106 protein-coding genes, 8 tRNA genes, 3 rRNA genes and 1 pseudogene (2 of these 118 only partly in view) are annotated in these 115343 nt (G+C 48.6%); 77 read left to right on the top strand and 41 right to left on the bottom strand.

Annotation, left to right across the window (positions count from 1 at the left end):
- From TSUB_RS16060 to TSUB_RS16025, 8 genes and pseudogenes are all read left to right on the top strand, one after another.
- Positions 1-781 (top strand): 16S ribosomal RNA (locus tag TSUB_RS16060) (it extends 771 nt beyond the left edge of the window).
- Between the two features lie 71 nt (positions 782-852).
- Positions 853-929: transfer RNA gene (locus TSUB_RS16055), tRNA-Ile, on the top strand.
- Positions 930-974: 45 nt separating this feature from the next.
- Positions 975-1050: transfer RNA gene (locus tag TSUB_RS16050), tRNA-Ala, on the top strand.
- A gap of 248 nt (positions 1051-1298) precedes the next feature.
- Positions 1299-4182: ribosomal RNA gene (locus TSUB_RS16045) — 23S ribosomal RNA — on the top strand.
- Between the two features lie 87 nt (positions 4183-4269).
- Positions 4270-4385: ribosomal RNA gene (gene rrf / locus TSUB_RS16040) — 5S ribosomal RNA — on the top strand.
- Together the 16S, 23S and 5S rRNA genes with 3 tRNA genes alongside form the textbook arrangement of a ribosomal RNA operon.
- Positions 4386-4441: 56 nt before the next feature.
- Positions 4442-4518: transfer RNA gene (locus TSUB_RS16035), tRNA-Asp, on the top strand.
- Positions 4519-4727: 209 nt separating this feature from the next.
- A pseudogene (locus tag TSUB_RS16030) lies at positions 4728-5761 on the top strand (IS630 family transposase).
- Positions 5762-6060: 299 nt separating this feature from the next.
- The gene (locus TSUB_RS16025) at positions 6061-7320 is read left to right on the top strand and encodes a TraB/GumN family protein (RefSeq protein WP_087024735.1); all 1260 of its coding nucleotides are present in this window, start codon (positions 6061-6063) and stop codon (positions 7318-7320) included.
- Here TSUB_RS16025 and ilvY read toward each other — a convergent pair whose 3' ends face one another.
- A complete protein-coding gene (ilvY, locus tag TSUB_RS16020) occupies positions 7321-8193 on the bottom strand; it encodes an HTH-type transcriptional activator IlvY (RefSeq protein WP_087024733.1) in 873 nt (290 codons plus the stop codon). It abuts the gene before it with no gap.
- Between the two features lie 138 nt (positions 8194-8331).
- On the opposite strand from ilvY, the gene ilvC reads away from it, so the two are divergent.
- A complete protein-coding gene (gene ilvC, locus TSUB_RS16015) occupies positions 8332-9816 on the top strand; it encodes a ketol-acid reductoisomerase (protein WP_087024731.1) in 1485 nt (494 codons plus the stop codon).
- Positions 9817-9907: 91 nt separating this feature from the next.
- Here the strand turns inward: ilvC and ubiK are convergent, their stop codons facing one another.
- The gene (gene ubiK / locus TSUB_RS16010; protein ID WP_087024729.1) at positions 9908-10174 is read right to left on the bottom strand and encodes a ubiquinone biosynthesis accessory factor UbiK; all 267 of its coding nucleotides are present in this window, start codon (positions 10172-10174) and stop codon (positions 9908-9910) included.
- A gap of 258 nt (positions 10175-10432) precedes the next feature.
- On the opposite strand from ubiK, the gene rep reads away from it, so the two are divergent.
- Together rep and TSUB_RS16000 are read left to right on the top strand one after the other, a co-directional pair.
- The gene (rep, locus tag TSUB_RS16005; protein WP_087024727.1) at positions 10433-12451 is read left to right on the top strand and encodes a DNA helicase Rep; all 2019 of its coding nucleotides are present in this window, start codon (positions 10433-10435) and stop codon (positions 12449-12451) included.
- A 32-nt stretch (positions 12452-12483) separates the two neighbouring features.
- Positions 12484-13104: a hypothetical protein gene (locus TSUB_RS16000; RefSeq protein ID WP_159065004.1), complete on the top strand. Its 621-nt coding sequence runs from the start codon at positions 12484-12486 to the stop codon at positions 13102-13104.
- Positions 13105-13119: 15 nt separating this feature from the next.
- Here TSUB_RS16000 and TSUB_RS15995 read toward each other — a convergent pair whose 3' ends face one another.
- Positions 13120-14901 (bottom strand): aminopeptidase P family protein, encoded by a 1782-nt coding sequence (locus TSUB_RS15995; RefSeq protein WP_087024724.1) that lies wholly within the window; start codon positions 14899-14901, stop codon positions 13120-13122.
- Between the two features lie 169 nt (positions 14902-15070).
- Positions 15071-16015, bottom strand: coding sequence for a LysR family transcriptional regulator (locus TSUB_RS15990; RefSeq protein WP_087024722.1), 945 nt, complete (start codon positions 16013-16015; stop codon positions 15071-15073).
- Positions 16016-16116: 101 nt separating this feature from the next.
- On the opposite strand from TSUB_RS15990, the gene TSUB_RS15985 reads away from it, so the two are divergent.
- Positions 16117-17310, top strand: coding sequence for a multidrug effflux MFS transporter (locus TSUB_RS15985; protein WP_087024720.1), 1194 nt, complete (start codon positions 16117-16119; stop codon positions 17308-17310).
- A gap of 180 nt (positions 17311-17490) precedes the next feature.
- Here the strand turns inward: TSUB_RS15985 and TSUB_RS15980 are convergent, their stop codons facing one another.
- Positions 17491-18393, bottom strand: a complete 903-nt coding sequence (locus tag TSUB_RS15980) for a DMT family transporter (RefSeq protein ID WP_087024718.1) — start codon at positions 18391-18393, stop codon at positions 17491-17493.
- A 182-nt stretch (positions 18394-18575) separates the two neighbouring features.
- On the opposite strand from TSUB_RS15980, the gene rmuC reads away from it, so the two are divergent.
- From rmuC to hemB, 9 genes are all read left to right on the top strand, one after another.
- Positions 18576-20084, top strand: coding sequence for a DNA recombination protein RmuC (gene rmuC, locus TSUB_RS15975; RefSeq protein ID WP_087024717.1), 1509 nt, complete (start codon positions 18576-18578; stop codon positions 20082-20084).
- Between the two features lie 51 nt (positions 20085-20135).
- Positions 20136-20903 carry a bifunctional demethylmenaquinone methyltransferase/2-methoxy-6-polyprenyl-1,4-benzoquinol methylase UbiE gene (gene ubiE, locus TSUB_RS15970; RefSeq protein WP_087024715.1) on the top strand — a complete coding sequence of 256 codons (768 nt, stop codon included), beginning with the start codon at positions 20136-20138 and terminating at the stop codon, positions 20901-20903.
- A gap of 7 nt (positions 20904-20910) precedes the next feature.
- A complete protein-coding gene (locus tag TSUB_RS15965) occupies positions 20911-21543 on the top strand; it encodes a ubiquinone biosynthesis accessory factor UbiJ (RefSeq protein WP_087024713.1) in 633 nt (210 codons plus the stop codon).
- Positions 21540-23186, top strand: a complete 1647-nt coding sequence (gene ubiB / locus TSUB_RS15960; RefSeq protein WP_087024711.1) for a ubiquinone biosynthesis regulatory protein kinase UbiB — start codon at positions 21540-21542, stop codon at positions 23184-23186. The genes TSUB_RS15965 and ubiB overlap by 4 nt, the downstream gene beginning before the upstream one ends.
- An 18-nt stretch (positions 23187-23204) precedes the next feature.
- Positions 23205-23462 carry a Sec-independent protein translocase subunit TatA gene (tatA, locus tag TSUB_RS15955; RefSeq protein WP_087024709.1) on the top strand — a complete coding sequence of 86 codons (258 nt, stop codon included), beginning with the start codon at positions 23205-23207 and terminating at the stop codon, positions 23460-23462.
- Between the two features lie 2 nt (positions 23463-23464).
- The gene (tatB, locus tag TSUB_RS15950) at positions 23465-23812 is read left to right on the top strand and encodes a Sec-independent protein translocase protein TatB (protein WP_087024707.1); all 348 of its coding nucleotides are present in this window, start codon (positions 23465-23467) and stop codon (positions 23810-23812) included.
- Positions 23813-23814: 2 nt separating this feature from the next.
- A complete protein-coding gene (gene tatC, locus TSUB_RS15945; RefSeq protein WP_087024705.1) occupies positions 23815-24561 on the top strand; it encodes a twin-arginine translocase subunit TatC in 747 nt (248 codons plus the stop codon).
- Positions 24558-25337 carry a 3'-5' ssDNA/RNA exonuclease TatD gene (tatD, locus tag TSUB_RS15940; protein WP_087024703.1) on the top strand — a complete coding sequence of 260 codons (780 nt, stop codon included), beginning with the start codon at positions 24558-24560 and terminating at the stop codon, positions 25335-25337. The genes tatC and tatD overlap by 4 nt, the downstream gene beginning before the upstream one ends.
- Positions 25338-25438: 101 nt before the next feature.
- Positions 25439-26494 carry a porphobilinogen synthase gene (gene hemB, locus TSUB_RS15935; RefSeq protein ID WP_087024701.1) on the top strand — a complete coding sequence of 352 codons (1056 nt, stop codon included), beginning with the start codon at positions 25439-25441 and terminating at the stop codon, positions 26492-26494.
- 89 nt (positions 26495-26583) lie between these two features.
- Here hemB and gppA read toward each other — a convergent pair whose 3' ends face one another.
- The gene (gppA, locus tag TSUB_RS15930; RefSeq protein WP_087024698.1) at positions 26584-28071 is read right to left on the bottom strand and encodes a guanosine-5'-triphosphate,3'-diphosphate diphosphatase; all 1488 of its coding nucleotides are present in this window, start codon (positions 28069-28071) and stop codon (positions 26584-26586) included.
- A gap of 3 nt (positions 28072-28074) precedes the next feature.
- On the bottom strand, positions 28075-29373 hold the full coding sequence (gene rhlB, locus TSUB_RS15925; protein ID WP_087024696.1) for an ATP-dependent RNA helicase RhlB: 1299 nt from the start codon (positions 29371-29373) through the stop codon (positions 28075-28077).
- A 114-nt stretch (positions 29374-29487) separates the two neighbouring features.
- Here rhlB and trxA point away from each other — a divergent pair, with 114 nt between their 5' ends.
- The 6 genes from trxA (at position 29488) to fre (ending at position 35745) form a co-directional block, all read left to right on the top strand.
- Positions 29488-29814: a thioredoxin TrxA gene (gene trxA / locus TSUB_RS15920; protein ID WP_087024694.1), complete on the top strand. Its 327-nt coding sequence runs from the start codon at positions 29488-29490 to the stop codon at positions 29812-29814.
- A 196-nt stretch (positions 29815-30010) separates the two neighbouring features.
- Positions 30011-31270: a transcription termination factor Rho gene (gene rho, locus TSUB_RS15915; RefSeq protein WP_087024692.1), complete on the top strand. Its 1260-nt coding sequence runs from the start codon at positions 30011-30013 to the stop codon at positions 31268-31270.
- 185 nt (positions 31271-31455) lie between these two features.
- Positions 31456-32469, top strand: coding sequence for a hypothetical protein (locus tag TSUB_RS15910; RefSeq protein ID WP_159065003.1), 1014 nt, complete (start codon positions 31456-31458; stop codon positions 32467-32469).
- A gap of 429 nt (positions 32470-32898) precedes the next feature.
- On the top strand, positions 32899-34764 hold the full coding sequence (gene ubiD, locus TSUB_RS15905; protein WP_087024688.1) for a 4-hydroxy-3-polyprenylbenzoate decarboxylase: 1866 nt from the start codon (positions 32899-32901) through the stop codon (positions 34762-34764).
- Between the two features lies 1 nt (position 34765).
- Positions 34766-35029 carry a 2Fe-2S iron-sulfur cluster-binding protein gene (locus TSUB_RS15900; protein ID WP_087024686.1) on the top strand — a complete coding sequence of 88 codons (264 nt, stop codon included), beginning with the start codon at positions 34766-34768 and terminating at the stop codon, positions 35027-35029.
- A gap of 8 nt (positions 35030-35037) precedes the next feature.
- The gene (gene fre / locus TSUB_RS15895) at positions 35038-35745 is read left to right on the top strand and encodes an NAD(P)H-flavin reductase (protein ID WP_087024684.1); all 708 of its coding nucleotides are present in this window, start codon (positions 35038-35040) and stop codon (positions 35743-35745) included.
- Positions 35746-35803: 58 nt separating this feature from the next.
- Here fre and TSUB_RS15890 read toward each other — a convergent pair whose 3' ends face one another.
- The 4 genes from TSUB_RS15890 to TSUB_RS15875 are packed head-to-tail and all read right to left on the bottom strand — an operon-like array spanning position 35804 to position 38147.
- Positions 35804-36268: a DoxX family protein gene (locus TSUB_RS15890; protein WP_087024682.1), complete on the bottom strand. Its 465-nt coding sequence runs from the start codon at positions 36266-36268 to the stop codon at positions 35804-35806.
- Between the two features lies 1 nt (position 36269).
- Positions 36270-37043 carry an HvfC/BufC N-terminal domain-containing protein gene (locus TSUB_RS15885; protein WP_087024680.1) on the bottom strand — a complete coding sequence of 258 codons (774 nt, stop codon included), beginning with the start codon at positions 37041-37043 and terminating at the stop codon, positions 36270-36272.
- Positions 37027-37884 carry an MNIO family bufferin maturase gene (gene bufB / locus TSUB_RS15880; RefSeq protein ID WP_087024678.1) on the bottom strand — a complete coding sequence of 286 codons (858 nt, stop codon included), beginning with the start codon at positions 37882-37884 and terminating at the stop codon, positions 37027-37029. The genes TSUB_RS15885 and bufB overlap by 17 nt, the downstream gene beginning before the upstream one ends.
- A gap of 5 nt (positions 37885-37889) precedes the next feature.
- A complete protein-coding gene (locus TSUB_RS15875; protein ID WP_087024676.1) occupies positions 37890-38147 on the bottom strand; it encodes a BufA1 family periplasmic bufferin-type metallophore in 258 nt (85 codons plus the stop codon).
- A gap of 239 nt (positions 38148-38386) precedes the next feature.
- Here TSUB_RS15875 and uvrD point away from each other — a divergent pair, with 239 nt between their 5' ends.
- Positions 38387-40561, top strand: coding sequence for a DNA helicase II (gene uvrD, locus TSUB_RS15870; RefSeq protein ID WP_087024674.1), 2175 nt, complete (start codon positions 38387-38389; stop codon positions 40559-40561).
- 61 nt (positions 40562-40622) lie between these two features.
- On the opposite strand, the gene TSUB_RS15865 is transcribed toward uvrD, so the two are convergent.
- Positions 40623-41036 carry a c-type cytochrome gene (locus TSUB_RS15865; protein WP_087024672.1) on the bottom strand — a complete coding sequence of 138 codons (414 nt, stop codon included), beginning with the start codon at positions 41034-41036 and terminating at the stop codon, positions 40623-40625.
- A gap of 279 nt (positions 41037-41315) precedes the next feature.
- On the opposite strand from TSUB_RS15865, the gene TSUB_RS15860 reads away from it, so the two are divergent.
- From TSUB_RS15860 to TSUB_RS15840, 5 genes are all read left to right on the top strand, one after another.
- Positions 41316-41392 (top strand) — tRNA-Arg (locus tag TSUB_RS15860).
- Positions 41393-41418: 26 nt separating this feature from the next.
- Positions 41419-41494, top strand: a tRNA-His gene (locus tag TSUB_RS15855).
- Positions 41495-41577: 83 nt separating this feature from the next.
- A tRNA-Pro gene (locus TSUB_RS15850) sits at positions 41578-41654 on the top strand.
- 43 nt (positions 41655-41697) lie between these two features.
- Positions 41698-41773 (top strand) — tRNA-His (locus tag TSUB_RS15845).
- Positions 41774-41796: 23 nt separating this feature from the next.
- Positions 41797-41873 (top strand) — tRNA-Pro (locus tag TSUB_RS15840).
- 201 nt (positions 41874-42074) lie between these two features.
- Here TSUB_RS15840 and TSUB_RS15835 read toward each other — a convergent pair.
- Positions 42075-42530 (bottom strand): DUF5680 domain-containing protein, encoded by a 456-nt coding sequence (locus TSUB_RS15835; RefSeq protein WP_087024670.1) that lies wholly within the window; start codon positions 42528-42530, stop codon positions 42075-42077.
- An 854-nt stretch (positions 42531-43384) separates the two neighbouring features.
- Here TSUB_RS15835 and TSUB_RS15830 point away from each other — a divergent pair.
- The 5 genes from TSUB_RS15830 to traF all read left to right on the top strand — a co-directional run bounded on the left by TSUB_RS15830 (position 43385) and on the right by traF (position 50362).
- Positions 43385-45112, top strand: a complete 1728-nt coding sequence (locus TSUB_RS15830) for a dipeptide ABC transporter ATP-binding protein (RefSeq protein WP_087024668.1) — start codon at positions 43385-43387, stop codon at positions 45110-45112.
- 77 nt (positions 45113-45189) lie between these two features.
- Positions 45190-46743, top strand: coding sequence for an ABC transporter substrate-binding protein (locus tag TSUB_RS15825; RefSeq protein ID WP_087024666.1), 1554 nt, complete (start codon positions 45190-45192; stop codon positions 46741-46743).
- 239 nt (positions 46744-46982) lie between these two features.
- Entirely contained in the window at positions 46983-47960 is a 978-nt protein-coding gene (locus TSUB_RS15820) for an ABC transporter permease (RefSeq protein ID WP_087024664.1), read from the top strand.
- Positions 47961-47962: 2 nt separating this feature from the next.
- The gene (locus TSUB_RS15815; protein ID WP_087024661.1) at positions 47963-48901 is read left to right on the top strand and encodes an ABC transporter permease; all 939 of its coding nucleotides are present in this window, start codon (positions 47963-47965) and stop codon (positions 48899-48901) included.
- A 291-nt stretch (positions 48902-49192) separates the two neighbouring features.
- A complete protein-coding gene (gene traF, locus TSUB_RS15810; protein WP_087020679.1) occupies positions 49193-50362 on the top strand; it encodes a conjugal transfer protein TraF in 1170 nt (389 codons plus the stop codon).
- A 59-nt stretch (positions 50363-50421) separates the two neighbouring features.
- On the opposite strand, the gene TSUB_RS15805 is transcribed toward traF, so the two are convergent.
- Positions 50422-51855: a YjiH family protein gene (locus TSUB_RS15805; RefSeq protein ID WP_087020675.1), complete on the bottom strand. Its 1434-nt coding sequence runs from the start codon at positions 51853-51855 to the stop codon at positions 50422-50424.
- A 339-nt stretch (positions 51856-52194) separates the two neighbouring features.
- Positions 52195-53049, bottom strand: a complete 855-nt coding sequence (locus tag TSUB_RS15800; protein WP_087020672.1) for an efflux RND transporter periplasmic adaptor subunit — start codon at positions 53047-53049, stop codon at positions 52195-52197.
- A gap of 290 nt (positions 53050-53339) precedes the next feature.
- Here TSUB_RS15800 and TSUB_RS15795 point away from each other — a divergent pair, with 290 nt between their 5' ends.
- Positions 53340-54716, top strand: a complete 1377-nt coding sequence (locus TSUB_RS15795) for an MATE family efflux transporter (protein ID WP_087020669.1) — start codon at positions 53340-53342, stop codon at positions 54714-54716.
- A gap of 52 nt (positions 54717-54768) precedes the next feature.
- On the opposite strand, the gene TSUB_RS15790 is transcribed toward TSUB_RS15795, so the two are convergent.
- The 5 genes from TSUB_RS15790 to ulaR all read right to left on the bottom strand — a co-directional run bounded on the left by TSUB_RS15790 (position 54769) and on the right by ulaR (position 60892).
- Positions 54769-56907 (bottom strand): hypothetical protein, encoded by a 2139-nt coding sequence (locus TSUB_RS15790; RefSeq protein WP_087020666.1) that lies wholly within the window; start codon positions 56905-56907, stop codon positions 54769-54771.
- Between the two features lie 164 nt (positions 56908-57071).
- Positions 57072-57635 (bottom strand): ECF-type sigma factor, encoded by a 564-nt coding sequence (locus tag TSUB_RS15785; protein WP_087020664.1) that lies wholly within the window; start codon positions 57633-57635, stop codon positions 57072-57074.
- On the bottom strand, positions 57635-58756 hold the full coding sequence (locus TSUB_RS15780) for a serine/threonine-protein kinase (RefSeq protein WP_087020661.1): 1122 nt from the start codon (positions 58754-58756) through the stop codon (positions 57635-57637). The genes TSUB_RS15785 and TSUB_RS15780 overlap by 1 nt, the downstream gene beginning before the upstream one ends.
- A gap of 201 nt (positions 58757-58957) precedes the next feature.
- The gene (gene ulaG, locus TSUB_RS15775; RefSeq protein ID WP_087020658.1) at positions 58958-60025 is read right to left on the bottom strand and encodes an L-ascorbate 6-phosphate lactonase; all 1068 of its coding nucleotides are present in this window, start codon (positions 60023-60025) and stop codon (positions 58958-58960) included.
- 111 nt (positions 60026-60136) lie between these two features.
- Positions 60137-60892, bottom strand: coding sequence for an HTH-type transcriptional regulator UlaR (gene ulaR / locus TSUB_RS15770; protein WP_087020655.1), 756 nt, complete (start codon positions 60890-60892; stop codon positions 60137-60139).
- Positions 60893-61283: 391 nt separating this feature from the next.
- Here ulaR and TSUB_RS15765 point away from each other — a divergent pair, with 391 nt between their 5' ends.
- From TSUB_RS15765 to TSUB_RS15735, 7 genes are all read left to right on the top strand, one after another.
- The gene (locus tag TSUB_RS15765; RefSeq protein ID WP_087020652.1) at positions 61284-63035 is read left to right on the top strand and encodes a PTS ascorbate-specific subunit IIBC; all 1752 of its coding nucleotides are present in this window, start codon (positions 61284-61286) and stop codon (positions 63033-63035) included.
- 65 nt (positions 63036-63100) lie between these two features.
- A complete protein-coding gene (locus tag TSUB_RS15760; RefSeq protein ID WP_087020649.1) occupies positions 63101-63577 on the top strand; it encodes a PTS sugar transporter subunit IIA in 477 nt (158 codons plus the stop codon).
- A 9-nt stretch (positions 63578-63586) separates the two neighbouring features.
- On the top strand, positions 63587-64279 hold the full coding sequence (locus tag TSUB_RS15755) for an L-ribulose-5-phosphate 4-epimerase (protein ID WP_087020646.1): 693 nt from the start codon (positions 63587-63589) through the stop codon (positions 64277-64279).
- Between the two features lie 6 nt (positions 64280-64285).
- A complete protein-coding gene (locus TSUB_RS15750) occupies positions 64286-65107 on the top strand; it encodes a Cof-type HAD-IIB family hydrolase (RefSeq protein WP_087020643.1) in 822 nt (273 codons plus the stop codon).
- Positions 65108-65111: 4 nt separating this feature from the next.
- Positions 65112-65759 (top strand): 3-keto-L-gulonate-6-phosphate decarboxylase UlaD, encoded by a 648-nt coding sequence (locus TSUB_RS15745; protein ID WP_087020640.1) that lies wholly within the window; start codon positions 65112-65114, stop codon positions 65757-65759.
- Between the two features lie 10 nt (positions 65760-65769).
- Positions 65770-66654 (top strand): L-ribulose-5-phosphate 3-epimerase, encoded by an 885-nt coding sequence (locus TSUB_RS15740; RefSeq protein ID WP_087020637.1) that lies wholly within the window; start codon positions 65770-65772, stop codon positions 66652-66654.
- Between the two features lie 131 nt (positions 66655-66785).
- Entirely contained in the window at positions 66786-67217 is a 432-nt protein-coding gene (locus TSUB_RS15735; protein WP_087020634.1) for a hypothetical protein, read from the top strand.
- 66 nt (positions 67218-67283) lie between these two features.
- On the opposite strand, the gene gorA is transcribed toward TSUB_RS15735, so the two are convergent.
- Both gorA and TSUB_RS15725 read right to left on the bottom strand, forming a co-directional pair.
- Complete coding sequence (gene gorA, locus TSUB_RS15730) at positions 67284-68639, bottom strand: glutathione-disulfide reductase (RefSeq protein ID WP_087020631.1); 1356 nt, start codon at positions 68637-68639, stop codon at positions 67284-67286.
- 156 nt (positions 68640-68795) lie between these two features.
- Entirely contained in the window at positions 68796-69635 is an 840-nt protein-coding gene (locus TSUB_RS15725; protein WP_087020628.1) for a 23S rRNA (adenine(2030)-N(6))-methyltransferase RlmJ, read from the bottom strand.
- Positions 69636-69833: 198 nt separating this feature from the next.
- Here TSUB_RS15725 and prlC point away from each other — a divergent pair, with 198 nt between their 5' ends.
- A complete protein-coding gene (gene prlC, locus TSUB_RS15720; RefSeq protein ID WP_087020625.1) occupies positions 69834-71870 on the top strand; it encodes an oligopeptidase A in 2037 nt (678 codons plus the stop codon).
- Between the two features lie 90 nt (positions 71871-71960).
- Here the strand turns inward: prlC and asnC are convergent, their stop codons facing one another.
- On the bottom strand, positions 71961-72416 hold the full coding sequence (gene asnC / locus TSUB_RS15715) for a transcriptional regulator AsnC (protein WP_087020622.1): 456 nt from the start codon (positions 72414-72416) through the stop codon (positions 71961-71963).
- Positions 72417-72452: 36 nt separating this feature from the next.
- On the opposite strand from asnC, the gene TSUB_RS15710 reads away from it, so the two are divergent.
- From TSUB_RS15710 to TSUB_RS15700, 3 genes are read left to right on the top strand one after another with little or no spacing between them, the layout of a single operon-like run.
- Entirely contained in the window at positions 72453-74756 is a 2304-nt protein-coding gene (locus TSUB_RS15710; RefSeq protein WP_246616380.1) for a putative bifunctional diguanylate cyclase/phosphodiesterase, read from the top strand.
- A gap of 22 nt (positions 74757-74778) precedes the next feature.
- Positions 74779-75549 carry a class I SAM-dependent methyltransferase gene (locus TSUB_RS15705; protein WP_087020619.1) on the top strand — a complete coding sequence of 257 codons (771 nt, stop codon included), beginning with the start codon at positions 74779-74781 and terminating at the stop codon, positions 75547-75549.
- 2 nt (positions 75550-75551) lie between these two features.
- Entirely contained in the window at positions 75552-75716 is a 165-nt protein-coding gene (locus tag TSUB_RS15700) for a hypothetical protein (RefSeq protein WP_087020616.1), read from the top strand.
- Positions 75717-75778: 62 nt separating this feature from the next.
- On the opposite strand, the gene TSUB_RS15695 is transcribed toward TSUB_RS15700, so the two are convergent.
- From TSUB_RS15695 to hemC, 4 genes are read right to left on the bottom strand one after another with little or no spacing between them, the layout of a single operon-like run.
- Positions 75779-76975 (bottom strand): heme biosynthesis HemY N-terminal domain-containing protein, encoded by a 1197-nt coding sequence (locus TSUB_RS15695; RefSeq protein ID WP_087020613.1) that lies wholly within the window; start codon positions 76973-76975, stop codon positions 75779-75781.
- A gap of 3 nt (positions 76976-76978) precedes the next feature.
- On the bottom strand, positions 76979-78319 hold the full coding sequence (locus tag TSUB_RS15690) for a uroporphyrinogen-III C-methyltransferase (RefSeq protein WP_087020610.1): 1341 nt from the start codon (positions 78317-78319) through the stop codon (positions 76979-76981).
- On the bottom strand, positions 78297-79073 hold the full coding sequence (locus TSUB_RS15685; RefSeq protein WP_087020607.1) for a uroporphyrinogen-III synthase: 777 nt from the start codon (positions 79071-79073) through the stop codon (positions 78297-78299). Before TSUB_RS15685 ends, TSUB_RS15690 begins: the two co-directional genes overlap by 23 nt.
- Positions 79070-80005: a hydroxymethylbilane synthase gene (gene hemC / locus TSUB_RS15680; RefSeq protein WP_087020605.1), complete on the bottom strand. Its 936-nt coding sequence runs from the start codon at positions 80003-80005 to the stop codon at positions 79070-79072. Before hemC ends, TSUB_RS15685 begins: the two co-directional genes overlap by 4 nt.
- Before the next feature lie 404 nt (positions 80006-80409).
- Between hemC and TSUB_RS15675 the strand changes: the two genes are divergently transcribed.
- Entirely contained in the window at positions 80410-82983 is a 2574-nt protein-coding gene (locus TSUB_RS15675) for a class I adenylate cyclase (RefSeq protein ID WP_087020602.1), read from the top strand.
- A gap of 71 nt (positions 82984-83054) precedes the next feature.
- Here TSUB_RS15675 and cyaY read toward each other — a convergent pair whose 3' ends face one another.
- Complete coding sequence (gene cyaY, locus TSUB_RS15670) at positions 83055-83366, bottom strand: iron donor protein CyaY (protein ID WP_087020599.1); 312 nt, start codon at positions 83364-83366, stop codon at positions 83055-83057.
- Positions 83367-83452: 86 nt separating this feature from the next.
- Here cyaY and lptM point away from each other — a divergent pair, with 86 nt between their 5' ends.
- From lptM to yigB, 6 genes are read left to right on the top strand one after another with little or no spacing between them, the layout of a single operon-like run.
- The gene (gene lptM / locus TSUB_RS15665) at positions 83453-83575 is read left to right on the top strand and encodes an LPS translocon maturation chaperone LptM (protein WP_107924984.1); all 123 of its coding nucleotides are present in this window, start codon (positions 83453-83455) and stop codon (positions 83573-83575) included.
- A gap of 29 nt (positions 83576-83604) precedes the next feature.
- Positions 83605-84861, top strand: coding sequence for a diaminopimelate decarboxylase (gene lysA / locus TSUB_RS15660; protein ID WP_087020596.1), 1257 nt, complete (start codon positions 83605-83607; stop codon positions 84859-84861).
- Positions 84862-84869: 8 nt separating this feature from the next.
- A complete protein-coding gene (gene dapF, locus TSUB_RS15655; RefSeq protein WP_087020593.1) occupies positions 84870-85700 on the top strand; it encodes a diaminopimelate epimerase in 831 nt (276 codons plus the stop codon).
- Positions 85697-86383 carry a DUF484 family protein gene (locus TSUB_RS15650; protein ID WP_087020591.1) on the top strand — a complete coding sequence of 229 codons (687 nt, stop codon included), beginning with the start codon at positions 85697-85699 and terminating at the stop codon, positions 86381-86383. Before dapF ends, TSUB_RS15650 begins: the two co-directional genes overlap by 4 nt.
- Positions 86380-87309, top strand: coding sequence for a tyrosine recombinase XerC (xerC, locus tag TSUB_RS15645; protein ID WP_087020588.1), 930 nt, complete (start codon positions 86380-86382; stop codon positions 87307-87309). Before TSUB_RS15650 ends, xerC begins: the two co-directional genes overlap by 4 nt.
- A gap of 35 nt (positions 87310-87344) precedes the next feature.
- Positions 87345-88073, top strand: a complete 729-nt coding sequence (gene yigB, locus TSUB_RS15640) for a 5-amino-6-(5-phospho-D-ribitylamino)uracil phosphatase YigB (RefSeq protein WP_087020585.1) — start codon at positions 87345-87347, stop codon at positions 88071-88073.
- Here the strand turns inward: yigB and TSUB_RS15635 are convergent.
- The 3 genes from TSUB_RS15635 to TSUB_RS15625 form a co-directional block, all read right to left on the bottom strand.
- The gene (locus TSUB_RS15635) at positions 88027-88914 is read right to left on the bottom strand and encodes a carboxylate/amino acid/amine transporter (RefSeq protein WP_087020582.1); all 888 of its coding nucleotides are present in this window, start codon (positions 88912-88914) and stop codon (positions 88027-88029) included. The two genes, yigB and TSUB_RS15635, sit on opposite strands and share 47 nt — an antisense overlap.
- 92 nt (positions 88915-89006) lie before the next feature.
- Positions 89007-89603 (bottom strand): GNAT family N-acetyltransferase, encoded by a 597-nt coding sequence (locus TSUB_RS15630; protein ID WP_087020579.1) that lies wholly within the window; start codon positions 89601-89603, stop codon positions 89007-89009.
- A 40-nt stretch (positions 89604-89643) separates the two neighbouring features.
- On the bottom strand, positions 89644-90069 hold the full coding sequence (locus TSUB_RS15625; RefSeq protein WP_087020576.1) for a universal stress protein: 426 nt from the start codon (positions 90067-90069) through the stop codon (positions 89644-89646).
- Positions 90070-90364: 295 nt separating this feature from the next.
- On the opposite strand from TSUB_RS15625, the gene ftnA reads away from it, so the two are divergent.
- The 4 genes from ftnA (at position 90365) to manA (ending at position 93914) form a co-directional block, all read left to right on the top strand.
- A complete protein-coding gene (ftnA, locus tag TSUB_RS15620; RefSeq protein ID WP_087020574.1) occupies positions 90365-90892 on the top strand; it encodes a non-heme ferritin in 528 nt (175 codons plus the stop codon).
- A gap of 61 nt (positions 90893-90953) precedes the next feature.
- Positions 90954-91280 (top strand): universal stress protein UspB, encoded by a 327-nt coding sequence (gene uspB, locus TSUB_RS15615; RefSeq protein ID WP_087020571.1) that lies wholly within the window; start codon positions 90954-90956, stop codon positions 91278-91280.
- 137 nt (positions 91281-91417) lie between these two features.
- Positions 91418-92605, top strand: coding sequence for a BaiN/RdsA family NAD(P)/FAD-dependent oxidoreductase (locus tag TSUB_RS15610; RefSeq protein ID WP_087020568.1), 1188 nt, complete (start codon positions 91418-91420; stop codon positions 92603-92605).
- A gap of 124 nt (positions 92606-92729) precedes the next feature.
- Positions 92730-93914: a mannose-6-phosphate isomerase, class I gene (gene manA, locus TSUB_RS15605; protein WP_202819749.1), complete on the top strand. Its 1185-nt coding sequence runs from the start codon at positions 92730-92732 to the stop codon at positions 93912-93914.
- Between the two features lie 67 nt (positions 93915-93981).
- Here the strand turns inward: manA and TSUB_RS15600 are convergent, their stop codons facing one another.
- Positions 93982-94578: a tRNA-uridine aminocarboxypropyltransferase gene (locus tag TSUB_RS15600; RefSeq protein WP_087020565.1), complete on the bottom strand. Its 597-nt coding sequence runs from the start codon at positions 94576-94578 to the stop codon at positions 93982-93984.
- A 102-nt stretch (positions 94579-94680) separates the two neighbouring features.
- Entirely contained in the window at positions 94681-96213 is a 1533-nt protein-coding gene (locus TSUB_RS15595) for a COG3650 family protein (RefSeq protein WP_159064901.1), read from the bottom strand.
- 84 nt (positions 96214-96297) lie between these two features.
- Between TSUB_RS15595 and TSUB_RS15590 the strand changes: the two genes are divergently transcribed.
- Positions 96298-96762, top strand: coding sequence for an EVE domain-containing protein (locus tag TSUB_RS15590; RefSeq protein ID WP_087020561.1), 465 nt, complete (start codon positions 96298-96300; stop codon positions 96760-96762).
- Positions 96763-96776: 14 nt separating this feature from the next.
- On the opposite strand, the gene TSUB_RS15585 is transcribed toward TSUB_RS15590, so the two are convergent.
- Together TSUB_RS15585 and TSUB_RS15580 are read right to left on the bottom strand one after the other, a co-directional pair.
- Positions 96777-97589, bottom strand: a complete 813-nt coding sequence (locus TSUB_RS15585; RefSeq protein ID WP_087020557.1) for a Cof-type HAD-IIB family hydrolase — start codon at positions 97587-97589, stop codon at positions 96777-96779.
- A gap of 122 nt (positions 97590-97711) precedes the next feature.
- Complete coding sequence (locus tag TSUB_RS15580; protein ID WP_087020554.1) at positions 97712-98665, bottom strand: alpha/beta fold hydrolase; 954 nt, start codon at positions 98663-98665, stop codon at positions 97712-97714.
- Positions 98666-98862: 197 nt separating this feature from the next.
- On the opposite strand from TSUB_RS15580, the gene TSUB_RS15575 reads away from it, so the two are divergent.
- Positions 98863-100077, top strand: coding sequence for an EAL and HDOD domain-containing protein (locus tag TSUB_RS15575; protein ID WP_087020551.1), 1215 nt, complete (start codon positions 98863-98865; stop codon positions 100075-100077).
- A gap of 108 nt (positions 100078-100185) precedes the next feature.
- Here the strand turns inward: TSUB_RS15575 and TSUB_RS15570 are convergent, their stop codons facing one another.
- The gene (locus tag TSUB_RS15570; RefSeq protein ID WP_159064900.1) at positions 100186-100359 is read right to left on the bottom strand and encodes a hypothetical protein; all 174 of its coding nucleotides are present in this window, start codon (positions 100357-100359) and stop codon (positions 100186-100188) included.
- Positions 100360-100593: 234 nt separating this feature from the next.
- Positions 100594-102189, bottom strand: a complete 1596-nt coding sequence (locus tag TSUB_RS15565; RefSeq protein ID WP_087020548.1) for an AbgT family transporter — start codon at positions 102187-102189, stop codon at positions 100594-100596.
- A 508-nt stretch (positions 102190-102697) separates the two neighbouring features.
- Here TSUB_RS15565 and TSUB_RS15560 point away from each other — a divergent pair.
- A complete protein-coding gene (locus TSUB_RS15560) occupies positions 102698-103720 on the top strand; it encodes an acyltransferase (protein ID WP_087020545.1) in 1023 nt (340 codons plus the stop codon).
- Positions 103721-103778: 58 nt separating this feature from the next.
- Here TSUB_RS15560 and TSUB_RS15555 read toward each other — a convergent pair whose 3' ends face one another.
- Positions 103779-104108 carry a DUF2500 domain-containing protein gene (locus TSUB_RS15555; RefSeq protein WP_087020542.1) on the bottom strand — a complete coding sequence of 110 codons (330 nt, stop codon included), beginning with the start codon at positions 104106-104108 and terminating at the stop codon, positions 103779-103781.
- Between the two features lie 353 nt (positions 104109-104461).
- On the opposite strand from TSUB_RS15555, the gene TSUB_RS15550 reads away from it, so the two are divergent.
- From TSUB_RS15550 to TSUB_RS15530, 5 genes are all read left to right on the top strand, one after another.
- Positions 104462-104854 carry a DUF4145 domain-containing protein gene (locus TSUB_RS15550; protein WP_087020539.1) on the top strand — a complete coding sequence of 131 codons (393 nt, stop codon included), beginning with the start codon at positions 104462-104464 and terminating at the stop codon, positions 104852-104854.
- An 84-nt stretch (positions 104855-104938) separates the two neighbouring features.
- Positions 104939-105559: a lysoplasmalogenase gene (locus TSUB_RS15545; protein WP_087020536.1), complete on the top strand. Its 621-nt coding sequence runs from the start codon at positions 104939-104941 to the stop codon at positions 105557-105559.
- A gap of 25 nt (positions 105560-105584) precedes the next feature.
- Positions 105585-105890 (top strand): putative signal transducing protein, encoded by a 306-nt coding sequence (locus TSUB_RS15540; protein ID WP_087020533.1) that lies wholly within the window; start codon positions 105585-105587, stop codon positions 105888-105890.
- 224 nt (positions 105891-106114) lie between these two features.
- Positions 106115-106363: a YecH family metal-binding protein gene (locus tag TSUB_RS15535; RefSeq protein WP_159064899.1), complete on the top strand. Its 249-nt coding sequence runs from the start codon at positions 106115-106117 to the stop codon at positions 106361-106363.
- A 130-nt stretch (positions 106364-106493) separates the two neighbouring features.
- Complete coding sequence (locus TSUB_RS15530; protein WP_087020529.1) at positions 106494-107078, top strand: YhgN family NAAT transporter; 585 nt, start codon at positions 106494-106496, stop codon at positions 107076-107078.
- 61 nt (positions 107079-107139) lie between these two features.
- On the opposite strand, the gene TSUB_RS15525 is transcribed toward TSUB_RS15530, so the two are convergent.
- The gene (locus TSUB_RS15525) at positions 107140-107406 is read right to left on the bottom strand and encodes a DUF1145 domain-containing protein (protein ID WP_087020526.1); all 267 of its coding nucleotides are present in this window, start codon (positions 107404-107406) and stop codon (positions 107140-107142) included.
- The gene (gene rsmD, locus TSUB_RS15520) at positions 107403-108005 is read right to left on the bottom strand and encodes a 16S rRNA (guanine(966)-N(2))-methyltransferase RsmD (RefSeq protein WP_087020523.1); all 603 of its coding nucleotides are present in this window, start codon (positions 108003-108005) and stop codon (positions 107403-107405) included. Before rsmD ends, TSUB_RS15525 begins: the two co-directional genes overlap by 4 nt.
- A gap of 85 nt (positions 108006-108090) precedes the next feature.
- Between rsmD and ftsY the strand changes: the two genes are divergently transcribed.
- The 6 genes from ftsY (at position 108091) to glpG (ending at position 113697) form a co-directional block, all read left to right on the top strand.
- Positions 108091-109362 carry a signal recognition particle-docking protein FtsY gene (gene ftsY, locus TSUB_RS15515; RefSeq protein ID WP_221274549.1) on the top strand — a complete coding sequence of 424 codons (1272 nt, stop codon included), beginning with the start codon at positions 108091-108093 and terminating at the stop codon, positions 109360-109362.
- Between the two features lie 3 nt (positions 109363-109365).
- The gene (gene ftsE / locus TSUB_RS15510) at positions 109366-110034 is read left to right on the top strand and encodes a cell division ATP-binding protein FtsE (RefSeq protein ID WP_087020517.1); all 669 of its coding nucleotides are present in this window, start codon (positions 109366-109368) and stop codon (positions 110032-110034) included.
- Entirely contained in the window at positions 110024-110935 is a 912-nt protein-coding gene (gene ftsX, locus TSUB_RS15505) for a permease-like cell division protein FtsX (RefSeq protein WP_087020514.1), read from the top strand. Before ftsE ends, ftsX begins: the two co-directional genes overlap by 11 nt.
- Positions 110936-111057: 122 nt before the next feature.
- Positions 111058-111918, top strand: coding sequence for an RNA polymerase sigma factor RpoH (gene rpoH / locus TSUB_RS15500; RefSeq protein WP_087020512.1), 861 nt, complete (start codon positions 111058-111060; stop codon positions 111916-111918).
- Between the two features lie 465 nt (positions 111919-112383).
- Entirely contained in the window at positions 112384-112707 is a 324-nt protein-coding gene (glpE, locus tag TSUB_RS15495; protein ID WP_087020509.1) for a thiosulfate sulfurtransferase GlpE, read from the top strand.
- Positions 112708-112866: 159 nt separating this feature from the next.
- Positions 112867-113697 carry a rhomboid family intramembrane serine protease GlpG gene (glpG, locus tag TSUB_RS15490; RefSeq protein WP_087020505.1) on the top strand — a complete coding sequence of 277 codons (831 nt, stop codon included), beginning with the start codon at positions 112867-112869 and terminating at the stop codon, positions 113695-113697.
- A gap of 75 nt (positions 113698-113772) precedes the next feature.
- Here glpG and TSUB_RS15485 read toward each other — a convergent pair whose 3' ends face one another.
- Entirely contained in the window at positions 113773-114192 is a 420-nt protein-coding gene (locus tag TSUB_RS15485; protein ID WP_087020502.1) for a flagellar basal body-associated protein FliL, read from the bottom strand.
- Between the two features lie 168 nt (positions 114193-114360).
- On the opposite strand from TSUB_RS15485, the gene TSUB_RS15480 reads away from it, so the two are divergent.
- Complete coding sequence (locus tag TSUB_RS15480) at positions 114361-114894, top strand: chorismate lyase (protein WP_087020499.1); 534 nt, start codon at positions 114361-114363, stop codon at positions 114892-114894.
- Positions 114891-115343, top strand: partial view of a 4-hydroxybenzoate octaprenyltransferase gene (gene ubiA / locus TSUB_RS15475; protein ID WP_414718344.1) — the 5' portion only. It continues 396 nt past the right edge of the window; 453 of the gene's 849 nt are visible here — the first part of the coding sequence; its start codon is at positions 114891-114893; its stop codon lies off the right edge, out of view. The genes TSUB_RS15480 and ubiA overlap by 4 nt, the downstream gene beginning before the upstream one ends.

Here is a 115343-nt window from a genome sequence, read left to right as displayed (position 1 = left end):
TGCGAAAGCGTGGGGAGCAAACAGGATTAGATACCCTGGTAGTCCACGCCGTAAACGATGTCTACTTGGAGGTTGGTGTCTTGAACACTGGCTTTCGGAGCTAACGCGTTAAGTAGACCGCCTGGGGAGTACGGTCGCAAGATTAAAACTCAAATGAATTGACGGGGGCCCGCACAAGCGGTGGAGCATGTGGTTTAATTCGATGCAACGCGAAGAACCTTACCTACTCTTGACATCTACAGAAGCTTGAAGAGATTCGAGTGTGCCTTCGGGAACTGTAAGACAGGTGCTGCATGGCTGTCGTCAGCTCGTGTTGTGAAATGTTGGGTTAAGTCCCGCAACGAGCGCAACCCTTATCCTTGTTTGCCAGCACTTCGGGTGGGAACTCCAGGGAGACTGCCGGTGATAAACCGGAGGAAGGTGGGGACGACGTCAAGTCATCATGGCCCTTACGAGTAGGGCTACACACGTGCTACAATGGCGCATACAGAGGGCGGCCAACTTGCGAAAGTGAGCGAATCCCAAAAAGTGCGTCGTAGTCCGGATTGGAGTCTGCAACTCGACTCCATGAAGTCGGAATCGCTAGTAATCGTAGATCAGAATGCTACGGTGAATACGTTCCCGGGCCTTGTACACACCGCCCGTCACACCATGGGAGTGGGCTGCACCAGAAGTAGATAGCTTAACCTTCGGGAGGGCGTTTACCACGGTGTGGTTCATGACTGGGGTGAAGTCGTAACAAGGTAGCCCTAGGGGAACCTGGGGCTGGATCACCTCCTTAACGATAAGACTGCTGTTAAATGCAGTGTCCACACAGATTGCTTGGTCGTAATGTGAAAGAATGCCTTAGATGGGTCTGTAGCTCAGGTGGTTAGAGCGCACCCCTGATAAGGGTGAGGTCGGTGGTTCAAGTCCACTCAGACCCACCACTTCTCCTCCCAGAGATGGTGGTACGACTAAGGTCATTCAATGATGGGGCTATAGCTCAGCTGGGAGAGCGCCTGCTTTGCACGCAGGAGGTCAGCAGTTCGATCCTGCTTAGCTCCACCACTCTTTAAGTGTTTTCTCGCAGAGAATATTTAAAAAGTGGTCTTTGATAGATTCACATGCTCTTTAACAAACTGGAAAGCTGACTAGTAAATTCAATCGATAGATTGAATCGTTCATTGAAAAATGAACAAGTTCTCAAATGTATTTACGCAAGTAAATACAACAAACACATTCAAGTGTCTTGTATTGAGTCCGGCGAAAACATGTAAACCTTGGTTGCTGTCATACAAAACCCCTTGGGGTTGTATGGTTAAGTGACTAAGCGTACACGGTGGATGCCTTGGCAGTCAGAGGCGATGAAGGACGTGCTAACCTGCGATAAGCCATGAGAAGACGGTAAGAGTCACTATACTCATGGATTTCCGAATGGGGAAACCCGGCCGCATAAGCGGTCATCATAACGTGAATACATAGCGTTATGAGGCGAACTCGGGGAACTGAAACATCTAAGTACCCGAAGGAAAAGACATCAACAGAGATTCCGAAAGTAGCGGCGAGCGAAATCGGAGTAGCCCTTAAGCTGGCTTGGGATTAGGTGAAGGCTCTGGAAAGTGCCGCGATACAGGGTGATAGCCCCGTAACCGACAATCCCTTATCAGTGAAATCGAGTAGGACGGCGCACGTGAAACGTTGTCTGAATATGGGGGGACCATCCTCCAAGGCTAAATACTCCTGACTGACCGATAGTGAACCAGTACCGTGAGGGAAAGGCGAAAAGAACCCCTGTGAGGGGAGTGAAATAGAACCTGAAACCGTGTACGTACAAGCAGTGGGAGCCCTTCGGGGTGACTGCGTACCTTTTGTATAATGGGTCAGCGACTTACATTCTGTAGCAAGGTTAACCGCATAGGGGAGCCGTAGGGAAACCGAGTCTTAACTGGGCGTACAGTTGCAGGGTGTAGACCCGAAACCAGGTGATCTAGCCATGGGCAGGTTGAAGGTGAGGTAACACTTACTGGAGGACCGAACCGACTAATGTTGAAAAATTAGCGGATGACTTGTGGCTGGGGGTGAAAGGCCAATCAAACCTGGAGATAGCTGGTTCTCCCCGAAAGCTATTTAGGTAGCGCCTCGGACGAATACTACTGGGGGTAGAGCACTGTTAAGGCTAGGGGGTCATCCCGACTTACCAACCCTTTGCAAACTCCGAATACCAGTAAGTACTATCCGGGAGACACACGGCGGGTGCTAACGTCCGTCGTGGAGAGGGAAACAACCCAGACCGCCAGCTAAGGTCCCAAATTACTACTAAGTGGGAAACGATGTGGGAAGGCTCAGACAGCCAGGATGTTGGCTTAGAAGCAGCCATCATTTAAAGAAAGCGTAATAGCTCACTGGTCGAGTCGGCCTGCGCGGAAGATGTAACGGGGCTAAGTAGTAAACCGAAGCTGCGGCAATGCACTTATGTGTATTGGGTAGGGGAGCGTTCTGTAAGCTGTTGAAGGTGTGCTGTAAGGCATGCTGGAGGTATCAGAAGTGCGAATGCTGACATGAGTAACGATAAAGGGGGTGAAAAACCCCCTCGCCGGAAGACCAAGGGTTCCTGTCCAACGTTAATCGGGGCAGGGTAAGTCGACCCCTAAGGCGAGGCTGAAGAGCGTAGTCGATGGGAAACGGGTTAATATTCCCGTACTTCTTACAATTGCGATGGAGGGACGGAGAAGGCTAGGTGGGCCTGGCGACGGTTGTCCAGGTTCAAGTATGTAGGTTGGGTGTTTAGGCAAATCCGGACACCTAAGACTGAGATACGACGTCGAGCTGCTACGGCAGTGAAGTCATTGATGCCATGCTTCCGGGAAAAGCTTCTAAGCTTCAGATTGTAAGGAATCGTACCCCAAACCGACACAGGTGGTCGGGTAGAGAATACCAAGGCGCTTGAGAGAACTCGGGTGAAGGAACTAGGCAAAATGGTACCGTAACTTCGGGAGAAGGTACGCTCCTGTCGGTGAAGTCCCTTGCGGATGGAGCTAACGGGAGTCGCAGATACCAGGTGGCTGCAACTGTTTATTAAAAACACAGCACTGTGCAAAATCGAAAGATGACGTATACGGTGTGACGCCTGCCCGGTGCCGGAAGGTTAATTGATGGGGTTAGACTTCGGTCGAAGCTCTTGATCGAAGCCCCGGTAAACGGCGGCCGTAACTATAACGGTCCTAAGGTAGCGAAATTCCTTGTCGGGTAAGTTCCGACCTGCACGAATGGCGTAATGATGGCCACGCTGTCTCCACCCGAGACTCAGTGAAATTGAAATCGCAGTGAAGATGCTGTGTACCCGCGGCTAGACGGAAAGACCCCGTGAACCTTTACTACAGCTTGGCACTGAACATTGAGCCTACATGTGTAGGATAGGTGGGAGACTTTGAAGCGTTGTCGCCAGATAGCGTGGAGTCATCCTTGAAATACCACCCTTGTATGTTTGATGTTCTAACTTGGCCCCATTATCTGGGGTGAGGACAGTGCCTGGTGGGTAGTTTGACTGGGGCGGTCTCCTCCCAAAGCGTAACGGAGGAGCACGAAGGTGGGCTAATCACGGTCGGACATCGTGAGGTTAGTGCAATGGCATAAGCCCGCTTGACTGCGAGACTGACAAGTCGAGCAGGTGCAAGCAGGTCATAGTGATCCGGTGGTTCTGAATGGAAGGGCCATCGCTCAACGGATAAAAGGTACTCCGGGGATAACAGGCTGATACCGCCCAAGAGTTCATATCGACGGCGGTGTTTGGCACCTCGATGTCGGCTCATCACATCCTGGGGCTGAAGTCGGTCCCAAGGGTATGGCTGTTCGCCATTTAAAGTGGTACGCGAGCTGGGTTTAGAACGTCGTGAGACAGTTCGGTCCCCTATCTGCCGTGGGCGTTGGAGAATTGAAAGGGGCTGCTCCTAGTACGAGAGGACCGGAGTGGACGAACCTCTGGTGTTCGGGTTGTGTCGCCAGACGCATTGCCCGGTAGCTAAGTTCGGAATCGATAACCGCTGAAAGCATCTAAGCGGGAAGCGAGCCTTGAGATGAGTTCTCCCTGGCAGTTTAACTGTCCTAAAGGGTTGTCGTAGACTACGACGTTGATAGGCAGGGTGTGTAAGCGTTGTGAGGCGTTGAGCTAACCTGTACTAATTGCCCGTGAGGCTTAACCATACAACACCCAAGGTGTTTTATCGGACTTAATCGCGCTTGAATGTGAAGAAGAACACTAGCCAGTTTTCATAGTTTGAACAAATTTTGCTTGGCGACCATAGCATTGTGGACCCACCTGACTCCATGCCGAACTCAGTAGTGAAACGCAATAGCGCCGATGGTAGTGTGGGGCCTCCCCATGTGAGAGTAGGACATCGCCAGGCTTTGAACATCGCTTGTTTGAAGCAGAAAGTGTAAGACTTCAATCAAAGCACCGTGTGGAGCGGTAGTTCAGTTGGTTAGAATACCGGCCTGTCACGCCGGGGGTCGCGGGTTCGAGTCCCGTCCGCTCCGCCACTTATACTAAGCCCTGTCGAAAGACGGGGCTTTTATGTATCTGACGTTCCCAAAAGTGCTGGCACTTTGGTGGCGTCCAGTTCTAGTCCCTTCCGAAACTTATATTAATACCATTCTAAGTAAAAATATGATCTAATTGAGGCTGTTATACCATTCTAAGTAAAAATATGATCTAATTGAGGCTGTTACTTCTTCATGAAAAAGACGCTATGGACAGCCTCGATACCATTAATTTCAAAAAGCTTGCTAGCCAACAAAAATCTATTCAGATGAAGATGCGATTGCTCGCATTGGCACACTTTAAAGATGGTCACTCTCGAACCCAAATTGCTAAGTTCCTTAAGGTAAGCAGAACGAGTGTGAATAAGTGGGTACAAACATTCCTTGAAGAAGGGCTTGAAGGGCTGCAAGAGAAACCAAGAACGGGTCGCCCAGCATTCCTCAATACTCAGCAACGTGAACAGCTAAGCCTGTTTATAAAGGCACGTGCCGAAGATTCATCTGGGGAGGTTAACAGGTACTGATATTCATGCTTATATCGTGAAAGAGTTTGGTAAACACTACCACCCAGACTCTATCTACTATTTGCTTAGTCACATGGGCTTCTCTTGGATAACATCACGCTCCAAGCACCCTCGTCAATCCCAGCAAACCCAAGACGATTTTAAAAAAATTCAAAATTGAAACGATCCTTAAGATCCCCGGTCACATGGGGCTTGATAACGTCGATGTCTGGTTTCAAGATGAAGCAAGATTTGGTCAGCAAAACACGACAACTCGACTTTGGGCTAAACGGGGATCAAGACCAAGAGCAGTTAAACAGCAGCAGTTTGAATATGCGTATTTGTTTGGCTCAGTATGTCCCGCTAGAGGTATTGGCGAGGCGCTGGTCGTTCCTTGGGTTAACAAGGACATTATGGTTGAGCACCTTAAGCAGATCTCCGCGGTGACCGAAAAAGGTCGTCACGCAGTGATCATTATGGATGGCGCTGGCTGGCATACAAATGACATTGCAGAACAGTTCAGTAATGTCAGTATCATCAAGCTCCCGCCATATTCACCAGAGCTAAATCCTATAGAACAAGTGTGGAGTTGGCTCAGACAACACTATCTTGCCAATCAGAGTTTTACCGACTACGAAGATATTGTGTCGAAAGTATGCACTGCATGGAATCGATTCTTGAAGCGTGCAGATAGAGTGACCAAAATGTGCACCAGAGACTGGATTAAACTGACCAGTTAATTTTCCAGATTGGTATAAGCCTAAGATCAGACGTCTCCACCGAAAGATCGTTTTTGCTATCTTCCATTTGTATTTACGAAGCCAGAAACTTCGCCTCTTCACTGAAACTCGTTTATCTATTTTACCTTTTATCAAATATCTTCGGTTACAAAAGCAATCGTGGATCTATTTATAAATGTAATGACTAACGTTCGCCTCGATAATTCCGCACCGTTGATCGAGTGCTCATCAAATATGGATATGCAATCAGTTGTTTATTGTGTCTAATATTCTGGGATTTCACTGTTTAAGGATGAGCAATGACTAGGCTTGGCTATCTCTTATTATGCGTTTTATTATTAATGGGGTGTAACTCATCAGAAGAGTCACTGGACCCTTTTGATTACTATCCAATATCAGATCGTTTTGATGTACCAGCGAGTGACTTGCAACCCATTGTAGAATTATTAAGCAAGTATCAGCTTATTGGTTTGGGGGAGGCTTCACATCAAGGTGGAGCTACCTTTGAAACCAAGAGCCGACTTTTAAAGGCGATGCATGATCAGGGAGAGCTTGGTTTTATCGCGATGGAGTCAGGGCTTTATGATGGATTGGTCGCCTGGCAAAACTATCTTACCGGGAAGCAAGCGCTTCAGGATGGCGTCGTCGGGCCTGACGCCAATTTTCACTTTATGTTAAGGCATAGTAATGAGGTTGGTTATCTATTTGAATATGTTAATAGTGTCGATCAGTCCTCGCATCCGCTAATCTTGGTTGGCTATGAATCACGGATAAGCAGCGATCCAGGCTGTAGCGTTATGTATGAGGAATTGGAAACGTACCTGCTCGATAATGGCCTCAAAGCGGATGAGTTGCGGGAAGTAAAGGAGATAGCTCCAATCATGGCCTGCCCCTGGTACACGGGGGTAGACTACACTCTTGCTCTGCATAATCGTCTGTTAGCCGCTTTGCAAGCTGTTGAACCGCGTTTAGTAAAGCAAAAAGCATTGGAGGTGGTCCCGCCTTATGATCCCGAAAACCCAAGAGACTTTCGATCGTATGCGAGCTACTGGCTTCAGCAGGTGAGGAGTATGCAAGCGCATGCTGTTACTAATTTCAATAATGAGGCTTACCATTATGCTGATGCACAATCGGCCGATAACTTGCGCTGGTTGCGTGACGAATGGTTTGGACTCGGTGATACCCAAATGGCAGTATGGGGGCATAATATCCATGCTACTAAGATGCACGGCTCCATGTTTAGTGCTTATTTGAAATTGGAGCCAGAGATCTCGTCATATGCCCTATGGGTGCTAAATTCACATGGATGGAACGCACCACCAATACCGGAGTCGTGGCGATGGGAGAGCGAAAAATTCACTTTTCAGGTAGACAGTAGCCATTTAGCTTCTCGTTTGTACCGAGCAGGCATTCCTAATGCAATCATTGATTTAACAGTATTGGATGGTGCCCACGAACTTCACCGTCCTCAAAATCTAGGATTTATGGTTGCATCACCAAGCTCTGTTGCAGATGGTTTGCTTAACATTCCGGTTGAGCGAGCTGCGACAGCGCGGTAGTTAACTAACAAGAGCCAGCATGGCTTGTAGCAGCGGCTCTGCTGCGCGCTTCTTAAGGCAGCAGAGCCCTAGTTTCATTGGTGAAACCGACGCAACTTTGAGTCGTTCAACTTTATCTTTCACTGGGCTGTTGTCGATGACGACATCAGGTGCTATTCCAATACCGCACCCCAATGCGACCATACTTACTATCGCTTCATGGCCTTCAACTTGCGCATAAATAGCGGGTTTAAGCTTCTGTTGCTTAAACCATTGTTCCGCTCTGTCACGAGCTGTACCTGAATCTGCAACAATAAAGGGCACGTCTCGCCAGCTCGCAGCGGGTTGCTGCAGCTGTTTGCTAAATTGAGTCGAGAGGGTAGGTGCAATGACCGACATAGTTACATCACCTATTGTATTAAATGCCAGTTTACTTGGGATTTGATCTGGCTGTGCAGCAATCGCAATATCTACTTCATCATTGAGCACCCGATCTATCGCGCCTGCAGGATCGCCTGTGGTGAGTTTTATTTCTATCTGCGGGTAATTGAGTCTGAACTGATTTAATACGGTAGGTAGGTGACTGTAGCTTGCGGTCACTGAACAGAACATACGTATTTCACCTTGCAACAAAGTATCATCATCCTGTGTTATCTGCCTGAGGTGCTGCCACTCAGAGAGCATGTTCACTGCTAATGGATACATCTTCTTAGCGACCATCGTGAGTTCGACACTGCGATTGTCACGAATAAACAGTGTTTGGCCCACATCACCTTCTAAGCGTTGAATAATGCGACTTAAAGTCGAAGGACTGACATGATTTTGCTGCGCGGTTTGGTTGAAGCTCTTTGAATCGCAAAGGTGGACAAAGAGTTGTAGGTTTTTTAGATTCATCGTCCTGTTCGGCCTATGTTGCATTTATTGCAAGATGTTGTTGTTAATATATCACTTTAAGCAACGAAAGACCTGCATTAGACTCTGGTTATCGGGTGAAAATACCTACACGGACAATAATTTACGGAGATATGTGAGATGGCCAATTACTTTAATACGTTGAACTTACGTCAACAATTAGCACAGCTAGGTGTATGTCGTTTTATGGATCGTAACGAGTTTGCGACCGAAGCGGATTTCCTCAAAGGCAAGAAAGTGGTCATTGTTGGCTGTGGTGCGCAAGGTTTAAACCAAGGCTTAAACATGCGTGACTCTGGCCTCGATATCTCATATGCATTGCGTCAAGCTGCTATCGATGAGAAACGTCAGTCTTACCATAATGCGGCTGACAATGGCTTTGTCGTGGGTAGTTACGAAGAGCTAATCCCTCAAGCAGACCTAGTCGTTAACCTTACGCCAGACAAACAGCACTCTAATGTTGTTGAGACTGTGATGCCTTTGATGAAGCAAGGCGCGGCTTTAGGTTACTCACATGGCTTTAATATCGTCGAAGTTGGCCAACAGATCCGTGAAGATATTACTGTTGTTATGGTTGCTCCTAAGTGTCCGGGGACTGAAGTGCGTGAAGAGTACAAGCGTGGCTTTGGTGTACCTACACTTATCGCCGTTCACCCTGAGAATGATCCAAAAGGCGAAGGTTTTGAAATTGCGAAAGCATGGGCAGCGGCAACGGGTGGCCATCGCGCGGGTGTTCTAGAGTCTTCATTCGTTGCTGAAGTGAAATCAGACCTTATGGGTGAGCAGACTATCCTTTGTGGTATGTTACAAGCGGGCTCTATCGTTTGTTATGAGAAGATGGTTGCTGAAGGTATTGATGCGGGTTACGCCGGTAAGCTTCTGCAATACGGTTGGGAAACCATCACCGAAGCACTGAAGTTCGGTGGCATCACGCACATGATGGATCGCCTATCTAACCCAGGTAAGCTAAAAGCATTTGAGCTTGCTGAAGAGCTAAAAGAGCTAATGCGCCCGCTATACAACAAGCACATGGATGACATCATTCAAGGTGAATTCTCTGCAACCATGATGGCTGATTGGGCTAATGATGATGTCAACCTATTCAAATGGCGTGAAGAGACTGGTGAAACGGCCTTTGAAAACTACCCTGAGAGTGACGTTGAGATCCCTGAGCAAGAGTACTTTGATAACGGCATCTTGATGGTTGCGATGGTTAAAGCGGGTGTTGAGCTTGCGTTCGAAGCAATGACGGACTCTGGCATTATTGAAGAATCAGCATACTATGAGTCTCTGCATGAATTACCATTGATTGCTAACACGATTGCTCGTAAGCGTCTTTATGAGATGAACGTGGTTATCTCTGATACTGCAGAGTACGGTAACTACTTGTTCGCTAATGTAGCAACACCGCTTCTCCGTGAGAAGTTCATGTCAGATGTCGGTACTGATGTTATCGGTAAAGGCCTAGGTGAGACGAGCAATCAAGTTGATAACAGCACGCTAATTAAAGTCAACGAGGCGATTCGTAACCATCCTGTAGAGTGGATTGGTACAGAACTACGCGGTTACATGACAGATATGAAAGATATCGCCGTAGGCGGTTAAAACTCATACCCTTAAGCACGGTTTGTTAAAAAGCCCGGTATTAATAGTACCGGGCTTTTTCGTCCGCGTGTCTTTGTAAACGCAAGGCGTGTTAGTCGCTTTTCTCTTCTGTTTCTGTCAGCTTTGCTTCTAACTCAGCGAATTTCGCTTCGAGCTCAGTCAGTTTTTGGCGAGTACGCATCAACACTTGGGTTTGTACGTCAAATTCTTCGCGGCTAACCACATCCAACTTGCTCAGCTGTGCTTGGATGACTTGCTTGGCTTTCGTCTCAACATCGTTGCCGAGCTCTTTCACTGGCTGAGGCATTGCATCTTGAATCTGTTTTGCAAGCTGTTCTAATTTTTTCGGGTCGATCATGTCGTCACTCCTTAATCATTCTTGCCATATTGTAAGCAAAGCCTCGATTGATGTCGTGAGGCGTTGATCATTTATTCTAAAAAAGCGCGATGTTCGCTAGGTGATGTTGGGAATCGTTACCTTGCTTTGCTTACGTATCGCATTGTGGTCTAGGTTCAGGGTAAGACTTTGAACTGAGACATCCCTTGGTGATCAGCGTAGACTTTATCGCTCAGGTCACTACAATGCAGACCGAATTGATAGAAAGGTGATAGCGCAATGAAACTTAACCCTAGCCAAGATGAAGCGGTGAAATTTGTCTCGGGCCCTTGCCTTGTCTTAGCAGGTGCTGGTTCAGGCAAAACACGTGTTATCACCAATAAAATTGCTTACTTGGTTCAGCAATGCGGGTATAAACCCCGCAATATTGCCGCGGTCACCTTTACCAACAAAGCGGCGCGTGAGATGAAAGAGCGCGTCGGGCAAACCTTAGGAAAGAAAGAGTCCAAAGGGCTAATGGTGTCGACGTTTCATACCTTGGGGTTGGATATCATCAAGCGAGAATATAAGTTACTTGGCTTGAAAAGTAACTTTTCGTTGTTTGATGACCAAGACCAAATGGCCCTCCTTAAAGAGCTAACGGAAAAGCAGCTCGATAATGACAAAGATCTGCTTAGCCAACTTGTGCACACTATCTCCAATTGGAAAAATGCCATGCTGCTTCCAGAACAGGCAAAAGTGCATGCGCAAGGCGAGAAAGAGCAACTCTTTGCTTTTTGTTATGACATGTATCAAAAGCAGATGAAGGCCTATAACGCCCTCGATTTTGATGATCTGATATTGATGCCAGTGTTGTTAATGCAGTTGCATCCCGAAGTGAAGGAGCGGTGGCAAAATCGCATTCGTTACTTATTGGTCGATGAGTATCAAGATACCAACACCAGCCAGTACTTGTTAGTCAAGCTATTGGTTGGCGAGCGTGCCCGCTTTACTGTGGTTGGGGATGATGACCAGTCGATTTATAGCTGGCGCGGAGCCCAACCTGAGAATCTTGGCTTATTGCAAAAAGATTTTCCTGCGCTAAAGGTGATTAAGCTAGAGCAAAACTATCGCTCGACAAAGCGCATTCTAAAAAGCGCGAATATCTTGATTGCGAACAACCCCCACCTCTTCGAGAAGCGACTCTTTTCAGAACTGGGTGAAGGCGAACCCCTGAAAGTGCTCAAAGCCAATAATGAAGAGCATGAAGCAGAGCGTGTGGTCGGCGAGCTGATTGCCCATCGTTTCATGAATAACCATGATTACAAAGACTATGCCGTTCTTTATCGTGGTAACCACCAGTCACGCTTGATCGAAAAATCCATGATGCAAAACCGCGTGCCCTATAAGATCTCTGGGGGAACGTCCTTTTTCTCGCGTGCAGAGATTAAAGACATCATGGCGTACTTACGCTTATTGACTAACCATGATGATGACAACGCGTTTTTACGTATCGTCAATACACCACGCCGTGAAATTGGTCCTGCTACCCTAGAAAAATTAGGCACCTACGCAAATATGCGAGGTAAGAGCCTATTTGAGGCAAGTTTTGAGCTGGGGTTAGAGCATCATCTCAAAGGGCGCGGGCTCGAATCACTACGAAAATTCACCGAATGGGTGGTGCGTTTAGCTGACAACGCGGAACGCGGTGATACGGTTGCCGCTGTGCGTGCCTTGGTACGAGATATCAACTACGAAGATTGGTTGTACGAAACTTCAGCGAGTCCAAAAGCCGCAGAGATGCGGATGAAAAATGTCTCTGATCTCTATAGTTGGATTGTTGCCGATTTAGAAGGTGACAATTACGACCAAGAAGAGAAAACCTTGAAAGAGGTTGTGCAGCGTTTAACGCTTCGCGACATGATGGAGCGAGGTGAAGAGGATGATGACGCTGATCAGGTGCAGTTGATGACTCTGCACGCATCGAAAGGTTTAGAGTTCCCCTATGTTTATCTGATCGGCATGGAAGAAGGAATTTTGCCTCACCAAGTCAGCATTGATGAAGACAACGTTGAAGAAGAGCGTCGCCTTGCGTATGTGGGTATTACGCGAGCGCAACGCGAGTTGACCTTCACGCTGTGTAAAGAACGGCGTCAATTTGGCGAGCTGATCAAGCCAGAGCCTAGCCGATTCTTAGATGAACTCCCGCAAGATGATCTCCAGTATGAGCGCGATAAGCCGAAAGTGACAGCGGAAGAGCGGATGCAGAAAGGACAGAATACGATTGCTAACCTGCGCGCGAGTCTGTTTAAAAAGTGATGAACTTACGGCGTCGAGAAGTGCAGGTAATCATGTTATTGGTTGTCTTTACTCTCTTACTTGGTGTTTATCGAAAAGAGCCTAATACGTTTGCCATTCACCCTGTTCCTATCGCTACGCATATTGAGCCTTCTGAAGGTGCCTTGTTGATACGTGGTGAAGATGCGCTTGTGTATAGTGGGGGTGGCTATCGAATTTCTTTGAGGTATGTGGTTACGTCACCACCTCAGAGTGTTCTAGAGCTGTTTCGTGAAGTCCATCAATATGAACTAGCTTTAGCTAAGCAAAATGACTTTCAGCATGTTTGGCGAGTTTATTACCAAGAGTCGGCATTGAGTCATAAAGACTGGAAACTCACGGATGATCCTGATGGTTTTATTGATGATTACGATTATTATCCACGTATGGAGCCAAGTGATATTCGTTTGCGGGTAACGCGAAATAGAGAGGGGCTAGTTCAGTATTTTTTTCAGAACACTTTAGAAGGTAGTTGCCAAACAATCCATATCGTTCGAGGAAAAGTCGTCAAGATTTACGGTTGTGATGGTGCAGAAAAAGATAGATTTGAAGCTGCTGTCAATGCAATCTTACGACAAGCCGCAGATGATTCGATGAATTCTAGTGGGCATACGCAAAACAACGCCGGGCAATAGCCCGGCTTTGTTTGATTACACGAGTGGTGAGGTTGCCTGTTCGAGCCATGCTTTATCTTCACCGTCGAGTAGCGGAGAGATTTCATTCCACACTTTTTGGTGATAGTCATTTAACCACGCAATTTCTGCGTCGGTCAGTAGGCTAGGATCAATAAGGCGCTTATCGATAGGCGCACGGGTTAGCGATTCAAACCCTAGTACGGACATATCCCCTGCGGTCTCTACTTCAACCACGAGTTCCAAATTCTCAATGCGAATACCGAAGGCATCGGCGCGGTAGTATCCTGGCTCATTTGATAGCACCATACCCGGCAGTAATGCGATAGGGTTTGCAGGCTTAGCGATACGTGCTGGACCTTCATGGACATTGAGGAAGTGACCGACACCATGGCCAGTGCCATGATCATAGTCGTAGCCATGTGCCCAAAGGTGTTGACGCGCAAGGGCATCAAGTTGGCTCCCTGTTGTACCGTGAGGGAAGCGCGCAGTTGCGAGGTTAATGTGGCCTTTCAAAACCAGCGTAAAGGTTTTCTTGATCTCTTCGCCAGCATTTCCCACGGTGATGGTACGAGTAATATCTGTAGTGCCATCGAGGTACTGACCACCAGAGTCAACCAAGTAAAGGCTATCTTCTACCAATTCACCCGGGTTTTCTTCACTATGACGGTAGTGACACATCGCCGCATTACCCCCCGCCGCAGAGATGGTGTGGAAGCTCATATCGCGCAGTGTGCTATCTTCTTGGCGGAAAGACCAAAGCTTTTCTGCCAACACATGTTCATTCGGGCGCTCACCAGCGGCAAGTACGCGATCAAACCATGCTAGGAATCGAGAGACAGCCGCGCCATCTCGGATATGACTGGCTTTCATGCCGGCAATTTCAGTGCTGTTTTTCGCCGCTTTTGCCAGTAGGCATGGGTCAGCGCTTTCAATTACGGTCGCGCCCGCATCGACTAAGGTGATTTTTGTCCAAGCATTCGCTGTTGCAGGATCAACAAGCACCTTTTGGCCTTGCAGCGCTGCTAAATCGGCTTTTAAATTTGCTGGGGATTTTACTGTTACCCCTTCACCCGCATGTGCGGCGAATTCTGCCGGGAGGCGCTCAGCGTCGATGTAGAAATCCACGTTACCATTGGCAAAGAGAACAGCATGGCAGAGAAGTACTGGCAGACACTCAATGTCTGCACCGCGCACGTTTAAGAGCCAGGCGATGCTGTCTAAACTGGTAATCACGGCAACATCTGCGCCTTGTTGTGATAACTCTGCTCCACGCGCTTGGCGCTTATCAAAGCTCGATTTACCCACGCTTTCAACAGGCATTAGTAGGGCATTTGATAGAGTTGGTACAGGTCGGTCTGTCCATAAGGCGTCAATCGGGTTTTCATCGATGGCAACCAACTCAAGTTTACCTTCAAGTGCGGCTTTTTGAGCATCCCACCAAGCGCCATTGTGAAGGCGAATATCAACGGCAACTTTACTGCCTTGCGCTAAGGTTTGTGCTGCCCAAGCCATCGGTGGCTCATCAATGAGGTGGCGATACTCGAAGAGGTCGGCTGGCGTTTGCTTACGCACTTGCACCGTGTAGCGACCATCGACAAAAATCGCGGCGTTATCGCGAGTAATGACCGCGGCGCCCGCAGAGCCTGTAAAGTCCGTCGCCCAAAGGAGACGTTCATTATGTGCAGGGATGTATTCACCGAGGAATTCATCTTCATGGGGAATAACAATCGCATCGAGGTTTTGTTGAGTTAACCAGTCGCGTAGGGCGGCGACGCGTTCAGTGAGGGTTGCTTGCATCAGTTGTTCCTTCAATCGTTCTTGGTCTTCACGACATTGCGGTTAAAGCTAGCGCGTTTGTAGCCGTGGTGCAATCGTTTACCGCAACTAGTGTTAACAGCTTACTATCCTGTCTCACTAGGCTAACGCCAGTGATTTGTGAGTCTCGGTTTGACTCGCTTGCTTTTGATTATAACTGCTGACTTCGACTAATGATGAGCTCACGGAGCCAATGGTGTCCCGGGTCCTTGTCTCGATCCTCACTCCAGAACAGGGTATAGGCCATGGGGGGTAAATCGTAGGGCAAGGGTAACATGGTCAAATTGAGCTGCTGAGCGATCAAATGCCCAAAGTGGCTAGGGCAGGTAAAGACGAGATCGGTATGGGTGGCGAGTGATGCCGCACTGTTAAAGTCCGCCACACAGATGGCGATATCGCGGAATTTGTTCTCTTCCGCCAGTTTAAAATCAAGCAACCAGCGATCATTGCCATCAACACCGCAACGCGCTTGAACATGGCGCTGGGTTAAATAGGTGTCGAGATGCCACTCTTGCTGTAATACGGGATGTGAGGGGCGTACCAAGCAGCATTGATAATCTCGATAGAGTTCGTGCCACACAATGCCTTTGGGAGGGAGCATGGTGAGCGCCGCATCTTGGGGATGAATATCCTTACCAGTAATACCAAAATCAATTTCGCCGCTTAGCATCTTCTCAAAGGAGTCTCTTGTCCATTGATGAGTATTCAACGTGATTTGTGGCCCCTGTTGAAAAAGCTCGCCAATAAACTGGGGTAAAAGCAATGGATAGATGCTTTCCACTAAGGCCAGATTAAAGCGGCGGTCGCTGAGCTCAGGGTTGAAGACAGCAGGGTGGGTGAGCTTATCGATGTCGCCAATGATGCCTTGTAGCGTTGGCCGTAAACTGCGTGCGCGGCTGGTGGGCTGCAGGCCATGTGAGGTGCGAGTAAAGAGCGGGTCATCAAACCATTCGCGCAACTTAGCCAGGTTCTTACTGACTGCGGATTGACTGAGATGAAGCCGTGCCGCAGCGCGAGTGACATTCTGCTCCTCCAGTAGAATGTGCAAACAGAGCAATAGGTTGAGATCGGCACGTAGCAAAGCGGGAATCGACATTGTGATATTCCTGAATGGAAAAACTGAATTGAATATAAACCATTTCTGTTCATAACACCTCTTCTTCTACACTAGCGAGCAGAAAGTAGAGGAGGGGTGAAATGGGTCGTTCGGCACCACGTAATATAATGATGTTTTTGTTTTTCTTGGTCCTTTTCAGTCCAATGGCCATTGATATTTACTTGCCTGCCCTCCCCGTGATGGCTGCGGAATTTCAAGTGCCAGAAGTGCGGGTTCAAGACACGGTGACATGGTTCATGCTCAGCTTTGGCCTTGGGCAACTGGTGGTAGGACCGCTCGCCGATCGCTATGGTCGTCGACCTATCGCTTTGTTTGGTATTGCTCTGTTTGCGGTGAGCTCTTATTTGGCCGTCATGGTGACAGACTTGAACATGTTGCTCGTTGCGAGGCTGATTCAAGGCATTGCCGCAAGTGCGACATCGGTTGCGGCTTTTGCCTGTGTGCGTGACAGTTTTGGTGCAGAGAAAAGCGGTAAAATGATCAGTTACCTGAACGGGGTGATCTGCTTTATTCCGGCATTAGCACCGATTTTGGGCAGTTATCTCACGATCCATTTAGGTTGGCGCAGCAACTTTACTTTCATGGCGTTGTTTGCCCTACTGGGATTGGTGTATATCGGCTGGGGCTTCCCTGAGACAAAGCCTGAAAATGAAAAGTCGCCTTCGCTGAGCACCATGTTTAGTTGGCAGCGCTACCTTAGCGTATTGCGTAATGGGCAGTTCCTTTTCAATGCATTGCAATGTCTGCTCGCCATGGCGGTGATTTTGGCTTATGTCACCTCTGCTCCTATGTGGTTGATCAACCATCTGGGGCTGAGTATGGAAGCCTTCACCGGCTGGTTTAGTGTCAATGCCGTCTTTAATATTCTTGGCGGATTGTTGGTTGCCCCTATGCTGATGGATCGTTTTGGTACTCGTTTTGCGCTACAAGTGGGTATGACTCTGGTCATTGTTGGCGGTATTTTATTGCTGCAAGGCGGTACGACGCCACTCGCCTTTATGTTGCCACTGTTCATTAATGCGATTGGGTTTGCGATCATCCTTGGCGCTTGTTCTGGCAAAGCGTTAGCCCCGTTCGGTGATAAAGCGGGCACAGCTGCTGCATTGCTTGGTCTATTACAAATGACAGGCGCGGGGGCGCTAGTCGGCATGACCCAGCGGTTGAACTTAGATGCGCCATCACTGCTCACATTTCACATGTTCTTGCTCATCCCAGGATTCCTAATGTTGATGATGAAACTGGGACGACGCTGGCACCCTGTACATAACAGTTAAAAATTACTTACATTGCGAAAGAAGTTTTCGGGAACAGAATCGAACTTTTGCAACCTAACAACGTTAGATTGGCTATCACAAAATTTATTACAAGACGCGAAAAGCGCATGGGTCTCGACAGCCCTGTTCAGACATTGACCTGCCTATGGGCAGGTCTTTTTTTGTCTAAAAACGCGGAGTTTATGACTTGGCAGCGGCCGCCTTACGAGCCAACTTAAGCTGTTGAATGACTAATCCTGCAATGATTAAGACAAGGCCAATGAGGGTTGACGGGTGGATCGTTTCGCCAATGATAGTGGCGAGGAGGAGCAGAGAAATAAACGGAGAAATAAAGACAAGGTTACTGATCCGCGCTGTGTTTTCGGTGTACTTCAATGCATTAATCCACAACACAAAGGTAATCCCCATTTCAAACAGACCGACATAACTGACTGCCGCCCAGCCTTGCCAAGGAATGTTGGGGAACCCGCCTGTTAAAAGACACAGGGTGAGTGATAATGGCAGTGAGAGACTAAAGCTTAAGAGTACACTGATAACGGAATCCGCATCATTTTTGGCATTGAGGATCCAATACGATGCCCATAGTAAGGTTGAAAGGAGCGCTAACCCAACGCCTAGCGGGCTGTCGAAAGACATCTCCAATACATTGCCCTTCGTGGCAATCACCACAACCCCTGAATACCCGAGAAAACAGGCAACCCAGTCCTGCGGGCGAATTTTCTGACCAAGAAAGAGTGCAGCCATTAATGTCAGCGTGATAGCCCAACTGTAATTGATTGGCTGGGCCTGCGAAGCGGGCAGCAAGTGATAGGCTTGAAACAGAACCAAGTAATAAATGAACGGATTAATTGCACCCAAGCAAAGATAATACAACGGCTTACGTTTAAAGGTTGGCATCAATTGGTGAAGTTTTCCCTGTACCGTGGCGATGGTAAGTAATGCCAGTACCGAAACTAGGCTCGCAGCGGTGAGCATCTGCAACGGCGAGAAGTAGTCGAGGGTAATTTTGAATGCGGTTGCCACCGTCGACCAGAGCAATACCGCCCCCAAACCGAAAGCGAGAGCTTTCTTCTCATTTTTCATTCTTACTATCCATCTGCATGTCATTGAAGCGTCAAAGCCCATTATGCCGCGATGATAAGCTTCTCAGCAATGAGTGTGATATGCCGAGCGGAAATTGGCAGCTTGCGTTGTCTCTGACTGGACATTTATCCAGTGCTCACATAGCCTTAGGGCATTAAATTCCTGATATTTAGGACAGAGTCATGATAGCTATCACGGCAGAGAGTTTAGTGTTAGCCGCAAGTTGTTCCACATTGGCGTCTGCGATTGTGGCATGGTTTATTAGTGGTCGCGCTAAGCAACGTGAAGCCTTAATGCAACAGCAGCTAGACGCTCAACAAACGTTAAGTGAAGCCAAACTTACACAGCTACAAACGCAACTTGAAGCGCGACAACACGATCTCGATGAGATGGATGTGACGTGCGATAGGCTCAATAATGAAGCGCGTCAAATGCATGCGCGATTGGCCTCAGCGGCTGAAAAATTGCGTCAATTCGACGCCATTCAGCAAGAGAAGCAGTATTACCGAGAGCAACTCGAGAATGCCCGTGGGGCAAATGCAGGGTTAGAAGGGGATTTGCGCGAGCTTGAAGCGCGCCACAGCGAAGAGCGAAAAGCGCTGCAAGAGAAAGTGGTGTTGTTAGAAAATGCCGAGCAACGTTTACGAGAGCAATTTGAGACACTCGCGAATCAGCTGTTTGAGAAAAAATCGCGCAGTGTGGATGAACAAAACCGCCTCAGTTTGGAAGGGCTGTTAGGGCCGTTGAAGTCGCAACTTGAAGGTTTTCGCCAGCAGATGGATGATAACTTTGGACGGGAAGCCCGCGAACGTCACACCTTGATCCATGAGATTCACCACCTTAAAAAGCTCAATGAGCAGATGGCGCAAGAAGCGATCAACTTAACCCAAGCATTGAAGGGTGACAACAAAGCACAAGGCAATTGGGGTGAGGTGGTCTTAGCGCGGGTACTTGAAAGTTGCGGCTTACGCGAAGGGCATGAGTATCATACGCAAGTCAGTTTGGAGAATGAGCAAGGAAAGCGTTATCAGCCTGATGTGATTGTCGACTTACCGAAAGATAAGCAGGTGGTGGTCGATGCCAAGATGTCGCTGGTGGCCTATGAACGTTACTTCAATGCTGACACGCTCGCGGAGCAAGAGTTAGCGCTGAGCGAACATATTACTTCAGTACGTAGCCATATTCGTGGTTTAAGCCGTAAAGATTATCAAGAGCTTGAAGGTATTCGCTCTCTTGACTACGTATTGCTATTTATCCCGGTTGAGCCTGCATTTCAGGTCGCAGTGGCGGCGGAGCCTCACTTGGTTAAAGAAGCGATGGAGCACAACATCATGTTGGTGAGTCCAACGACGTTAATGGTGGCGTTACGAACGATTGCCAATCTATGGCGTTACGAAAATCAAAATCACAATGCGAAGTTGATCGCCGAACGCGCCGCCAAGCTCTACGACAAGCTGCGCCTATTTGTGAATGACATGGAGCAGGTCGGGCAGAGCTTAGATAAGGCCACCCAAGGCTATCGCGGTGCAATGAATAAGCTAGTGGTTGGTCGCGGTAACGTGATCCGCCAAGCAGAGAGTTTTAAAACCTTAGGTGTGGAAGTGAAGCGGGATATCAGTCCGCAGTTGGTGGCAAATCTGACGCCAGATGACGAGCTGCCCGAATTGCAAAATCACACAGATCAATCGTAGAGCAACTCGCTGTTATCAAGTAAGATAACCTCGTTGTTAAGAGGAGTTAACATGACGGATACCACCCAGGATATCGCACAGGAAACCACCCACTTTGGGTTTGAAACTGTTGCGAAAGAGCAGAAAGTAGAGAAAGTGGCCGAGGTTTTCCACTCGGTAGCAACCAAGTACGACATCATGAATGACTTGATGTCGCTCGGCATTCACCGCGCTTGGAAGCGGTTTACTATCGATTGCAGTGGCGCGCGACCAGGACAGAAAATTCTCGACTTGGGTGGTGGTACTGGTGATCTCACCGCTAAGTTTTCTCGCATCGTGGGTGAAAAAGGCCAAGTGATTTTGGCGGATATCAATGACTCCATGTTGAAGGTGGGGCGTAGCAAGCTGCGTGACTTAGGTATTGTGGGCAATGTGGGCTTCGTGCAGGCGAATGCGGAAGAATTGCCATTCCCTGATGACCACTTTGACTGTATCACCATCAGCTTCTGTTTACGCAACGTCACCGACAAAGAAAAAGCACTGCGCTCTATGTTCCGTGTGTTGAAGCCGGGTGGGCGCTTATTGGTATTGGAATTCTCTAAGCCTGTTCTCGATCCTTTATCGAAAATTTACGACGCTTACTCGTTCCATCTTCTACCGAAAATGGGTGAGTTGGTGGCAGGCGATAGCGAGAGCTACCGTTACCTTGCTGAGTCTATTCGTATGCATCCAGACCAAGAAACCTTGGAAGGCATGATGCAAGACGCGGGCTTTGAGCACACGAATTACTACAATCTGACCGGTGGTATTGTCGCATTGCACCGCGGTTATAAGTTCTGAGTCTGATATGGAATCCTTGCCTCTTCACACTCCATTGAAAGTGTTAGTGAGCGGCGCCATCGAAGTGGCGCTCAATAAGCTGCTAACCGAGGAGAATCGACCTCAACTCAAGCGTATGCAAGGCAAAGTACTGCAAGTCACGCTGAAAGAGTTGTCACTGACGATGACCTATGTGTTCAGTCAACAGATTGATGTACTCGGTGAGTATGAGGGTGAACCTGATTGTCATTTACTGCTTAATATCACCGCATTACCGCAACTGCAGCAGCAGAGCCAAATTACCCGCTTGATCAAAGACGATAAGTTGGATGTCGAAGGGGATTTGGACCTCGCACAGCAGTTCTCGTCGCTGTTAAAGCAATTGAAACCGGATTGGGAAGAGGTGTTATCGACCTATACTGGCGATGTGGTCGCCCATACCTTGGTCAGTGGTAGCAAACGACAAGCTGAGCGCCTCAAGGCGTGGCTAACTGTTCGAGAGCGAGATATTGCCGAAGTGGTGACCGAAGAGTGGCGGCTTGCACCCGGGCCGTTGGAAGTCGCGCACTTTTGTGATCAAGTTGATGACTTACGCAGTGCCCAAGCCCATTTGGAAGCACGGTTTGAACAGTTAAGTGATCGACTGCGGGGTCGCCGATGACCCCCTCAGAACTGAAACGCCTTTATCACATTCAAAAAGTGTTACTGAGCTACGGCTTAGATGACTTATTTCCTGATATTCCTCAAGCCGACAAAGCACGCCTCTTTCGAAAAGGGGTGTTTTGGATTCAAAACTGCCATACAGATAAACCTCTTGGCGAACGGTTACGTCTTGCGTTGCAATCCCTCGGACCTGTCTGGATAAAATTTGGACAGATGATGTCGACGCGTCGCGATCTGTTTCCTCCTCACATCGCTGATCAATTAGCGCTTTTGCAAGACAATGTAGCGTCGTTTGATGGCAACCTAGCCAAAGCGCGCATGGAAGAAGCGTTAGGCGGGCCGCTCGAGCAATGGTTTGATGATTTTGATGTGACACCGCTAGCCTCTGCTTCGATTGCGCAAGTGCATACTGCGACATTGAAAGAGAATGGCCGTGAAGTGGTGCTCAAGGTGATTCGTCCCGATATTTTGCCTGTCATAAAGGCAGATATCCGCCTGATGTATCGACTGGCCAACCTTGTCGCAAAACTGATTCCCGATGCGCGCCGCTTACGTCCCGTAGAAGTCGTGCGTGAGTACGAGAAAACGCTACTTGATGAACTCAATTTAATGCGCGAAGCGGCGAATGCCATTCAGCTCCGTCGTAACTTTGATAATCAGCGTATTCTCTATGTGCCGGAAGTGTTTACTGACTATTGCTCTGAACACTTGATGGTGTCTGAGCGCATTTACGGTATTCAAGTTTCAGATATCGAGGCATTGAAAGCCAACAACACCAATATGAAGTTGTTGGCGGAGCGCGGGGTAGAGGTTTTCTTCACCCAAGTCTTTCGCGACAGTTTTTTCCATGCTGACATGCATCCGGGAAATGTGTTCGTTTCATATGACAACCCGGAAGATCCGCAGTGGATTGGTTTGGACTGTGGCATCGTTGGTACATTGAATCGCGAAGACAAGCGTTACCTTGCTGAGAACTTCCTCGCCTTCTTTAATCGTGATTATCGTCGCGTCGCGCAACTGCATGTGGATTCAGGTTGGGTACCTGCGGATACACATGTTGATGAGTTTGAGTTTGCTATTCGTACGGTTTGCGAACCAATTTTTGCTAAACCTTTGTGCGAGATCTCATTTGGGCATGTATTGCTTAATCTTTTTAACACAGCAAGGCGCTTTAATATGGAAGTGCAGCCACAGTTAGTGCTGTTGCAGAAAACCTTGCTCTATGTTGAAGGATTAGGGCGTCAGCTCTATCCGCAGTTAGATCTTTGGGATACCGCAAAACCGTTTTTAGAAACGTGGATGGCAAAGCAGGTTGGACCGCAAGCCGTGATCGATGCAGTAAAAACAAAAGCGCCTTTTTGGGCTGAGAAACTGCCAGAACTGCCTGAATTACTGTACGAAAGTTTGCAGCAGGGCAAAGCCATGAATCACAAAATGGAAGCGCTATACCAAGATTTTACTGTTCAGAAACAGAGAGCTAATCAGGCTAAGCTACAATTTGGTATGGGAGCGACGTTGATTGTCTGCGCTACCTTGTTTTTTAGTCACGATATTACAAATTTATCAGGATTGTCGGCGGCCGCGGGCGTGCTACTATGGGTGTCCGGTTGGCGAACTTTACGTCGCAATGAAAAACGTTAACGAATAGAGGAAAGCGTCATGGGTGGGATCAGTATTTGGCAATTGTTGATTGTTGCGTTGATCGTGGTTTTAGTATTTGGCACTAAGCGTTTACGTAATGTGGGTGGCGATTTAGGGTCTGCGGTGAAGGGCTTTAAAAATGCGATGAACAGCGAAGACGAAAAAGCGAAAGACGCTGACTTTGGTGAAAGCAGCGATCAAAAAGCAATAGACGAAAAGACGACAGCACACACAGCAACCAGTGCTGAAGAGACCAAGAATAAAGAGCAGGCTTAAGCGTGTTTGATATTGGGTTTTGGGAACTCATTCTGATTTCGGTGGTGGGCCTTGTTGTGCTCGGGCCGGAACGCCTCCCTGTCGCGATACGCAATGTATCGCGTTGGATTCGTGCGGCGCGCTCTATGGCTAATTCGGTACAGGCAGAGTTAGAGCAAGAGCTAAAAATTCAGGAGTTACAGCAGAATCTTAAGAAAGCAGAACAGATGAGCATGCAAGACCTCTCACCTGATTTGCAGCAATCTGTTGATGAGCTGAAACAAGCTGCCGATGACGTACAACGTCCTTATGATAAAGCCCCTGAATCTCCCGCCACTCAAGAACAAAAACAAGTCGATAAACAGGAATAAGCATGACGGTTGATGAATCTCAGCCGCTTATCCAGCATTTAATAGAGCTGCGCAGTCGTATACTGCGTGCGCTTATTGCTGTGTTAGTGGTATTTCTATGCTTGGTTTGGTTTGCCAATGATATTTATGCCTTCATCTCTGCGCCTTTGATTGAGCGCCTGCCAGATGGGGCAACCATGATAGCGACTGATGTCGCTTCACCGCTTTTCACCCCATTAAAATTGACCTTTGTGGCATCGGTGTTTATCGCGGTGCCGATGATTCTTTATCAAGTTTGGGCATTTGTCGCGCCAGGACTCTACAAGCATGAAAAACGTTTGGTGATGCCACTGATGTTTTCCAGCTCGTTGTTGTTCTATAGTGGCGCTGCATTTGCTTACTTCGTTGTTTTTCCGTTGGCGTTTAGCTTTTTCGTTTCTACCACGCCAGAAGGTGTGCAGATGGCGACGGATATCGCCAGCTATCTCGATTTTATCTTAGCGATCTTCATCGCCTTCGGTATCGCGTTTGAAGTGCCTATTGCGATCATATTGCTTTGTTGGACGGGGGCGACTGATCCGCAAAGTCTTGCTAAAAAGCGGCCTTATATCATAGTGGCGAGCTTTGTGATTGGTATGTTGCTGACGCCGCCAGATATGATTTCGCAAACCCTATTGGCTATCCCCATGTGTATTCTGTTTGAGCTTGGATTGTTAGTATCACGTTTCTATCTCCCTAAAGCACAAGCACAACAGGAAAACGAAGGATGATTGATATCGGGGTTAATTTAACCAATAGTCGTTTTGATAAAGACCGAGATCAAGTGGTGGCGAATGCGGTTGCCGCTGGCGTCAGCCACCTAGTACTGACCGGTACCAATATTGAAGAGAGTCAGGCCGCCGCGCAGATGTGTCAACAGTGGCCAGAGGTATGTATTAGTACCGCTGGCGTACATCCTCATGATGCCAAATCGGTGGAGGATCTTCATCTTGGCGAGATTCGTGCGTTAGCGGCCTTACCGCAGGTTAGAGCGATTGGTGAGTGTGGCCTCGATTTTAACCGGGACTTCTCGCCTCGACCGCAACAAGAAGCGGTGTTTGAAGCGCAACTGGCCATCGCAGCCGAGCTTAAACTGCCGGTCTTTATGCATTGCCGAGATGCGTTTGAGCGCTTCTTTGCCATTCTGTCACCCTGGCGGGATAAGCTACCTGCTGCGGTACTGCACTGCTTCACCGGCAACCGTACCGAGCTGCAACAGTGCCTTGCGCTGGATTTACACCTTGGTGTAACCGGTTGGGTGTGCGACGAGCGTCGCGGTACTGAACTGCGAGAGTTGGTCTCTGAAATCCCTGCCCAGCGGTTAATGATTGAGACAGACTGCCCTTATCTCTTACCTCGTGACCTTCGCCCTAAGCCGAAGTCGAGCCGCAATGAACCTAAATACCTACCTCATATTGCGGGCGTAATCGCGCAATGCCGTGGCGAAGACCCGCAGATTTTGCTCAATCAGGTCAACGCGACAAGCCGAGCGTTTTTCGGGTTGTGAGCCTGCAGACTTAAGTTCTGAGTGGTAAGATAAAATTCAGCCTGCCCGCAAAGGATGCTCTCTGGCGTGGGTAATACCATCAATATAAGGAAGTGAACTCCGTGACTGTATCAGTAAATGCCAGTTTCCCTGCGCGTCGTCCGCGCCGCATTCGTAAACATGCTTTTAGTCGTCGTTTAGTTGCTGAGAACCATATTCAGGCCAGCGATCTTATTTATCCTATTTTTATTCTTATGGGCAAAAACCGTCGTGAGCCGGTTGAGTCTATGCCGGGCATTGAGCGTCTCTCCATTGATTTGATGCTGCATGAGGCGGAGTATCTCGCCTCGCTCGGTGTACCAGCGATTGCCCTCTTTCCCGTTGTTACCCAAGACTTTAAGAGTGACTGTGCAACCGAAGCGTACAATCCAGAAGGCTTGGTACAGCGTGCTGTTAAGTTACTGAAAGAGCATGTACCGCAAATGGGGGTGATTACTGACGTTGCGCTTGATCCCTTCACCATTCATGGTCAAGACGGTTTGATTGATGACGAAGGCTATGTGCTCAATGATGAAACCACAGAAGTGTTGATTAAACAGGCGCTCTCTCATGCCGAAGCGGGGGCTGATATCGTTGCGCCTTCAGACATGATGGATGGTCGTATCGGTGCTATCCGCGATGCGTTGGAAGAAGCGGGTCACATTCACACCCAAATCATGGCCTACTCTGCGAAGTATGCGTCGAATTACTATGGCCCGTTCCGCGATGCTGTCGGCTCAGCGGCTAACCTAAAAGGGGCAGATAAGAAAACCTATCAGATGGATCCAGCCAACAGTGACGAGGCGTTGCTTGAGGTCGCATTGGATATCAATGAAGGTGCGGATATGGTGATGGTGAAACCAGGAATGCCTTATTTAGATGTGGTTCGTCGAGTGAAAACGGAACTTCAAGTACCGACATTTGCTTATCAAGTGAGTGGTGAGTTCGCGATGCATAAAGCGGCGATTGCCAATGGCTGGTTGAAAGAACGAGAAACCGTGATGGAGTCCTTGTTGTGTTTCAAGCGCGCAGGTGCTGATGGCATTTTGACCTATTTTGCGAAAGATGTTGCAGAGTGGCTAGCGCAAGATGCGGCTGAACTGGGTTCTAACCTAAAAAGAGACGGCGAAGCCTCATAGCGAATGGCGAAGTGACGATAAAAAAGACCACCGCTGAGGTGGTCTTTTTTGTGGGCTCTCATGCATGGCATCTAGCAACCATGTTGAGCTCAAGCGTTGCTGAGTGAGAGGCAAAGCCCAGCATCACTTTGACGTGTTGCCTCTAAGCAAAGATCGGCTGCAAGCAAAGGGTGTGCGTCTCGCCATTGTGCTGGCAGATTAAGACGCCATTGTTGCGAATCATTTTCTAATTGATAGCTAAGTAAGGCTTCCGGCTGTCTGCGATGACATAAAATAATCGCCAAACGCAGAATACGCAGTAGGGTATTTGCGCCATTTTCACTGATCGCTTGCTGATCCAACCGCTTAGGCAGGGTACCTGTGCTGCGTTCGATAATCGCAGCAATCAGGTACTTCTGGGCGCGGGTAAAGCCGGGCAGTTCTAGGCTTTTCAAAAGATACGCACTGTGTGAGCTTGCCTGTTTAAAACCTAGGCTGATGCCGATTTCGTGCATGGCGCAACAGGCGTGAAGGAGTGGTGCAATTTCCGCACTCTCTTCTGCATCGAGAGAAAGCTGACCCAGCAAGGTATTGGCGACTAACGCAACAAGGCTGGCTTGGGCGGTATCTAGCTGAAAACGGGCTTGAACGCTGGTTAGTGTGCGCTGGCAGATATCATCTTGGCGCAACCCTGCCATCATCTCGTAAGCAAGGCCTTCTCGCAGTGCTCCGCCAGCCAGTGTCATTGACTCAATACCAAAGCTTTCAAAAATCGCAATTAAGATCGATAGCCCACTAGGGAAAACCAAGGCACGCTCGAGCGTTAGCCCTTCAATATCAAGCTCTTCTAACTGCTCGTAGTGCATGGCCTGTGCTTGCATGCGTTTGAGCTTTTTCAGGGTGATGGTTTCACTCATCCCCTGTGCCAGCATAATCTCTTGTAACGCTTGTACGGTACCACTGGCACCAACACACACATCCCAGCCAAGTGCGAGGTATTGTGCTTTTATTGGCGCTAAAACAGCTTTTGCGGCATTAATTGCCGCATCAAAGTTTGCTTGAGTAAGGCTACGATCGGCAAAGTACTGTTCTAGCCAAGTGACGCAGCCCATATGCAGACTTTGTAGCGCTTTGGCATCAAATTGACTACCAATGATCATCTCAGTACTGGCACCGCCAATATCGACCACCAAGCGACGACCACTGCCGCCGGAGGTGTGAGCAACACCTTGATAGATAATGCGTGCTTCTTCTTCGCCGGGAATGACCTCAACCGTATGACCCAAAATTGCTGCGGCTTTATCCAAAAAATGTTTGGCGTTGATGGCGCGACGCAGTGCTGCTGTGCCCACAATACGAATATGGGTCGGCTCGATATCTTGCAAGCGCTCAGCAAATAAAGACAAGCAGTCCCAACCTCGCTGCATCGCTTCTTGGCTTAGATTATTCTCGCTATCTAATCCAGCGGCTAAGCGCACTTTGCGTTTAATTTTTGCCAATGTTTGCACACTGCCCGCATTATTGCGGATCAGCCACATGTGGAAACTGTTCGAGCCTAAATCAATGGCGGCATAAATGGGTGATACGGTTTTCGTCATAACTTACGCCTGCTTTGCGTGGCGACGACGGGGACGAGGACGTGATTGTCCTTGACGCTGGCCACCTTGGTTGCGTTTGTTTGACGAGTGGCGCTCACGACGCTCAATAGGCAATGGCGCAGGAAGATCACGCAGTAGTCCCTCTGAGTGATAGTTAGTCAGTGGAATCGCATGCTCAATGTATTCTTCTATCGCTGGCAGGTTGATTGCATATTCTTCACAAGCAAAGCTGATGGAGTGACCACTTGCGCCTGCACGGCCAGTTCGACCAATACGGTGAACATAGTCTTCCGCATCGTCAGGGAGGTCATAGTTGAAGACATGAGTTACTTGCGGGATGTGCAAGCCACGTGCTGCTACATCTGTCGCAACCAGAATATCGACTTTACCTTCAGTAAATTCTTTCAGGATGCGCTCGCGTTTTTTCTGCGGTACATCGCCAGTCAGTAAGCCAACGCGATGCTCATCCGCTGCGAGATGCGCCCAAATCTGCTCACAACGCATCTTTGTGTTAGCGAAGATGATTGCGCGCTCTGGCCAATCATGCTCGATAAGCGTTTGCAGTAGGGCCATTTTCTCATCGTTAGAAGGCTGGAAAAGCTCTTCTTGGATGCGGTGTCCGGTTTTTTGCTCAGGCTCAACAATGACGCTTTCTGGGTTGTTCATGTGTTCGAAAGCCAACTCTTTGACGCGGTAAGAGAGGGTGGCAGAGAACAGCATGTTACAACGGTCAGCAGGCGCTGGCATACGACGGAACAAGAAGCGGATATCTTTAATAAAGCCAAGATCGAACATGCGATCAGCTTCATCAAGTACGACCGCTTGGATGTTACGTAGGTCAATGACGCCGCGTTTGTAAAAATCGATGATGCGACCACAAGTACCAATTAAGATATCAACACCACCTTTTAGGCGTTGTTCTTGTTTATCGATTGGGTCACCACCGTACGCAAGACCAACCGATAGACCTGTCGACGTCATTAGCGGCTTCGCATCATTGAAGATTTGAATCGCTAACTCACGGGTTGGCGCAAGAATAATTGCACGCGGTTGATTTTGACGGTGGCCTTCTGATTTTGGCGTTACCATCAAATGGTTAAAGGTTGCAGTGAGGAAAGCAATGGTCTTTCCTGTACCCGTTTGGGCTTGTCCTGCAATGTCTCGGCCAGCAAGCACGACTGGCATTGCCAAGGCTTGAATCGGAGTACAATGCGTGTACCCTACGGATTCAAGACCAGCTAAAACTTCGTCGTGTAAACCGAAGTCGGCAAATTTATGCTCTGTGATATGAGTCGTTTTCATGGCTATAGAATATCAGCTTAGGGTTGCAATACGAAACTGAATCAATTCAAATAGAGTATCGTTTTGCTGATTTGTTAAAATCAGCACTCTAATGTCAACCTCACGGAGTGGAAGATGAGCGACAAGATCGTGCAGCTGAGTGACGAAAGCTTTGAAGAAGAAGTGATTAAGGCTGCGGGCCCAGTTCTTGTAGATTTTTGGGCAGAATGGTGTGGTCCTTGTAAAATGATTGCCCCTATTCTGGATGAGATTGCAGAAGAATATGAAGGCAAGCTGACCATCGGTAAGCTAAATATCGACAACAACGCAGGTACGCCACCGAAATTTGGTATTCGTGGTATCCCAACGCTGTTGTTGTTTAAAGATGGCGCAGTTGCGGCAACTAAAGTAGGTGCTTTGTCTAAGACTCAACTTAAAGAGTTCCTAGACGCGAACCTATAATCGCTTGATTTGCAAACCGTGCACGCCCTAACTGCGCGGTTTGTCTCTCTTTCTTTGCTAGACGTACGATAACTTTAGTGCTAAGTTATTGCACGTAAATTATACTATTGTTCATACCTTGACCAGTTCCAGCGGTCATCTACTCATTTTTTGATTGCACAGAACCCCGATTTTGACAAAAAAGAAACCCACCAATATGAATCTTACAGAACTTAAGAACCGTCCTGTCTCTGAGCTTGTGACGCTTGGCGAAGGCATGGGATTAGAGAATCTGGCACGTCTACGTAAACAAGACATTATCTTTGCTATCTTGAAGCAACACGCAAAAAGTGGCGAAGACATCTTTGGCGACGGGGTTCTAGAAATCCTCCAGGATGGATTTGGTTTCCTACGAAGTGCAGACAGCTCTTATCTTGCTGGCCCGGATGATATTTATGTATCACCAAGTCAGATCCGCCGTTTCAATCTGCGCACCGGTGACACCATTGCTGGAAAGATTCGTCCACCAAAAGATGGCGAACGTTACTTTGCCCTTTTGAAGGTGAATGAAGTTAACCATGACCGCCCAGATAACGCCCGCAATAAAATCCTTTTTGAAAACCTAACACCTCTGCACGCCAACGAACGTATGGTGATGGAGCGTGGTAACGGTTCAACTGAGGACATCACTGCACGTATTCTGGATTTAGCATCACCGATTGGTAAAGGTCAGCGTGGTCTGATTGTTGCTCCGCCAAAAGCGGGTAAAACCATGTTGCTTCAGAACATTGCTCAGAGCATCGCGTTTAACCACCCAGACTGTGAGCTCATGGTGTTGCTGATCGATGAGCGTCCGGAAGAAGTGACCGAGATGCAACGTTTGGTGAAAGGCGAAGTGATTGCTTCTACTTTTGATGAGCCAGCTAACCGCCACGTTCAAGTTGCCGAGATGGTGATTGAGAAAGCGAAGCGTCTGGTTGAACACAAGAAAGATGTGGTTATCTTGCTTGATTCTATTACGCGTCTAGCACGTGCTTACAATACCGTTGTGCCTTCTTCAGGTAAGGTACTCACCGGTGGTGTGGATGCACACGCACTGCATCGTCCAAAACGTTTCTTTGGTGCCGCACGTAATGTAGAAGAGGGTGGTAGTTTGACTATCATCGCGACTGCGCTTGTCGATACTGGCTCTAAGATGGATGAAGTTATCTACGAAGAGTTTAAAGGTACGGGTAACATGGAACTGCACCTTTCTCGTAAGATTGCTGAGAAGCGCGTATTCCCTGCGATTGACTTCAACCGCTCAGGTACACGTCGTGAAGAGTTGCTGACCAAGTCAGATGAGCTGCAGAAGATGTGGATCCTACGTAAGATTGTTCACCCAATGGGTGAGATTGACGCGATGGAGTTCCTGATCAACAAGTTGGCAATGAGCAAAACCAACAACGAATTCTTTGACGCGATGCGTCGTCAATAAGCAATTCTTAGCTCACGAGCAAAGCCTCGAGGGTCATAGGTGATGAATTTGTGACTAATTGATTAACCTTGTCGTTATCATTAGGGAAAATTCTCGCTATACTGAAAAGCGTCGATTTTATCGACGCTTTTTTTATGGAGCCATGATGAGCCCTTCGTCATGGTCGTGCGATGTCAGGGTATGCCATGAAGCAACGGAATATGCGTCACAGGCTGCGAACCTATTTGTTATGCCTGATATTTGCCGTGCCGCTGGGAGCGAAGGAATTAACGCCCCAACAAGTGAGTGCGGTACTAAATAGTGATCAGCTGGCCAATGCGCTGGCGGGGCTAAGTTTTGTCTTTAATCAGTCTGATATTTCACGATTAGAGTCTCATCTCAATACACTCCATCCCCGTGAAAAAGAAGCCGCCAAGCTCATGCTGGTGGACTACGCCGCGACACTGCCAGATTTAAGTCCAGAGCAACTGGCTTGGCTGTATCAACTCTCTACTGAGCATCCTACCTACAGTGTCAAATCGCAAGGTGACGGTTATGTTGTGTCGATGCGGGCATTCAACTATGGCTTACTTGCTCACGGTGTTGTCACTGACTGGCAGCACCAGCAGGAAGCCGACGCGATCTTTGCTCAGCTTGAGGCGGGTGAGTTGACGTTAACAGAGTGGTTGAAGGTGCCACTGACAGACTACTATCCTCGACGTGACACTTTTCTGAGTCGGGTTGATAGCATGTCACCCGAAGCGATTGAACTTATGGTGGCCGAGTTTGGGCCAAAAATGAATCGTATGTTGTGGCTGCCAGATAATGCGGTGATAGCGGCATTGGCGGCAAGGAGTGGGAATGAAGCGCTTCACGGTCTGCTGTGGCGTCGTCGTACCGACGCGTTTTCTTTAGATGAACTACAACGTCTCGCCAATCTCGCTCCGGATGGTTATGCAGTCGAGCAATTGATCATCGCCACGGGTAATCCGAGTCTAAAATCTTCCGCCTATCAACAGCTCGCTCGTTTACAGCCGATGCCATTCGATGTTCAGCATTTTCTTATCGCAAAACTCGATGAGGTTGAAGATGGTGGACTGGTTGCCAATCAGCTCGCGACACAAGGGTATCGCGACTGGATTTCTGAGCTTGCACAAGGAGAAAACAGCACGATTCGCGCTCGGCATCTTCAGCAAGCTCTTTCATCTACAGCGCCATAGTTTCGATTACACTTAGTAATCTTGCGGTTAAATGTCGCGAATTGCTGTTTTCATGCAGTAATTTGCGCGTTGAAGCGGTGAAACAGTGACAAAGGTTAACAAAGAGTTATATCCGTTAGTTAGCTAACGTATACTCAAGTGACCTCAAGATGCTTGTTCAGCGAGAATTTCTAGGCTTGTCAGTAAGACACTGCTTTGAAGGTCTAGTGAGCTAAATCGAAAAGCAGTAACGAAGCTGACGAGCCTAGAAAACTCGCCCGAAGGGAAGTGCCTAGCGCCCCGATTTCTGCGTTAAAGGTGCTTGAAAGGGGGAAGCCATTCCTTCGCACCTTTGCCTTGAACTCGGAACGCTAGGCCACTTCTGAATCCTGCATCTTGAGGTTACTTGAGTATATAATCATCATCCCTGTGACCTTGATATGGACTGCCATGAAATTTAAGGATTTACGCGACTTTATTGCCTACCTCGAAGAACGCGGTGAACTAAAGCGCATCTCACATCCCGTCGACCCAGACTATGAAATGACTGAAATCGCGGATCGTACCTTGCGTGCGAAAGGACCGGCATTGCTGTTTGAAAACCCCAAAGGCTACGAGATGCCAGTGTTAGCGAACTTGTTCGGCACCCCTGAACGCGTCGCAATGGGTATGGGACGAGAGAATGTGCGAGAGCTGCGTGAGGTTGGTAAGTTATTGGCATACCTAAAAGAGCCAGAGCCACCCAAAGGCTTTAAAGATGCTTTGGACAAGCTACCTGTGTTCCGTCAGGTCCTTAACATGCCAGTGAAGAAGCTGCGTAAAGCGCCCTGCCAAGAAGTTATTTGGCAAGGGGATGAGGTTGACCTCGATAAGATTCCCGTCATGTCATGCTGGCCCGGGGATGTGGCGCCGCTGTTGACGTGGGGGTTAACGATCACCAAAGGGCCGAATAAAAAGCGTCAAAACCTAGGGATTTATCGCCAACAGAAGATAGGTAAAAACAAGGTGATCATGCGCTGGTTGGCGCATCGTGGTGGTGCACTTGACTTGCGAGACTGGATGGAAACCCATCCGGGGCAGCCTTTCCCAGTGACCGTTGCCTATGGTGCTGACCCCGCAACGATTTTAGGTGCGGTGACGCCCGTTCCAGACACGTTATCGGAGTACGCGTTTGCAGGCTTATTGCGTGGCCGGAAAACGGAAGTGGTGAAAAGCATATCAAACGATCTGGAAGTGCCTGCGAGTGCAGAAATCGTGATGGAAGGCTATATCGACCCGAACGAGTATGCCGATGAAGGCCCTTATGGCGACCATACGGGATACTACAATGAGGTTGAGCGGCATCATGTTTTCACCGTGACACATGTCTCGATGCGCAATAAGCCTATCTACCACAGTACATATACTGGCCGCCCGCCAGATGAGCCAGCCGTGCTCGGGGTCGCTCTGAATGAAGTGTTTGTGCCTATTTTGCAGAAGCAGTTCCCAGAAATTATAGACTTCTATTTGCCGCCTGAAGGGTGCTCTTATCGGATGGCGGTCGTCACCATGAAGAAGCAGTACCCTGGACATGCGAAGCGGGTAATGATGGGCGTGTGGTCTTTTCTGCGTCAATTCATGTACACCAAGTATGTCGTTGTGTGTGATGAAGATGTCAATGCACGTGATTGGCACAGCGTTGTGCAGGCGATGACGACGCGCATGGACCCTTACCGTGACACCCTAATGATAGAGCATACGCCGATTGATTCTTTAGACTTCGCCTCACCTGTTGTCGGGCTGGGTTCTAAAATGGGGTGGGATGCCACAAAGAAATGGGATGCTGAGCTTGTTGGTTACCCTCAAGAGGATACGCGTTGCGCTGACAAATCGGTGATCGAGGCGACGCTTGAGGCGCTAAAGGCAATGCACCCAGAGTTGGTCGATCTCCATTTACCGCCAGAAGCCCATGCGAATGGTATGTTGATGGCGACGATCAACAAGCAAGCATCTGGGGATGGCCCAAGAATAATAGAGGCTATCTGGCAGGCTTTTGAGGTGCACACCGATCTCAAATATGTCATGTTGTTCGATGATAGCGATGTGAACATTCGTGATTGGAACGATGTCATTTGGGCGTTAACCACCCGAATGGATCCCGCGCGCGATACCTTGCTGGTGAAGCGAACTGAACAGCAAGGGTCGAAAATGGCCATGGATGCTACTAACAAATGGCCGGGAGAAACTGACCGTGAATGGGGCACCCCGATAGAGAAAGATCCTCAAGTGGTCGCGAATATCGATGCCATTTGGGCACAACTTAAGATTCTGAAATAACATGTACACCATACGCCTGATGCCTCACAACCTCACGTTTTTATGCGATAACAACCATACTGTGTTGGAGGCTGCGCTCAACGCAGGCGTTCATTTTCCTAACCGCTGTCAGGTTGGCGCGTGCGCTGCCTGCTTATGTAAGAAGACTGAAGGCGAGGTCAGCTATGCGCTTGAACCTATGCTAACGGAAAACGAGCAGCAGGAAGGCTGGATATTTGCGTGTTTAGCCAAGCCTACGAGTGATCTGATCTTGCAGTTAGATTAGAGGATAAGATGACAATTCAATGTAAAGTAAAGTCTGTCGATACCTTGGCAGCGCATACGTATCGTGTGGTACTGACACCTGTAGAGCCTGTTGATTTTAAAGCAGGTCAATATGTGATGGTTTGTGTCGCAGACGATGATAAGCGTCCATTTTCAATCGCGAGTCAGCCAAGCGAGCAAGATCTCGAATTCCATATCGGCGCTGCTGAAGCGAATCCGTGGGCATTGCAGGTTGTCGACCTGGCGAAGCAATGTTTAGCGGATGGCGGTGAAATGACCTTAACGCCACCGCAGGGCGATGCGTTTTTACGTGAAGAGAGTGAACACCCGCTGTTACTTGTCGCGGGTGGCACTGGCTTTACCTATGTACGCAGTATTCTTCGTCACTTTTTAGAGAACGCGCCGCGTCGCCCTGTCTTTGTTTACTGGGGTGGCCGAGATTTAGCGCAGCTCTATGCCGATGATGAAATGCACACACTCGCGTCTGTCCACGATAAAGTCACTTATGTGCCCGTGGTAGAAAATGCCGATGCGGGATGGCAAGGCAAAGTAGGCAATGTGCTTGATGCGGTGTGCGAAGATTTTGTTAGCCTCGAAGCCTATGATATTTACCTATGTGGGCGCTTTGAAATGGCGGGTGCCGCACGTGAGCGTTTTTCAACGGAGAAAGGCGCGCATCGTGAACGAATGTACGCGGATGCATTCGCCTTTATCTAACGGCGGTGAAGCAGAAAAGAAACGGGACACAGTGTTGTCCCGTTTTTTATGCGTGAGATTAGCTATTTGTTGCCGTCTGTGGTTTCTGGCCTAGCTTAGATACCGCAAAATCGGCAGAAATTGCCCCAGCCCCCCAGAACACATTCATCAATATCATCGCTCCCCAGAGTTGATGGTCGTAAAACCCACCTTCCCAGAGCACAGGGTAGGAGATGACAGCGATGGCATTAAACACAAACAAAATGAGTGCCATTGGGCGTGTGAGCAAGCCGAGTACCATGAAAACGGGAAGAATCAGTTCTGCAGCGGTGCCCATGTAGGCGGCCAGTTGCCAAGGCAGCACAGGTACTTGGTATTCATATTCAAAGAGATACAGGGTGCTGTCCCAGCTAGAGAGTTTCACCATACCTGATTTAAAAAAGATAATGGCGACCCAAATACGCGTAAACAGCAGCAATAGGGAAACCAGCGGTGTCGTGATGGCCTTGGATAGTTCGTCGATTTTGGTGATCAATTGCAACATCTTACTCTCTCCCAATCGGTTCAAAAGTAGCAAAAACGTCTTTTTGGATTAGTTCAGGCAGCATGGCGAGCATGCCTTCGTCGGCCTCAGCCAAGGTTTTTTGTTGTAATGAGAGGTTGATGAGCGCTTCGCTGGCCTCATCAAAAATAAGCACGTCTGTGCCATGTGACCGATGTTGAATCCAACAGGTTTCTGGTTGGAAAAGGTCGAGTTCAGTGATTTGATGACTGCGCACCATTTGCCACAAGCTGCCTAGGGCAAAAGGACTTTTGAAAAGGAAGCCATGCGGGACAAAATGCATGTTTGTTAAGGCTGCTTCGCCATTTTCGCTTAGCCATTGACTCAGTGCCTCAATCGGAAATGCACTTAGCAGCGCGCCTTTTTGTTGTGCTCGGTCTATTTGCCATTCCAATTCAGCCAGTGCGGCGAGATAAGGCACTGCATCGTGGACCGAATTCACCGCGCGAATCGAGCGATCAAAGCCTTCTCCATAGTGGCTAACATCGCCTTCAGTGAGAGGCTCACTCAATACGTGTTGTCTGGCGAGTTGCTGAAAGCAGTCGTCGCCGACAATCGCTTTACAAATGGGGTAGGTTGCCTCTAGCACGTCACTCAGACTGATAATAAAGTTGTTGCGATAGATCTGTAATCGCTGCTCTGTTGTAAATTGGCCTGCTTTAACCGCAGCGCCAAGAAGAGGCTGTTCGCGGTAGTGCTGTGATTCACTAAACGCGGTCTGGAGCTGCTGTAGTGATAGATTAGGGAGTGGTGACATGGCACACCTCCGTAATAATTTGCTCTGCTTTTCGGGCTTCAGCCAATAAGACCTCTAATGCCGGAATGTCTGAATCCCACTCAATCAGTGTGGCTGGGACACCATGTTTGGCAGAATGTGTCTGTAACCATTGCCGATAGAGCGCCCAAACGGGTTCGCTGACGGGCTTACTGTGTGTGTCGATCCACAGTTCCCCTTCAGGCAGTGTTTTGACGGTATACCCTGCGAGATGAATCTCTTTGACGGCAGCAGGGTTGATGGCGTCAAGGTAGGCCTGTGCATCAAACTGATGATTGAACGCACTGACATGAATGTTATTAAGATCAAGCAGTAAGCCACATCCCGTCCGCTTCTCAACCTCGGCAAGGAAATCCCACTCGGTGTAATCCGCTTGCTCAAAGCTCAAATAGCTGGACGGATTCTCGATAAGCATTTGTCGACCGATGGCATTTTGGACCCTATCTACCTTGTCGCAAAAGTTCAGTAAGGCTTCCTCTGTGTAGGGAAGTGGCAGCAAATCATTAAAAAACTGTCCATTGATCGAACTCCAGCTCAAATGATCGGAGACGGCAATAGGGTTAACGCGTTGAATTAAAGCGCGAAGCTGCTCAACGTGGTGCGTGTTAATCGGATCCGCAGAGCCCAATGAGAGACCAATGCCATGACAACTGATGGGATAGGCTTTTGATATCGCGGCCAAGGCTCGACTGGCATCACTGTGAGGATTAAAAAAGTTCTCACTGTGGATTTCTAACCAGCCAACTTGGGGTTGCTGCGAAATGAAGTCAAAAAAATGGGGGTGACGTAAGCCAACCCCCACCTTGTCTGTCAAATGAGTCATCGGCATTACATTGGTTTATCGCTGCTGCCTGCAAGACGGTCACATAGGCCTTTAGGCACCATGATGAAGGCATCAGCCTGACCATCTTCAGTCGATGTACCAGCACATGAACTGGTTTTGGTTGCACAGTCGTTTTTACCCGCTTTCGCGACACCGTAGCATTTCTCTTTTTCTGCTGCCATTGCTGGAGCAGAGACTGTGCTAGCACCCAGTGCGATAAGACCAGTGACAGCGGTAGCAAGAGCAAGATTAGACTTTTTCATGTTGTATCCTTTTTTTGGTTAGGCTGATGTTATGTTCGGCGCTTATTGCGCTCTCGGTATAAAAAGAAAGGTTAGCTAAGAGAAATATTTCACAACTGAATAATTTTTTTTAATCATAGTCCAACAAACATGAGTGCAACCCGCTTCGTATAAATATTTTTGGGCGCTGGATTTGTGCGCGACGCCAACCCGATCGGCTGGTATACTGCACGCCATGTATAAATAACCAGTAATTTACGATGGACGTTTCTTATCTTCTCGATGGTCTTAATGACAAACAGCGTGAGGCTGTTGCCGCTCCGCTAGGTAACCATTTAGTGCTCGCTGGCGCAGGCAGTGGTAAAACACGTGTGTTAGTCCATCGTATTGCTTGGTTGATGCAAATGGAGCAAGCAACGCCATTTCAGATTATGTCGGTAACGTTTACCAACAAAGCGGCTGCTGAGATGCGTGGACGAATCAATCAACTGATCGATTACGGTACATCCGGTATGTGGAATGGGACTTTCCATGGTTTATGCCACCGCATGCTCCGTGCTCACTACCTCGATGCGAAGCTACCAGAGGAGTTTCAGATCATTGATAGCGATGATCAGCAACGCCTTCTGCGCCGCTTGATCAAAGCGGCCAACCTCGATGAAAAGCAATGGCCACCTCGTCAAGCAGCGTGGTACATCAATGGCAAGAAAGATGAAGGTTTACGACCTCGTCATATTCAAAGCTACAATGACCCCATTGAGCAGCAGTGGTTACAAATTTATACCGCCTACCAAGAAGCTTGCGATCGCGCTGGGTTAGTCGACTTTGCGGAGATCCTGCTGCGATGTCATGAGTTACTGCGTGATAATGAGCACATTCGCAACCACTATCAGGCGCGCTTCAAACATATCTTGGTTGATGAATTTCAAGATACCAACAGCATTCAATATGCGTGGCTACGCATGATGACCGGACCAGAATGTCACGTCATGATCGTTGGTGATGATGACCAGTCCATTTATGGCTGGCGTGGTGCGAAAGTTGAAAATATTCAGCGCTTTCTCAATGAGTTTCCTCAAGCGCAGACGATTCGATTAGAGCAAAACTACCGCTCGACGGGCAATATCCTGAAAGCGGCAAACAGCCTAATTGAAAACAATACCGAGCGTATGGGGAAAAGTCTGTGGACTGAAGGCCAAGAAGGCGAGCCAATTTCGGTTTACTCCGCGTTTAATGAACTCGATGAAGCGCGTTTTGTCGTTGGTAAAATCAAAACTTGGCAGGAGAATGGGGGAGCATTGCAAGATAGCGCCATTCTTTATCGGAGCAATGCACAATCGCGCGTGTTAGAGGAAGCCTTGATTCAACAAGGTATGCCTTATCGCATTTATGGCGGGATGCGCTTCTTCGAGCGTCAAGAGATTAAAGATGCACTCAGTTACATGCGCTTGATCGCTAACCGTAATGATGATGCTGCATTTGAGCGTGTTGTGAATACCCCGACACGCGGCATTGGGGATCGTACTTTGGAAACCATTCGTGGTGCGGCGCGGGATCGCGGCCAAACCATGTGGTTGACGGCACAACAGCTATTGGAAGAGCAAGCTCTCGCCGGACGTGCAAGGACGTCGATTACGCGCTTCTTGGAATTGATTAATGCGTTAGAAGATGACACCCGTGAAGATGAGCTTTTCCAACAGACGGATAAGGTGATTCGTCACTCAGGGCTTCGCGCTATGTACGAACAGGAGCGGGGCGAAAAAGCGCAAGCTCGCGTAGAAAACTTGGAAGAGCTGGTCACGGCTGCACGCCAATTTGAAATCCCTGAAGAAGCGGAAGAGATGCCTAAGCTCACCGCCTTTCTCACCCATGCTGCGCTTGAAGCGGGCGAAGGTCAGGCTGATGAGTTCAGTGATGCGGTGCAATTAATGACCTTGCACAGTGCGAAGGGATTGGAGTTTCCTCTCGTCTTTATGGTCGGTGTGGAAGAGGGTATGTTCCCGAGTCAACGTACTGTTGAAGAGGCTGGGCGTTTGGAAGAAGAGCGACGCCTTTGTTATGTCGGTATGACGCGTGCAATGGAGAAGCTTTATATGACGCACGCAGAAATGCGGCGTTTATATGGCAAAGATAACTTTCACAAAGCATCGCGCTTTATTCGGGAAATTCCAGAAGAGTTTGTTGAAGAAGTGCGGATGAAAGCCAAAGTCTCTCGTCCAGCCTCCTCTCAAGGTCGCTTTAGTACGAGTACGGTCAATGCCAACTTTAATGAAACCGGTTTTTCATTAGGCCAACGCGTGAAGCATCCCAAGTTTGGCGAAGGAACCATCATTAATTATGAAGGGGCGGGCGCGCAAAGTCGTGTGCAAGTTGCCTTTAATGGTGAAGGTATTAAGTGGCTGGTGACTCAGTACGCGAAATTAGAGCCAATGTAAGCACACATCAGCAACAAAAGGGAGCAAAGGCTCCCTTTTTGATGGTGTATTTTGAGAGAAATTATTGAACGATGTCAGCTACCATGTGATTGATAGCGGCAACAATCTCTTCATCAGAACAGTCCATGCAGGTCCCTTTCGCTGGCATGGCATTAAAACCTTGAATGGCGTTCTGCGTTACCATATCCATACCTGCTGCAAGCCGTGGCTCCCAAGCCGCTTTATCGTTGACCTTGGGTGCACCTGCAACCCCCGCACCGTGGCACGCAATACAAAATGTGCCATAGACTTTCTCGCCACTGCGAGGCCCAGAATTGACAACCTCCACAGGCGCATCCCCTTCCAGATACACTGAGCCTACTGGTTTAATTCGTTCAGCAATCGCATCATCTGACATATTGGCGGCCATTGCTGATGTTGAAAATATCAACGCTGCGGCAGCGGCCGTCATTAATTTACGCAAACTTGTTTCCATTGAGCTCACCTTACACTTCCAGTCTTATTGTGTCTTTTATATACGGTCGAAAAACAAGATTGATTTTCGCCGCGATATTGGTGCAAAAGGTTGTATTTTTGTAAAAACAGGGTAAGTATATCCCCTAAGCTGTGGTCGCGAAATATTCAGCAATTATTTGTATGAAGCGTATCAAGGCTTATTTGGTTATTATTGCAGCGAAAGGACATTTTTTTGAAAAAAATGCTAGACGCGAGGCAGTGTGATCCGTATTATTCAGCCTCGCCGATGGGGCATTGAGCGCCCGTAGCTCAGCTGGATAGAGCGTTGGCCTCCGGAGCCAAAGGTCTCAGGTTCGAATCCTGTCGGGCGCGCCATTCTAAATGGCACGGAAACATCGTTGGTGGCTATAGCTCAGTTGGTAGAGTCCCGGATTGTGATTCCGGTTGTCGCGGGTTCAAGTCCCGTTAGCCACCCCATATTCTAGGTTGCTGATTAATTTCGACAATCTTTACATTAGAGTGATCCAGTTGACACTTTAATGGGTAAAAAGATTCGGTTTCGGTGAATAGCGCAGTTTGGTAGCGCATCTGGTTTGGGACCAGAGGGTCGGGGGTTCGAATCCCTCTTCACCGACCACTCTTCTTCTTAACGCAATAGCGGTAAGAAAACAAAATTTGTGGTGGCTATAGCTCAGTTGGTAGAGTCCCGGATTGTGATTCCGGTTGTCGCGGGTTCAAGTCCCGTTAGCCACCCCATTCTTTCTAAAAGAATACAGTTTCGGTGAATAGCGCAGTTTGGTAGCGCATCTGGTTTGGGACCAGAGGGTCGGGGGTTCGAATCCCTCTTCACCGACCACTTTTAAAAGCCTCGTCAGAATCGACGGGGCTTTTTTCGTTTTAGCGCACATGACTTGAGCTGAGTGGCTTTATTTGAATAGCTTGCGCTAAGGGGCGGGGTCTGGCAGCCCAGCCGCGTCAATCCCTCTTCACCGACCACTTTTAAAAGCCTCGACTGGCCGTCCGCGTCAGAATTGACGGGCTTTTTTGTTTTAGCGGGTCAATCTTTTATCAATCCACCGTGGTAATGCAGCTCATACACTTTTTCCTCTTGTAGCGTGATCCACTCGTAGCCAGTGAAAGTGCGGATATCGCCAGAAAATGAGTCGTGATAGTGGCCCCAAGGTGTTGTATGCTCGAAGTTTTTCAAGAACTCACCTGATTGATAGAGCAAGGACAAACTTTGACAGATCACTTTGCCTGCTTGCTCACCATCATAAAGACTGGGTGTGATGATTCGGCCATAGTAGTTCATCGCCCAGACTGCCTTTCCATCCAAATACACCACTTCTTGGCCTAAGAAATCCGTACCACCAAAGTAGCTATCTACGTATTGGTAGCGCTCTTCCTGAAATTGGATCTCGTGTGCATCTTGACGCGAGGGCAAGCACTTAGGGGCGTTGTTGACGTAGCTATTCGCCTTTGCTTTGACAATAAAGTGTTTGAGTTCGGTCATTTTCGCTCTCCTTGTGATGCGATTCATTGCTGACTCAACGGTAATGGATTGGCTTGTTTGAAATTGGGGGCGGTGACGAATAACGCTGAAGCTGCTGACAGAGAGTGTCACTAGATATGCAGCGTGTTGTGTCTAGCGAGACTACCGAAGTGAGGGAAAGTGTCTTTGTTTTGCAATCTGATTGAAAAGTACGCAGTGCTGAGTCAGTAGCACCTATACTTTGTGCTTGATACGTGAGAGAGAAAATTGACTGGTAAATTAGACAGTAAATCTCACAGGTTTGATTGTTGTGAAAAAGGTAAAAACACCGAATTGGGTGCATAAGGCAGCACTTTGGGGATTATGTAATAAGCCCCGATAGTCACTTGGGTTGTTTAGATAATTACACCAGATATATCTATTTATTCAACACAAGGTGCTTTTTTATTCGAATTTTTGAGTTTTGTGAATGCATTGTAAATGAAAATCTATTGCTTTATGTTACTGCTAAACTTCCAACTATTATGCTGGTTTTTTTATATTTAGTGGCTATTAATGCTAATCTTCCTGCGCGCTTTCGGTGCAATTGATGTGATAAATAGGTGCGATATCGTTATTTTGTGATGAAAGTACCGAAAAATGCAGAATCTTGTATACTTATTGATATAAACCACAATGGCTATATTTAGTCAGTTTTGGTGATGTTTTATTCGATAAAGGTGTTTATTTTCAGTTTTTTATCGTGCTTTTGTTGATTTTATGTGAAATGTTTGCCATTTTTATAGGCGCTTCTCTGACCAGCACAATTGTTGTTAGTGAAAGGATGCAGTTTTTCAGACAGGCATAGGGATGCCAAAACAGCTTAGGATCGGAACATGGCTTTATTGGAAGTTAAAAACCTTCGTATCGAATATCCATCGCGACATGGCGTACATGCGGCGGTGAAATCGCTGAGTTTTGAAATCCAGCGCGGTGAGATTGTCGGTGTTGTGGGTGAATCTGGCGCGGGCAAATCGACTGTAGGTAATGCGGTGATCGATCTGTTAAGTCCTCCAGGCCGAATAGCGAGTGGTGAAGTTTACCTTGATGGTGATTTGATCTCGGGCCTGTCGACTGAGGAGATGCGTAAGGTTCGCGGTTCCAAGATCGGTTTCATTTTCCAAGACCCGATGACGTCTCTGAACCCGCTATTTACGGTTGAGCATCAGTTAAAAGAGACAATCCACGCCAATATGGATGTGTCGGATGAAGAGGCTTATCAACGTGCTTTGTCTTTGATGGAACAAGTCGGTATTCCTCAACCGGAAAACCGTTTAAAGCAGTTCCCTCACCAGTTCTCGGGCGGCATGCGTCAGCGTGTTGTGATTGCAATTGCTTTGGCAGGTGAACCTGATCTGATTATTGCCGATGAACCAACCACCGCGCTCGACGTCTCGATTCAAGACCAAATTTTGGCCTTGATTCGTGATTTGTGTATCAAAAAAAATGTCGGTTGTATGTTGGTGACTCACGATATGGGCGTGGTGTCGAATGTCACTGACCGTATCGCTGTCATGTATCGTGGTGATTTAGTTGAATTTGGTGAAACCAAGAAAGTGCTTGGTGAACCGGAACATCCCTATACACACAGCTTGATCTCAGCGGTGCCACGTTCTGATATCAAACTTGATCGCTTCCCACTGGTGAACTACATCGAAGAAGCGGGTGAGATGAAGCAGCTCGATGTCAAAACCCACTGGCTGGGCCAAAGCCAAGACCACCGCGCATACACGGGTTCGTTACTGCAAGTCGATAACGTTAATTTGCGTTTTGTTACCAAAGATTCCTTTTTTGAAAGCCGCCGCCAATATGTACAGGCGTCAAATGATGTCAGCTTTGAAGTCTTTGAAGGCGAAACCTTTGGCTTGGTCGGTGAGTCCGGTTCAGGTAAATCCACGATCGCTCGTGTGATTGCTGGCCTGTATCCGCCTGATGAAGGCCGTGTGGTCTTTGAAGGTGTTGATTTAACGGCATTGAAAGATGAAAAAGCCCGTCGACCTATGCGCCGCCAAATGCAGATGGTGTTTCAGAATCCCTACACGTCAATGAACCCCCGCATGAAAGTGCAGGACATTATCGCTGAGCCGATTCGTTTCCATAAGTTGACGGAGAATGAGCAGCAGACCCGTCAGATTGTTGCTGACCTGCTAGACCATGTCGGCCTGGGTAGTGCCTCCGGGGTGAAATATCCCCATGAATTTTCGGGTGGTCAACGTCAGCGTATTTCGATTGCGCGTGCGTTGGCGACTCGACCACGTCTTTTGATCTGTGATGAACCGACCTCCGCGCTGGATGTCTCGGTTCAGGCGCAGATCTTGAACCTGCTTAAGGATTTGCAGGACGAACTCAACCTGACGATGTTGTTCATCAGCCATGACTTGCCGGTGATTCGTCAGATGTGTGATCGCATTGGGGTGATGCAAAAGGGCACTTTGTTAGAAGTCGCGCCGACTGAACAACTCTTTACCTCACCTCAGCACGAGTACAGCCAACAGCTTATATCTCTAATGCCGGAGTTCACTGGGATGCGAAATGCCTCTGCCAGTGATGCGGTATCTGGCTGATGGCGTCTAAACGATAACCATCCAAACACAACACGTAGAAAGAGGGGAGCTTGCTCCCTGCATAAAGGAGTTATGCAATGAAAACCATCAAGACGAAGCTGGCTACTGCCCTAATAGCTGCAGGATTGAGTTTCGGTGTCGCGGCTGCGGACATCAAAGTGGCGTACGACGCAGACCCTGTGTCATTGGATCCACATGAGCAGTTGTCTGGCGGCACCATGCAGCTATCTCACATGGTCTTTGATCCCTTGATTCGCTTTACTCAAGATATGGATTTTGAACCTCGCTTGGCTGAATCTTGGGAGCGTATTGATAACGAAACTATTCGTTTCAAACTGCGCCAAGGTGTTAAATTCCACTCTGGTAATGACCTCACTGCGGACGATGTCGTATGGACGTTCAATCGTCTAAAAGAGTCTCCTGACTTCAAAGGCATCTTTGCACCGCTTGTTGCGCTAAATAAAGTGGATGACTTCACCTTCGACATCAAAACAGATGGCACTTATCCGCTAGTAGAGAACGTTGCTACGTACATCTTCCCGATGGACAGCAAGTTTTACTCAGGCACAACGGCTGACGGCAAAGACAAAGCCGAGATCGTGAAACACGGTAACTCATTCGCTTCAACAAACATTTCTGGAACAGGTCCTTTCGTTGTTACGTCTCGTGAGCAAGGTGTTCAAGTTCAGTTCGAGCGTTTTGGCAGCTACTGGGATACCGAGAGCAAAGGGAATGTTGAGAACCTGACTCTAGTCCCTATCAAAGAGTCTGCGACACGTGTTGCTGCACTGCTATCTGGCGGCGTTGACATGATTGCACCAGTCTCTCCAAACGACTACACACGTATCGAAAAGGCGAAAGACATTGAGCTTTACACCATGCCTGGTACGCGTGTTATCACGTTCCAATTGAACCAAAACAGCAACCCTGCACTGAAAGACGTGCGCGTTCGTCAAGCGATTGTCTACGCAATCAATAACGAGGGTATTGCTAAGCGCATCATGAAGGGTGCGGCGACGGCTGCCGCTCAGCAGAGCCCAGTCGGCTACGCTGGTTACAACGAAGATCTTAAGCCACGTTTCGATCTGAACAAAGCGAAAGCGCTGATGAAAGAAGCAGGCTATGAAGATGGCTTCACGCTAACCATGATGGCGCCAAACAACCGTTACGTAAACGATGACAAGATTGCTCAAGCAACGGCGGCAATGCTGTCTAAGATCGGTATTAAGGTTGATCTGAAGACAATGCCTAAAGCGCAGTACTGGCCTGAGTTCGATAAGTGTGCGGCTGACATGCTGATGATCGGTTGGCACCCAGATACTGAGGATTCAGGTAACTTCACTGAGTTCCTGACCATGACGCGTAACGCTGAAACGGGTAAAGGTCAGTACAACTGCGGTCACTACTCAAACCCTGAGATCGACAAGTTGATTGAAGAGACCAATACCATGACAGACCTTGCTAAGCGTAGTGAGTTGCTGAAGCAAGTGGAAGCAACGTTGTACGACGAAGCGGCGTTTGTACCTCTACACTGGCAAGACCCATCATGGGCTGCAAAGAGCAATGTTGAGATCGGTCCAATCGTTAACGGCATGAACTTCCCATACTTTGGCGACCTCGTCGTTAAGTAAGTCGTGGTGAAGTAAACCGTCGTTAAATAAGTCGTCGTTGAGTAATCGACGTTAAGTTCATTACTCAAACACCCTCGCACCTAGTTCTGCTTATTGGCTGTAGCTAGGTGCGAATAATGATTTTTGGTGCTTAACTTTGTTTCAGTCGGGTTGAGTACCATTTTTCAGACTGAAAGTTGCAGTCGGCGCGGTTAGCCGATTTTGCAGACTGAAATCTACGGAAAGAAAAGGGGCAAGGAATGTTTTCGTTTCTGGTCAAGCGCCTGTTTCAGGCACTGATAGTGATGTTTGTGATCAGTTTGGTAGCGTTTGCCATTCAGGATAATCTGGGTGATCCGCTGCGTGAGCTGGTCGGTCAATCGGTTTCGGAAGCGGAGCGCCAAGCGTTGCGTGATGAGCTAGGCCTCAATGATCCCTTCATCGCTAAATATTCTCGTTTTGTAGGCTCGGCCCTACAAGGCGATCTCGGTACATCTTACTTCTTTAAGCGCCCCGCGGTAGAAGTCATTCTGGATAAGCTCGTTGCCACCCTTGAGTTGGTGTTCGGCGCCACGCTTATCATTATTGTGCTCTCCATACCATTAGGGGTTTATTCGGCGATACACCCTAAAAGTTTCTTTACGAAAGCCATCATGACCTTCAGCAGTATCGGTATCTCTATCCCGGTCTTCTTAACTGCGATTATGCTGATGTATGTGTTCTCGATAGAGCTCGGCTGGCTGCCGTCTTATGGGCGAGGTGAAACGGCCAATGTCCTTGGGTGGGAATCAGGCTTCTTTACTATCGATGGCTTACGCCATTTAGTTCTACCTTGTATTGCATTGGCATCGATCATGCTGCCGCTGTTCATCCGTTTAGTTCGCTCTGAAATGCTTGAAGTGTTGAGCTCGGAATACATCAAGTTCGGTAAAGCGAAAGGTCTGGCGCTCAATAAAATCTATTACCAACACGCGCTGAAAAACACCATGCTGCCCGTGTTGACGGTAGGGGGTGTGCAGATCGGTACTATGGTGGCTTACACCATTTTGACCGAAACCGTATTCCAGTGGCCGGGTACCGGCTTCCTCTTCCTCGAAGCGATTAACCGCGTTGATACGCCGCTGATCACCGCGTACGTCATCTTTGTTGGTCTGATTTTCGTTGTGACCAACACCATTGTTGATTTGCTGTACGGCATCATCAACCCAACGGTTAACCTAACTGGAAAAGGAGCATAATCATGAGCCAATCCGTTGCTGCTCCTTCTCGTTGGGAGCGTTTCAAACAGTCAGATTTCTTGTATCACTTCAAGCGCGACAAAGTGGCGATGACAAGCTTTGCTGTCTTCCTCACGTTCTTAGTGTTTGCTCTGGCGGCGCCGCTCATTGCGCCAACAGACCCCTACGATCTGACAACGATCGACATTATGGACTCAGAACTACCACCCTCTTGGATGGAAGGCGGGGATGAGAACTTCGTGCTGGGTACTGATGAGCAAGGGCGCGATATTTTATCGACCATCCTCTACGGCTCACGCTTGTCACTGACCATTGGTTTCTTTGCGGTTGCGCTGCAGCTGTTCTTAGGCATCATCATCGGTTTGTCAGCGGGCTACTTTGGCGGCCGAGTGGATAGCTTCCTGATGCGTTTTGCGGACGTACAGCTGTCGTTCTCAACCATGATGGTGGCGATCATTGTTTCGGCCATCTTTAAAGCCAGCTTTGGCAGTGATTTCTACAGCCAATATGCGGTGGTGATGCTGGTGGTGATTATCGGTGTGGCCGAGTGGCCGCAGTATGCGCGGACGATCCGAGCATCCGTATTGGCAGAGAAGAAGAAAGAGTATGTGGAAGCGGCGCGTGTCATGGGCTTTAAAGCTCCGCGTATTATGTTCCGTCATATTTTGCCAAACTGTTTGTCGCCCATCTTGGTTATCTCAACCGTACAGGTCGCGAATGCAATCATGTCAGAAGCGGCACTGTCGTTCTTAGGTTTGGGTCTACCGGTAGACCAACCATCACTGGGTGCGTTAATCAGCATTGGCTTTAAGTACATTTTCTCGGGTGCGTGGTGGATCACTGCCTTCCCAGGTATCGTGCTTGTCACGCTGGTTCTGGTTATCAACTTGCTGGGTGATTGGCTACGTGATGTCTTCAACCCTAAGATCTATAAAGATTAGTAATGCCATCCACAACACGTTTTACAAAGCGGCCGAAAGGCCGTTTTTTTTGCGCAAGGGAAGGTGAGATGCCTCAGATGAATGCCCGCTGTATCGTGGTAGCGCCAGATGAAGCAATATGCTGCGTCAGATCACAATTATCAAATTAGTGTGACATTGCTCGCTAATTTACCTACTCAATTACAACAGTTTCTTTAGAATACGCCGGATTGAAAAAGCAGTCCTGAGAATTCTAATAATATGTTTAATAAGAGTAAATTATGCAAAGCACTTTTGGCAGGTGGCTTGGCAATGGTAGCAACAGGTACCCTAGCTGACGCGCGAGGCGTGGGGATGGGACGCGTAGGTGTTGCTTCTGGTGACTATTTAAGTGCATCCATGTACAACCCAGCATTGGCGGCGAACTACGACCGAGATCGCGACAACTTTGGCATGCTGTTCCCTTCGGTACGAGTCAGTGCGCATGATGGTGATGACCTTTACAACAAAACCGATCACTTCATTGAAATCTCAGATCAAATCGACGATGTATTAAGCGCTGGTGGTGAGGTGTCTGCCGAGCTGAGTGATAACTGGCAGCAGGCTCTACGCGAACTGGATAACAGTAAAGGGATGGTGGATGCGGCCGTTGGCATGGTTATCGCTATCCCGAATCGCTACCTGAGTGTGAGCTTTTTTACTCAGGCAGAAATGGCGACGGTGGCAACGGCGAATGTCGATGCTCGTGACTACGACATCGATTTCAATCAGCCTTGCAAAGAGCCACGCAGTTACTGTGATGTAACCAGTCGGATGCACTCGACAGTACAAGGTGTCGGTGCCGCGGTTGGTGATGTCGGTTTCACCTTTGCGACGGACTACTTACTGCAGGTGGGTGAGCAAGATTATCGTGTTAACTTAGGTATCTCGCCCAAGTACCAACATTTAATGGCAATCAACTATCACACCAAAGCGGCGGACTTTGATGACGATGAGTTTGAGTTCGGTGATGAGTATACCGAAAAGGGGGCCTTCAACGTCGATGTGGGGATGACCATTCAGCCGACGGCGCAAACAACGGTGGGTTTTGTTGCTCGCAATTTGATCAAGCAGAGCTTGCAGACCAACTTCTCTCAAGTTGGTAGTGTTGATGTGATGGTGGTTGAACCCACATATGTTGTGGGTGCGAGCTACCAAAACGCGTGGTTAACCACCGCATTGGATATTGACCTAAACAGCAAACGCTATTTCAAAGGCATGGACTATAAAACCCAGTTTACCCGTTTGGGCGTTGAAGTGGATGCTTGGCGTTGGGCGCAGTTGCGCTTGGGTTATCAACATAGCATGACCTCGAATGCTGATGATGTTTATTCATTGGGCTTAGGCTTTACTCCGTTTGGCCGCTTTGGGTTGGATGTGTCAGCCGAGTACAGTGGTGATAATCGCTACGGAGCAGCAGCGCAGTTTATCTTTACCCTATAAACGAAAAAGGCGACCATCCGGTCGCCTTTGTTGTTTATGGGCGTTGTTGTTTATGAGCGTTACAACAAGCCAATGGCTGCCATCCCATGTGCCATCAAGGCGATCACAGGTAGGGTGATCAGGGTACGCAAGATAAAGATAATGAACAGTTCCCACAGCTTCACTGGAATCTTACTACCAATCAGTAGCGCACCTATCTCAGACATGTAGATAAGTTGGGTAACAGACATCGCAGCGATAACAAAACGCGTTAGGTCTGATTCAATGCCAGTAGCGAGAATCGATGGTAGGAACATATCGGCGAAACCAACCACGATGGTCTTAGAGGCTTCTGCCGCTTCTGGTATCTGTAGTAGACGCAAGAAAGGTTCGAATGGCGCACCGAGCCAATTGAATAGCGGTGTCGTCTCAGCAATCACCAGCGCAATGGTACCAATGGCCATGACAACCGGAAGTACGCCGAGCACCATGTCCATCGCGTTTTTAACACCTTCGTTGATGACACTGCGCGCACTCTTGACTTGTGACGCCTTTTCCAACGCTTTTTCTAGACCGGTGCCGATAACGCTTTGACCCTCGGGAATGGCTTCGAAGTCTATTTTTTGGCTATCGCCATTGATGTAGGTGTCTTTCTTGTTACTTAATGGGGGTAGACGAGGAATGATGATCGCAGCAGCAAGTCCAGCAACACAGACGGTTAAATAGAACGGCATGAACAGATGCTGCAAGCTAACTTGGGTCAGAACCACAAGGCTAAACGTAATCGATACCGCTGAGAATGTGGTACCGATGACGGCCGCTTCGCGCTGGGTATAAAGCCCATCTTCATACTGCTTGCTGGTAAGCAGCACCCCAACAGAACCATCGCCTAGCCATGATGCGATACAGTTAACCGCAGAACGTCCCGGTAGCTTAAAAATTGGCTGCATGACGCGAGTAAAGAGTGCGCCGACAAACTCAAGTAATCCAAAGTTCATCAACAGAGGGAGGAGAAGTCCTGCGAAGATGAAAACGGAAAGCAAGGTTGGCATTAAGTCATGTAAAACCAGCCCGCCAGTATCACCACTCGCGATGGTGGCTAGCGTCACTTGTAGAATGGAGGCATTATCGGCAACATCGCCGCTGTGCAAGAAGGTGACAGTCACGAAGAACGCACCTAATAGCTGGACGATAAACCAAGGTGTTGATGGGCTGAAAAGGTGGTTTAAAAAGTCAGAACGCCCGATAAACGCCGGCTTTGCAACGCGGTTGATGACAGACATCAAAGCGCTAAAGCAGACAATCCCTGTCACCATTGCCGGTGCTGCGCCATCAAAAAACGACAAGAAACCTTTAGCAAGAATCGCAATAGGGATAGTAATGATGTTTTTACCCGAATCCGCATCGAACTGGGTGATAGGCGCCATGAAAAGGAATACGCCGAGCAGTGATGGAAGGATAAAGGTTAACCATTTACTCTTTGATGAGAGGCTAAGATCCGCCTGATTTTGCATACCTGACCTTACTTCTTGATCTGAATAAGAAACATTGACTAAATTTTATTCTTTTAGAATAACTATTCACTGATCATCCTTAATCAGGGAGTGAGATATTACATTTTTTGCATTAAGAATGGAATAGTCTATTTGCAATTGTGACTCTTTATTCAGTGTGAATTGCGTTCTATTCAAGGCGGCGTTGTCTAACTTGTTGTTTTATATGTGTTGAAGGCGACATTTTTAATGAAAAATGCGTGGTTATTTTTTGTTCGATGTGAGAAGGCATGCAAAGTGGAGGTCATTGAAGGCAAAAAGCGGCCATCGATTGGCCGCTTTGAGGGTGAACGTTCACTATCAATGGCGGGTGAGCCGTACTCGGTCACCCTCACGGACTCTGTCATCAATGACTAAGATGTCGCCCTCTGAGACTTGCCCACGAATGAGGCGCAGCCCTTGATATTGGCGCCCAGCATTGACTTTGCGTTCTACAACACGATAACGATGGTCGACGAGTTTCAGGTAACTGTATTTAGGGGTGTGGTAGACAGCCGCTTCAGGAACAGCAAGCATATCCACTTTGCGCTGTGCGGTAGCCACAACATCCACCGTGGATCCACTGATCAACTGCCCCTCGGGGTTAGGTATGGTGGTATGAAAACCCACTGTACGGCTGTACTCTTTTCCTCGGATGACATCGCTGCTTTGCGCTGTGTAGTGATAAACCAGTTCGGGTGACGCCTGCAAAGAGAGCTCGATGTTGTCGGGCAGAAGGGTCTTCAAATAAGAGTAACCTAATGCTTCTCGGCTGACATGAATGTGTAGTGTCATCGGCTCTGCATGAGAGAGTTCAGCAATCACGCTGCCTCTGGTCGGGATGACCTCTCCCATTTCAAAACGGATATCACCAATACGGCCGCTGGTGGTGGCTTTGATATCTCGACTATGCCCTTCGGCATCCTCTACAGAAAAGAGCCGCTCTCCCGATTCGACAAATTGCCCAGAATTGACATAGCGTGCGCTGAGGACACCCGCTATGGGGGCTTGTATCTCGGAGTGTGGTGAGGTGAGCTCGCCAGACAGTCGATATTGCGGGTACACGGCGACTGAGGAGATTTCGGTACTGGCTACTTCCGGGCTGAGAAAGGCAAATCTGTCCCAATTACATCCACTCAGTAGTAGCGCTATCGACGCAAGCAATAAAAAACGCATAACAGCCTCCTAAGGATAAAGACCGCATCTTTGGTCAGAAAAGAGGGGCGTGAGTAAGCGATAGTACGTACTCGAAAGGGACATCTGACCAGCTTTTACGACATGTTCATTGTAACAAACTGGTCTTTTTTCAGCCGTCTTTGCAGTCACAGATCGAAACGTCAAGCGTGTCTTTTGCATCTCTGTTCAGATTTTGTTCAGCTAAGTTTGCGACGGCTTTTGCTGAAAAGCACGCTGTGGTTTTTCAGAGAATAAAAAGTCGCGATGTCCCCGCTTTAAGGAGAGAGCACATGCAATTAACGCAACACCAAGCGCATATTCGTCAACTGTTAGCCATCGCGGTACCTGTCAGTTTGCAGATGTTGCTGTTTTCGTCACGAAGCATGGTCGACATCATGATGTTAGGTCAACTTGGTGATCATGAAGTGGCAGCCATGGGGATTGCTGGTCGCGCATCATACATTGCAACACTCTTGATTGTCGGCGTCACAACGGGCGGCGGTGTGCTACTGGCGCAGTATTGGGGAAAGCGCGATAGCATTGGTCTGCAACGAGCCTTCTTACTCACGTTAGGGCTCTGCTCTCTTTTAGCGCTATTGATTAATGCAGTCTTTGCAGGTTTACCGCAGCAGGTCATGGGATTATCCACGACGGTACCTGAAATTGCCGGGTTTGGGGCGGATTACCTCTTTATTGTGGCGTGGGCTACCTTGCCGATGGCGATTGGGATTGTCGTCGCGACGGGGCTAAGGGCGATACATCGCGCCACCATTCCTACTGCATTTAGTTGTTTCGGCGTGCTGCTCAATGTTGGCCTAAATTATCTATTGATATTCGGTAAGGCAGGGATGCCCGCTCTGGGTATTGAAGGAGCAGCTTACGCCACCCTTATCAGTTGTGTGGTTGAAGTCGGGTTGCTCGTGCTTTTTCTGGGATGGAAAAAGAGCGAACTCTTCCCTTCTCGCCATCAACTGCGTCACTGTTTTTCGTTAGCCGAGCTACAAAACATTTGCCGATTGTCTGCGCCAGTGATTGTTAACATGTTCCTCTACTCATTTGGCTTGTTCATGTATAGCGTGATCTTTGGTCATATTGATGTGCAAGCCTTAGCGGCGCTGACGGTAATGATTCCGATAGAGTCGATTGCGATTGCTTTCTTGATTGGCGTCGGTACGGGGACATCAGTCGTGATTGGCAATGAGATTGGCGCAAATAAGATGGAGAGCGCCTATCAGATTGCCAAAATTGCGGTAGGCCTGAGCCTGTTATTCGGCGTAATCACGGCGATTGTTTTGTGGGCGCTGAAATCTTGGGTTCTGGGTTTGTTCTCAGGGTTGGATGGCACCACCTTATCGACCGCAGAGGATTTCTACACTGTTCTGTTAGTCGGTGTGGTTATTCGCGCATTACCGATTAGCATGATTGTTGGAGTGTTACGGGCAGGAGGTGACAATCAGTTCTGTCTTATTCAAGACACGGTGGCCCAGTGGGGCGTTGGCGTACCCTTAGTGGCGTTATTGGCTTTTGTCACACCTGTGCCTATCGCGGTGATTTACATGGCCGTGTTCGCAGAAGAAGTTGTCAAAATTGTCTTGTCGACGTGGCGGATTGCTTCGAGACGGTGGCTAACTAATCATACCCTTTCAGATTTAGAAGCGGTGAATTAACAAAAGCCCAGCAGAGGCTGGGCTTTGTTTTACGGCGTGGTCGGTATTGGGATTATTCAGTATTACCTTGACCTGTCCACGTCACGTTGAGCTTAACGGCTTCAACGAATTGGCCGTTGTAGTGCTCTTTTGGATAGACGATCACGCTATAAACGCCACCTTTCTCAATACCTTCATAGATATCAAAGTCGATGCCAGCACTGGTGCCTTCTACGTCGTTACAGTTGTCTTTGTTCAGATCAAACCAGAAGTTACCGATGCCTGGGCCCGTCAGTTCCGCAGACTTGTAGAACTCTAGCAGTTCAGCACACTGGAAGGTGTTGCCTTCAGCAGGATCGAAGAACAAATCAACATCATGTTTGCCATTGTCATTTGGGTGAGTACGCTCACTCATTTGCACAGACAGTGAACCTAGCATGAAGGTGTCAGACTCGTCGGCAGGAAGAATGAATGGCAGCATACGATCTTCTGATGAGTCATCCGAACGGATTTTCAGATGGCGCTCTGCATCTGCTGCGTTAGCAAACCAAGTGTAACGTTCTGCGGTGTCTTCACCCGTGTCAAACAGAATGGTTTGCGCACCCTCTGCCACACTATGGCCAGTTTGCTGTTGCGTAATATTCACCGTTTCTTTGAGTTGCTCACCATCTTCTTCAAACTCGATGGTCGCCACGATAGCACCTGAAGCATCGATCTTATAAGTGCCCAGCTTCTGCATGTTGGCATCACTACACTGAGTGCGGTGGCTTGGCTGACGCTCGACAAAGAAGATTTCACCCTTTTCCAGGCGGGTTGCATCACACCAAACGCGAGTGTAATCACGGGTGCCTTCGTCGCCGTCATCACTGCCCCACTCTAATGAGTACCATGTCTTGTTCTCAAGTGGGTGCGTGGTCGGCACTTGCGCTTTAGCAACCGCTAGTGTGAATGCCGTGGTGGCCTCTTCTGTGTTGACACCATCTTGTGCAGTGAGTGTGATGGTGAAGTTACCGTGGCCAGTAGGTTGACCTTTTAGCACTAACGCATCATCTGTGATAGCGGCAGTCACGCCAGGAATGTCTGCGGTGACCGCGATCTTCAACTCGTCGTCATCAGCATCATCAAAGAGGTTGCTGATATCGATGTCTGCATTGAGGTCTTCGCCTTGCGTAGCGTCAAGTTGCTCAAGTTGAGCAAGGATCACCTTACGTTCGTCTTCAACAACGACCGGTGGTTGGTTTGGCGAAGTGACCGTGAGTTCGAGCTCAACAGGGTATGAGCGCGCGCCATGCGCATCGGTCGCATAGAAGTGGATATCAAACTCACCGGATTGGGTTGGTGTGCCCGTTAGGATGTTGTTTTCAAAACGCAGCCCTTTGGCTTCGCCATCTTCGTAAGCGATGCTCAGTGTGAGCTGATCACCATCTTTATCGGCGAAATAACCAATAGCGTTATGATCAGGGAAGGCATCACCCAGCACGATGTCGACGTCTTTCAACGGTGCGTCTAGCGCCACGTGCGGACGATGATTCGCGACCACAGTGATGGAGTCGTCTTCTGCGGCTTCGATGATAGGAGAGAAGTCTTCTAAATCATCGCCATCTTCAATCATCTTGCTGGTGGTCTCGGCCAGAGATTTAGAGGCAGCGAGCTGCTTTTCAACATCGAGTTCGCTGTTATCAACCAGAGTTTCACCAATAGAGACCAGCGCTTGCGCTTCTTTGTCACCGGCTGAGGCGTCGGCGATGTAGTCACCAAAGAGCTCATCTTCAGTCACATTAAGCGCAGTGAACTGTTCAGAAACTTGCTGTTTGGCTTGTGCTTCTGTCAGGGTCTTATCCGCTGCCATCTTGGCAGCAACCATGTTGGTCATTGGGCTAACAATGTCAGAACCTGCTGGGGCATCAAGGTTGAAACTCTTTTCAACGATACCGCGGCTCATGTCGACAGTTTCACCTTGTGTCGCGGACACACAAATTTTCTTACCTTGGTGAGCGACAGGAATGTCGATGTTGCCGTTAGTATCGGTCAAGCCAATGCGCGTTTCACAGAGATCACCCACCGCGACTTCTGCTTTATGCAGATAGCCATCAATGGCGGTGACTGAAAACGTTTTGGCGACAGGTGGGGTTGTGGTGTCGCCACCAGAAGAACCACCACAACCAGTAAGTGCTAGCGCAACGGACATTGCTAAAAAGCTGGTCTGTTTCATTATTTATCCATTTTGATTTTATTTGATTTCTCTACCTGATCGGGGGAGAACAGGTGTGTCAGAGGACCGAGGGGGAACACCTTCCCTCGGCAAGGGTATTGTGACGTCGCGAAAAGAGATTAAAAGACACGTAAAAGCGTTCAGTTTCCGTAAATTATTGTGCGTCAGTTATCCGAATTGTGAATGTGCTTGACAAGCCAGCAACGCGCAAAGCGAATATCTTTTTCAATTGTGCTTTCACTGAGGCAAAGCAGCTCACTGATCTCAGCAATGCTGAGTCCCGCTAAGTAGCGCAGTTGGGCGATTTCGCTTTGACGAGGGTAGCGTTTTTCAAAGTGGGCGAAGCAAGCATCAATGTGTTGGTAAGCGATACCACTGCAGATTTCATCGTGGACGGTAATATCGGCTTGACGTTTAACGGCTTGCCATTGGCGCGCATTATCAATGAGCAGTTGCCGCATCACCTTGGCGGCTAACCGGAAATATTCGCGCTGATTGCTGACGCTCGTGTGACTGCGCAATTTGAGATAAGCATCATGCACTAAGGTTGTGGTGTGTTGTGAGCAGTCGTTGCTGACAGGATTGTCTGATCCAAAGCGGGTCTTTACCCGTTGTCGCGCTTGCTGCGCTATCGCATGTAAACGCAGATAAGCGTGTTGGTATAGATCATGCTCGGCGTTGCTGTCACCGCGCTGGGACCGTTGAATAAAGTGGGTTAAAGGCGGCATTAGGGGAGTGTCTCACTGAGTACGTGCTGCCAGAGCATGTCGACTTCGCACGCTGCTAAGGTTTGCATCGCAATATGTTTATTTGCCTGATCGGTGTTAGCGCTTTGCTGGGCAATGAAGTAGTCGACCAGCGCGTCTTCACATGCCGTATGCTGTTCATGAAAGTAGAGTGCACCAGCACTGAATGACGTCAGTGAAGCCAAAATGAGTGCGATGATGCCAAGCCGCGGATAGTGACTGTGCCGTCGCAATGCCCGTTGAAGTTGTTGAATATCAACAAAGTCGCCATCCAGTATACGCTTGGCAAACTTGTTAGCCGCACTGCCTGCACGTAACCAAAGCAGCAACTTGCCGAGCGCATAGAGGTCATTTTCTTGGGTCAGCCCACGCTTTTTACAGTCATCCACATCGGCAAAATCGGAGGTACAGGCTAATAGGGGGGATGGGGTACGTGACTGGATGGCTTGAGTGAGATTAAAGTCGATCAAGGTTGGGCGGCGTTGGGCATCTATCAAGATGTTTTCCGGTTTTATATCCCCATGGACAACGCCATGTTGGTGAGCATGGGCAATAGCGTCAACTATATCGGAAAATAACAGCATGGCTTGGCGTGGTTTGAGCGGTTGCTTTTGTTGCCACTGCTGCAAGCTGATTCCTCTTACATAGCGGGTGCAGAGATAGATATAGCCATTGAACTCCCCAGCATCGATAATATCGGAAATCGCCGGATGGTGGAGGCGAGAGAGAATTTCCGCTTCGCCAAACAACACATCAGCCTGCAACAGTGAGTAGAGATGGCGATGATAGATTTTGATCGCAACCTGTTGAGAGAACACGTTGTCGCAGCGTTCTCCAAGATACACACTGCCCATCCCGCCTTCACCGAGATGCTCCACTAAGCGGTATTTATCCCACTGTTGATTGAGCCAGTTGGGTGCGGGTGCCTTTTCCAGCACACTTTGCTGTAAGAGGTCAGTAAAGTTCTCTTTATCCGCGCTTAGTAGCGCCACAAGGCTTTGAAACTTTTGGCGATCAGCTCGTTTGAGTCGATGTAACAGACTAAAGCGCTCCATAGCGGAGAGTTGGTGCCAACGATAAAAGAGTAGCGATGTTGATTTCATGAAACGCAATTGATAAGAAAGTCATTGCAATTGTACATGATATGAATGGTTTGCCACCATATTGTATTGCGTCTTGTATATTGTTTGATGGATTATTGTGCAATGGTGCGTATAAGTAGTGGAATGTTGGGGCGATGAGGGTGAGGAAACACGGCAGTTGACCCCGAAGGGCCGACCACCGTGGTGAGCAATGCATAGCGCTTAGAGGAACGCTCTGTAGGGCAGTTCCGGTTCATTCTTAAAGATATCTTTGAAGCCTCGGAAGTGTTGGTAATGCATGCGTCCTTTATCTGTTGGGTAGGTATATTTCCCACCGACCTGCCAGAAGAAGGGGGCAAACTGGTACTGAAGGCGATCTTTCTTCATATTCCACAGTACTTCGATTTCACGTGGATCATTTTGGAAGTTAGCCCAGATATCATGATGGAAAGGCATTACCACATTGCAATCAAGCGCTTCTGCCGCACGCAAAATATCTGAGGCGGGCATTTTATCGGTTACCCCGCGCGGGTTCTCACCAAAAGAGAGCAGCGCGACGTCAATTTGGTACTCGTTGCCATGGGCCGCGTAATAGTTTGAGTAGTGAGAGTCTCCTGAGTGGTAGACCGAACCACCGCTGGTTTCAATCAAGTAGTTAACGGCTCGTTTGTCCATACCATCTAGAATGCCCTTATCATGGGAAGAGGTGCCTTCTGGCAAGGTGATTAAGGCGGTACGGTCAAAGGAGTCGAGTACGCGAATCTTGATATCGCCAACCTCGATCACGTCTCCCACCTTCGCCACCACACAGCGCTCTTCGGGTACGCCCCAGCCTAACCAGAGATCGACGCAGGCTTGAGGTCCAATGAATTTGACGTGTTCGCCACAGTTCTGCAGTACTGCCGCGGCAACATTCACATCAATGTGGTCAGCATGATCATGTGAGGCCAATACGGCATCAATTTCTTTAATGGCAAAGGGATCCATTGGGAAAATGGCGGTACGTAAGTTAGGTTGCAGTGCCTCAACGCCGCCCATTCGCATCATCTGGTGCTGATTTTTCATGAAGGCATTCTTTTGGGTTTTTTTACCCGTGCCACACCAAAAATCGATAGAGAGGTTGGTGTTGCCTTCGCTCTTAAGCCAGATACCTGTGCAGCCTAGCCACCACATCGAAAAGGTATTGGGTTCGACAACGGTATTCTCGATCTCTTCATTTAGCCAAGTTCCCCACTCAGGGAATGTATTTAGGATCCATGATTCGCGCGTAATTTCATTTACTTTACTCATAGCAACACCTTGTTGTTTCACAAATTTTATCAAATTTTGGACGTAGGGGGCTAAGCGCCCCTATCAGGAAGAGGCACTGAGCGAAAGGTTCTTGTTTCTGAGAGGTGGGCGTTATACGAGGATAACTTGGGTGCCCTGTGCCTCTATGGCGTGAATGACGTCTTGGTCAGCGTCTTTGCCGGTGATCAAGATGTCTATTTTGCGTGCTGGACAAAATAGCATCCCGGTACGCTGCCCCACTTTTGAGCTATCGACGACCACGACCAGCTTATCTATCTGCTCTAACATTTGCTGTTCAGCAACTGCCGTCAGCATATCGGCCTTATAGAGGCCGGCTTCGGTCAGGCCCTTTCCGGACGTGAACATCCAGTTACCCGCATAGCCGCCAAGCGAGTTGGGGGCGGGGTTAAGAAAGATGTTCTGCGCACGATTGTATTGACCGCCAATGATAATGACATCGTCGTGGTCTTCATTAATCAAATAGCTCGCCAGCGGAAAGTAGTTAGTGACTATCTGTACATCTTGCCCGCACAATTTTTGGCCGAGTAGGAAGGCGGTAGATCCGCAGTTGATGACGACACTGTCGCCCGGCGCACAAAGTGCCGCGGCTTTTAAAGCAATCTGGGTTTTCTCTTCGTAATGCTCGGTGCTGTTGATATTAAGTGGCGTCCACTTCTTTTTCTTCATCTCAATCCGTTCTGCACCGTTACGGATCTTACGTAGCTTGCCGAGTTCATCTAACTTGGAAATATCACGACGCGCAGTTGCTGGGGACACGTCGAAATGCTCAATGATATGCGCCACATTGATCGTCTGGTTCTCTTCCAGTAACGATAAGATGCCGCTATGTCGCTGTACTTCATTCATCTCTATCACCTTTTAGAAAGGATGTTATCACCATGATTCGTTGTAGTGATTATTTGGTGATTACTTTTGATTTGTTTTGATTCTATGTTTCAGCCAAGAGAAAGTCAAACATTCCAATGACAAAAATACACTTTGAATTGTGATTTAATGTAAGTCGTTGATTTTAATTGGCTATGAAGGGTGGTGACGTGATTTATGTGATAAAGGTATCAATAATGAGGATAAATTTTCGTCAAAATTGACTGATGTCAAAATAATCACAAGTGAGCATTGAATGATTACTTGTGATTGCTAAGGTTTTTCTCGTGAGCAAATGCTGAGTAGATTTCTGTCATAAAAAATGAAATCACTCTGACCTACACGTGAAAACAATCAACCTAGGGGTAAAGATATGGAGTTCCTTTACGACATCTTCTATATATTTTACAGCCAAGTGATGACCAAAGCCCCGCTACTGCTGGGTTTAGTAACCTTCATCGGCTATTGGCTTCTTAGAAGAGACGCAACCACCATCCTAAAAGGTTCTATAAAAACAATCGTTGGCTTTATGTTAGTGCAAGTCGGGGCGGGGACCCTGGTTGCTGGCTTCAAGCCTGTCATTTCTAAATTATCTGAGTTTCATGGTCTGACGGGGTCAGTGATCGATCCCTATACCTCAATGATGGCGACCATGGAAACCATGGGGGATAACTACTCATGGGTCGGATATGCAGTGCTTCTTGCCTTAGCGATCAACATTGTTTTGGTCTTGTTCCGTCGTTATACCGGGATTCGTACCATCATGCTGACGGGGCACATCATGTTCCAGCAAGCGGGATTGATTGCGGTGTTCTACTTTGTGTTGGGCGCGGGCATGTGGGAAACCATTCTCTACTCTGCGATTTTGATGGCGCTCTATTGGGGGATCTCCGCCAACATTATGTTTAAGCCAACCGAGGAAGTGACGGGTGGTGCGGGCTTCTCAATTGGCCACCAGCAACAAGTCGCGTCTTGGATTGCGACCAAAGTTGCGCCAAAGCTCGGCGATAAAAACGAGAGTGTTGATCAGTTAGAACTCCCCAAATGGCTACACATTTTCCACGACAGTATTGCGGCGACCGCCATCGTCATGACGGTATTTTTTGGCATCATCTTGCTCTCGTTTGGCTTAGAAAACCTGCAGTCAATGGCGGGTAATACACACTGGTCTATCTATATTTTTGAGACTGGCTTGAAGTTTGCGGTCGCGATTCAAGTCATTGTGACAGGTGTGCGGATGTTTGTTGCGGAGCTGTCAGAGGCCTTTAAAGGTATTTCCGAGCGCGTGATCCCCAATGCTGTGTTGGCGATTGACTGTGCCGCTATTTATGCGTTCTCACCCAATGCCATGGTATTCGGTTTTATGTGGGGCGCGATCGGTCAGTTTGTTGCTGTCCTTGCGATGCTGGCGTTTGATGCACCTATCATGATTATCCCCGGCTTTATTCCGATGTTTTTCTCGAATGCCACCATTGGCGTGTTCGCAAACCACTTTGGTGGTTGGCGCGCGGTAATGAAAATCTGTTTCGTGATGGGGATTATTGAAGTGGTCGGCTCGGCATGGGCGATCCATATCCTTAGCCAGCAAGGCGCGGAGTTCAGCGGTTGGATGGGGATGGCAGATTGGGCATTGGTCTTCCCGCCAATCATGCAAGGCCTTTCTGCCTCACAAGCTTTCTTCTTTGTGTTACTTGGCCTTTCCGCTGTTTACATGTTCTTTGCATCGAAACAACTGCGAGAAGAAGAAGATAGGCAAGGTGAAGTGGTGCAAACCGATGAGCCTGAAGTGATCGAAGCAGTGAAGCAAGCCATTGAGATGAGCGATGGCGTCAGACCGGTGGGCATCCTCGCTGTCTGCGGCAATGGTCAAGGCTCTTCCATGATGATGAAAATGAAAATCGGCAAATACCTCGAGAAGAAAGGTATTCCGCATGTCATGGATTCTTGTGCGGTCTCGGATTACAAATCGAAGCTGGCAACGACCGACATTATTGTTTCGTCTAAACACCTATCGGCGGAGATGGATCCGGGGGAGGGGAAATATGTGCTGGGTGTCCAGAACATGCTCAACCCGAACTCGTTTGGTGATGAGCTACTCGACATCATCAAGAAAAACTTCGCCTAACTGACTGACCCTACACACGATAAAAACAGGTGCCGCGACAGTGGTACCTCACGAGGAACTGAATCATGGGACTGAAAAAATCACTGACGGATAACTACTCGATTAAGCTCCAAGCACGTGCTGGCAATTGGCGAGAGGCGATCAAAATCGGTACGGACATGTTGATTGAATCTGGCGCGATTACGCCTGCTTATCATGACGCGATTATTAGCAGCGTTGAAAAACTTGGCCCCTACATCTGCATTGCGCCGAGTTTGGCGTTGCCACATGCGCGCCCAGAAGATGGTGTTGTGCGTACTGCATTTGCGCTCGTTACCCTAGAAACTCCTGTCTACTTTGAGGGGGAAGATGAGCCGGTTGATGTACTCATTACGCTGGCGGGCAGTACCTCTGATGAGCATATGGAAGGTTTGATGGAGGTGACGCAAGTACTCGATGACGAGGACAGTGAGACGGGTGTCGATCTCAATAAGCTGCGTCGCTGTCGTTCAGTACAAGATGTGTATGCGGTGATTGATGAAGCCTTAGCTGAAGTCGCTTAGGAGGACAGCATGTATCAAGCTTTAAAGCAGCGTGTGCTTGACGCGAACCTTGCCTTGCCCAAGTTCGGTTTAGTGACCTTCACTTGGGGCAATGTGTCTGAAATTGATCGCCAGCTCGGCGTGATTGCGATTAAACCCTCGGGGGTTGAGTACGACAACATGCGGGTTGAGCAGATGGTGGTTGTCGATCTTGATGGCCAAGTCGTTGAGGGAGATCTCAATCCGTCCAGTGATACGGCGACTCATCTGGAGATTTATAAAGCCTTCTCCGAGGTGGGTGGCGTGGTACATACCCACTCACGCAGTGCGACGATTTGGGCACAAGCCGGCATCGATATTCCTGCGCTAGGCACCACTCATGCCGACTATTTCTATGGCGATATCCCCTGCACACGCAAGCTTTCTCAGCAAGAGATTGCGGTGGACTATGAGCAGAATACGGGACGGGTCATTGTGGATGAGTTTCGTGTGAGAAAAATCGCGCCCATGGCCGTACCGAGTGTGATTGTGGCGGGACATGCGCCGTTTTCATGGGGAAAAAATGCAACCGATGCGGTGCACAACGCGGTGGTATTGGAAGAGGTGGCGGCGATGGCACTTGCGACACGTTCATTGAACAGTGGCATCAAGATTCAACCGGAGCTTTCGGATAAACACTATCTCAGAAAGCACGGTGAGAACGCCTACTACGGACAGAGATAATCGCCTATGTATAAAGTCCTCGCATTAGATCTTGATGGTACCGTGCTCAGTGACGATCACACCATTCACCCCGAGGTGAAGCGAGCGATCGTAGAAGCACAGCGCCGTTGTCATGTCGTGATTGTCACCGGACGGCATCATACTGCAGCGCGGCCCTACTACCACGAGTTGGGTTTATCAACGCCGATCATCTGCTGCAACGGTACCTATGTGTACGACTATCAAAACGAGCAGGTGATCACTCACAATGCGATTAAAAAACAAGATGCGTTGAACTTCATTGCTTTGGCAAAAGAGTTTCAGGTCAAGATGGTGATGTATATCACTGATGCTATGACGTACTCCCACTTTAATCCCATTCACTACATGGAAGCATTAGAGAAATGGGCTCACGCAAATCCTGGCGAACAACAACCGAAAATCTACAAAGTTAACTCTTTCTCGGATACGGCCAGTCAAGCAGAGCATGTTTGGAAATTTGTGGTAGAAGGCTTGCCGAGCTCCGTCGAACGGCTTCAACAGCACCCGTGGGTCAAAGCGACCTTCAATGGTGAACGTTCTTGGTCCAACCGCATTGATTTTGCCGCGAAAGGTAACAGTAAAGGACAGAGACTCGCAGAGTATGTTGCAGAACTCGGTTACCACGCCAATCATGTGATGGCAGTTGGGGATAACCATAACGATATCTCCATGCTTAAGTATGCTGGCTTAGGTGTCGCCATGCCCAATGCCGATGATTGGGTAAAGTCGCATGCCCGTCTCGTCTCTACAACAGATAACAATAGTGATGGCCTTGCCCATCTCATTCAAAACAAGATTCAAGGATAAGCCAATGACAAAACCTATGATTCAGATCGCGCTCGACCAGACGACCCTTGAAGCCGCGATGGCGGTTGCTGCGAACGTGGAAAGCTTTGTCGATGTCATCGAAGTGGGCACGATACTGGCCTTTGCGGAAGGAATGAATGCCGTCGCTACATTACGTGAAAATCATCCTGATCATGTGTTGGTATGCGATATGAAAACCACCGATGGCGGGGCGATTCTCTCTAAGATGGCCTTCGAAGCAGGGGCGGATTGGATCACCGTGTCAGCGGCAGCGCATATCGCAACGATTGCCGCTTGTAAGCAGGTAGCCGATGAGCATAACGGCGAGATTCAAATTGAAATCTATGGCAACTGGACCATGGACGATGCAAAAGCGTGGGTCGACTTAGGCATTCGCCAAGCGATTTATCACCGCTCTCGCGATGCGGAGTTGGCAGGGGTCGGTTGGACAGAGCATGACATCGCGAACATGCGCGCGCTTTCAGATCTGGGTTTGGCGTTGTCGATTACCGGAGGGATCGTGCCAGAGGACCTGTACTTGTTCGAAGGGATTGAAGCAAAAGCATTTATTGCAGGTAGGGCATTAGCGGGTGAGCAGGGCAGAGCCACCGCGGAAGCGTTACGTGCTCAAATTGATCGTTATTGGAACTAGGTGGTGGCGTATGTATCAACATGTTGAACGTCATCGCGTCGGGCTGTATGAAAAAGCGCTGCCAAACACACTCTCTTGGGAAGAGAAGCTCGCCAAAACGCGTGCCTTAGGTTTTGACTTTCTGGAGATCTCCATTGATGAATCAGAGGAGCGCCGCCAGCGACTCGATTGGGATGATGAAACCATTTATGCCTTGCGTCACCAGTGCGAGTTATATGGCATACCGCTGCAATCGATGTGTTTGAGTGCCCACCGCAAATACCCCTTTGGATCCGCGGATGCGCAGATTCGCCAGCAAGCGGTAATGCACATGGAGAAAGCCATTACCTTGGCGTATAAACTCGGCGTGCGCACCATTCAGCTAGCAGGCTACGATGTCTATTATGAGCCTGCCAATGAAGCGACCCACCAGCGCTTTATTGAAGGGATGAAGCAAGCGGCGAAACTGGCTGAAAAAGCCGGGGTGATGTTGGCGGTCGAAATCATGGATACCGACTACCTGAACTCACTGAGTAAGTTTGAAGTGCTTAATCGAGAAGTGAACTCGCCCTATTTCACCGCCTATCCCGATATCGGCAATATTTCGGGGTGGAACTACGATGTCTGCACCGAGTTAGCACTCAGCAAGCCCCACATTACCCAAATCCATTTAAAGGATACTTATCGTGTTAAAGAGGGGTATGAAGGTCAGTTTCGGGATTTGGTCATTGGGGAAGGAGACGTCGACTTCGATGCCATTTTTAAAACCTTAAAAGCAACCGAGTGTGTGGTGCCGTTAGTGATAGAGATGTGGGCGCAAGATGAGGCATGGGAGGATGATATTCGCACCGCGCAACTGCGGCTTAATGTCGCTTCAGAGGCGGCGGGAATGCCGCCACTCTTTCCGGTATGGTGACGAGCGCGTAAACCGTGTTTTCTTTGTCGGCAGCGTTTTTTCTTCTTGCTCTCATTGCGTAGATAAAGGGTTTGACTTGCTATATCGACTAACCAAGAATGGTTTTTTCTTCATATGGCGCCTGTATCGTTATGAAATTACTCCATCTTCAGCTTTTTTGGTACGAGACCTATCACACCCTGTTGGAGATGGAAGATTTGCCGATTTTGACACCTTCGCAAGAGGCGGCACTCAAAAAGTGGTCCAAGACACGCCGTAAAATCCTGAGTTATGAAATGCACCAGCAACCTTGGTTAAAGGTGAATGTAGACGGTTTTTCTTCACAACTGGAGCTAAAACCGAATGGCACCTTAATCGAGCGCGACCTGTTTACCGACAACACCTTGCAAGGCGTTTGGAAAGTCATGGATGGCTTTTTGTTTATCAAGGTGATTAACGGGGAGTTTATCGTTGAGTACCAAATTGTGGGTCGTAAAGAAAACAACCTGCACTGTGGCATCGAGTACATCAATGGCAAAGTGAGCACCTACAGCAAGTTTGCCAAGCTCGCCAAAGGGCAATGATCGCAGGGACTAAAAAGGGCCATCTTCTGATGGCCCTTTGTTTTCATCTGCTGCTTGTCGATGCGATTAACGCATGGTAACAAATTCTTCCGAGCCTGTTGGGTGAATCGCGACAACGCTGTCAAAGTCAGCTTTAGTTGCGCCCATCTTCATGGCAACACCGAAGCCTTGGATCATTTCATCGACCGTGAAGCCAATGCCGTGTAGACCAACGACGGTCTCTTCAGGGCCCGCGCAGACAAGTTTCATCTTACATGGCTGACGATGGCTAGTGACGGCGGTGTACATGGCCGTGAAGCCGGATTTGTACACTTTCACGTTTTCTTCGCCGTACTGAGCAATCGCTTCTGGCTCAGTCAGACCAATGGTGCCAATCGGTGGGTGGCTGAAGACAACCGTTGGGACTAAGTTGTAATCCATCTTGGCGTCAGGTTTGTTGTTGAAGAGACGCTCAGACAATTGACGCCCCGCTTTTACCGCAACAGGGGTGAGTTCAATACCACCTTCCATGATGTCACCAACACAGTAGATGCCTTTGACATTGGTTTGCTGGTATTCGTCTACCTTGATGTAGCCGCGCTCATTGGTCTCTACACCAGTGGCGTCTAAGTTGATGCGATCGGTCACAGGGTGGCGACCAATGGCCCAGATGAGTAAGTCGGTATTGTGCGTTTCACCGTTTTCGAAGTGCAAGGTGAAGGTGCCATCGTCTTCTTTCACGACTTCTTTAGGGACGCTGTGGGTATGTAGCGTTGGGCCCTCGGCATTCATCACTTCAACCAAGGTCTCGACGATCAAGGGGTCGAAGCTGCGTAGTGGAGATTCTTTACGGACGAACAGGTGGGTATCTGTACCTAGCGCGCTCAATACCCCGGCGATTTCAACCGCGATGTAGCCCGCTCCGATCACTGCGGTGCGCTTTGGTTGTGCGTTTAGCTCGAAGAAACCATTCGAATCGATACCGTGTTCTGCACCTGGAATATTCGGAATGGTTGGCTCGCCACCCACGGCGATGAGAATATGGTCAGCGGTATAGTGCTCACCATTCACTTCAACAGTATTGGCATCAACAAACTTGGCAAAGCCGTTGATCACTTCCACTTTGTTGTTACCCAGTACATTGTCGTACGCTTTGTGGATACGACCAATGTAAGCTTCGCGGCTTTCGACCAGCTTGGCCCAGTCGAAGTTATTGACGCTGACATCAAAACCGTAGTCTTTCGCATAGAGGTGCATCGCTTCAGCGATTTGCGCACCGTGCCACATCACTTTCTTCGGCACACAACCCACATTTACACAGGTGCCACCGAGTGCTTTCGCTTCGATAAGGCCAACTTTCGCGCCATACATTGCTGCTCGGTTTGCTGATGCAATACCACCACTGCCGCCACCAATACATAGGTAGTCAAAATGGGTCGCCATTACTTTCTCCTCAAATTCTTTTTAAATTCCATACTGACGCAACTAAGTGTATCGGTCGATGGCAGGGAGAGAAAGAAAAAACGCACTGAGTTGTCAGTGCGTTTTGTTACTTTTTATGCCGAGAGACCAAAACGTCGCAGGAGAGACGGGTTGTCTTTACTCGGGAACGACCCAACGCAGCGTTGTATGGCCATGTGTTGGTGCAATGTGCGATTGCAGCCAAGGCAAAATGTCGGCCATCTGCGATTCCAGCTTCCACGGTGGGTTGATGACGATCATGCCTGATGCGGTCATACCGCGTTCTTCACTGTCGGGGGCAACACCCAGTTCAATCTGCAGAATCTTGCGAATCCCCTGCTTTTCTAAGCCGTTCAACATCATGTCAATGTTGTCGCGGTAGACCACCGGATACCAAATCGCATAGGTTCCCGTCGCCCAACGCTTATGCGCTTCTTTGATCGCCTTTACCACGTCTTGGTATTCATGCTTCAACTCGTAAGGGGGATCAATCAAGACCAGACCACGGCGCTCTTTCGGCGGTAAGCTGGCTTTTAAGCGGGCAAAGCCGTCCTCTTTATAGATTTTCACCTGACGATCACTGCGAAACTCTTGCAGTAGCAGTGGGAAATCAGACGGATGAAGTTCAGTCAATACCATGCGATCTTGCGGACGAATTTGCGCACGCGCAATACGGGGCGAGCCCGGGTAATAGCGCAGAGAGTCACTGTTATTCACCGCTTTCACTGCGTCGAAGTAATCTTGTACCCCCTCTGGAAGGGCAGATTGTGCCCAGATTCGCGCGATCCCTTCTTTATATTCGCCCGTTTTTTCGGCGCGCTCATCTTGCAAGTCGTAGCGACCGACACCTGAGTGGGTGTCGTGATAAACGAAGGGTTTCTCTTTCTGCTTAAGGGCTTGCAGGATCAGAGTTTCGACAATGTGTTTGATGACATCGGCATGGTTGCCAGCATGAAAACTGTGACGATAACTGAGCATAGGGTGATTCTCGGGACTAAAATTCGCGCTATTATGACTGATAGGGGATCAAGATGCAGCCTTGGAAGGCTTATTGATTGAGACGAAATGGGAAGCCATTGAATTTATTACCCCCAGAACCCATATCTAGCTTGTAACTATCAGCGGCAACACTGAGCTGTTGCCTTGCCCAAACTGACATCAGTTAAGGAAGCTTTCATGTCTAATCCGCTACTCGAAATGACGGGCCTACCACCCTTTTCTGCTATTAAGCCGGAGCATATCCAACCGGCTGTTGAAGAAGCGATTGCACAGTGTCGTGCCAAAGTTGAAGACGTTCTGCAATCTCCACCAAGCTGGGAGACGTTGTGTGCACCGCTTGAAGAAGTGGATGACAAGTTAAACCGTATTTGGTCTCCTGTTGGCCATTTAAACGGCGTGCAAAATAGCCCTGAGTTGCGTGAAGCCTATGAAGCCTGTCTGCCTCTGTTGTCAGATTACGGGACTTGGCTTGGCCAACATAAAGGCTTGTATGAAGCGTATAAAACGCTGAAAGCGAGTGATGCGTTTGCGACGCTGACCACGGCGCAGCAAACGTCGATTAACCATGCATTGCGTGATTTTGAGTTGTCTGGCATCGGTTTACCGGCCGATGAGCAGCACCGCTACGGTGAAATCAGCAAGCGTTTGTCCGAGCTCTCTTCGCAGTTTAGTAACAACGTCCTCGATGCAACCATGGGTTGGAGCAAGCTGATCAAAGATGAGGCTGAGCTTGCTGGCTTACCCGAATCAGCAGTGCTAGCCGCGAAAGCACAGGCAGAAGCCAAAGAGGAAGAGGGTTACTTATTCACATTGGATATCCCTTCTTACCTGCCGGTGATGACTTACTGTGATAACCGTGCACTGCGCCAAGAGATTTACGAAGCCTTTACGACTCGCGCTTCTGATCGTGGTCCAAATGCAGGTAAATGGGATAACAGCGAAATCATTGCAGAGAAACTGAAACTTAGCAATGAGCTAGCACGTTTACTGGGCTTTGCGACCTACAGCGAGAAGTCACTAGCCACCAAGATGGCGGAGTCGACCGACCAAGTACTGGGTTTCTTAAATGAACTTGCAACGAAAGCAAAACCGCAGGGCGAGCGCGAGGTAGCAGAGCTACGTGCGTATGCGAAAGAGGAGTTCGGCGCTGAGGATCTTCAGCCGTGGGACTTTGGTTACTACGCTGAGAAGCTTAAGCAGCACAAATACAGTATTTCTGATGAAGAGCTGCGCCCATACTTCCCAGAAGCTACGGCGATCAAAGGATTGTTTGAAGTGCTGAACCGTTTGTTCGGTATGTCGGTGCGTCCGCGTGAAGGGGTGGATGTATGGCATGAGGATGTCTCATTCTACGATATCTTTGATGCCGACAATAACCTGCGCGGCAGTTTCTACCTTGATCTCTACGCACGTGAAAACAAACGTGGTGGCGCATGGATGGATGATTGTATTGGTCGCCGTATGACGCTTGATGGCGAACAGCAACACCCAGTGGCGTACTTGACCTGTAACTTTAACCGCCCAGTTGGCCCTAGACCAGCCCTGTTTACCCATGATGAAGTGGTCACCCTGTTCCACGAGTTTGGCCATGGTATCCATCACATGTTGACCCAAATTAATACCGGTGCGGTTGCGGGTATTAATGGTGTGCCATGGGATGCGGTTGAGCTACCAAGTCAGTTCCTCGAAAACTGGTGTTGGGAAGAAGAGGCGTTGGCCTTTATCTCCGGTCACTATGAAACCGGTGAACCGTTACCGAAAGCTATGCTAGAGAAAATGTTAGCGGCGAAAAACTTCCAGTCGGCAATGGGTATTCTGCGTCAGCTTGAGTTTGGTTTGTTCGATTTCACCCTGTATACGGAATACGACCCAGAAGTCGGCCCGCAAGTGCTGGAAACGCTGAAGCGGATTAAGTCGCAGGTTTCTGTGGTACCAAGCCCGGAATGGAACCGTTTCCCGCATAGCTTTAGTCATATCTTCGCAGGCGGTTACAGTGCTGGCTACTACAGCTACTTGTGGGCGGAAGTGTTGTCTGCGGATGCGTATTCTCGCTTTGAAGAAGAGGGTATCTTCAATACAGAAACGGGCAAGTCATTCCTTGACAACATTCTGACACGTGGTGGCAGTGAAGAGCCGATGACATTGTTTAAGCGTTTCCGTGGCCGTGAGCCACAAATTGATGCCTTGTTGCGTCACAGTGGTATTCAAGGCTAAACCTGAAGACAATGAAATGACAAAGCCGGCTTCCCAATTGTTGGGGCCGGCTTTTTTAATATCTGATACGCCAAAGTGACAAAAGTACGCTTACGGTTTCACATTGCGATTGATAGGATTTTGCAGCGAAATTAACGTTTCTGTAGATTGGACTTCGTCGATGGCTTGTAATTTATCAATCAGAACGTATTGTAACTCTTCAATAGAGCGGCACATCAGCTTAACGAAAATGTTGTAAGCGCCAGTGGTGTAGTAGGCTTCGACCACTTCATCGAGGGCAGCCAATTTCTCGAGTGCAGAGTGATAGTCGCGTGCGGCTTTGAGGTTTATACCTATAAAGCAACAAACATCGTACCCCAGCGCTTTGGGGTTAACATTGACTTCGGTGCCAGTAATAATGTTGGCAGCACGCATTTTTTCGACCCTGACATGGACAGTTGCAGGGCTAACTTGAAAGCGCTTCGCCATATCTGCGTAGGTGTGGCGAGCATCATCCATCAAAGTGCTAAGGATCTCTCGATCCAGGTCGTCGAGTTTGGCAGTCATATACTTCGCCTGTGTCGAGTTAAATAAGGAACGAGTTTGCCATTTTTTCGATTGCTTGTCGGCGTTTTAGCGCTGATTTCTCTGCCTTCTTTTGCGCATGAAGGGTTAGGTAGCCTGATCCCTCATTGGGCCGTATTGCGAGAAGAGATTTTGCTCGGCACCGTGTTGGTGTCGGTGCTATTTGCCGTTATCGCGATGCTCATCGCCACGATTCGTCAAATGCGCCGCAGTGATGCTGAACTCAGCCGTAGCCAAGCCCTGTTTGAAGGGGTTTTTGATCAGAGCTTTCAGCATATTGGTATTGTTGACCAATCAGGTCATCTCGTTTCAGGGAACCTCGCCCTACAAAACATGCTCGGCCACGGGCAAATTAAGTATGACCGTCCATTTTGGCGCTGGTCTTGTTGGCAAGATGAGGGCGGTGAAACCCTGCGTCAAGCCTTTGTACGTGCCAAGATGGGACAGATCAGTAGCTTTGAAATTGCCATGAAGAGCCGCGAGCAGGGCAATCGGATCTTAGAGATCGGCTTTAAAGCGATTGATCGTGATGATCATGAAGAGGGTGGGCAGATCCTGTTTGAAGCGCGCGATATGACGGCGCGTCGGCAAACAGAAGAAAAACTCCGTGAAAGTGAGGTGGGCTACCGTCTGCTTTACGAACACCAACCTGTGATGCTACTGGCGGTGGATCAACAGTCTCGAATTCAGTCCGTTAACCAATTTGCGGCCGATCTGCTGGGTTACAGTAAGCGTGAATTGCTCGGTCACAAAGTGACGGAGTTCTATGACGGTGATGAGCCGCCACCACAGCAAATCATGGCGCAAAATGATGAGTGTACGACACCCGTATGGCGCCGAGAGCTCAAATACCGCAATGCGGAAGGCAAAGCGGTATGGATCCGTGAAACTATTCGCTTTATGCCCTCGAACTTGCAACTTTTGCTGGTGGGAGAGGATATTACTGATAACCAAGAGCTACGTAGTAAGCTCGAGTATCAAGCCAGCCACGACTATTTGACCCACCTGTTTAACCGTAACTATTTTGAGTCTGAGCTGGAACGCGTCATCAACCTCGCCACCGAGACAGAAGCGCATTTTGCGATGTTCTATATCGACCTCGACCAGTTTAAAGTGATTAATGACACGGCAGGCCATGAGGCGGGTGACGAAGCCTTGAAGCAAGTCGCGTTGTTACTCAGCGGCATTGCACCAGCGGCATCTACCATCGCCCGTCTAGGGGGAGATGAGTTTGCTATGTTGGTGCCAGATTGTGATTATGATCGAGCCCAAGCCTTAGGCGAGCTGATTCTTAGTACACTAGAAACCAATGAGTTCTTCTGGCGAAACAACCGCTTTGCGTTCAGTGCCTCGTTGGGTATCCGTTTGATTGATAAGACGTCAGGCTCACCGCAACAGGTTCATGCGCAAGCGGATACCGCTTGTTATGCGGCAAAAGACGAAGGTCGAAATCGTCTGCATATTTATCACCCTGACGACGAAGAGCTGAAGCGTCGTGAGTTGGAGATGGTGTATGTAAACCGTATTCATGAAGCGATCAGTGAACAGCGCTTTGAGCTTTATGCCCAACAGATCTTGCCTGTTGCTTCGGGGTCTACCCGGCATCACTACGAAATTCTGGTCAGAATGCGTGATAAGAATGGCGAGATGGCCCCTCCGGGGGTGTTCTTACCTGCTGCTGAGCGCTATAACTTGGCACATCTGATCGACCGCTACGTGGTCGAGCACACCTTAGCATGGCTTGCGAGTGCACCGAATGCACTTGCTGCCTTGGAGTTGTGTTCTATCAACTTATCTGGTCAGTCGATGGGCAACGCGGATTTTGTCTCTTTCCTTGAGCAAACTATCCGTTCTTCTCAAGTCCCGCCTGAGAAACTGTGCTTAGAAATTACTGAAACGGCCGCGATCAGTAATATGAGTGAAGCGATCTCCCTGTTTACGCGTTTGAAGAAAATAGGCTGTCAGATTGCGTTGGATGATTTTGGCTCAGGCCTGTCGTCTTTCGGTTATTTGAAGCGTATTCCCGTCGATATCATTAAGATTGATGGCATGTTTGTCCGAGACATCGCGAAAGATGAGATGGATTTGGCCATGGTGAGAGCGATCAATGAGTTAGCGAAAACAATGGGTAAAAAGACGGTGGCGGAGTTTGTTGAGGGTGAAGAGATTTTAGCGCAACTCCGTGATTTGAATGTCGATTACGCCCAAGGTTATTTAATTGGTAAGCCTTGTCCACTCCCTGAGCTGGTTGCGTCTTTGAGCCAGCACTTATCACCAACCGTACCCCACACCGAAGCAGAGGTGGTACAATCCGCCAATTGATTGACCGCAAGAGAGCTGCAAGGTGCAGATTAATTTAGTAAGTGAAGACGTTCAGCGTGCACCTGAGTTGGCTGCTCTGGCTGAACGCTGGGGGCTAGTACACCATGATGCCGCCCCTTTTGCCTTAGTGTTAACGCAACACCAACTAGAACTGCGTAAGTGTGATGAGCCCAAACTCGGCGCGATCTATGTCGATTTTGTTGGTGGTGCCGTCGCGCATCGTCGCAAGTTTGGTGGTGGGCGTGGTCAAGCGATAGCGAAAGCGGTTGGGCTTAAGCAAGGAAAGACACCGAAAGTGTTGGATGCGACAGCTGGACTAGGGCGAGATGCCTTCGTGCTTGCGTCTCTGGGTTGTGATGTGACGATGATTGAACGCCATCCTGTTGTTGCTGCGCTGCTAGATGATGGCTTACAGCGCGCCTATGCCGATGATGAGATCGGTGCATGGATGCAACAACGCATGCGTCTGCTACATGCTGCGAGTCAAACCGCGTTAGCCGAAGGGATCACTGTGGGGGATGAAACACCGCCTCAAGTGATCTACCTCGACCCTATGTATCCGCATAAAAAGAAATCAGCGCTGGTCAAAAAAGAGATGCGTGTCTTTCAGTCCTTAGTTGGCAGCGATATGGATGCCGATGATTTGCTGACACCAGCGTTGGCGTTGGCGACTGAACGCGTGGTGGTGAAGCGACCAGACTATGCTGAAGTGCTGGATGGGGTGAAACCAACGATGGCAATAGAGACTAAGAAAAACCGTTTTGACGTGTATGTGAAAGCGGCGGGAGCGTAAGCATGGCGAAAACATTGTGTAAGTGGCGACGCAACGATATTGCCACGGATCTAAAAGGCTTACGCAAGTTGGTTAAAAAACCCACCTTTGTCTGTTTGAAGTGTGCTCGTGTCGCCAATGAAAAGAAAGTGCTGTGTAGCGGCAGTAAACTGAAAAAAGAGGCCTAGCGAAAAACGCAGCAAACAAAAAACCCGCCGAGGCGGGTTTTTTTATGGCTTGAAGGCAAGCCTTAAGCGCTCTTTTGCTCTGGTAACGCGAGGTTGAGGCCGAGCTTGGTGGCTTCTGCGGCCTGTTCTGATTTCTGCTGGCGCTCTAGCATGTTAGCGAGATAAGCGTAATCAGACACATTTGGCGAGAGTGCAACGGCTTTCTCAAACTCCGCTTGCGCTTCGGCAAACTTTTCTTCGCGCAAGTAAAGCTGACCCAACGTACTGTGAAGTACCGCGTTGTTCTCGTTGTACTTCAATAAACTTGTGAGTTTAGTTACCACTGGGTGGTAATCAGACAAGTTCAGCTGCGGGATAAGTGCAACGACTTCTGGTGCCACTTCTTTTTTCAAGCTCTCTTTGATGATGCTATACGCTTGGTTGTCTGCTTGGCGGCTGATCATCTGTTCTACAAAAGCAGCCAATAGCGCAGGATTTTGGCGCGCACGCTTGTTGAGGCTATGCCAATGGCTGAGGAGCCCTTCACAACCGCGTACTTGAGTGATCTGCGCCATGACACCAATTTCGGCTTTGATATTGAGCTCGCTATACTCTTTTTCACTGATAAGGTTTTGCTTTTTCAGTGTTGGGAGTAATTTGATTAATGGCTGCCAATCGTTCAATTGCAAATAACAGTCGCGGAGTAAACTCAGGACGACAGGGTTATTGCCGTATTGACTTTGCAACTGCTGCAGGGTCGCCAACGCTTCTTCAAACTGCTTGTTGTCGAACTGCAAGCGCGCGCGGGTGAGGCGCACGGCAAGGTCGGATTTGGTTTGCTTCTCTGCCAGTGCTAGGTGCTTATCACGCTTGGCAATATCGCCTAGGCCCTGCGCTGCTTCCGCTGCCATTAAGTAGTTAAGCTGCGGTGATTCAGCGTTATGTGTGGCCCCTTTCAACGCCAATTTCTCAGCTTGAGACCAGTCACCTTCTAGCAGTTTGGTTTGGCTTAGCGCGGTTAATTGACGCGCCTTACGCGCTTTACGGCCAGCAAACCAACCCATCGTGACGCTAAAGCGAGATAAGATGAATTTGATGATGTTCTCAAGCAACAAGATGCCCATAAATGCCACAATCGTCAGGACGATCAAGGTGGTAAGGCTCATTTCTAACGTGTGCTGGGAAAAAGAGATCAGCACGTAGCCTTGGTTGTTGGCTAGATGCGGTCCAAGCACGATGCCGGCAATCAGCGCGGCGACGAGAAGGATCAGTCTAATCATGGCTTATGCTCCTTCGTTATCGTATTGAGACGTTACTTTAGTGCGTAAACGGCGCTCTAGCACTTCTGCGACCAAAGGTTGCGCTTTCAGTGCGGTAGGATAGCTGACTTCAACTTGTTTGCCGGATAGGGCTTCGAGTTCTTCTAAGTAAGCGACTACCTTGCCCGAATCGCCACTAAAGAACTCGTTTGACCATTGTAGAGCGACATCCAGTGATGTTTGGTAAAGCTTACCTTCTTCGCGATAAACAGCCTTAATCGCGGTTTCTAACTTCGATTTGATGTTCTCTTTGACGTAGAAATGTTGATTCGGTGTCAGGAGTGGAATGACATCACCATCGCGCTTTCGGTAGGTAATGAAGTTCTCGCTAAAGCCGAGCATGGAGGCCTTGAGGTTGTCTTTCCAATCGGCCACATTGCCAGAAACATGCGTCGGATCGCGTTGCTCTTCTTCCGGCATGATGGCGTTAGCAAGCGGTAGACTTTCAATTTGGTTTTGCAGTGTCGTGAGGCGCAAAACAATGCCATCGCGATCGATTATGGTCACGGCTTTTAGTGCTGAAATGTCTTCGGCCAGCGCGCGACGCACTGGGGTCAGGTTAGGGTCGTTAAGTTCGGCAATACGACCATCCGCCGCTTCTAAGAGTAAGATGGCGCTGAGCACATCGCGCTCAAGGTGGAGTTTACGTCCTGCCATCTTCATCAGGTAATCTGATTCTGCAAGTAGCCAGTCGCTTGGGCGATGACCTTCCATTTCGGCCAAGGCGCGCTGTAGTGACTCGACTGACTTCTCTTGCTGTGCTCGAGTGGTTTCACTGATTGAGTTTATCTCGAGGACTTGCGCATTGAGTTCGCGCTGGCCAGCGTCTAGGCTCTGGCGTGTGTCGCGGATATCCATGGCTTGCGTGCCGAGTGTCTCTTTCATGGTTGCGAGCTCGGCGCGAAGGGCTTCGTTTTCAACATGACCTTGATAGAAGACGCCACCGCTGAGCAAAATCGCGATGATGATCGCAGCGACGCCCGTTTTGCTGACTTTAGATGGTGCTTGTTCAGTACTGGCTGGTGTCGCTTGTGGTTGTGGCTCTGGCAGTGGCTCTTTTTCAAGGTTTGGCGCTGTTGAAGGTTTTGCCGCACGTTTTTCTTGTTGATTACGCTGATTGTTGCGACGGCGGGAATGTGAAGAGCGAGACGATTTTTTGTCACCGTTTGGCTTGTTGTCAGCGGCTGGCTTGCCTGCTGGGGCGGTGGCTGATGCCGTACCATTGCTTAGCGCTTGTTTGTCTTTGCCAATCTCTGTATTGCCATTGTCTTGGTTGAGATCGTTATTGGTGTTTTTGTTGGTCATCCGTTTTTCCCGTTCTGCTAGTCAGGCTTAGGGTCGCGAACAGGGCCGAGTTGGTGGCGCTGTTCACACTGGTAATAGTATGAAAGCCCAGAGTTTGGGCATATTGGGCCACCCGATTACTGGGTACCCATAGTGGCAGCGATTGCAGCCATGTTTGATGCTGTGATGCGCAGCTTTGCCACAAATGGGCCAGTTGCTGCTGACTGGTCACGACGAGGCCGGAAAGTCGTTGATGCCACTGTTGATAAAACGTGTCTGCATCAATAGGTAGCCATTGTCGCTGGTATACTTCGCAATATGCCACATTGGCGCCATGCGCTGCTAGTGCGTCTTTCATTAATTCTCGACCGTTTTGACCGCGAAGAATGATGACGTTTTGACCAGTTGTGTGTTGAAGAAGCGGTAAAGATAGCACACCTTCGCTGTCTGCTTGCTGAGGAAAATGAACATCTTGTCCAGTCTCTGCTGCGAAGTGTGCGGCTGTCCCTTCGCCCACCGCGACATAGTGCACATCTTTGCGCCAATTTGCATTGTGCTGGGTCATTATTTGTGAGCTGAATGTGATTGCAGCCTTGCTGACGGCAATCACAATGTCCCCTGCGCGCAGTGATTGTAGCTGATTTGGTAGTTGTTTCGCGTCTTCGCCGAGAGAAAATGTCATGATCGGTAAGGCGGTAGCGTCAATGTCGACCGCTTGCAACTGTGCCACCAATTGGTGGCACTCTGGAGCAGGACGGACTATCGCAAGTGTCATGGTGCGTCAGCGTACAGTTTATCGAGTATGGCTTTGGCTCCGTCATCCAATAGCTGTTGGGCGAGTTCCTTGCCCATGGCTTCAGCGTGTTCGCGCGGACCACGCATTTCTCCACGAATAATTTTGCTGCCATCGGGCTCACCGACAAGGGCACGCAGCCATATTTCGTCGCCATCCAATACCGAGTAGCTGCCAATAGGGACCTGACACCCGCCTTGTAAATGGTTATTCATGGCGCGCTCGCAAAGGACGCGGTCGCGCGTGTCTACATGACCTAAAGGGGCAAGTAGGGCGCGGGTACGTTCATCATCTAAACGGCATTCAATCCCGACAGCGCCTTGGCCTACAGCTGGTAAGCTCTGCTCTGGCGCAATGGCCTCTTTGATACGGTCATGCATACCAAGGCGCATCAAACCGGCGCACGCGAGGATAATGGCATCGAACTCGCCTGCGTCAAGTTTGCTGAGTCGCGTGTTCACGTTGCCACGTAAGCTTTTGATAATTAGGTCAGGTCGTTCAGCGCGCAGTTGGCATTCTCGGCGTAAGCTCGATGTCCCCACAACGGCGCCTTGCGGTAGATCAGCAAGACGATCGTAGTGATTAGAGACAAAGGCGTCACGTGGATCTTCGCGTTCGCAAATGGTGACAAGGCCGAGTCCTTCCGGGAACTCTACTGGGACATCTTTCATTGAATGCACCGCAATATCGGCGCGGTCTTCGAGCATGGCATTTTCTAACTCTTTGACAAAGAGCCCTTTGCCACCGACTTTGGCCAATGGTGTATCGAGAATGATGTCTCCCTTAGTGACCATAGGGACGAGTACCACTTCTAATTGTGGGTGAATTTTTTCCAGCTCTGCTTTAACATACTCAGCCTGCCAGAGTGCCAGTGCACTTCGGCGAGTTGCGATACGAAGCGGTTTGTCGGTCATGCGGCTTTCCATTTCAATAAGAGTGGGAATATCGTATCACCACTGCGCAGAGGCACAATTCTTGTAGGGTGATTGAGAAGACAATTTACTGTTTTCCTGAATTGCACCAAAGAAAATGTGATTTGCCTCTCATAATTATCTGGGTGGCGCTATAATTACGCAGAGTTGATATCCGAAATGGACTACGTTTGTGTAACAGCAGGGAAGATGACACCAGCATATGCCCGCGTTGCATAATAATTGCGATCAAAGTGTGGTAATTTCTTTACCCTAGAGGGGTAAACTGTTATATTGATCACGTTTTTGCGTCGGAATAGTCTACGAGTTAGCCAACTGTATGACGGTTGTGTGAATTTTGGGCGTTATGTGAGCCGGTTGGTGTTAGCCGCTCTTGGAAGAGTACGTTGCATACCTATATTGAATCGTTAATTCGCCGTTATGATGCTCATACTGAGCTGCGCCTTGGGCGTGCCAAAGCGGCAATGAATCCTATTCAACAGCAGATCTTTGATCTGTTGCCTGCGCTGTTGCAAGTCAATCACCCTACGGTGCCGGGCTATGTCAATGCTGATGTCCCTGTCGGTATTGTCGACTTTTCCCTTTCGGATGTTCAAACGCAGTTTATTCAAGACTGTGCGCTTGCCGCCTCTCTGTCTCTCAGCGATATCCTCACACCTCAAAAACCAGCGATTGATGGCCTGTATGCCATGGGCAGTACGGCTTCTTTAGGGCAGAGTTTAACCAGTGACTTGGACTTGTGGGTTTGCGTTGATCACAGCATGCCATTAATGCAGCGTGAGCAATTGGAACACAAGTGCCGCTGTATTTCTGAGTGGGCAATGACGCAAGGGGTGGAAGCCAACTTCTTCCTGATCGATGAGCAACGTTTCCGCTTTAATTACTCCGAGCAGATGACCGGTGAGAACTGCGGTTCTAGCCAGCATCTATTGTTGCTTGATGAGTTCTATCGTTCTGCATTGCGCCTCGCTGGGCAGCGTCTGTTGTGGTTTATGGTGCCGCCAGAAATGGAGGAGTGCTATGACGAGTATCTTGATCAGTTGCAAGGGCAGGGGCTACTAAAGCGCGAAGAGTGGATCGATTTTGGTGGCTTGAGCCGCATTCCAGCTGAAGAGTACTTTGGTTCTAGCCTATGGCAACTTTATAAGAGTATTGATTCGCCTTATAAATCAGTACTGAAAGCCATTTTGCTCGAAGCCTATTCTTGTGAATATCCACATACCCAACTTTTGAGTGTCGATAGCAAACGTCGCTTCTATGCGGTGAATTATGATGCCTCGCAGCAAGTATCTGCGTTTGGTCTCGATGCTTACTACCTTATGCTCGATAAGGTAACGCGCTACCTAGAGCGGATTGGTGATAGTCGCCGTCTCGATTTGGTACGTCGTTGTTTTTACCTCAAAACCCACGAAAAGTTAACGCGTGAAACGTCCAATGGCTCGATGCCATGGCGTCGGGCGATTTTAGAGCAGTTGACGGCTGAGTGGGGCTGGGAATATGACACACTGAACGAGCTCGATAATCGTCGTCATTGGAAAGTCGAGCAAGTTAAGCCTGCCCACAATGAACTGCTCGATGCGTTAATGCTCAGCTATCGTAATTTGATCCGCTTTGCACGTAAAAACAGCATCACAGCTACCATCAGCCCTGAAGATATCAGTATTTTGGCGCGTAAGCTGTATGCCGCTTTTGAGGTATTGCCAGGTAAAGTGGATCTGCTTAACCAGCAGTTGTCACCGGATATGCATGAGACCGATTTGAGCTTCATTGAAGTGGGGCCAAATCGTAGTATGCCGCAGGGATGGTATCTGTATAAACAGTCTCTCAAGCCAATGGAGATTGTGGGTCGTTCACCGTTAGAGAGTAACAGCTACCTGTCTAAGCTAGTCGCTTGGGCGTTCTTTAATGGTTTGCTGACCGATACCACGCACCTGCACGCTGTGGTGCGCAATGCCAATTTGGATATCGACAAGCTGTACCAAATGGTGAGCGATATGCGTAACACCTTCTCGTTACGCCGCGCGAAACCGGGCATGCAAGCGTTAGCAAGTCCGTGTGAAATTCGCCAATTGGCGATGTTTATCAACTTGGAAAATGACCCGACGACCCGCTTGAACAGTAAAGCGGTGAAGTTTGACTTTAAGAACACGGATATTTTCAGTTTTGGTGAGCAGCAAACTTGCCTCGTTGGTAGCGTTGATTTTGTCTATCGAAATTCGTGGAATGAAGTACGTACCCTGCATTTCAGTGGTGAGAATGCCATGCTGGATGCGCTTAAAACGGTACTGGGTAAGATGCACCAAGACGCGGTGCCGCCAGAATCGGTGGATGTCTTCTGTTACTCCAAGCACATGCGTGGCTTGATTCGTAATATCGTTTACCAGTTGGTCGCTGAGTGTATTGAAATGCGCTTGCGCCCGCTTGAGCAGGATAAGCGCCGCCGCTTTAAAGCGATCCGTATCGCTAACCAAACCCATGGGTTGTTCTTTGAACGCCGGGGCGTGTCAGTGCAGAAGCTCGAAAACTCTGTCGATTTCTACAGCACGATTTCGAGCACCAAGATTCGCACCAGCAGTGAAATGATGCTGAAAAAAGGTGAGCCACGCCCACCCGAGATTGTCGATACGTTTGCCAGCGAAGGTTTGATTCAGTTTTTCTTTGAAGATTGTAATGATGGCGGTTACAACATCTACATTCTAGATGAAGCGAATCGAATGGAAGTGTACAGCCAGTGCAGCGGCCACAAAGATGATATGGTCCACGGGGTAAGTCAGTTCTACACTTCTGCGCAAGGTCGCGTGAAGCACAGCGCCAACTTTATCAATTTTAACTTGCCGCAGTTCTACGACATCGTCTGTGATAAAAATGGGTGCGCGCAAGTATTGCCTTACAAGAGCGGGAAAGTGGAAGGTGAAACCTCCGAACCGCCTTTGTCTCTGCAGCAAGCATTAGGGCGTTAAGCCTAAATAATGATGAATAAAAAACGGTCGGCATTTGCCGACCGTTTTGCTATCTCACTCCAGATACGTGTTTACCACTCGACAGCTTCACCTGCGTGCAGTGAACACTCTTCTTTGACCATAGTGGTGAACTCTCGACCACTGCGGCTGCAAATCCATTCTGAGCCGTTAAATTGGAAATGGTAGCCACCTGTTTTCGATGCTAACCAGATCTCTTTCATCGGCTCTTGGCGGTTAATCACAATTTGGCTGCGGTCTTCAAATTCCAACGTTAACACGTTGCCTGTTGTTTCATATTCAATGTCTGCGCCTGATTCATTGATTCCTTCCTCAATGGCGTTGAACAATTCATCGGCCAGGGTGTGAAATTCGGTGGTATTCATTCTGTCTACCCTATTGCTTTTCCTAGTGTGGGTGCGATTATAGAAGGCATTGGAATGATTATCACTCGATTACGGTGCAATAGCCGATGCAAATACGATTTTTCACACTAATTTTATTGGCTGCAATGGCGTTAGCAGGGTGTGGACAGAGCGGTCCACTCTATATGCCCGACGAAACGCCTGAAGAGCAGACAGAACCACAGAACTAATTTCACCGCACGGACAGGGAAGCAACATTTTGGATTTTTTTAATTATCAGGCCGATGGCCAACTTTGGGGTGAGCAGGTAGCGCTTGCCGATCTCGCGGCTGAACATGGTACGCCACTTTACGTTTATTCTCGCGCAACGTTAGAACGCCATTGGCGCGCGTTTGACGATGCGGTCGCCTCACATCCTCATCTAGTGTGTTACGCAGTAAAAGCGAACTCTAACCTCGGGGTACTGAATGTGTTGGCCAAGCTAGGATCTGGCTTTGACATTGTTTCTGTGGGTGAGCTTGAACGCGTGCTGGCCGCTGGTGGTGATGTGAAGAAAGTGGTCTTCTCTGGTGTGGGTAAAACCGAAGCAGAGATGGAACGAGCGCTAACATTGGGGATTAAGTGCTTCAATGTCGAGTCTGAGCCAGAATTAGAAAGATTGAATGCCGTTGCTGAACGCTTAGGGAAAGTGGCGCCAGTATCATTGCGCATTAACCCAGATGTCGATGCGAAAACGCACCCGTACATCTCTACCGGTTTACGTGATAACAAGTTCGGTATCGTGTTTGATTACGCGCCAGAAGTGTATCGTAAAGCTGCGGCTATGCCACACCTTGATGTCGTGGGTATGGATTGTCACATTGGCTCACAGTTGACGGAAATCACGCCGTTTATTGATGCGACAGATCGTCTACTGGCATTGATCGATACATTGAAAGCGGATGGTATTCATATTCGTCACCTCGATGTGGGTGGTGGTCTTGGCGTACGTTACAACGAAGAAGAGCCGCCAATGCCTGCGGACTATGCGGCTGCGTTACTTGAGCGGGTGGCAGACCGTCCCGATCTAGAGCTTATTTTTGAGCCGGGCCGAGCGATCGCGGCAAATGCGGGCGTTCTTCTAACCAAAGTCGAGTTCTTAAAGCCAACCGAGCATAAAAACTTTGCTATCGTTGATGCAGCCATGAACGATTTGATGCGTCCAGCGCTCTATTCTGCTTGGATGGAGATTGTACCTGTTAAACCTCGTGAAGGTGAGTCAGCTGTCTATGACATCGTGGGCCCTGTGTGTGAAACCAGTGATTTTATTGGTAAAGATCGTGCACTGACGTTGGAGCAGGGGGATGTACTTGCGGTGCGCTCTGCTGGTGCGTATGGCTTTGTGATGGCATCGAACTACAACACGCGTGTTCGCCCAGCTGAGATCATGGTGGATGGTGATAAAGCGCATGTCGTACGCCGTCGCGAAACACTGTCTGAGTTGTGGCAGTCTGAGCAGCTTTTACCAGAAGGATAATTAACAGCGTGCAAGTCCAATTTTCTAAAATGCATGGCTTGGGTAATGACTTTGCGGTGGTCGACTGTGTCACCCAAAATGTGTTTTTCTCTCCTGATGCGGTGCGTCGTTTGGCGGACCGTCATCGCGGCATCGGTTTTGATCAGCTGTTAGTTGTTGAGCCACCGTATGACCCTGAGTCTGATTTTCACTACCGGATTTTCAATGCCGATGGCAGTGAAGTTGAGCAGTGCGGCAACGGTGCACGCTGTTTCGCCCGCTTTGTGCGCCTTAAAGGGCTGACAAACAAGTTCAGCATCGGCGTGACGACGAAGAAAGGCAAAATTGTCCTCAAGATTGAAAATGACAATCAGGTGACGGTGAACATGGGTGTGCCCGAGGCCGAGCCAAGTAAAATCCCATTTAAAGCAAAGTCGAAAGAAAAGACCTATCTTTTACGTATTGATGACACCACACTTTTTTGTGGTGCGATTAGCATGGGTAATCCGCATTGTGTCACTGTGGTCGATAATGTTGAAACCGCTGACGTGGACACGTTAGGCCCCTTGGTAGAGTCACATGAACGTTTTCCTGAACGTGTTAATGCGGGCTTTATGGAAATTGTGTCACGCAATGAAGTGAAGCTGCGTGTTTATGAACGTGGTGCGGGTGAAACGCAAGCCTGTGGTACTGGTGCGTGTGCGGCGATGGCAGTCGGTAAACTGCAAGGTTTGCTTGATGATGAGGTCAAAGTACATCTACCTGGCGGTACGCTAAAAATCCGCTGGGCGGGAGAAGGTAAACCACTCTATATGACAGGACCTGCAGAACACGTGTTTGATGGACAGTTTGTGCTATGACCGACAGCGTGCCGTTAAGTGAAGAAGAGCAAGTGCAGCGTGAACGCGCTGCCGTTGCTGCGTATTTACAATATGATCCTGAGTTCTTCCATCACTATCCGCAATTACTTGAAACTGTGCGTGTGCCGCATCAGGCACGGGGTACGGTCTCTTTGGTGGACATTCAGATGGATCGGTTACGTCAGCGCGTTACGGATCTAGAAGAAGAGATCACTGGGTTGATGAATCAAGCGCGTCGAAATGAAACGATCTTTCGTTGCTTTGGCGAAGCGCAAATGCGTTTATACGAAGCGGAGAACATCACTCAAGCGCGTCGTACACTGCAAACACTCGCGGAATCCTTGTCGCTCTCTGTGACATTGAGGCTGTTTACCGACCCATGCCAACGACACCAGCTATCACGCAGTGAGTACCAAGCGACACGTGTCTCGCAATTGTCGCAGCAAAGTGCATATTTAGGGCGCTTACAACGGGCTGAAGCTGAGTTGCTATTCGATCAGCCACCGCAGCTGGGTTCATTTGCGGTATTACCTGTCGGTGAAGGTCAGTATCAAGGTATTCTGGCTTTTGCGAGTGCTGATGGTGGGCATTTTCAACCGGAGATGGATACCTTGTTTCTCTCTCAACTTGCTGCACTGTTAACGGCGCAACTACCCCAATGGTTGGCGGATGATATTGCATGAGTGATGCCACTCACCTTGATATCCCTCGTTCACTTTCTCGACCCTTGATCGCTTTTTATCAGTATCTTCGGGTTGAGAAAGGTTACAGCCCTCATACTGAAGCCAATTACCAACAGCAATTAACCCGTGTCGCCCAGCATATGGTGACATTGGGGCTGACGCAGTGGCGTGATTTGGACAGCGCTTGGGTGAGACAGCTTGTCGCTGCCGCCAAACGCGAAGGATTAAAGCCGGGAAGTATCGCGCTACGCCTGTCCGCACTGCGAAGTTTTCTCGATTTTCTGGTGCGTAAGCAGCGGGTGAAAGCCAATGTTGCTAAAGGGGTGGCAGCGCCACGACAAGAAAAACCATTGCCGAAGAACCTTGATGTTGATGAGATAAATCAACTGCTTGAAGTGGACGAAAATGACCCGCTCTCTGTGCGTGATCGCGCAATGATGGAGTTGATGTATGGTGCAGGCTTGCGTCTTGCTGAACTCGTTAACCTTGACGTTAAAGATATTCAGCTCACTCGTGGTGAGCTACGTGTGATAGGTAAAGGCAATAAGGAGCGTCAGGTGCCCTTTGGTGGACAGGCAAAAGTTTGGTTAGGCGAATGGCTGAAGCGTCGTAGCGGCATGGCATCGAAAGACGAAACCGCCTTGTTTGTATCCAAACTGGGTCAGCGTATCTCTCACCGTAATGTGCAAAAGCGCATGGCGGAATGGGGCCAGAAACAAGCTGTCACCAGTCATATCAATCCACACAAATTACGCCACAGTTACGCGACCCATATGTTGGAATCGAGTGGTAACTTGCGCGCCGTACAAGAGTTGTTAGGGCACGCTAACCTGTCTACCACACAAGTCTATACCCATTTAGACTTTCAACACCTCGCCAAGGTGTATGACCAAGCACACCCACGAGCTCGTCGCACTGATAAATAGCGACTGGCTTGTTACTATTGAGATAAGGAAAGATTATGCGGTTCTATCGCCGTCTTGATACCGTTCGCGCGATCAGTTTTGATCTGGATGATACCCTCTATGATAACTACGCCGTTATTCGCAAAACAGAGCAAGCCATGCTCGATTGGCTGCATGCAAATGTCGCCGCAACCCGCACATTGACCGCCGCACATTGGTACAAGCTTAAACAGCAGGTCGCGACGAGTCAGCCGGGTCTGAGTGACAATGTTTCCCAGTGGCGGCTTGAGACATTGGTTGTGTTGATGCAGCAACTGGGTATGCCGCTGGCAAACGCGAAGCGAGTTGCGGCGCAAGCGATGGCGATAGTTGTGGCCGCTCGGCATGAGATTGACGTTCCACATGAAACACATAACGTATTGAAAGCATTGAGTGCACACTTCCCTCTCGCGGCCATTACTAACGGTAATGTGGATATCCATAAAATCGGTTTAGGGGACTATTTTTCCTTTTCCCTGCAAGGCGGGGTAGAAGGTGCAGCGAAGCCTGCGAAGGATTTGTTTGAGATTGCGGCTGCGCGTACGCACATTCCATTAAAACACTGGCTGCATGTTGGCGATGATTTGATCACCGATGTCGGCGGTGCACGTCAAGCCGGTGCGATGGCAGTGTGGATTAATCTACACCACCATCGTTTAGGACGTCAGCCCAAGTGCCGCTTGTTACCTGATTGGGAAATCACTTCACTGACGCCATTGTTGTCGTTGCTGCCAAGCGACGCTTAACCCAGACTTCATTCCACCATACCGAAAACGCGATAATGGCTGAGCCAATTGCGAGTTTCGTAAGGTCAACATCGCGGTTCCAAATCAAGATGTTGACCACTAAGCCACACGGAACCAACGCGTTATTCATCACTGCCAATAGCCCAGCATTGACTTGGGTTGCTCCCTTGTTCCAAACAAAGTAACCCATGCCAGAAGCAAAGATACCGAGATACACCAAGATGCCCCACTGAATCGCGGTGGAGGGTAAGGCTTCGACGTTGCCCTTCAGTAAGAAAGCAGGAATAGCGAAGCTGAGTGCACCTAAATAAAACCAGCCAAAGAGTTTGTGCTGGGGAATCTCTGGTTGTTCTTTCTCGATGAGGAACTTATAACCTACTTGCCCAATCGCAAAACAAAGGTTCGCACCTTGGACAATGAAAAAGCCAACCCAGAACTGCTCACTTAAACTGGCATATTGAATGATGGCGGTGCCTGCGACTGCAATGGCGGCACTGGAGAGATACCAAGGAGAGAAACGGCCTTTGAGGGCATCATAAATGAGTGTGATATAGAGCGGAGTGAAGATGGTAAATAGCAACACCTCCGACACGCTAAGATAAAGAAAAGACTGGTAATAGAAGCCATACATCACACCGAGTTGTACCGCACCAAGCCCCATTAAAGGTAACCAAAGGCGACGAGATAGCCCGCGCCATTGGGTAAAGGGGATAAAGACGAGGCAGGCGAGCGCGACCCGAGTGAATACTGAAAACCACGCATCGACTTGGCCGGCGAGGTAAACACCAATAAGGCTGAAGGAAAATGCCCACAGCAAGGTGATGGCGGAGAGATAAACCATGACTGCATCCTTGAAGAGAATAAGGCGACCAGTCTAATCGACTAGACATCATTTGTTTACCCGAGGTTTAGTAAGGGTTTGAGTCTATCGTGCTAGCGAGGATGGCGAAGGAGCTGATAGTTGTTCAGTTCACCGTTGACGGCTGTCGTGCCAACAAGGGAGAAACCGAAGTGTTGATAAATAGGGACATTGGTCGGGTTATAGGTATCTACGCCACAAATGAGCTGTTGTTCATCGCATTGTAGCAACAGTGGCGACATGAGTTGACGCGCAACCCCTTGACCACGGTGAAGCGGAGAGACGTAAAGCAGCGAAAGGTAGAGCTGAGATTGTTGATGTAATTGAGTCACGGCGGCATCGACTTGCTTGATACCCGATTGCATCTGCTTGAGTCGGGGCAAGCAGCCAGACCAGATCCAGCTGAGGTTGAGCCATAAACTGTACAGCGCGTTGTGCCGCTGCGGCTGACGGAGATCTTGCCATAGGATGGCGGAACTGAAGTCAGAATTGGCATAAACGGTGCGTCTATGTTGGCTGTCATTAAGAATGAGCTTACCGATTAACGCGGTACTTTGGGCGCGCTGCAGAGGCTGACTGGCGACGGCTTGAAAAAAGGGGTCGTCGTGAAAGGCGTTTCCCAACTGTTTGAGAAACGCATCTCGGCTTTGGCGACCAATGTCTGCCGCCATAATGTCGCCTAGCGCCCTTTTGGGGTTTGGCGTATTGAGGTTAGCTATCAAGTGGCACCATCAGCAAATCGACAGGCGTCACATTGATGAGCTGTTTCGCTGAAGATAAAATTTTGCTCCAGAAATCCTGATGATGGCCACACACAACGAGGTCCACATGCTGCTCGTGGATGGCTTCGCAGATTTCATCACTGAGATCGCCCGCACCCACCAAGCTCTTGTGCACGGGATAGTCGATGCCGTCTTGTAGGGCTTGTAGGCGTTGATGCCCTTCATCGGCGAGCTTTTGTTGTGCATTGGCCAGATTAATATCAATCAGCCCCGTGTACAGTTCGGCATAGCTGACATCGATGTGAATTAAAGAGAGTTTTGCATCGAGTGCTGCCGCTAGCTTAGCCGCTTTTTGCAAGAGAATTGCACTATCAGCGGTAAGATCTACCGCAACAAGGATATGTTTATAGCTCATAATGTTGCCCTCCTTTGTAGTGAGCCTAGCATTGCTTTCTAGGGAATTCTGTTTGACTAGTCTCAAAATCGCTGGGGCGCAAAGTGTAGAGTGAGGGAATGAGGTCGTGATCGACTTTATCTCGGCCGACGTATCTGTTCATTCAGAGCAAACGATTGACATGTTGAAGGGTTAACAGGAAAAACATCGGGTTTTCTTACTGTTACCAGAATGTGATAGAGTGGTGGATAAAATTTGGCGGTAAATTATGCAATACCGCAAAGGCTTGATTACACTAAAAGTAAGGAGTAGTGACATGCTAGCAGAGACGATGGTCGAGAAGCTCAATGAGCAGATTAACCTTGAGTTTTTCTCTTCAAACCTTTACCTGCAGATGAGTGCATGGTGCGAAGACAAAGGTTTTGAAGGTGCTGCTGAGTTTTTACGTAAGCATGCTGCAGAAGAGATGGAACATATGCAGCGCCTATTTACGTATGTTAGCGAAACCGGCGCATTACCTATTTTAGGTGCGATTGAAGCGCCGCAACATGAGTTTGAGTCATTGGGTCATGTTTTCCGCGAAACCTATGAGCATGAGCAGTTGATTACTCAAAAGATCAATTCGCTAGCGCACGTTGCGTTTACAACGCAAGACTACTCAACCTTCAACTTCCTCCAGTGGTATGTGGCTGAGCAACACGAAGAAGAGAAGTTGTTTAAGGGTGTACTGGATAAGATTGAACTTGTTGGTGAAGATGGCAAGGCGTTGTTCTTCATCGACAAAGATTTGGCTGCAATGGCAAAGGCTGAATCAACATCTATCATGGATACGTCGGGAGCTTAAGCTGGCCTAACACACAGCCGCGCGCTACCGACAACGCTAAAACCAGTGTTTGGGGGTAGGTATGATCAGTAATGATGCACTGATACTGGCAATTTTTGTCGTGGCTGTTGTGAATGTTGCTCGCTATGTGAGCACCTTACGCACCTTATTGGTTGTGATGCGAGACTGCGACCCGCTGCTGTATCAGCAGGTAGATGGTCGCGGTTTTTTCTCTTCGCAAGGCAACGTTCAAAAGCAGATTCGCCTCTTCCATTATATTCGTAGTCATCAATACGATAACCACCACGATGAGCTCTTCATTGCCAAGTGCGACAAGGTGAGAAAGCTCTTTATCCTGTCGAGTTTTTGGGTGATTTTCTTTTTTGTTTCCATCTTCATGAGCTTATAGTTCATCAACGAGCCAATAAGGCGTTTTTATCGTTGATGGCTTGGGTCATTGGGGGAGTTGCGTTAGAATTGGGCGACAATGTGAAAGGGATGCCGAGGGGCATCCCTTTTTTAGTGCGGTTTCAGCAGGGCAGGTAAATGGCAAAGCAGGTTGATGTAGTTATTATTGGCGCAGGAGCAGCGGGTTTGATGTGTGCCGCGCAAGCGGGTAAGCGCGGTCGCTCTGTGTTAGTCGTAGATCATGGTAAGAAGCCGGGTCGTAAGATCCTGATTTCTGGTGGCGGAAAGTGTAACTTCACCAACTATGACGTAACGGCAAATAACTTTGTTTGCCAGAACCCCCACTTTGTAAAGTCAGCCCTGTCTCAATACAGCCAGTGGGAGTTTATCGGCATGGTGGCCGAGCATGGTATCACCTATGAAGAGCGTGATCATGGGCAACTGTTTTGCCTAGATTCTGCAAAAGATATTGTGGCTATGTTGCTGAAGGAGTGTGATATGCCCAATATCATGCAACAGTATCAAGTCGAAGTGGCTGAGATTGAGAAAACCTCAACGGGTTTTCGTCTATTGCTGAATACGGAATGGGTTGAATGTCAATCGCTGGTGGTCGCCACTGGGGGCTTATCGATGCCCAAGCTTGGCGCTACTCCTTTTGGTTATCAGATTGCTGAGCAGTTTGGATTGAAGCGTGTTACCACCTGCGCGGGGCTGGTGCCATTTACACTGCACAAAGAAGATAAAGCCGCTTTTGAACCTCTGTCTGGCATTGCGATTCCGGTTCGTGCTGAAACCGAAGATGGCACGAGTTTCAGTGAGAACCTCCTGTTTACTCATCGCGGCTTATCCGGCCCCGTCGTGTTGCAAGTGTCCTCTTACTGGCAGCCCGGCCAGAAAGTCACCATTGACCTTCTCCCCTCCGAGTCCTTACCCGAGGTGCTAGATGCGATGCGTGATAAGCACCCAAATCAGAGCCTGAAAACGGCATTATCACGTCTGTTGCCTAAACGTTTTGTCGAAGCATTGATTGAGCGGGGTGATATAAAAGATAAGCCGTTGAAGCAGTTTAATCCCAAAGAACTGGCCGCGTTGGGCGACTATTTCCACCAATGGCCGATCGCGCCGAATGGAACGGAAGGTTATCGCACCGCGGAAGTGACCTTGGGAGGGGTCGACACCGATGAGTTGTCGTCGAAAACCATGGAAGCAAAGCAAGTCTCTGGTCTCTATTTTGTCGGTGAAGTGATGGATGTCTCCGGATGGCTCGGGGGATACAATTTCCAATGGGCATGGAGCAGTGGTTATGTGGCTGGCATGAATTGTTAATGCTTGTCTTAATGCCGTTACGCGTTTGAAAAACCAGCAATAGAGTGCTGGTTTTTAACCTGTCATTTGGTTAGCCTTAGGCATCATTTAAGAATTCTTAATTGCTATTAGGCTGACCATAACCATGACCCTACACCAAGCTTTTTATAAAATGGAGAATGTGATTCAGGATTATGCGTGGGGGAGTTATACCTCCGTACAATCTTTGTTTGGCATTGATAATCCTAATAACCAACCTCAGGCTGAAATTTGGATGGGGGCCCATCCCAATGGCTGCTCACACCTTAATATTGACGGAAAGCGTGTTTCTCTTGCAGAGCTCATTAGCGCACAACCTGCAGCGATGCTGGGTGATGCGACGGTAAAACGTTTTGGTGAACTGCCTTACCTGTTTAAAGTGCTAGCGGCAGAAAAAGCGCTTTCTATTCAGGTGCACCCGAGTAAGCAGCAAGCTGAGGTGGGATTTGAAAAAGAAAATGCCGCAGGCATCGACCTCAAAGCGAGCAACCGAAACTACAAAGATCCGAACCATAAACCTGAGATGGTTTACGCGCTGACACCTTATCAAGCCATGAATGGCTTCCGAGAGCTGGAAGAGATGATTGCGCTCTTTGAGCGTATTGATGTCACGGAAATTGCTGAACTCGTGGCAGCGCTTAAAGCGGGCGCTGATGGTCAAGCGTTGCAAGTGTTCTTTAAAGCCATGCTTTCTTTAGAGGGAGAGCAAAAACACGCTGCGGTAGCGGGTTTGATGGCGTTTGCAAAGGCGCACAGTGACGAGCCACTGTTTGGCTTATTGATTGACTTAGAACAGCAATATCCCGGTGATATTGGTCTGTTCTCGCCTCTAATGTTGAATGTCCTGACTTTGCAGCCGGGTGAAGCCATGTTCCTTGATGCTTGCACACCTCATGCTTATATCAAAGGCACCGGCCTCGAAATTATGGCCAATTCAGATAACGTGTTGCGTGCTGGGTTAACGCCAAAGTATATGGATGTTGATGAGCTAGTCGATTGCACCCGTTTTACCTCAATGCCATTGCACACACTGTTGACTCAACCGATTAAAGAGGCGGGTGTTGAGCATTTCCCGGTGCCAGTAGACGACTTTAAAATCAGTGTTTATCAAGGCGAGCATCGTCTTCGTACGGAGAGTGCAGAGATCGTGTTTGCCATCGATGCGTCGGTAACGCTACAGGCAGGTGAAGAGCAACTGGTTCTCGAAAAAGGGCAGTCTGCATTCATTCCTGCCGCAACAGGCGAATATCGTGTGATTAGCAAAGGTCGCGTCGCACGCGCTTATAACTAATAGTGTTGCGATGATCCAAGCCGCCTGCGGGCGGCTTTGTTGTTTCTGCGTGTTGCGATTCCATCTTCTAGGTTTTAAAGCGCGGTAGAGTGAGGTGATGTTGTTCAGCCTGATAGAGGGTCTGAAAATCGTCAAGCAACTGATCTAACTGCGTGGCTTGATGCACTTCACCACACGTTGCGAGTAGCCGACTCGCAACTTCACTGGTGCAGAGATTACCTGCCGCCTGATTGCGTCGCAAGCGATAGCGTGAAGGGTACGCTTGATTAATAGCGAGTCTCGGTATTGCCTCCAACCAAGGGCTACGGCGCACCATCTTGCGCGCTTCCTGCCAGGTAGCATCGACGATAATGAAAAGATGTTGTTTATCTTGATGGGCCAACTGAGCTTCATCTACGGCGGGGTGGTTATCATCGCCGGGGAACAAAAGCCAAGGGGAGATATCGTCACGCTGGCATTGTGCGATCAAGCGATTGGGTGTTTCAACACGCGACCAAGTCACCGAGGTTGTGCTTGCTAGCGCCCACTCAATAAGCTGCCCAGTATTGGTCGCCTTATCTTGCTCGCGAGGATGCTGCAGTAACACGAACTGATGTTGGCTTTGCAACTGTGGAATAGCATCGCAAAGACAGTGATGGTGGAAGTGGCAGTTTGGGCACGGCATAGGGCGTCAGATCGCGGGGAAATAAGGACTAGGGTAGCGTGAAGGGGCGGAAAAACAAGCCCTACGATAGCGCAGAGCTTGTTGATTTCCGACGTTTAGCCGTTAAAGCTTGTGACCGTTGCGAGGGTAGGCACCATCGACAAACAAGGTCGCGATAGCGTTACCCGCGCCCTCGGTTTTTGGTGCTTGGGCTGGGTCAAAGGGGTAACCGAAGCCGGAATACTGAAGGACACGACTTGCCGGTTTGGCACCACCGCCACCTACCGCGAGGATTAAGTCTTGCCAGCCTTCGCTGCTACCATAGCCGACACTGATTGGCGGATGAACGTTGGCAACACGGCTAGAAAATGCATAGCTCCCGTCTTTACCTTCAAATACCAGCAAGGTGCAGCCCCCAGCACTACACCAGTCCAACATTACTAATAAATCGTCTTCGCCATCGCGGTTTAAATCGTATTTCAGCCATTGATATTTCAGACCATTAGGATCCGCTTTATGTGCAGTCACATAACGTCGAATCGCCGCTTCGACTTGGGCGTGGGTATCACGGCGTGAAGCAATTTCGCCAGCTTGTAGATCGGCGAGTTGCGGTGTGGCGGTTGCGCTGAAGACGTCACCGATCATCAGATCCAGCTTTAGCCCTTGTCCGATCGCATAGTGTTGGTTATTGACATACTCTTCTTGGGTGGAAAGTTGATAGCCTTGACGATGATAGAGCCGTTCGCTGAGTAAGCGCTGCCCATTGTGAGAGGTCATGATAACTTGCACACTATCCTCGTCATGTTGCTGCCAAAAGCCTTTTTCAACCAACGCTGGCTCATCGGTTGGGTATTGGTATGTGGTCGTTGCTGTATGGTCGTTGTTTAACTCCAAGGTGGTGGTGAGTTGAGTCGTTTGGCCTTGATAAGTGCCCACCCAAGGCAGTGTAGGATCTAAGCCATCAAGGGTGGCACAACCTTTGAGCACGTTACCTTTACCGGGCTCTGTCACTAACGCGCGCCAACCATAAAGGTTGTCGCTCATGCCATCCCGACAGAGGCCTTTATCGAGTGTGAGCTTGAGATTGTCACTGTGATAGATGCGTTGGTTTGGGTGTTGCTCAATGCTGTTGAGAGGCAGTTCAATATCAGGGTAGCCGAGTTGGGCAAGGGTGAGCTGCGCATTATTTGCTTCGATAACCCAAGCAGGTTCAGTACCAAAGGCGCGAGTCGGCTGGGCAGCTCTTTGACATCCCGGACTTTCGAGGCTGAGTTGGTTAACTTGTTTCACTACAAATTGAGCAGGGTGCCCGGATGCGAAACCCTCTGTGGGTGAAGGAATCAAATGGCCAATGAGCTCACCATAGAAAGGAGAGTAAGGTAAGCCGCCATTGTTTTGTAAGCTTTGACGCATCGACTCGGGAAGACGTAGCCAATATTGTACCGGGGATCCACAGGGCTGAATGTAATAGCTCTCATGACCAATGACAACTTCACCGCGCAACATAAAGGCTTGGCTGGTGTATTGGTTGCCGATGGCTTTGGGCTGTGGCGGCATGGGCGTGGCTGATTCAGCGATAGGTGCTGGTGTTTGACTACAAGCCGAGAGCATGACTGCAATGAATGAGGCAGTCAGCATTGTATTTCTTGTGCTCATGGATTTCCCCTTTTTATTGCCCCGTGAGCATCGCAAAAAATCGGGGTATAGTGGATGAACGAAGACTGAAACTGGAGTGATATTATGGCCTATTGGCTGTTTAAAACCGAGCCAGATACCTTTTCCATCGATACACTTTGCGATCTAAATCGTTCTTGTTGGGAAGGGGTGAGGAACTATCAGGCGCGTAACATGCTAAGAGATCAGGTAAAACTGGGGGATGAAGTGCTGATTTATCACTCTTCATGCAAAGATGTTGGCGTGGTGGGTATTGCAAAAGTGGTCACCGATGCTTATCCAGATCATTTCCAGTTTGACCCAGACAGTGAATACTTTGATCCGAAAGCTTCACAAGAGAGCCCACGCTGGTGGATGGTAGATATTGAGTATGTGTGCCACTTGCCCTATTTGTCGCTACAAAAGATGAAAGCAATGCCAGAGTTAGCTGCGATGCCGTTGGTGAAGAAAGGGAATCGTTTGAGTGTAATGCCCGTCAGCGACCAAGAATGGAGCACAATAATGTCGCTGACAGGCAGGGGGGACGGGTAACCGTTTTGTAAGAATCAGCGGTCGGTGATGTCAAACAAGTGCGTTTCGAGGTAGCGTGCGACCGATTCTTCTTTGTTGTCACCGATGATTTCAAGCGCTGGGAGGGCGTTTTTTAGGCGATCATGTGCTGTACCCATAATGAGGCCTTTGCCCGCCATTTCCAGCATCTCTTTGTCGTTCATGCCATCACCGAAGGCAATGCAATCAGCCAAGGTGTAACCTTTCAATTCTGCGACCGCTTGTAGCGCAGCCCCTTTCGATACACCTTTCCCCATAACTTCTAAGCACCATGGTGTTGAAAAAGCGATGCTGGCATTGTCACCAAAGGTGGCATTAAATTTTTTCTCAAACTCGACCAAGTACTCATGATCGTCATAGGTGAGGAAGATCTTGACGATCTTGTCGGTTGGTGGCGCATCAAGGTCGAGGATTTTGTATGAGAAGCCACTGTCCTTATGGAACTTTTTCAGCTCCTCATTCAAGCGGCTGACCATCCACTGCTCATCATGGTAGAAGTGAATGATGATGTTCTCATCATCTTTGCAGATAGCAAGCAGTTGATGAACAACCTCAGGATCAACATCTGCGGCGAACACCAAGTTATCGTCCGCGTCATGCACACGCGCACCATTTGAGGTAATCATATAAGCAGGAATGCCAACGGTTTCTCGGATGCGAGCAACATCGACATGATGGCGGCCTGTCGCGAAGACAAAGTGTTCACCACGTTGATGAAGCTGCTGCAGTACGCCGCGAGAATAAGGGGCAATAACATGTTCTGGTGTCAGTAGGGTGCCGTCGAGATCAGAGGCGATGATTTTATACATGGGACTCCTTAATACCGCACATCTCAAGGCCGACTGTTTGGGCTTGCACGGTAAATAGCGTGGGTCGGGATAGGTTCATCATACGCCTAAGTGATGAAGAAAAAAGGGCTAATTGTTGTGCATTAACGTTCCGCTTTTTCGAAGAAATCGATCATTTTCTTTATCGCTTTGTTGCGTGTTTCGTCACTTTCAAACAAAATTTCATGTCTCGATTGTGAGACTGTGTATAATTTCGCATCAAGTTGTCGACTGACAAGCTGCTGAGCCGCGTTATCGACAATTTGTTCGAGCTCTGCTTGTAGTATGAGTAATGGCGTTGATAGCGGGCCTTGTTGAGTGCGACACAGGGCGCATGCCCGCAAACTTTCCGCTACCCAGCGACCACTGGCACCACCGAGACGTAGTTCTGGATGTGTCTCGTACAAGGCACGAAACCATTGGTATCTTGCTGCGCTGTGGGTAAGGAGATTGTTCTCAAAGGGCTTGTTGACATAGTGGCCTTGCCGAGGCGCATATTGCGGCTTGCCATGCCATTTGTCGTTGGCCCACAGAAGGGGTCTTGCTACACGCTTCATGAGAGTTGAGAGATTGATGTCGTACATCGGCGCACATAACACCGCACTGCTGAGTTGAGTGCGCGCAAGAAGGCGTGTTGCGATGGTGCCACCCATTGAATGGGCAGCAAGGTGTATGTGTCGGTAACCTTGGCCGCGAACAATGGTGTCGATAAAGGTATGGGCATCATCAACAAAGAACTCAAAGCGATCAATGTAGCCAATGTCTGCATTGTCGGTGAGACGCGGTGATCGACCTTGGCCGCGGTGGTCATAACTGTAGACATCGTAGCCTTGCTGGAACAGGTCATAGAAAAGCTCTTGATACTTCCAGCATGACTCAACACGGCCATTGATGATCACAACGGCACCGCGGGGGTTAGGCTGTCGAAAGCCAGCCCAATAGAGCGGAAGATTGTGTTGACCGACAAACGTCCCCTCTCGACGCTGTTGCCAGAAAGGTGACAAGACGTCAGTTGCAAACTGAGAGTATTCGGTTTCGCGATGTTGCATTGATTTCATGGCTTGTTTACTTGCTCTGAGGACAACGGATTATAGCCTGCGGGGCATATCCGATGAAGTATTTAAATAACCACTTGAAAAGTATAGCTATTTATTTGAGTATGGGAAAATTGTTACATTGCATAATTAGTCAGACACTTTGTCGGTTATTATCTGTGCTACAGTTCCTCCTAAGTCAGGCGTAAAATGAGGTATTGATGTACTCCTACGTGGCAAGACAGCCAATTTTTAATCGTCAACAAAAAACCGTCGGTTACGAGCTGCTATTTCGTGACGGTGAAGCCAATGGCTTTCCGGACGTCGAGCTCAACACGGCGACATGTCGGCTTATTGTCGAAAACTATTTTGCGGGCGGTCAAAACAAAGCGTTGTCGTCAGGGCGGAGCTTTATCAACTTCCCTCAACAGAGTCTAGAAAGTCTGGTGCCGACCATGCTGCCAAAAGAGCAAATCGTGGTTGAGGTATTAGAGAGCTGTGAGCCAACGGACGGATTGTATCAGGCGGTACGCCGGCTAAATAAGATGGGCTATGTCATCGCGCTAGATGACTTTGTACCCAGCGCGCGTTGGCGTAAATTTATTCCTCTGGTTCATATTGTCAAGCTTGATCTGTTTCAGATGCCTGTTGAAGAGGCTTGTGCATTTGTGGTGGCGAATCGTGGCAAGAAAATTAAGTTCCTTGCTGAGAAAGTCGAGACCCATGAGCAGTATCAGCAGTGTTTTGATGCGGGCTTCCACTTTTTCCAAGGTTACTATTTTAGTAAGCCTGAACTGTTAAAGCAGCGCCGTATTGATGGCTCACAAGTCAATACTCTGCGGATATTGCAGGAGCTATGCCGCTCTAACGTCGATTTCAATCGTGTTGAAAAGATGATTACCAGTGACTTGGCACTCTCTTACCTTTTGCTGCGATATGTTAATGCCAGTACCCAAGGGCGCACGGTGAAAGAGATCGTGTCGTTTAAACAGGCGTTGATCTACCTTGGTGAAGATAAGTTGCGTCAATTTGTCAGTCTCGTCGTGACAGCGCATGCTGCCATCAATAAACCCAACGAACTGTATATGCAGTCCATTCTGCGCGCCAAGGTGAGTGAAAGTTTGGCGCAGGCCGGAGGCCGCAAAGAGCTGACACATCAAGCTTTCTTGTCAGGTCTTTTTTCGATGCTCGATTCGCTATTAGATACGCCGCTTGAAGAGGTGGTGGAGCTGCTACCGCTTTCCGATAGCGTGCAAAAAGCCTTGTTAACAAAAGAAGGTGAGCTAGGTACCTTACTCTCACTGCTTGATGCATATGATTTGGCCGAATGGGAGCGAGTAGACCGCTGCTGTGAAGCCCTGTCTATCTCTCCTAAGCAAGTCAGTGTCGCGTACGAAGATGCGCTGCGTTGGTCACAAGATTACCGTCAAGCGTAATCCCTTTCCCACGCCGAGTCGTAGGCGCTTTCGTAAGAGAAGGTACTTGCCAAGGGGACGCCTAATTGGTATCCCACTTGGCAAGACAGGGTGTTGCAATGGTAAGCATTATGCTACCTGCATCTCATCACGTGTTGCGTGAGCGTAGCTTAAGCCACGGCATTCACTGCATTGACACTTGTGCCAGTGTTTACGTGTGAGAGTGCGCTCTAGCCAACCGCGTGGTACACGGTGGAGTGCAGTTAATTTGCTGCAATGTGGGCAAGTTTTAAATAGATTCATGACGCTCTACCTTAATGCGTTATCCAATAATCCTTTTGGTCTTCATACATCATGTAACTGAATAATTGGGATTAGCGTCACATATTTTTACGCATTAGGTGTCTAGTTGTCTATAGTGGAAGTGCATAGAAAAGCGATCAAAGTGTAAGAAAATTTAGCATGCAAAGTCTTGTTTGGAATACAAAAAAGCCGAGCAATATGCTCGGCTAGAATTGGTGTTGGTAAAGTGTGCGATTAACTACCGAAGTTGTAGTAAGTTGCGGCACCTGGACCGACAGGAATATTGAAGATAAAGACCCAAACATAGAAGAGTAAGCTCCAACCCACCAAGAAGCAGATCGTATAAGGCAGCATTGTCGCAATTAAGGTACCTATGCCAAGGCGCTTCACATAGCGACTACCGACGGCCATGATAAGGCCAAAGTAGCTCATCATTGGGGTAATCAAGTTAGTGACAGAATCACCGATTCGGTAGGCAGCCTGAATGGTCTCTGGTGCGTAGCCAACCAGCATGAGCATCGGCACGAAAACGGGTGCAGTGATGGCCCACTGTGCTGATGCTGACCCAAGCGACAAGTTGATGATGCCGCACATAATGATAAAGCCAAAGAAGAGCGCTGGACCTGTAATACCCATGGCTTCGAGGAAGCTTGCACCGCCGACAGCAATGATCTGCCCAAAGTTAGTCCATCCGAAGAATGCAACAAACTGTGCAGCAAAGAAAACGAGCACAATATACATGCCCATTGAGCTCATTGACTTCGACATTGCATCAATAACATCACGATCTGTGCGCATCGTGCCCACAACGCGGCCATAGACATAGCCAGGGATGGCAAAGAAGACAAAGATGAAGGCAACAATACCGCGTAGGAAAGGTGAGCCTGCAACAGCACCGGTTTCAGGGTGACGCAAAATACCCCACTCAGGCACAATGGTTATTGCCAGTACGGCTGACACTGCGAGCGCGGCCAGCCCTGCCATTTTCAGACCTCGCGTTTCTAGCGGCGTGACCGCAGTCGCTTTGTCTTGGCTTACATCTTCTGAAGCTTCATCCGTGTTGTATTGTCCGAGCTTGGGCTCAACAATTTTCTCGGTGACAAAGGTACCTGCTGCAGATACGAAGAAGGTAGAGAAGGCCATGAAGTACCAGTTAACCTCAGGGCCGACAAGATAGTTGGGATCCAGCATTTGTGCGGCTGTTTCCGTGATGCCTGAGAGCAAAGGGTCAACGGTGCCAAGCAGTAAGTTTGCGGAGTAACCGCCAGAAACACCGGCAAAGGCGGCCGCGAGGCCAGCGAGTGGGTGGCGACCTAATGAATGGAATATCATTGCGGCTAGTGGAATCAATACGACATAACCAAGCTCTGACGCCGTATTAGAGATTATGCCAGCAAAAACAATGGTGAATGTGACAAGGCGTGGCGATGCGCCCATCACCATTTTACGCATGCCAGCTGAAAGCAACCCAGAGTGTTCAGCAACGGCGACACCCAGCATGGCGACCAATACGGTACCGAGTGGCGCAAAGCCGGTGAAGTTAGTGACAACACTTTGTACGATACGCTGCAAGCCTTCCGCGCTCATTAAGCTGACAACGTGAATCATGCCGTCAGCGGCGCGGCCACTTGCCCCTTCAGGACGTGGGTCAACAACAGAAAGCTCAAAATAACCCGCAATTCCTGATGCGACGACAATCGCGACGCAGAAGATGGCAAAAAGAGTGATCGGATGCGGTAAGAGATTTCCAAGCCATTCGACGCTATCGAGAAAGCGCGTAAACAGATTTTTTTTCTGTTTTTTGGTGGAGAGCGAAGGAGATGTTTGCATGTTGTGCTCCATTTTTATTTTATCCCGTCTATGGGTATTGTGCTGGCAGGTTACGCCAATAATTAGGCGATAAGAAAGACATAATTGTGTCAAAATGTGTTATTGGTGAATAAGTTGTTGTGAGTTTGTTTTGGTTTGATGTGGTATTGGCTATCGGATATGGCGTATTAATGCTGAAGATGTGTAAAAAGTCATTCCTTGTAAGTTTATGATTTAAAAAGGTGTTGCAAAGCGGTGCCTTTTTGATAACTCCGTCACTTACAGTCCGTCTTTACCGCTGAATACATTTAGACATCTTCTGAAGCTCAAATTAACAAACGCATAACCATTCATTTTTCGGTTTGAGTCAAAATACGCCCGAATTGACGCCTGAGTGACAAGTGGCGAGTGCCAAAGTGATAAAATATCGTTGCTTTAGCTTATTTTTAGGGCACAGGTGGCTATATGTGTGGTCAAAATCCGTGAGCACCATTCGTATCAGACTTTAGTACAGGAGTATTCAGACGCCATGCAGCGAGAGAAAGTAGCTTATATCGACCTAATGCGGTGTGTGGCTGCCATCGCCGTTGTCGCTATTCACGTGCTGGGGCCATATCGATATCAAATCAGTGAGTTGGCTGCATGGGACTGGAGTATGGCGATTGCGATCAATAGTGCGAGTCGCTGGGCTGTGCCGCTTTTTATTATGATAAGCGGGGCATTGCTCTTGAGTGATACACGCCCTTTTGATTTGAGCTACTACCTAAAACGTCGCGTTGGCAAAGTTGTCGTGCCTTTTCTCGTTTGGTCGCTGTTTTATGCGTTACTGAGTGGCCTTACAAAACAGGGATGGCAATGGGAGTCAGTGGTGTATGTGCTTAAAGATGCATGGCGTTCCCCTACCTATTATCACCTAGGCTTTTTCTACTATTTTATCCCTCTTTATATCGTTGTGCCTTGGCTGCGTTATCTATGTCAACAATGCGCACCGCTTTACTGGCAAAGTTTACTCATGGCATGGCTACTGCTTGTCTCAGCAAACCTTTTACGTCTAGATGGGGTTTGGAGTCAGGACATCTTGTTTTATAGCGGATATTTACTGGCAGGCTATGGTTTATACCACATGATACAAACCCATTGGTGGCATCTACGTTGGCCGTTTTGGGTGGTGGTAATGATGGGGGCGATCGCATTGACGGCTTATCAAGTCATCGTGCCGAGTCTCGCCGCAGAACGTTACTTGGTTGGTCGTTGGCTCTCTTACAAGACATTGAATACCGCGGTGATTGCTGCGGCAGTCTTTGTGTTGTGCCAGCAAGCGTATGCACTCTTATCACCACAGGTGACCAAGGTGGTCGGAGAGGTGAGCCGATATAGTCTGGGGATCTATTTATTGCATCCAATCGTATTATGGCCTGTCAGAGAGTGGTCGCTGTATTGGGGGCCATCGGTTGTCATGATTGTGGTTTGGACGTTTGTTGCTTTGTGGGGAGCATGGTGGATGACGCGTTATTTAGCCTCGAGAGCCAGATGGGCGTGGCTGGTTCCCTAGAGCTTGCAAGTAACCACTAACGATGGCGGTTACTTGCAGAGCTGACCTTCGCAGGATGTTAGCGTCGCAGTGCGAAGTGACAAAAGCGGGTGCCTTGGTAAGTGAGTATGCCTTCATCTCCCGAGTTTAATGAATGGTAATAGTGAATACCGACTTCAAACTCGCGCTTTGGGCCTCCTTTAACGGGCTGAACATAGATCCAATATCGCTCGGTTTCTTCTCCGGGCAATGGACGCTCTACTTCAACACTCTGTTTATCGAGTACTTTGACGAGAATATCTTTCTCTTTTGCGCCTTGTCCATAAGTATGGCGGCTGAGAGAAAACCACAAATATGCTCCGGCAAAAACCAGCAGCACCAGCATGACGACGATAACAGTGATAGGCATAACCCCTCCTTGATTGGCAGAAGTGTACCGTTAATCGCGTCCACATCTGTGAGATGTAACAGAAATTGTGAGCTCTGCTGGATTATCTAAGGTATGGACTTGCATTGTGGTATGGGGAAGCTGGGTTTGAGATGGAAAATTCACGTACTGCTCGAAGATTCGTGATGGATTCACTGGCATCATGATGATGATTGTTGTTTATTTATCAATAAATTGGACGCTCCGCTGCGATGAGAGAAACGAGGAACGCCATCGTTAAGTAGTGGAAAGGCCGAATGATTTGCTTCAAGTATAGAGACTAGGAATCCTCACCACTGCAAGGTAAAGTGTGGATATGAACTCAGGGAGGAATAATGGCGGATATTGATTGGGTTGTGAAACGCTCGCGCCGCATCGAAGCATTATTGAAGCAGCACTATCATGCCGAGGGCAAAGGGCTGCATGAGTTGATTACGAGTTGTGAAGAGCGCTTGCCTCATGATCTCATTCCTCAACTGCGCTTTATTGCCACCATCCGGAATAAAACGGTGCATGAAGACGGCTTCAAGCTTGATAACCGAGCCGACTTTGCGGCGACGTGTAAACAATGTGAGCAGGTACTTACCCCGCGTAGCGGTCGGTTTGTATGGGGACTTGCAATGTTCTTGGTCTTTGGTCTGACCGCGTTAGCGGCACTGTTTTATTATTTGGTTTGGGATAAAATCTCGCTAGCTTGGCTTGCAGTATCCTCCTCAAACCTCTGTTAGTCAGGGCATGGATGCTGTGTCATTCCGTGTCTGTGACGCTGCTTGTATTGTATGGATATTGCCTTTCCCGACTTGGATAATTAAATGTTTTTGTGGTTTGCTTTTGCTGTATTTGTCGCTTGTCATCTCGCCGCTGTCGGGCGGGCGAAGTGGTTGTATTGGTTGTCAAAGCCAGCCGCGATTTTAGCCCTTGTTTTTATTACGCTGACGCAAACAGAAGCCCCCGGGTCGTACCAATGGCCAATTACCATCGCATTATTGTTGTGCGTAGTGGGGGATCTGTTTTTGATGTGGTCGCGAACACGGATCGGCTTAGGTTTTTTCTCGTTGGCTCACCTATGCTGCTGCATGGCATTTTGGTCTGAAATAGGGTCACCTATCGTCTGGTGGTTACCCGCATTGTTTTATGCCGCAGGGACGCTGGTCTACTTATTGATGCTGCCAAACTTACACAAAATGGCATGGCCGGGACTACTCTATACAGTGAGTGGTGTGAGCATGGCTTGGATTGCCAGTGAAGTTGGGCTTGAAGCTGTCACTTTGGTGAGTGGTTTAGCCTCAGTAGCGGCGTGCCTCTTTTTGTTTTCTGCTTTTCTTTTTGCCTTGGAACAGTTCCGTGGCGGCTTTTCTCATGCGCGCAGTTGGGTGCTTCTCACTTACTTTTCAGCGCAATCATTACTGACCGCCAGTGTGGTTGTTTACTAGCACAATGTTGATTTAAGGGGGCGCGATGCAAAGTGAGTGGGTGCGTGTCAGTGAGGCTGCGCATGCGCTAGAAGCGAACCTTTGGGCAGGCCTATTGGCGCAGTTTGGTATCGAGAGCCGCTTAGTGGGTGGCACGCTTTCAGCCGCAGTTGGCGAGTTACCTACTGACGTGATGGCGGTAGAAGTGTGGGTGCCAGCGCTCCAGCATGCGCGTGCTCTAGCGATTTTGGAAGAGCTGCATCGCCCAAAATCAGAATGGCGCTGCCAACATTGTCATGAACTTAATGATGGGCAATTTGAGCTATGCTGGCAATGTGGCAATGAACAATAAAATGGACGATTCTTGTTCATTATCAATTTGTTTATCATCTTTTATGCTTACTATTCAGCGTTATTATGGTCATTCCTCTCTGTATCTCGAAAGAATGAATACATTGGGACATACTCAAGCATCTTGAGGTGGTTTGAGTATATGCAGCTTTAATAAGTTGAACCTCCGATAAACCTTTGGCTAGGGGCGTTTGGAGCAAAAAAATAATGATTAAAGGAGTACACATGAACTCAGTTGTTTCGGTGCATGCTCACGAGGTGTTGGCACTGTTAAAAGAGAGTGACATCCCTTATACCATGAATGATCTGACGAGTGAGGTGGTGAGAAACCTGGGTAGCAATGTAGTGTTTCACACCTGTAGTCAGCAAGATCTGAGTTTGTCTGCGCTGATGGAGTTTCTTTTAGCGAAGGGGAAAGTGGTGCGCGAGGGCGAGTTTATTAAAGTGAACCCGAAGCGAATTTGTAACCACTAGTTCATCGTCAATCCGCTAGATGCCGTATGTGTTCATCAAGGCAGTGACTGAGAGAATCTCACTGCCTTTAAATTGAAAATAAAGATATACTCGCGCTGTTTTGTGTCGCCAACGTTATATGAGGTGAGTTGTGGACATCCTATCAGCAGCGGCCATGTTGTTTCTCATCATGGATCCTTTAGGCAATTTGCCGATTTTCTTGTCGATTCTCCGTCATATCGATCCTAAGCGACGCAGAAAAATTGTGATGCGCGAGATGTGCTTTGCATTAATTATTCTGTTGTTGTTCTTATTTGGCGGCGAGCAAATTCTCGGCTTTTTAAATATCTCCCCGGAAACGGTCAGTATCTCGGGCGGTATTATCCTCTTTATTATTGCGATTCGGATGATTTTTCCCCAACCGGGTGGTGTGGTTGGCTTGGCCGCGGGAGAGGAACCCTTTATTGTGCCGATGGCCATTCCGATGATTGCTGGCCCGTCCGTAATTGCCTCACTGCTTCTCCTTTCGCATCAAGAGCCGGGGCGCATGATGGATTGGGTGGGGGCGGTAATGATTGCATGGTCTGCCAGTTTTGTGATCTTAATGTTCTATGATCACTTCCACCGCCTTTTGGGTGAAAGAGGCTTGAAAGCGGTTGAGCGTTTAATGGGGTTATTGTTGATTATGATCTCTACCCAGATGTTTCTTGATGGGGTGAAGTCATACTTGGGATAGGCGTAAACCGGAAAAATTGACCTAAAAAACCACCTGCTTAGGTGGTTTTTTCTCTTGGCCATCAGCTCATGTGCTTTCGGCGAATATCGAGAAGCGCGAAAATACCAAAAAGCAGAATACTGCTCTTTTCCCATTTACTAAGTGAGAGCTTATCGCCAAATGCACCAATAAAAATTAGCGTTTGCAATCCATGCATCATGAACAAGAAGGCGGTCATGATATAGAGCGCGATGGCTGCTACGCCAGGAAATGGATGGAAAAGGTTAAGGATCAGGATCGCCCATACAAATCCCATCGCACCTTTTGCGAGCATTAATAGTGTCTTCATTCGGCTTCCCTTTCATAGAGGCGGTAACTGAGTTGGCCGGCATGCTTTTCCCGATGTAATCGCCAGTGTGCAGGAACAGTCGGTGTGCCAAGCTCTTTTTCGGCCTCAATATAGATCATCGCATGGGGCGAAAGCCAGCCGTTTTGCTCTAACTTCTCGATACAGTCAGGAAGGAGGTTTTGACGAAACGGAGGATCGATAAACACAATATCATACGGTGTCGCTGGTCCATCTAAGTACTGCAGTGCATTGGTATTGTGTACTTGTGCTGAGGTGTCTTGAAGCGAATCAATATTACTTTTCAATTGATTAGAGGCTGTTTTGTCGAGTTCGATGAGATCAACATGGGCGGCAAAGCGTGATAAGGCTTCGATGCCGAGGCTACCGCTTCCTGAGAATAAGTCTAAGCAACGAGCGTCGTGAAGATCGGCAGCGAGCCAGTTAAATAGCGTCTCTTTGACACGGTCGGTTGTTGGGCGTAACCCTTCACTGTCATGGACCGGTAATTTGCGTCCTCGCCATTTTCCACTGATGATGCGCACGAAGCCCGTTGGTTTTGAGGCGGGTTTACGACGGGATTGCGAAGGGCGTCTAGACATAGATTTTTTCGACCGTTTAGAAAGTGTTAGTATAACTCAGTTTTTGCACGCCTTTGGCGTGCACCCACAGTTAGGATTGTTGCCAATGGCAGAGAAAAAGAAACGCGGATTATTTTCGTGGCTTGGTTTTAACAATAATGACCAGGCTGAGCAAGAAAAAGAGCCACTTGACGCGCAAGAAGCGCGAATAGAAGAAGAGAATACCACGCCAGCGGCGGAAAACGTCGAGGTGGAGCAAGAAAGCACCCCTGATTCTGGTGATTCAGAGGTTGTTGCTGAGCAACAGATTGAGGAAACTGCGCTAGAAGCAGAAGCAGAAGCAGAAGCAGAAGCAGAAGCAGAAGCAGAAGCAGAAGCAGAAGCAGAAGCAGAAGCAGAAGCAGAAGCAGAAGCAGAAGCAGAAGTCCTTGTCGTCGCAGAACAAGAAAAGCCTCAGCGTGAAGGCTTTTTTGCTCGTTTAATGCGAGGTTTACAGAAAACTAAAGCCAATCTGGGCTTTGGCTTTTTCGGTTTATTCAAAGGTAAGCAGATTGATGACGATCTGTTTGAGGAGTTGGAAGAGCAACTGTTGATCGCGGATGTGGGGATGGATACCACGACGAAGATCATTGATAGCTTGACAGAAAAAGCGAGCCGTAAAGCGCTAAAAGATGGTGAAGCGCTCTATGGCCTTCTTAAAGAAGAGATGTCAGACATGCTCTCTGCGGTTGAAAAACCGTTAGAGGTAAGTGGTCACACACCTTATGTGATTCTGATGGTCGGCGTTAACGGCGTCGGTAAAACAACGACGATTGGTAAGTTAGCGAAACAGCTTCAAAATGAAGGTAAATCTGTCATGTTGGCAGCGGGAGACACCTTCCGTGCAGCCGCGGTAGAGCAGCTTCAAGTCTGGGGTGAGCGCAATAGCGTCCATGTTGTCGCGCAGCATACCGGTGCGGATAGCGCCTCCGTTATCTATGATGCGGTTGAATCTGCTCGTGCTAAAGGTGTCGATGTGGTGATCGCCGATACAGCAGGTCGCTTGCAAAATAAAGCCAACTTAATGGAAGAGTTGCGCAAGATTGTCCGCGTCATGAAGAAGCTGGATGACAGTGCCCCACATGAAATCATGCTAACACTGGATGCTGGTACGGGTCAGAATGCGATTAGCCAAGCCAAACTCTTCAATGATGTCACACCTTTGACGGGCATTACCTTAACCAAACTGGATGGTACGGCAAAAGGGGGGGTTATTTTCGCGATTGCTGACCAATTCAATATTCCAATTCGATTTATTGGGGTCGGTGAAGGCATTGAAGATCTACGTCCATTTAATGCTGATGAGTTTATTGAAGCCTTGTTTAGCTCAGAGGAGTAGCGTGTGATTCAGTTTCAGCAAGTTAGCAAAGCCTACCGAGGCGGTCGCCAAGCATTGCAGCGGGTGAACTTCCAGCTGCAAAAAGGGGATTTTGCATTATTAACCGGTCACTCCGGTGCAGGTAAAAGTACCTTGTTGAAACTGATCTGCGCAATGGAGCGACCAAGCGACGGAAAAGTGATGTTTAACGGGCACGACATCAGCCGCTTACCACGTCAACAGATCCCATTCTTAAGACGTCATTTAGGCATCATTTTCCAAGATCATAAGTTGTTGATGGATGCGTCGGCTTTTGACAATGTTGCACTGCCGCTTCGGGTAGCCAATGTCGGTGAAGATGAAGTGAAACGCCGTGTGTCCGCGGCCCTTGATAAAGTGGGCTTGTTAGATAAAGCGCGCTGCTTACCGATGCAATTATCAGGTGGTGAACAGCAACGGGTGGGGATTGCACGCGCCGTCGTGAATAAACCTATGATGTTACTGGCTGATGAACCTACCGGGAATTTAGACCATGCTTTGTCGTTGCAAATGATGCAGCTATTTGCCGAGTTCAATCGTGCGGGAGTGACTGTTTTGTTAGCGACGCACGATACCTCGTTGATCAATCAGCACCAAGGCGTTCGTCTTGATTTGCAAGGCGGCATGTTAAGTGAGGTGAGCTATGGCGGTTAGTTTTTTCGGGCGTCATAAGCGTGATGCAAATACAGCGTTTAAGCGTATGGGGGCGAGGCCGTTAGGGAATGTCCTGACTATTGCGGTGCTGGCGTTTGCCTTAACGCTACCGACCTGTCTGTATCTACTGGCAAAAAATGTATTGCTTGTCAGTGATGCCTTACCACGTTCGTCACAGTTGACCGTCTATCTGACTCATGTGCCGTCAGACAGTCAACGAGACGTGATGCTGACGGAGTGGCGTTCATGGAGTAAAGTCGATAGCGTGACTTACATCTCGCCGGATGAGGGCATTGAGGAGTTCTACCAGTTTCAAGGTTTTGCAGAAGCGATTCCGCTGCTTGATAACAATCCACTGCCGGGAGTGATGGTGGTTGAGCCCGTTTCAGAAGCGCTGGATGATGTGGTGATGCTAGCGCAACGCCTATCTGCCGAAGAAGGCGTTGACGATGTAAGGATGGACAGCGATTGGATTGAGCGTTTTGTCGGTATAAAAGCAGTATTGATTAAGCTCGCGTTGGTGTTTTCTGTACTAATGTTATTGGTGGTCTTTCTCGTTATCGGGAACACCTTACGTCTACAAGTCTTGGATGAGAAATCACGTATTCAAGTGATGAAACTCGTAGGCGCGACCGATGCGGATATTCTTCGTCCCTATCTCTATACGGGCATTGGGTATGCTGGTTTTGCTGCTGCAATCGCTTGGTCAATGGCGGCGGGGATCACCTTACTCGTTGACCAAAGTGTTATCGAACTGGCTGATCTATACGGTGCGACATTTCGTTTAAGTGGTATGGGTATTGAAGAGACAGGTTTATTGTTTGGTGCTGCTATATTGCTTGGTCTGATGGCTGGGCAGCTTTCCGCGCAGCGTCACTTAAGAGAAATTGAACCTGTTTAGCGTTTTTGAGTCTATTACTGTGGTGAAAACGTGTTTGACTTGCAATTGTCATCATAATGTGTTCACCTTCTAGGCTTACTTTTATTTGACTGGCTTGAGATTAATCGATTGACGAGGTTTCAATGACGAAAGAGATGTATCCAATGGCCGTTGTCTCGGCAGACAGCTTAGATGGCTATATTCAATCTGTGAATCGCCACCCGATGCTGACTGCTGATGAAGAGCGACACTTGGCTGAACGTCTTCACTACGAGGGTAATATTGAGGCGGCGAAAGGCCTAATCATGTCGCATCTTCGTTTCGTTGTGCATGTTGCCAAGGGCTATACAGGCTATGGCCTCCCAATGTCTGATTTGATTCAGGAAGGTAACATCGGTCTAATGAAAGCGGTCAAACGCTTTAACCCGGAAGTTGGGGTACGTTTGGTATCGTTTGCTGTTCACTGGATTAAAGCTGAGATTCACGAGTACGTCCTACGTAACTGGCGTATTGTGAAAGTTGCCACGACAAAAGCGCAGCGAAAGTTATTCTTTAATTTGCGTAAAGCGAAAAAGCGTTTGGGTTGGTTTAGTCACGATGAAGTGAACATGGTGGCTGAGCAGTTGGGTGTTGATGCGTCTGAAGTGATGGAGATGGAAGCCCGTCTTGCCGCACAAGACGCGACCTTTGAAGCGCCGACGGAAGATGACGATGGTGACAGTGCTTACACTGCCCCTGTGTTTTATCTTGAAGATAAAAGCTCAGATGTTGCGCAAAGTTATGAAGAGCATAACTGGGAAAGCCATGCGCAAAATCGCCTCGCGAATGCGATGTCTACATTGGACGATCGTAGTCAGCACATTGTGCGTGCACGATGGCTCGATGAAGATAAAGCAACACTGCAAGATCTTGCTGATCATTATAGTGTGTCTGCAGAGCGTATTCGTCAGCTTGAGAAAAACGCGATGAAGAAGTTAAAGCTGGCTGTGGGTGACGCACTGTAGCGTCCTTACACTGCTTAAAGAAATTTGAAAACCGGCCGTTGGCCGGTTTTTTTGTTTGTGTCCTCGAAGATCTGCGTTTTAGAGAAGTCGGGATCAAGGGAATGATCGCTTGAGAAATGGTCAAATAAAGATCAATGCATTCAAAGAGTTGTAAACAGTAGCACAAAACGCCTAAATGACTGCTATACCTTGCCTCAGAGGGAACTTATATAAATTAGCACACAGAGTTATCCACAGGGAATGCATGATCAACACTACATGTAGTAGATCCAGGTATCCCAAAACACTTTATTCACGCAACTCACAAGCTTTTCCACAGTTGGTGGCAAAATAATCACTGTTTAACCCTACTACGAGTATCGGGATAGAAGCGTGGCTTTCAGGTACACTTAGACGTAATAAAAATGCGCAATGGAAGGTATCTATTCATCGGCGCTAAACACAATATTCGTCAGTGAGGAAGTGATGGAACAATTTCAACATATCGATGTTGCTGGTGCGCTCGCCAAGCAACAAAATGATGGCGCTGTGATGGTCGACATTCGTGATCCGCAGTCTTTTCAGTTATCTCACCCTGTCGATGCGATTCATTTAACAAACGATACCTTGGGCAGTTTTATGAATGAGCACGACTTTGAAACACCGGTGCTCGTGATCTGCTATCACGGAGTGAGTAGTCAGGGTGCAGCGCAGTATCTTATTAATCAAGGCTTTGAAGAAGTCTATAGCGTGGATGGCGGCTTTGAAGCTTGGCATCGAGGTGACTTGCCAGTGGAACAAGCGTGCTGACATGAAATTCGATTAGCTGATTAGGGTGTGGTTAAGGCAAAGATTGCTATACCTTAAAGAGTGATAGTCAAAGACCTCAGGCTTCATGCTTTGAGGTCTTTTTCTTTTTAGTTCTCGATGGCGAGACGCAGCGCTCGTGATGATTCAGTTAGGTGAGGCATGATTAAATTTTTCGTTATCGATAATTTGCGTATCGCACAAGCCTTTGTGGATTATTGTGATAGTCGTCAGCTAAAGGTATTGATTCAACCCGAGCCTGAAGGACTGTTTTCTCTATGGATTGCCGATGCAGCACAGCAGATAGAGATTGAAGCTGAATTGAAACGATTTGTGGCAGAGCCTGACCATCCTCGTTATCGAGAGGCGTCATGGGATATGGCGGAATCACGGCCGACGTACCTGAGAGCAACGTCCCCCAGTTTATTGAATATGATTAAGCAAGGTGCAGGCCCATTTACCTTACTGATTATGTTGCTATGCTCGGGAATCTATATTCTGTCTTCATGGCAGTGGCAGCAGCCCATCTTTCAACTTCTCCATTTCCCTGTCAACGCATCGCAATGGGGAGAAGTGTGGCGTTGGGTGTCTCACGCAGTAATGCACTTTTCGACGACACACATCATTTTTAATCTGCTTTGGTGGTGGATCCTCGGCGGCAAGATTGAAAAAATCCAAGGCAGTGGCCGATTGATGTTGCTCTTTATGGTCTCGGCTGTGCTATCTGGGCTTGGACAATTCTTAGTGACTGATGCATTTTTCGGTGGTCTCTCCGGCGTAGTGTATGCCTTGATGGGGTACTGTTGGTGGCTAGGTTGGCTACTGCCAGAGAGAGGCATTCAGTTAGAGAAACATTATGTCGGTTTCATGTTGTTATGGATCGTGTTGGGATACATTCAACCTTTCATTGGTATCGCTAATACCGCGCATTTAGTCGGGCTGATGTCGGGGTGTGGTTTAGCGGCGCTAAGTTACGCCAAAAGCCGACTCTAAGTTGTTGCTGAGTTAGACGCGAAGAGGCAGCCATATGGGCTGCCTCTTGATGTTTAATGAGAGGTGATAGACGCCCTATTGGTAGAGGTACTTAGTAAACAACAGTTCTGTCACTACTTTTTGTCCCGTCTCCGCAAGTAGCAGTTGATTAATACGATCTAAGCAATTGAGGCGAATCTCTTCACGGCCCGCCAAGGTCTTAATCGTGGTTTCCCCCTCCTGACCAACAATTTCAATAATGGTGTCGCGGATGAGTGGATCGTGATGTTCAAGAATATCAATTAAGCTTGGGTCAATGACCATCAGGTCAATCTGCAGACGCAAGTAGCCCAGTTTTTTCCCTTGTGTGGTGTAGTTCGTGGTGATATCCGGGGACAAGGTGTAGTAAGTGTACTGTGGCTCTACTTCGCCCTCTTCTTCGGCATGCAGTGGAAAGGCGAGCGATAAAAGTGTCAATACAACGCAGAATAGTCGGTTCAGTGAGCGGAAGCGCATCGTGGGTATCCATTTTTGAAAAAAACTGGTTAAGATGACCGAATCTCGCGAACGCAATAATATTCGTGGCAGCTTCGGCTTGCTACAATAGCTACTCTTTATGGTAATCAAATAATTAGTATCTACCAACATTTTGTCAAACTTATTGGTAGATAGAAACATGGAAAGATGTCGGAATTCAAACGGTTGTATAAGCCTCTATTAGAACAGGCTGTGTGGTCTCCGCCGACGATGTTTGAGCAAAGATGCCAAATTGGTGATTGGTTGCTTGATACAACGTCTCTCTCGCGACGTTTCCAGCAGCATTGTCGCATGTTATCAGTCGAGCTGGTGGAGCAGACTGACATTCCTCATGATGCTTTATCGGCGCAAGAGCAACAGTTACTGCCTCAATCAGGCTGCCTGTTGAGAAAAGTGGTTTTAAAAGGTGATGGCGTACCATGGCTATTAGGGCGTACTTTGATCCCACATTCGACGTTAACTGATGAAGAGCAGGATCTTGCTCAACTAGGTGAAATGCCGTTGGGATTACGGGTATTTCAAGGGGAGCAGGCACATCGCGATGCCTTGGCGATTGCGCAGGTAGGAGAAGGCTTGTGGGCAAGGCGTTCACGGCTTTGGCTAAATGAGAAACCAATGCTGGTTTCTGAAGTGTTTTTGGCGGACGCGCCTCTTTATCGGAGTAAGGATACGTGGAAATGACAAAGGCGCAGGCTTATTGGCGCTTAACACGGATGGACAGGCCGATAGGTAGTTTACTGTTGCTATGGCCAACCTTATGGGCGCTGTTTATTGCCGCAGATGGGGTACCTGATGGGTATGTGACGTTTGTGTTTGTCGTCGGTGTGTTTTTAATGCGTTCTGCTGGCTGTGTGATTAATGACTATGCCGATCGCCATTTTGATGGCCATGTAAAGCGCACTAAACAGCGGCCAATCCCGTCGGGTGCGGTGACAGAAAAAGAGGCACTAGGGTTGTTTATCGCCTTGTCGATACTTGCTTTTGCACTGGTTCTGACGATGAATAGCCTGACCATTCAGTTGTCGTTTGCTGGCCTAATTTTGGCGACGGCTTACCCATTTATGAAGCGCCTTACGCACCTACCTCAACTGGTTCTTGGTATGGCATTCGGCTGGTCGATTCCGATGGCT

It is taken from the genome of Thaumasiovibrio subtropicus (assembly GCF_019703835.1).
GTDB classification, from domain to species: Bacteria; Pseudomonadota; Gammaproteobacteria; order Enterobacterales; family Vibrionaceae; genus Thaumasiovibrio; species Thaumasiovibrio subtropicus.
The sequence above is the reverse complement of the archived record's forward strand: the minus strand, read 5'-3'. Positions and strand labels throughout refer to the sequence as shown.

Excerpts from the sequence above, each read along its gene's own strand:
- TSUB_RS15795 (WP_087020669.1), top strand. The coding sequence starts at position 53,340 with ATGCAATTAACGCAACACCAAGCGCATATTCGTCAACTGTTAGCCATC.
- fre (WP_087024684.1), top strand. The coding sequence starts at position 35,038 with ATGACAATTCAATGTAAAGTAAAGTCTGTCGATACCTTGGCAGCGCAT.
- gppA (WP_087024698.1), bottom strand. The coding sequence starts at position 28,071 with ATGACGAAAACCGTATCACCCATTTATGCCGCCATTGATTTAGGCTCG.
- ilvC (WP_087024731.1), top strand. The coding sequence starts at position 8,332 with ATGGCCAATTACTTTAATACGTTGAACTTACGTCAACAATTAGCACAG.
- TSUB_RS15785 (WP_087020664.1), bottom strand. The coding sequence starts at position 57,635 with ATGCCGCCTTTAACCCACTTTATTCAACGGTCCCAGCGCGGTGACAGC.
- ulaR (WP_087020655.1), bottom strand. The coding sequence starts at position 60,892 with ATGAATGAAGTACAGCGACATAGCGGCATCTTATCGTTACTGGAAGAG.
- TSUB_RS15990 (WP_087024722.1), bottom strand. The coding sequence starts at position 16,015 with ATGTCGATTCCCGCTTTGCTACGTGCCGATCTCAACCTATTGCTCTGT.
- asnC (WP_087020622.1), bottom strand. The coding sequence starts at position 72,416 with ATGACTGCCAAACTCGACGACCTGGATCGAGAGATCCTTAGCACTTTG.
- TSUB_RS15525 (WP_087020526.1), bottom strand. The coding sequence starts at position 107,406 with ATGAAGACACTATTAATGCTCGCAAAAGGTGCGATGGGATTTGTATGG.
- TSUB_RS15595 (WP_159064901.1), bottom strand. The coding sequence starts at position 96,213 with ATGAGCACAAGAAATACAATGCTGACTGCCTCATTCATTGCAGTCATG.
- glpE (WP_087020509.1), top strand. The coding sequence starts at position 112,384 with ATGGAACAATTTCAACATATCGATGTTGCTGGTGCGCTCGCCAAGCAA.
- TSUB_RS15835 (WP_087024670.1), bottom strand. The coding sequence starts at position 42,530 with ATGACCGAACTCAAACACTTTATTGTCAAAGCAAAGGCGAATAGCTAC.
- TSUB_RS15910 (WP_159065003.1), top strand. The coding sequence starts at position 31,456 with ATGAAGCAACGGAATATGCGTCACAGGCTGCGAACCTATTTGTTATGC.
- TSUB_RS15780 (WP_087020661.1), bottom strand. The coding sequence starts at position 58,756 with ATGAAATCAACATCGCTACTCTTTTATCGTTGGCACCAACTCTCCGCT.
- TSUB_RS15790 (WP_087020666.1), bottom strand. The coding sequence starts at position 56,907 with ATGAAACAGACCAGCTTTTTAGCAATGTCCGTTGCGCTAGCACTTACT.
- gorA (WP_087020631.1), bottom strand. The coding sequence starts at position 68,639 with ATGGCGACCCATTTTGACTACCTATGTATTGGTGGCGGCAGTGGTGGT.
- TSUB_RS15755 (WP_087020646.1), top strand. The coding sequence starts at position 63,587 with ATGTATCAAGCTTTAAAGCAGCGTGTGCTTGACGCGAACCTTGCCTTG.
- TSUB_RS15985 (WP_087024720.1), top strand. The coding sequence starts at position 16,117 with ATGGGTCGTTCGGCACCACGTAATATAATGATGTTTTTGTTTTTCTTG.
- TSUB_RS15815 (WP_087024661.1), top strand. The coding sequence starts at position 47,963 with ATGAGCCAATCCGTTGCTGCTCCTTCTCGTTGGGAGCGTTTCAAACAG.
- TSUB_RS15890 (WP_087024682.1), bottom strand. The coding sequence starts at position 36,268 with ATGTTGCAATTGATCACCAAAATCGACGAACTATCCAAGGCCATCACG.
- yigB (WP_087020585.1), top strand. The coding sequence starts at position 87,345 with ATGCGGTTCTATCGCCGTCTTGATACCGTTCGCGCGATCAGTTTTGAT.
- TSUB_RS15825 (WP_087024666.1), top strand. The coding sequence starts at position 45,190 with ATGAAAACCATCAAGACGAAGCTGGCTACTGCCCTAATAGCTGCAGGA.
- tatC (WP_087024705.1), top strand. The coding sequence starts at position 23,815 with ATGACGGTTGATGAATCTCAGCCGCTTATCCAGCATTTAATAGAGCTG.
- TSUB_RS15750 (WP_087020643.1), top strand. The coding sequence starts at position 64,286 with ATGTATAAAGTCCTCGCATTAGATCTTGATGGTACCGTGCTCAGTGAC.
- TSUB_RS15725 (WP_087020628.1), bottom strand. The coding sequence starts at position 69,635 with ATGCTCAGTTATCGTCACAGTTTTCATGCTGGCAACCATGCCGATGTC.
- TSUB_RS15485 (WP_087020502.1), bottom strand. The coding sequence starts at position 114,192 with ATGCGCTTCCGCTCACTGAACCGACTATTCTGCGTTGTATTGACACTT.
- TSUB_RS15535 (WP_159064899.1), top strand. The coding sequence starts at position 106,115 with ATGAACTCAGTTGTTTCGGTGCATGCTCACGAGGTGTTGGCACTGTTA.
- TSUB_RS15745 (WP_087020640.1), top strand. The coding sequence starts at position 65,112 with ATGACAAAACCTATGATTCAGATCGCGCTCGACCAGACGACCCTTGAA.
- TSUB_RS15610 (WP_087020568.1), top strand. The coding sequence starts at position 91,418 with ATGGCAAAGCAGGTTGATGTAGTTATTATTGGCGCAGGAGCAGCGGGT.
- bufB (WP_087024678.1), bottom strand. The coding sequence starts at position 37,884 with ATGACTCATTTGACAGACAAGGTGGGGGTTGGCTTACGTCACCCCCAT.
- rmuC (WP_087024717.1), top strand. The coding sequence starts at position 18,576 with ATGATAGCTATCACGGCAGAGAGTTTAGTGTTAGCCGCAAGTTGTTCC.
- TSUB_RS15590 (WP_087020561.1), top strand. The coding sequence starts at position 96,298 with ATGGCCTATTGGCTGTTTAAAACCGAGCCAGATACCTTTTCCATCGAT.
- ilvY (WP_087024733.1), bottom strand. The coding sequence starts at position 8,193 with ATGAATCTAAAAAACCTACAACTCTTTGTCCACCTTTGCGATTCAAAG.
- TSUB_RS16025 (WP_087024735.1), top strand. The coding sequence starts at position 6,061 with ATGACTAGGCTTGGCTATCTCTTATTATGCGTTTTATTATTAATGGGG.
- TSUB_RS15480 (WP_087020499.1), top strand. The coding sequence starts at position 114,361 with ATGTCGGAATTCAAACGGTTGTATAAGCCTCTATTAGAACAGGCTGTG.
- ubiE (WP_087024715.1), top strand. The coding sequence starts at position 20,136 with ATGACGGATACCACCCAGGATATCGCACAGGAAACCACCCACTTTGGG.
- rho (WP_087024692.1), top strand. The coding sequence starts at position 30,011 with ATGAATCTTACAGAACTTAAGAACCGTCCTGTCTCTGAGCTTGTGACG.
- TSUB_RS15545 (WP_087020536.1), top strand. The coding sequence starts at position 104,939 with ATGTTTTTGTGGTTTGCTTTTGCTGTATTTGTCGCTTGTCATCTCGCC.
- TSUB_RS15540 (WP_087020533.1), top strand. The coding sequence starts at position 105,585 with ATGCAAAGTGAGTGGGTGCGTGTCAGTGAGGCTGCGCATGCGCTAGAA.
- TSUB_RS15585 (WP_087020557.1), bottom strand. The coding sequence starts at position 97,589 with ATGTATAAAATCATCGCCTCTGATCTCGACGGCACCCTACTGACACCA.
- TSUB_RS15550 (WP_087020539.1), top strand. The coding sequence starts at position 104,462 with ATGGCGGATATTGATTGGGTTGTGAAACGCTCGCGCCGCATCGAAGCA.
- TSUB_RS15575 (WP_087020551.1), top strand. The coding sequence starts at position 98,863 with ATGTACTCCTACGTGGCAAGACAGCCAATTTTTAATCGTCAACAAAAA.
- TSUB_RS15600 (WP_087020565.1), bottom strand. The coding sequence starts at position 94,578 with ATGCCGTGCCCAAACTGCCACTTCCACCATCACTGTCTTTGCGATGCT.
- TSUB_RS15805 (WP_087020675.1), bottom strand. The coding sequence starts at position 51,855 with ATGCAAAATCAGGCGGATCTTAGCCTCTCATCAAAGAGTAAATGGTTA.
- ftsX (WP_087020514.1), top strand. The coding sequence starts at position 110,024 with ATGGCGGTTAGTTTTTTCGGGCGTCATAAGCGTGATGCAAATACAGCG.
- TSUB_RS15570 (WP_159064900.1), bottom strand. The coding sequence starts at position 100,359 with ATGAATCTATTTAAAACTTGCCCACATTGCAGCAAATTAACTGCACTC.
- rsmD (WP_087020523.1), bottom strand. The coding sequence starts at position 108,005 with ATGTCTAGACGCCCTTCGCAATCCCGTCGTAAACCCGCCTCAAAACCA.
- TSUB_RS15900 (WP_087024686.1), top strand. The coding sequence starts at position 34,766 with ATGTACACCATACGCCTGATGCCTCACAACCTCACGTTTTTATGCGAT.
- TSUB_RS15765 (WP_087020652.1), top strand. The coding sequence starts at position 61,284 with ATGGAGTTCCTTTACGACATCTTCTATATATTTTACAGCCAAGTGATG.
- TSUB_RS15820 (WP_087024664.1), top strand. The coding sequence starts at position 46,983 with ATGTTTTCGTTTCTGGTCAAGCGCCTGTTTCAGGCACTGATAGTGATG.
- TSUB_RS15740 (WP_087020637.1), top strand. The coding sequence starts at position 65,770 with ATGTATCAACATGTTGAACGTCATCGCGTCGGGCTGTATGAAAAAGCG.
- TSUB_RS15635 (WP_087020582.1), bottom strand. The coding sequence starts at position 88,914 with ATGGTTTATCTCTCCGCCATCACCTTGCTGTGGGCATTTTCCTTCAGC.
- tatD (WP_087024703.1), top strand. The coding sequence starts at position 24,558 with ATGATTGATATCGGGGTTAATTTAACCAATAGTCGTTTTGATAAAGAC.
- prlC (WP_087020625.1), top strand. The coding sequence starts at position 69,834 with ATGTCTAATCCGCTACTCGAAATGACGGGCCTACCACCCTTTTCTGCT.
- trxA (WP_087024694.1), top strand. The coding sequence starts at position 29,488 with ATGAGCGACAAGATCGTGCAGCTGAGTGACGAAAGCTTTGAAGAAGAA.
- ubiD (WP_087024688.1), top strand. The coding sequence starts at position 32,899 with ATGAAATTTAAGGATTTACGCGACTTTATTGCCTACCTCGAAGAACGC.
- TSUB_RS15800 (WP_087020672.1), bottom strand. The coding sequence starts at position 53,049 with ATGCGTTTTTTATTGCTTGCGTCGATAGCGCTACTACTGAGTGGATGT.
- TSUB_RS15625 (WP_087020576.1), bottom strand. The coding sequence starts at position 90,069 with ATGAGCTATAAACATATCCTTGTTGCGGTAGATCTTACCGCTGATAGT.
- TSUB_RS15555 (WP_087020542.1), bottom strand. The coding sequence starts at position 104,108 with ATGCCTATCACTGTTATCGTCGTCATGCTGGTGCTGCTGGTTTTTGCC.
- rpoH (WP_087020512.1), top strand. The coding sequence starts at position 111,058 with ATGACGAAAGAGATGTATCCAATGGCCGTTGTCTCGGCAGACAGCTTA.
- TSUB_RS15875 (WP_087024676.1), bottom strand. The coding sequence starts at position 38,147 with ATGAAAAAGTCTAATCTTGCTCTTGCTACCGCTGTCACTGGTCTTATC.
- TSUB_RS15685 (WP_087020607.1), bottom strand. The coding sequence starts at position 79,073 with ATGACACTTGCGATAGTCCGTCCTGCTCCAGAGTGCCACCAATTGGTG.
- TSUB_RS15700 (WP_087020616.1), top strand. The coding sequence starts at position 75,552 with ATGGCGAAAACATTGTGTAAGTGGCGACGCAACGATATTGCCACGGAT.
- uspB (WP_087020571.1), top strand. The coding sequence starts at position 90,954 with ATGATCAGTAATGATGCACTGATACTGGCAATTTTTGTCGTGGCTGTT.
- rhlB (WP_087024696.1), bottom strand. The coding sequence starts at position 29,373 with ATGAAAACGACTCATATCACAGAGCATAAATTTGCCGACTTCGGTTTA.
- TSUB_RS15690 (WP_087020610.1), bottom strand. The coding sequence starts at position 78,319 with ATGACCAACAAAAACACCAATAACGATCTCAACCAAGACAATGGCAAT.
- TSUB_RS15760 (WP_087020649.1), top strand. The coding sequence starts at position 63,101 with ATGGGACTGAAAAAATCACTGACGGATAACTACTCGATTAAGCTCCAA.
- TSUB_RS15965 (WP_087024713.1), top strand. The coding sequence starts at position 20,911 with ATGGAATCCTTGCCTCTTCACACTCCATTGAAAGTGTTAGTGAGCGGC.
- TSUB_RS15580 (WP_087020554.1), bottom strand. The coding sequence starts at position 98,665 with ATGAAATCAATGCAACATCGCGAAACCGAATACTCTCAGTTTGCAACT.
- TSUB_RS15980 (WP_087024718.1), bottom strand. The coding sequence starts at position 18,393 with ATGAAAAATGAGAAGAAAGCTCTCGCTTTCGGTTTGGGGGCGGTATTG.
- hemC (WP_087020605.1), bottom strand. The coding sequence starts at position 80,005 with ATGACCGACAAACCGCTTCGTATCGCAACTCGCCGAAGTGCACTGGCA.
- ftsY (WP_221274549.1), top strand. The coding sequence starts at position 108,091 with ATGGCAGAGAAAAAGAAACGCGGATTATTTTCGTGGCTTGGTTTTAAC.
- manA (WP_202819749.1), top strand. The coding sequence starts at position 92,730 with ATGACCCTACACCAAGCTTTTTATAAAATGGAGAATGTGATTCAGGAT.
- TSUB_RS15995 (WP_087024724.1), bottom strand. The coding sequence starts at position 14,901 with ATGCAAGCAACCCTCACTGAACGCGTCGCCGCCCTACGCGACTGGTTA.
- ubiB (WP_087024711.1), top strand. The coding sequence starts at position 21,540 with ATGACCCCCTCAGAACTGAAACGCCTTTATCACATTCAAAAAGTGTTA.
- ftnA (WP_087020574.1), top strand. The coding sequence starts at position 90,365 with ATGCTAGCAGAGACGATGGTCGAGAAGCTCAATGAGCAGATTAACCTT.
- uvrD (WP_087024674.1), top strand. The coding sequence starts at position 38,387 with ATGGACGTTTCTTATCTTCTCGATGGTCTTAATGACAAACAGCGTGAG.
- tatA (WP_087024709.1), top strand. The coding sequence starts at position 23,205 with ATGGGTGGGATCAGTATTTGGCAATTGTTGATTGTTGCGTTGATCGTG.
- TSUB_RS15735 (WP_087020634.1), top strand. The coding sequence starts at position 66,786 with ATGAAATTACTCCATCTTCAGCTTTTTTGGTACGAGACCTATCACACC.
- TSUB_RS15830 (WP_087024668.1), top strand. The coding sequence starts at position 43,385 with ATGGCTTTATTGGAAGTTAAAAACCTTCGTATCGAATATCCATCGCGA.
- TSUB_RS15885 (WP_087024680.1), bottom strand. The coding sequence starts at position 37,043 with ATGTCACCACTCCCTAATCTATCACTACAGCAGCTCCAGACCGCGTTT.
- TSUB_RS15565 (WP_087020548.1), bottom strand. The coding sequence starts at position 102,189 with ATGCAAACATCTCCTTCGCTCTCCACCAAAAAACAGAAAAAAAATCTG.
- traF (WP_087020679.1), top strand. The coding sequence starts at position 49,193 with ATGGTAGCAACAGGTACCCTAGCTGACGCGCGAGGCGTGGGGATGGGA.
- TSUB_RS16000 (WP_159065004.1), top strand. The coding sequence starts at position 12,484 with ATGTTATTGGTTGTCTTTACTCTCTTACTTGGTGTTTATCGAAAAGAG.
- TSUB_RS15650 (WP_087020591.1), top strand. The coding sequence starts at position 85,697 with ATGACCGACAGCGTGCCGTTAAGTGAAGAAGAGCAAGTGCAGCGTGAA.
- rep (WP_087024727.1), top strand. The coding sequence starts at position 10,433 with ATGAAACTTAACCCTAGCCAAGATGAAGCGGTGAAATTTGTCTCGGGC.
- glpG (WP_087020505.1), top strand. The coding sequence starts at position 112,867 with ATGATTAAATTTTTCGTTATCGATAATTTGCGTATCGCACAAGCCTTT.
- ubiK (WP_087024729.1), bottom strand. The coding sequence starts at position 10,174 with ATGATCGACCCGAAAAAATTAGAACAGCTTGCAAAACAGATTCAAGAT.
- TSUB_RS15560 (WP_087020545.1), top strand. The coding sequence starts at position 102,698 with ATGCAGCGAGAGAAAGTAGCTTATATCGACCTAATGCGGTGTGTGGCT.
- ulaG (WP_087020658.1), bottom strand. The coding sequence starts at position 60,025 with ATGAGTAAAGTAAATGAAATTACGCGCGAATCATGGATCCTAAATACA.
- TSUB_RS15695 (WP_087020613.1), bottom strand. The coding sequence starts at position 76,975 with ATGATTAGACTGATCCTTCTCGTCGCCGCGCTGATTGCCGGCATCGTG.
- lptM (WP_107924984.1), top strand. The coding sequence starts at position 83,453 with ATGCAAATACGATTTTTCACACTAATTTTATTGGCTGCAATGGCGTTA.
- xerC (WP_087020588.1), top strand. The coding sequence starts at position 86,380 with ATGAGTGATGCCACTCACCTTGATATCCCTCGTTCACTTTCTCGACCC.
- TSUB_RS15630 (WP_087020579.1), bottom strand. The coding sequence starts at position 89,603 with ATGGCGGCAGACATTGGTCGCCAAAGCCGAGATGCGTTTCTCAAACAG.
- TSUB_RS15865 (WP_087024672.1), bottom strand. The coding sequence starts at position 41,036 with ATGGAAACAAGTTTGCGTAAATTAATGACGGCCGCTGCCGCAGCGTTG.
- cyaY (WP_087020599.1), bottom strand. The coding sequence starts at position 83,366 with ATGAATACCACCGAATTTCACACCCTGGCCGATGAATTGTTCAACGCC.